The organism is Allobosea sp. CS1GBMeth4, assembly GCF_900185715.1.
Taxonomy (GTDB): domain Bacteria; phylum Pseudomonadota; class Alphaproteobacteria; order Rhizobiales; family Beijerinckiaceae; genus Allobosea.
This window is the reverse complement of the sequence record NZ_FYAS01000030.1, coordinates 1-111,833: the sequence shown is the minus strand read 5'-3', so window position 1 is coordinate 111,833 and position 111,833 is coordinate 1. Positions and strand designations below refer to the sequence as shown.

The following is a 111,833-nucleotide window of genomic DNA, read 5'->3' as shown; positions in this document are numbered from 1 at the left end:
GGCCATGGCTGCGAGGTCGGCGACCATGCCGAGATCTGCGACCTGACCGCGATCGCGCCGGGCGCCAGGATCGGCGAGGCCGAGATCTGGGACGGCTCGCCGGCGCGCAGGACCGGCCAGGTCGATCTCGCGGCGCTGCCCGAGCAGGCGCAGGCGAGCAGCCGCAGGCGGGCGGCGATGACGCTGTTCTACGTCGTCATGCTGATCGCCCTGCCGCCGATCAGCCTGCTGCCGATCTTCCCGGCCTTCTGGCTGTTCGACAGGATCGACAACTGGGTCGCGACCTGGTCGGACGTCAGCTATCTCTGGTACCTGCCATTGCTGACCTGGCCGACGGCGATCGGCCTGATCGCGATCACCGTGTTCCTGATCGCGGCCCTGCGCTGGGCGATCCTGCCGCGCGTCTCCTCGGGCTCCTATTCGATCCATTCGAGCTTCTATGCCCGCAAATGGACGGTGGCGCTGGCGACGGAGGTGACGCTGGAGACGCTGTCCTCGCTGTTCGCCACGATCTACATGCGCTTCTGGTACCGGATGATGGGCGCCAGGATCGGGCAGGGCGCCGAGATCTCGACCAATCTGTCCGGCCGCTACGACATCACCGGCATCGGCGCCGGCAACTTCATCGCCGACGAGGTGATCTTCGGCGACGAGGACATGCGGCGCGGCTATATGCGCCTCGACATGACCCTTACCGGCGAACAGGTCTTCGTCGGCAACGACGCGGTGGTGCCGCCCGGCACCGTGATTCCCGACCGGGTGCTGATCGGCATCAAGTCGAAGCCGCCGGCGAACGCGCTGATGAGCGCCGGCGACACCTGGTTCGGCTCGCCGCCGATCAGGCTGCCGACGCGGCAGAAGGTCGATCTCGGCGTCGACTGGACCTACAAGCCCTCGCTCGGCAAGCAGCTGGGGCGCGCTGCCTTCGAGGCGCTGCACACCTCCTTCCCGGCGATGCTGTTCATCACCTTCGGCACGCTCGCCGTCGACCTCGTGCTCCAGCAGAAGATCTTCGATCGCGACTGGGCTGGCCTCGCGCTCGCCTTCATGGGCTGCGCCGTGGTCATCGCCGTCGTGCAGACGCTGATCTGCGCGCTGATGAAATGGCTGCTGATGGGCGTCTACAGGCCGGTGATGAAGCCGATGTGGTCGTTCTGGGCGATGCGCACCGAGGCGGTCGCGGTGCTCTACTGGGGGCTCGGCGGCAAGGTGCTGCTCGACTATCTGCGCGGCACGCCGTTCCTGCCCTGGTTCCTGCGCCTGTTCGGGGCGCAATACGGGCAGGGCGTGTGGCTGGACTCGACCGACATCACCGAGTTCGACTGCATCAAGGTCGGCGATTTCTGCACCGTCAACGCCCATTCGGCGCTGCAGACCCATCTCTACGAGGACCGGGTGATGAAGGTCGGCAAGGTCACGCTCGGCAAGGGCGTCTGCGTCGGCGCCGGCGCGACCGTGCTCTACGACACCCATGTCGGCGACTACGCCCAGATCGGCCTGCTGACCGTGATCATGAAGGGCGAGAGCCTGCCGGCGAACACGCGCTGGGAGGGCGCGCCTGCGGTGCCGGCGGCAGCCTCGCAGCATTGAGCTCGATGCACTTGCGCCGCAACTCACGATTGCATTAGGTGTCCCGGCCCATTCCGGGCTGGGGGATACCATGACGATCAGGATTTGCGCCGGGCTCGGCGTTGCGGCGATCGTGTTGGCTGGCTGCAACGCTGCCCATACGACAACGACGAAGGTGAATACCCCTGTCGTTGCCTATGCGTTTACGATGTACACGGACGGATCGTGCTGGGCGTGGGAACCGCCCGAGGTTTCGATCGAGACAGCGCCGGCACATGGGCGGGTGACCCATACGCTGGTCAAGCACCCGCTCAAGCTGCCCGGCGACAGATGCGACGGCAAAGTCGTCGACTATCGCGTGTCGATCTACACGCCCAGTTCCGGCTTTCGCGGCCAAGATCGGCTGACTTTGAAGTATGACGGCATCCGCAACGATGGCGGCGGGCGCTTTGTCACGAGCAAGGACATCGTCATCGACGTGAAGTGAACGGCGCTCCAGGCGCGGCCAGCCCTATTGCCCAGAGTCCGGGGCCACAATAAATAACCACTCTGGTCATATCGGAGGCGGCGATGCGTGAGATCCAGCTCAAGGATGCGAAGGCGACCTTGTCCGCGGTGGTCGACCAGGCCGTTCGCGGGAAGCCGTCGATCATCACACGGCATGGCCGCAAGGACGCGGTGGTCATGTCGTTCGCGGAGTATGAGCGGCTCGCGCGCTCGCCGAGCTTCGGGCATCTGCTGGCGGCGTTTCCGGGGGAGGCGGAGGACATCCCTGCCCGAAGCGGAGAGCTCCGTTCGCCTGCCGATCTCTGATGTTCCTGGTCGACACCAATGTGATCTCGGCGCTCGCCCCCTCGAAGCGGATGGAGACGACGGAGCTGGCCGTCTGGCTCGATCGGGCGAGCGCGCAGCTCTTTCTCTCGGTTGTCACGGCGGCCGAGGTGCAGGCCGGCATCGCGAAGGCGGAGCGGGAAGGTGCAGGCGCCAAGGCACGCGCGCTCGCCGCGTGGTGGCAGGCGGTCGAGCACTTCTATGGCGAGAAGGTGCTCCCGTTCGACCTGCGCTGCGCGCAGTTTGCCGGGGACCTGATCGACCGGGCACGGGCTCATCGGCCGGGCTTCGAGGATATCGCCATCGCCGCGACGGCCAAGGCGCACGGCTTGACCGTGCTGACCAGAAACCTGAGGCATTTCGCACCCTTGGGTGTTTCCGCATTCGATCCGTTTCAGGGGCTGCCGCCGCTGCCGGAAACCGGATAAGAAGCGAGCGCTCCAGTCTCGCCAGGCACTCATGTCCCACAACAGTTTCGGCCATCTCTTCCGCGTCACCACCTTCGGCGAGAGCCATGGGCCTGCTATCGGCTGCGTCGTCGACGGCTGCCCGCCGCTGATCCCGCTGAGCGAGGCCGAGATCCAGCGCGAGCTCGACCGGCGGCGGCCCGGCCAGTCGCGCTACACGACGCAGCGCCAGGAGCCGGACCAGGTCCGGATCGTCTCCGGCGTCTTCGCCCGGGAGGCCGATGGCGAGCAGGTCACGACGGGAACCTCGATCGGGCTGATGATCGACAATGTCGACCAGCGCTCGAAGGACTATTCCGAGATCAAGGACAAGTACCGTCCCGGCCATGCCGATTTCACCTATGACGTGAAATACGGCATTCGCGACTATCGCGGCGGCGGGCGCTCGTCGGCGCGCGAGACGGCGATGCGGGTCGCGGCCGGGGCGATCGCCCGCAAGGTCGTGCCGGGCCTGGTCGTGCGCGGCGCCCTCGTCCAGATGGGGCCGCACAGGATCGATCGCGGCAATTGGGATTGGGACGAGGTCGGCCGCAATCCCTTCTTCTGCCCGGACGCGAAGGCGGCCGAGCGCTTCGCCGATTATCTCGACGGCATCCGCAAGGCCGGGTCCTCGATCGGGGCGGTGCTGGAGATCGTCGCGGAAGGCGTGCCGGCGGGGCTGGGCGCGCCGATCTACGGCAAGCTCGACGCCGAGATCGCGGCGGCGCTGATGAGCATCAACGCGGTCAAGGGGGTCGAGATCGGTGACGGCTTCGGCGCGGCCGAGCTTTCCGGCGAGGAGAACGCCGACGAGATGCGCGCCGGCAATGACGGCCGGCCGCTGTTCCTGTCGAACCATGCCGGCGGCATCCTCGGCGGCATCGCGACCGGTCAGCCGATCGTGGCGCGCTTCGCGGTGAAGCCGACCTCGTCGATCCTGTCGCCCCGCGCCACCGTGACCCGCACCGGCGGCGAGGCCGAGATGTTCACGAAGGGGCGGCACGACCCCTGCGTCGGCATCCGCGCCGTGCCGGTGGGCGAGGCCATGGTCGCCTGCGTGCTCGCCGACCAGTTCCTGCGCCACCGTGCCCAGGTCGGCGTGATCGAGCCGCGCTGGCCGTTCGGGGGGTGACCAGAGGCGTCATTCTCGGGCGAAGCGAAACGCAGACCCGAGAATCTCCTGACGAGAAGGCTGCAATTGGAGCCTCTTGCGGCCTGAGCTGGTGGGGGGCGAGCCCGACCAGGACGACTTCAAATCAGCATTTCAGTATCGCTGAAAAATTCGATTTCATTCATTGCAGCTGAACCAAAGCCGTATTAGCTTCGGCTCATGAAGCTCGACGCCTGGCTCCTTCAGACCAAAACCGCGCGCAGCGCCTTTGCCCGGCAGGTCGGCCTGTCGCCGGCCAGCGTCACGGCGCTCTGCAACGATCCGTCCGCCTGGATCTCGCGCGAGAGCGCCGAGCGCATCGCCACCGCGACCGGCGGCGCCGTCACCCCCAACGACTTTCTGGGCCTGCAGGGCTCGCGAGGAACCGGCATGAGCCACGTCACCGAAGCCATCGAAGCCTTCGCGCGCGGTGAGATCGTCATCGTCACCGATGACGACGACCGCGAGAACGAGGGCGACCTCATCGTCGCCGCCTCGCTGTGCACGCCGGAGAAGATGGCGTTCATCATCCGCAACACCTGCGGCATCGTCTGCGCGCCGCTGACGGCGAGCGAGGCGAGACGCCTGCGGCTCGACCCGATGGTCTCGTCCAACGACGCCCCGCTCGGCACCGCCTTCACCATCACCGTCGACGTCAAGCACGGGCTCACCACCGGCATCTCGGCCGAGCAGCGCACCAACACGGTGCGTGCGCTCGCCAACGGCAATATGGGCGCCGCCGACTTCGTCCGCCCCGGCCATGTCTTCCCGCTGATCGCCAAGGATGGCGGCGTCCTGATGCGCTCGGGCCATACCGAGGCTGCCGTCGACCTGTGCAAACTCGCCGAGCTGCCGCCCGTCGGCGTGATCTGCGAGCTCGCGAATGACGACGGCACGGTGATGAAGGGCGCGCAGATCACCGCCTTCGCGCAGAAGCACGGTCTCAAGCAGATCACGGTCGCCGATCTGATCGCCTATCGCCAGGCGCGCGAGAAGCTGGTCGAGCGCGTGCACTCCTTCCCGGTCAAGACCGAGTTCGGCGAGATGACCGGCCATGTCTATGTCACGCCCTTCGACGACACCCAGCATTTCGCCTTCGTCATGGGCAAGCTCGGCGACGGCGAGAAGGTGCCGGCCCGGCTGCACCGCGCCAATGTCGTCGCCGACGTGCTCGGCGGCGCCTCGACGATCCAGTGCGCGCTGCGCCGGTTCCAGCAGGAGGGCCGGGGCGTGCTGATCTATCTGCGCGACGGCTCGGCCGGCGTGCCGATCAACAGCGTCGAGGACGAGGGCTCCTCGGATGCGCTGCGCTCGCAGCAATGGCGCGAGGTCGGCCTCGGCGCCCAGATCCTGCGCGATCTCGGCGTCGCCTCGATCGTCAACCTGGCGTCCTCGACCCGCGCCTTCGTCGGCCTCTCCGGCTTCGGCATCGAGATCGCCGAGACCGCGCCGCTGGAGTAGCGGGCAGCAGGCAGTAGGTCTCCCCGGCTGCCTACTGTCGCCATTCACCCCCGCATCAGCGCCATGACGTGGGCGGCGGCCGATTTCGACAGGCCCTCGAGGTCGTAGCCGCCTTCCAGCACCGAGACGAGGCGCCCGCCGGCATGGCGGTCGGCGACCTCCATCAGCTGCCGCGTCGCCCAGGCGAAGTCCGATTCCTTCAGATTGAGGTTGGCGAGCGGATCGCGCCAATGCGCGTCGAAGCCGGCCGAGATGATGACGAGATCGGGCCGGAAGGCGTCCAGCCGCGGCAGGATCGCGCTCTCGAAGGCGTCCCGGAAGGCCTCGCCCCCGTCTCCCGCCCTGAGCGGGACGTTGACGATGGTGCCGTGCTCGCCACGCTCGGAAGGAGCGCCTGTGCCGGGATAGAGCGGCATCTCATGGGTCGAGGCGTAGAGCACGCTGGCGTCGGACCAGAAGATCTCCTGCGTGCCGTTGCCGTGATGGACGTCCCAGTCGACGATGGCGACGCGTTCGGCGCCATGGGCCGATTGCGCATGGCGCGCGGCGATGGCGGCGTTGTTGAAGAAGCAGAAGCCCATCGCCTTGTCGCTCTCGGCATGGTGCCCGGGCGGGCGCATGGCGCTGAAGGCGTTGCGGGCGCGCTGCGTCATCACCTCGTCGACGGCGAGGGTCGCGGCTCCGACACCATGCAGCGCGGCCGAGAGCGTACCTGGCGACATGATCGTGTCGGCATCGACCTGGACCATGCCGTCCTGCGGCGCCGCAGAGACGATCGCCTGCGCATAGGCGGCGGGATGGCAGAGGCCGATCTGGGCGAGCGTCCCTTCCGGCGCCTCGACGCGCTGGAGCGCGGCGAAGCGCTCCTCCTCCAGCGCCTGCTCGACGGCGCGGATGCGGTCCGGCCGCTCGGGATGACCCGGCGGCGTGACATGGCGAAGGCTGGAGGGATGGCTGATCAGCAGCGTCGTCACGCACGGCTCTCCGAAGGGCGGCATCAACATCAGGGGGGCTCGGGCCGGACCGACTCGATCCGACCAGCGCCCCCTCTCGCTTCCGACGGGACCTGGTTTCCCGGTCGCCCCGCCATGCATGCCGACCTGCAGGAGCCCCGACCCGAAGCGTGACCATATTGTCACTGCAACGCGGCAAGACGCCAGAGCGGTCCATCAACTTCATTGCCTCAACATCGTTTGCACCGTAAGACCGGCCTGTGTTCGGCCCGGGTCCTGTCCTGTCGGGTCACCGATTCTTAACGAAGCATTCATCATAACGAGCGCCGTTCCGGTGCCGGCGGTGGAAACCATGAAGCAGACTTTCGTTGCGGTGCTCGGCCTGTCGGTTCTGCTCGGCGCCTGCCAGTACAAGAGCGTCAGCGCTCCGGCCCTGTCGACGCGCGATGCCGAATACATGGCGCTGGTGCCGAACTTCGAGACGCAGATCACGCATCTGCCCTACGAGATCAACGACCCGACTGGCGAAGAGCCGGGCACCATCGTTGTCGATACGACGGAGAAGTTCCTCTACTTCGTCCTGCCCAACAGGAAGGCGATCCGCTACGGCGTCGCGACCGGCGACGAGGCCTTCGGCTGGACCGGGACGGCGGTGATGCAGCGCAAGGCCGAGTGGCCGCGCTGGACCCCGCCGGCGGAGATGATCGCGCGCTGGCCGCATCTGGCGCCGCGTGCCGGCGGCATGGAGGGCGGGCCGGACAATCCGCTCGGCGCCCGCGCCCTCTATCTCTATCAGAACGGCAAGGACACGCTCTACCGCATCCACGGCACCAACGAGCCGGAGACGATCGGCCGCTCGGCTTCGTCCGGCTGCATCCGGATGCGCAATATCGATGCGATCGACCTCTACAACCGCGCCCAGGTCGGCGGGAAGGTCATCGTCCGGTAGGGCTCGCCTTCTCGCATCAACCTCGTCATTCCGGCCGCAGCGAAGCGGAACGCCGGAATCGATCGCAGGGCTCCTGTACTCTGCGATGGATTCCGGATCGGTGCCGCCATCGCGGCTCGTCCGGAACGACGGAGCTCCATGAAGGCGGCGGCGAGCCGTTTCACCCCAGCTCGACCAGCACGATCTCCGGCGGCGCGCCCAGCCGGATCGGCAGCTTGCTGGTGCCGAGCCCGGCCGAGACGATGAGGTCGCGGCCGTTCTCCCGCACATGGCCGTAGGCATAGCGGTTGCCGTAGCGCGACGGCACCAGAGGCGACCAGCCGAACAGCCTGACCTGGCCGCCATGGGTGTGGCCCGACAGGGTGAGCGTGATCCGCGCCGGAGCGCCGGCAAAGATGTCGGGCTCGTGGGCCATCAGGATCAGCGGCGCATCGTCCTCGAACATGGCGAGCGTCGCGGGCAGATCGTCGATGCCGTAGCGGCGGCCGCGAGGCCTGCGCCGCATGGCGAAGGCCTCCTGATCGCCCAAGCCGGCGAGCCAGAGCGGACCGGCGCCGGTCTCGAGCCTGAGAGCGCGGTTCTCGAGGACCGGGATGCCCGCGGTCTCGAGCGCGAGGCCGGCCTGCGTCGGGCCTCCGAGCCTGTGCTGGGCACGTTCATCCTGCCACCAGTCGTGGTTGCCGAGCACAGCGAAGCGGCCGGCGGGCGCCGCGAGGCGGGCGAGTTCGGAAGCCCATTCGGATGGCGCGGGATCGCCGGGACGGCGGGCGCGGCTGGCGACGAAATCGCCGAGCAGCAGCACGAGGTCCGGTTTCAGCAGATTAACCTGATCGACGATGGCGCCGACACGGGAGAGCGGCATATGGACGCCGCCGACATGCAGGTCCGAGATCACGGCGAGCCGAAGCTGCTTGCCATCGGGCCAGCCCGCCGGCTTGAGGCGATAGCGCGTCACGCCCTGCCGCGCCGGCTCCCAGGCATAGGCATATCCGCCGAGCCCGAAACCGGACAGAAAAAGACCGGCGAGAGTCCGGAGGACTCTGCGCCGGTCAAGCATGGAGGGTCTCGGTCGGAGGTCGTCGTATCAATCTTCGAAACCGTTGCGCAGGAGCGCCGGAACGTCCCTGTGCTGGGCGGTCAACGCGGTCGGGGTCCAGCGGGTTCCAGCCAGGATGGCAGGAATCGCGATCGGACGGAAGCGCGACGCATAGGCCTCCCGGGCGCTGGCATCATGGAAGCTGGCGGAACGGTGCGCCGGCTGGCGCGGCTTATGCGTGGACATGATCCTCGGTTTCCAGTTCGTCGTGCCGGCGGTTCCTGGGCCGCCGGCACTGCCAATGTCGCTGTCGATCGGGTCGCACCGGCGGCGGCATTTTGAATTTGTCGTGACATTTTTCGTGTCACACCGAGGCTTTGGTCAGCTTTGGCACAGTTTCGCGGGGAGGTGGCAACCACCACCGTCTTTCCGGGGCAGCGCGAAGCGCTGAGCCCGGAAGCCATGAACACCGGCAGATTTCAGAAGAGCGATGACCGCGGTATTGAGACCGGCTTCACCCGTGTTCATGGGTTCCGGGCACGCCGCTGCGCGGCGCCCCGGAATGACGGCGTGATTCCGGCGCCATCCTTCAGCCCGCCAGCAGCCCTTCGGCCTTGACCCAGTCCAGGGTCTTGGCGAGCGCCCGCTCATAGCGGTCGAACATCTCGTCGATTTCGGCTTCGCTGATCACCAGCGGCGGGCAGAAGGCGACGCGGTCACCGCCCATGGCGCGCAGGATCACGCCTTCCTCCTGGGCGAAGGAGACCGATTTGGCGGCGACGCCCTTCTTGGCCTCGAACTGCGCCTTGCTCGCCTTGTCCCTGACGAACTCGACGCCGCCGATCAGGCCGACGCCGCGCGCCTCGCCGATCAGCGGATGGTCGGCGAGCCTGCCGAGGCGCTGGAGGAATTTCGGCGCGATCGAGCGCACGCGCTCGACGATCCGGTCACGCTGGTAGATCTCCAGCGTCTTGACCGCGACCGCGCAGCCGACCGGGTGTCCGGCATAGGTGTTGCCATGGCCGAAAGTGCCGATCTTCCTGCTCTGGTCGACCAGCACTTGGTAGACCGGCTCGTTGATCAGCACCGCGCTGAGCGGGAAATAGGCCGAGGTCAGCGCCTTGGCGCAGGAGAGCGTGTCGGCCTTCATCTTGTAGGTGGTGGTGCCGAACATCTCGCCGGTGCGGCCGAAGCCGGTGATGACCTCGTCGGCGATGAACAGGATGTCGTATTTGGCGAGCACGGCGTTGATCGCCTCGAAATAGCCCTCCGGCGGGGTGACCGCGCCGCCGGCGCCCATCACCGGCTCCGCGATGAAGGCGGCGACCGTGTCCGGCCCCTCGCGCTGGATCATCTCGTCGAGCTCGGCGGCGAGGCGCGCCGAGAAGTCGAGCTCGCTCTCGCCCGCCTGCGCAAAACGGTAATGATGCGGGCAGGAGGTGTGCAGGACGTTCGGGATCGGCAGGTCGAAATCGGTGTGATTGGCCGGCAGGCCGGTCAGCGAGGCCGAGGCGACGGTGACGCCGTGATAGGCCTTCAGCCGCGAGATGATCTTCTTCTTCTTCGGCCGGCCGAGCGCATTGTTCACATACCAGACCAGCTTGACCTGGGTGTCGTTCGCGTCCGAGCCGGAGGCGCCGTAGAACACCTTGGAGATCGGCACCGGGGCGATCTCCTTCAGCTTCTCGGCCAGCTCGATCGCCGGGTCGTGGCTGCGGCCGGAGAAGATGTGGGTGAAGGGCAGCTTCTTCAGCTGCTCATAGGCGACGTCGCAGAGCTCCTCGTTGGAATAGCCGAGGGAGGTGCACCAGAGGCCGGCCATGCCCTCGATATAGTCCTTGCCCGAGACGTCGTAGACGAACACGCCCTTGCCGCGCTCGAGCACCAGCGGGCCGACCTCGCGATGGGTGGCGAGGTTGGTGTAGGGGTGGACGAGCGTCTCGATGTCACGGACGGCAAGGTTGGTCAGCATTCCCGGCTCCCGGTGCTTATGCGTGGATTATGCGAGCATAGACCGCGACCCGCGCAAGCGCTGAGCGATTTTCCTGCAGAGCGGAGCAGAGTCTGGCGCGGGGCGGGCCTTCCTCGCTGCGTCCTGCCGAACCGTTCACCGTCATTCCGGCCGCAGCGAAGCGGAGCGCCGGAATCCATCATAGGGCTCCGGGGCCCTACGACCGGAGATCCGCGATGGATTCCGGAGCTGCGCCGCTATCGCGGCTTGTCGGAACGACGGTGAGGGGACGCAGAGCAACTTTCAAACGCCTCCAAACCCGCTTGCCAGCCGCAGCCCGGATGCGCATGGTTCCGCGCCCGTCCGAGAGGTCACGCATGATCGATCCCGCCCGCATGGCGAACCAGCCGGCGCCCGGCCGCGACTGCGGCAGCTGCACGCTGTGCTGCAAGGTCTATGATGTGCCGGCGGTGGAGAGCCTCGCCGGCAGCTGGTGCAGGCATTGCCAGCCCGGCCGGGGTTGCGCCATCCATGCGACGCGGCCGGAGCACTGCCGGGCCTTCTTCTGCCTGTGGATGACGCAAGGCTTCCTCGGGCCGGAATGGAAGCCCGACAAGGCGCGCTTCGTGCTGACCATGGACCCGGCGACGAACTGGCTGTTCGTCCAGCTCGATCCCGGCGCGCCGCAGGCCTGGCGCAAGGAGCCCTATCTGACGCAGCTGCGCCGCTGGGCCGCGGCCGGCAACCGCCCGGTGATCGTCTTTCTCAACAGATCGGCGACCGCGGTGATGCCGGACCATGACGTGCCGCTCGGGACGATCACGCCCGACGAGCGGCTGGTGCTGCGCGAGGAGCTCGCCGCCGGGCGGCCGCGAATGACGGTTGTGAAGGTCCGGGCGGCCGCATGAGCGGGCCGAGCCCCATGCTGCACCACCTCTCGCTCGGTGTCGCCGATCTCGACCGTGCGAGCGCATTCTACGATGCGGTGCTCGCGCCGCTCGGCTATGTCCGGGTCTGGAGCGACCTTCGGCCCGGCGAGGCCGATCAGGCGGTCGGCTATGGTATGCCGGATGGCCGCGACAAGCTGGCGCTGAAGCACCGTCCGGACGGGCAGCGGCCCCCGGGGCCGGGCTTCCATGTCGCCTTCGCCGCACCCGACCGGCGGGCCGTCGATGCCTTCCATCGCGTGGCGCTCCAGCATGGTGGCCGCGACAATGGCGGGCCCGGCCTGCGGGCGCATTACGGCCCGCATTATTATGCAGCCTTCGTCATCGATCCCGACGGACACGCCATCGAGGCCGTGTTCAACGCGGCGGTGTAGCGTTACCAAGACAGGAGAACGCCCTTGAGCAAGCGGGCGCGCGACTACGGCCTGATCTGCGGCGCGCTGCCGCCCGGCCCGCTCAACGCGATCACCGATGTGGCCGGCGTCGCCGTCGGCCATCGCACCGTGCGGGAGGGCGAGATCCTCACCGGCTTCACGGCGGTGCTGCCGCATCAGGGCGACCTCTTCCGCGAGAAGGTGAGGGCCGGCGTCGAGGTGATCAACGGCTTCGGCAAGAGCGCCGGGCTGATGCAGCTCGCCGAGCTCGGCCAGATCGAGACGCCGCTCCTGCTCGGCAACACCTTCTCCGTCGCCACCGGCATCGAGGCGCTGGTCGGGCGGGCGCTCGCCGGCAATCCGGAGATCGGCCGCGGCACCGGCACGGTCAACTCGGTCGTGCTCGAATGCAATGACGGTTTCCTCTCCGACATCCGCGCCCGCCGCCTGACCGTGGCGGATGCGGGCGCGGCGCTCGATGCCGCCGGCGGCGGGCCGGTCGAGGAGGGCGCGGTCGGCGCCGGCACCGGCATGAGCGCCTTCGGCTTCAAGGGCGGCATCGGCACCGCCTCGCGCCTGATCGAACTCGATGGCCGCAGCTTCACCGTCGCCGTGCTGGTGCAGGCGAATTTCGGCAATGCCGGCGATCTCGTCCTGCCCGATGGCCGCCGCCCGGTGCCACCGGCCGCGAGCCCGGCCCAGGCGCCGGAGCGCGGCTCGGTGATCATCATCCTGGCGACCGACCTGCCATTGGAGAGCCGGCAGCTCACCCGCATCGCCCGGCGCTGCGGCGCGGGGTTGGCGCGGCTCGGCGCCTTCTGGGGCAATGGCAGCGGCGACATCGCCATCGGCTTCTCGACCGTCGGCCGGATCGCGCATTTCGACGAGGCCGATCTCGTGCCGCTCACCGTGCTCAACGAGAACCGGATCGACCTGCCCTTCCGCGCCGCGGCCGAGGCGACGCAGGAGGCGGTGCTGAACGCCATGCTGGCCGCGCCGGAGACGATCGGGCGCGACGGCAATCGCCGGCCGTCGCTGGCGGATTTCCTATGAAAGAAGGCTGGGGCGAAGCGCGGATTGCACGCGAAAGTTGAGCTGCTATTAGTCTGTTGCGTACCGACCGGTGATCGGAATCGAGAGCATGAACGTCCGCCTGTTTTTGACGGTTGTACTGTCAGCTCTTGTCTTCGCAGGGATGACAATGGCTCAAAACGCTCTCAAGCAAGCCTTCTCTGCTGACCCCAAAGTTCGAGCGATGACGGAGGCGTATTCGCTCGACGCGGTTGACCATGCCAAGGCACATTTCGGAATCGAGCTGGATTGGTCGGAGCGGAGTGTCGAGGCGGTTGAGCAACTCCTCGCGCAGATGAACCGCATGTATGTCGGATCCAACCCCCGCCCGTCTGAGGAAGAAATTTCCGCGGTCGCAAAGGCTTATGGCAGCTATGTCGGTGAGGTGTATCGCCGTCATCACGGTGCCGAGTGGGGCACGATGACGATCGAGGGCGGCAGCTTCCCAGCCGTGCAGGCAAAATCGGGAGCAGTCTTCTGGCCTATCGGAAAAGCTCTGAAGCGGATCAAGGACGGCCCCGCAGAGAATATCGCCTTCTACTACCGAGGTCTTTTACCTAAGTGAGTTGCCGAGGCTCGTCGGCACTCTGAAGCCGCCGCCCGACTTCTCCAGCATCGCCCCGACAGCGATCGCAGTGCGGTCCTCGCCGAAGGGCGCGATGATCTGCACGCCGGTCGGCAATCCCGCTTGCGACAGCCCGACGGGAGCCGAGAGCGAAGGCAGGTCGGAGCCGGTGGCGAGGCTCGCCCAGCACAGGAAATCGAGATAGGGGCGCGGGGTGCCGTCGATGTCGAGCCGGCGGGTGTGGAAATCGGGCAGATGATCGTGCTTCAACGCTGCCACCGGCGCCGGCGGGCAGAGCAGCACGTCCCAGTTCTGGAAGAAGCGGGCCCATTGCCGCTTCAGCGCGAGGCGGCGCTGATGGAGCTGCTGGTAGAGGCCGGGCGTCATTCTCGCGCCGCGGGCCTGCAGCGCCTGATGCGAGAGGTCGCCGGGCGCGAATTTCGCCGCCTGCGCCTGGATACGGGCGCGCACCTTGGGCGGCAGGCCATAGGCGACGACGGCGTGGTTCAGGAGGGCATAGACCTCATAGGCCTCGCTGAAGCGGAAGCCGGGGCGGGCGGTCTCGTCGACGATCGCGCCGGCTTCGGCCAGGCGTCGTCCGGCTTCGCGCACCGCGTCCGAGACCTCGCGCGTGACCGGGGCGAACGGCTCCTGCGCCCAGACCGCGACGCGCAGGCCCTTTGCGTCTAGCTTGCGCGGGGCGGGCAGGGCGGCTCCGACGACATTCGGATCGCGCGGGCCGGTCAGCACCGGCAGGATCAGGTCGAGATCCTCGGTTGCCCGTGCGATCGGACCGGCGACGACGAGGTCGGCATTGCGTAAAGTGCGCCGCTCCGGCGGCGGCGGGATCAGCCCCCACGTCGAGACCAGGCCCCAGCTGGTCTTGAGGCCGAAGACGCCGCAGGCCTGGGCCGGCCAGCGGATCGAGGAGCCGAGATCGGAGCCGAGCTCGAAGGCGCTCATCCCCGTCGCGACCGCCACCGCCGCGCCGCCCGAGGAGCCGCCGGGCGAATACTCGGGATTCCAGGGATTTCTGGCGACGCCATGGGCCGGGTTGTAGCTCTGGAAGTCGCCGGAGAAGACCGGCACAAGCGTCTTGCCGAGGATGACCGCGCCGGCGGCGCGCAGGCGGGCGACGGCGGCAGCGTCCTCTTGCGGGACGCGCTCCTTATAGGCGGGCAGGCCGCCGGAGGAGGGCAGTCCGGCGACGTCGAAAGCGTCCTTGATCGTGATCGGCAGGCCTTCGAGCGGGCGGGCCTCGCCGGCGGCGATGCGCCGGTCCGATTCCGCCGCCATGCTTCGTGCCGCCGCGCGATCCTGCGCGACGACGGCGTTGAGGGAAGGGTTCAGCGCGTCGATGCGGGCGAAGGTCGCCTCGAGCAACTCGGTGGCGCTGAAGCGGCGGGCCAGCAGATCGGCGCGCAGGCTGGTTGCTGAGGCGGTGAGGTCGATCGAGGCCATCGGGGGGTCCGGCGGAGGGGACTTGAATCGTAGACCAGGGGTGTGGGCCGGGACAATGAAGTGCTGTGCGTAGCGGAGTGCGCAAACCCCTCTCCCGGATGGGAGAGGGGCAGGGGTGAGGGACCGCCGCTGATCGTTGGGTGCCGCGGCTGCCGCTGCGACCTCAATCGGATAGGGCAGGCCCTCATCCCTGCCCTTCTCCCACGCGGGAGAAGGGTTCCCCGCGCACTTCTTTCATGTTCGGCTCTCTACCCCGCCATCCGCTGCTCCATCGTCCTCAGGAAATCCTCGCCGTCCTTCACACCGAGCTCATAGGCGAAACGGATGCCCTCCCAGTTGCTGATGGTGAACTGGCTGACCGGGATCGGCTGCGACGGGCGGGCATAGGTGCGGCCTTCGACCTGCGGCACCTCGGCGAAGGGGCGCGTCAGCAGCACGAGCGTCGGCGCGCCGGCGGCTTCCACGTCGGCGAGCGCCCAGGCCGGGGCGCTGTCGACCAGCCCGCCATCGAGTGCGGCGCGGCTGGCGACGGCGCCGGCGGGCATGAAGGGCGGCACCGAAGCGCTCGCCATCAGCGCCGCGACGAGCTCGTCCGGGCCGGCGCAATCGGCGATGCGGATCAGATCGGGCCGGAAGCCGAGGCGGCGCCCGGCGGTCGGGTGGACCGGGCGGCGCAGGCGCTTCTCGAGCTGATAGGCGCCGATGCCGAGCGCCGCGATCAGCGGCAGCGGCCAGAAGCGCGGCGGCCGCGAGACCGCGATCAGGAAGTCGGCCTGCGCCCCGAGTTCGGCCAGCCGCCCGGGTGTGAACAGCAGGCGAAGCATGTCGCGATACATCTCGCCGACCGGGAAGAGCCGCCCGCCGCGGCGGAAGGCTGCCCAGTCGAGATCGGAGGTGCGGCCGATGCAGGCCTCGCGCACCAGCTCGCGCACGGTCGGCCCGAGGCCGAGAGCGGTATAGAGCATGGCGAAGGCGCCGGCGCTGGCGCCGACGACCCGGCGCGGCTTCAGGGCGAGCCGGGGCGCCACCGTCTCGTGGAAGCCGCCCTGCCAGTAGCAGCGATTGCCGCCGCCGGCATAGGCGAGACCCTGGAACATCAGGGCGCGTCGACGGCGCGGGCGCGCTCGCGCCAGGCGAGGACGAGGCGGTCGAGCTCGGCGATATCCTCCGCCGGCAGCTTGCCCAGCGTCTGCGCGACATAGTCGCGCTGCGCCGCGATGCCGGCCTCGGCGAGGCGCCGGCCCTCGGGGGTCAGATGCATCGCATAGGAGCGCCGGTCGCCGACGATGGCGCGGCGCTCGACCAGCCCGGCCTGGACCAGCCGGTCGACCAGGCCGGAGACGTTGCCCTTGGTGACGTAGAGCCGCTCGGCGAGCTCGGACTGGCTGATGCCCTCGCGCTCGGTCAGGGTCGAGAGCAGGTCGAACTGCGGGATGGAGAGCCCGAGCTCGCGGATGCGCACCGTCATCTGCCCGAGCATGCGCTGATGCAGCCGCATGAAGCGGAACCAGACGCGGTCCGGCTCGACGGGCTCCGGGACGGGGGCAGGGCGCGGCAGAGACAAGGCGTTCATTCCCTAGATCGTTTAGTTCTAAACTAACTCATCCCCCAATCGGGCGCGAGGGCTTTCGCCGCGCGGCGCCCGCTCGCTATGCTGCCAAAAACCGAGGCGAGACGACAGGGAGAAACGCATGCTCGGGCTGATGCAGCATTGGCCGCTGCTGATCCACCGGATCATCGACCACGCGGCGATCCAGCATGGCGGCCGCGAAGTCGTCTCCCGCAGCGTCGAAGGGCCGGTCCGACGCACGGATTACGCCGGAATTCGCCGGAATGCGCTGACTATCGCCAAGCGGCTGACGCGGGACGGCATCCGTCTCGGCGACCGCGTCGCGACGCTGGCCTGGAACACCGACCGGCATCTCGCGCTCTGGTACGGCATCAGCGGCATGGGCGCGATCACCCACACCGTCAATCCGCGGCTCTTTCCCGAGCAGATCGCGCAGTTGATCAACCATGCCGAGGACCGGCTGGTCTTTCTCGACCTCACCTTCATCTCCCTGATGGAGGGCCTGCAGGACAAGCTGCCGAGCGTCGAACGCTATGTCGTGCTGACCGACGCCGCGCATATGCCGCAGACTTCGCTCAGGAACGCGGTGCCCTATGAGGACTGGCTCGCCGGGGCCGACGCCGATTTCGCCTGGGCGCAGTTCGACGAGAACACCGCGGCCGGGCTCTGCTACACCTCGGGCACGACCGGCGGGCCCAAGGGCGTGCTCTACTCGCACCGCTCGAACGTGCTGCACGCCATGGCCTGCGCCCAGCCGGACTATATGGGCCTGTCGGCACGCACCGTCGTCATGCCGGTGGTGCCGCTCTTCCACGCCAACAGCTGGTCGCTCGCCTACTCGGCGCCGATGACCGGGGCGAAGCTGGTCATGCCGGGCATGAAGCTCGACGGTGCCTCGCTGCTGGAACTGCTCAACGGCGAAAAGGTGACGCTGACCGCGGCGGTGCCGACCGTCTGGCTCGGCCTGCTGCAGCATCTCGAAGCGACCGGCGGCAGGCTCGACACGCTGAAGCGCGTCGTGATCGGCGGCTCGGCCTGCCCGCGGGCGATGACCGAGGCGTTCGAGACCCGGTACGGCGTCACAGTCGACCATGCCTGGGGGATGACGGAGATGAGCCCGATCGGCTCGTTCTGCTCGATCAAGCCGGTCTATGACGGGCTCGCGGGCGAGGCGCTCTACGATCTCAAGGTCAAGCAAGGCCATCCGCCCTTCACCGTCGAGTTCCGCCTGACCGACGATGACGGACGCGACCTGCCCTGGGACGGCAAGACCTTCGGCCGGCTCAAGGTGCGCGGGCCGGCCGTCGCCGGGGCCTATTACCAATACGACCAGATCCTCGACGAGCACGGCTTCTTCGACACCGGCGACGTCGCGACCATCGACCCGCACGGCTACATGCAGGTCACGGACCGCTCCAAGGACGTGATCAAGTCCGGCGGCGAGTGGATCTCCTCGATCGAGCTCGAAAACCTCGCCATCGGCCATCCCGATGTGGCGGAGGCGGCGGTGATCGGCGTTTCCCATCCGAAATGGGACGAGCGGCCGCTGCTGGTGATCGTGCCCAGGCCGGGGCGTTCGCCCGGCCGCGAGGAGATGCTGGCCTATCTCAGCGGCAAGGTCGCGAAATGGTGGCTGCCGGACGATGTCGTGCTGGTCGAGGCGATCCCGCACACGGCGACCGGCAAGATCCAGAAGACGGCGCTCAGGGAGATGTTCAGGACGTACCGGCTGCCGGGCGCCTGAGCACCGGCCTCAATCGATCCGGCAGATCTCCGAGCGGACGAGGAAGCGGCGTTCGCGGCCATTGTCGAGCGAGAACATGCCGCCGCGGCCCGGCACGACGTCGATGGTCAGCGTCGTGTGCTTCCAGGCTTCATATTGCGCGGCGCCGATATAGAACGGCGTCCCGCCGATCGTGCCGAGCAGCACGTCGCGGTCGCCGAGGATGAAGTCGCCGCGCGCATAGCACATCGGCGAGGAGCCATCGCAGCAGCCGCCGGACTGGTGGAACAGCACCGGGCCGTACTCGGCGATGATCTCGTCGAGCAGCGCGATGGCGGCAGGCGTCGCCCGGACCGCGGGTTGCGCCCCTGCGGACGAGGCCTGCTGGGCCACCCTCAGGCCGCCAGGTCGAGCACGATGCGGCCCTCGATCTGGCCCTTGTGCATCCGCTCGAAGACCTCGTTGATGTCCTCGAGCTTCGCCGTGGAGATCGTCGCCTTGACCTTGCCGTCGGCGGCGAAGTCGAGCGATTCCTGCAGATCGAGCCGCGTCCCGACAATCGAGCCGCGCACCGTGATGCCGTTCAGCACCATGCCGAAGATGTCGAGCGGGAAGCCGCCGGGCGGCAGGCCGTTGAGCGAGATCGTGCCGCCGCGGGAGACCATGCCGATGGCCTGCTCGAAGGCCTTGGGGCTGACCGCGGTGACGAGCACGCCCTGGGCGCCGCCGCCGGTCTCGCGGCGGATCACGCTGCGGGGATCCTCGTTCCGGGCGTTGACGGTGACGGTCGCGCCCAGGCGCCGCGCCAGATCGAGCTTGGCGTCGTCGATGTCGACCGCGGCGACGTTGAGGCCCATCGCCCTGGCGTATTGCACCGCCATGTGGCCGAGGCCGCCGATGCCGGAGATCACGACCCAGTCGCCCGGCTTGGTGTCGGTGACCTTGAGGCCCTTGTAGACCGTGACGCCGGCGCACAGCACGGGGGCGATCTCGGTGAAGGCAATGTTGTCCGGCAGGTGCCCGACATAGTTCGGGTCGGCGACGACGTATTCGGCGAAGCCGCCATTGACCGAATAGCCGGTGTTCTGCTGGGCCTCGCACAAGGTCTCCCAGCCGCCGAGGCAGTGCCGGCAATGGCCGCAGGCGGTGTAGAGCCAGGGCACGCCGACGCGGTCGCCCTCCTTGACGTGCTTGACGCCGGCCCCGACCGCCGAGACGAAGCCGACGCCCTCATGGCCCGGAATGAAGGGCGGGTTCGGCTTCACCGGCCAATCGCCTTCGGCGGCGTGGAGATCGGTATGGCAGACGCCGGAAGCCTTGATGGCGACCTGGATCATGCCCGGGCCGGGCTCGGGCACCGGCACCTCGTCGATCGTCAACGGCTTTCCGAACATCCGCACGACGGCGGCCTTCATCGTCCTGGCCATGGCTGGGAAACCTCCGTTTTCGACTGGTCGGGCCGGCGTCCGTGAGCATCGCTCCGGAATGGTCCTGCACCCTCGACGCATGGTGGTCGCGGTCCGGGAGGGGATCCTTGATGCAGCGCAAGCTGCGCGGCGATCGGCTTCCCTCCCGGCGCGGGATCAGAAGAAGCCGAGCTTCTTCGGGGCGTAGCTGACCAGGAGATTCTTGGTCTGCTGGTAATGGTCGAGCATCATCTTGTGGTTTTCGCGGCCGATGCCGGACTGCTTGTAGCCGCCGAAGGCCGCATGGGCCGGATAGGCGTGGTAGCAGTTGGTCCAGACGCGGCCGGCCTGGATGGCGCGGCCGAAGCGGTAGGCGCGGGTGCCGTCGCGGGTCCAGACGCCGGCGCCGAGGCCGTAGAGCGTGTCGTTGGCGATCGACAGCGCCTCCTCGTCGTCCCTGAAGGTCGTCACCGAGACGACCGGGCCGAAGATCTCCTCCTGGAAGATGCGCATCCGGTTGTGGCCGCGGAACACGGTCGGCTTGACGTAGTAGCCGCCGGCGAGGTCGCCCGGCAGCTGGTTGCGCTCGCCGCCGATCAGGACCTCGGCGCCCTCCTTCCGGCCGATGTCGATATAGGAGAGGATCTTCTCCAGCTGCTCGCCGGAGGCCTGCGCGCCGACCATGGTCGCGGGATTGCGCGGGTCGCCGAGCACGATCGCCTCGACCCGCTTCAGCGCCTTCTCCATGAAGCGGTCGTAGATCGTCTCGTGGATCAGCGCCCGGCTCGGGCAGGTGCAGACCTCGCCCTGGTTCAGCGCGAACATGACGAAGCCCTCGATGGCCTTGTCGAGGAAGTCGTCATCCTCCGCCGCGACGTCCTGGAAGAAGATGTTCGGCGACTTGCCGCCGAGCTCCAGCGTCACCGGGATCAGGTTCTGCGAGGCGTACTGCATGATCAGCCGCCCCGTCGTCGTCTCGCCGGTGAAGGCGATCTTGGCGATGCGCGGGCTGGAGGCGAGCGGCTTGCCTGCTTCCAGGCCGAAGCCGTTGACGATGTTGAGGACGCCGGGCGGCAGGATGTCCGCGATCAGCTCGGCCAGCACCAGGATCGAGGCGGGCGTCTGCTCGGCCGGCTTGAGCACGACGCAGTTGCCGGCCGCCAGAGCCGGCGCGAGCTTCCACACCGCCATCAGCAGCGGGAAGTTCCAGGGGATGATCTGGCCGACGACGCCGAGCGGCTCGTGGAAATGATAGGCCACGGTGTCGTGGTCGATCTCGGAGATGCCGCCTTCCTGGGCGCGGACGGCGCCGGCGAAGTAACGGAAATGGTCGATGGCGAGCGGCAGGTCGGCTGCCGTGGTCTCGCGGATCGGCTTGCCGTTGTCCCAGGTCTCGGCGAGGGCGAGCGTGCCGAGATTGTCCTCGATCCGGTCGGCGATGCGGTTGAGCAGCAGGGCGCGCTCGGCGGCGCTGGTGCGGCCCCAGGCCTCCCTGGCGGCATGGGCGGCGTCGAGCGCGGCCTCGATGTCGGCCGCGTCCGAGCGGGCGACCTCGCAGAGGAGCTGGCCATTGATCGGCGACCGGTTCTCGAAATAGCGGCCCGCCGCCGGCTCGGTCCATTTGCCGCCGATGAAGTTGCCGTAGCGTGCCTTGAACGGCGCGGCGGCGGAATGGACGAATTCGGGCTTGTTCATGCTGACCTCCCTGGAACGACGCTGACATCCGCGTCCTGCCTGGAAGTGTCGCCGACGCCGCAGCCCTGTCAGCCCCGCCGGCGCAACGGGCACCGGCCCAGTGTCGCAGCGCTGCGACACTGTGCGGTGCAATATTTCAGTGCGGGCGCTCGAGCCCGAGCCGGCCGAGCTTGCGATGCAGGGTGGCGCGCGAGAGGCCGAGCTGGCGCGCCGCGGCCGTGACGTTCCCGCCGGAGCGGATCAGGGCGCGTTCGACGATGACGCGCTCGGCATGGCGCAGCCCGTCCTCGTAGCGCGCTTCGGCGTCGTCGCTGGCGGGCACCGGCCTGCCGATCAGGTCGCCGCGATGGCGATAGGCCTGGCGCGCCGCGCGCGTGGCGCCGATCACGAGATCGTCCCTGTCGACCGCGAGGAGGGCGTTGGGCGTCCAGTCCGCCGCGGGCGCCACGACGATCCGGGCCTGCGGATAGGCGAGACGGAAGGCTTCGGCCTCGATCCGGCGGGCGGCGTCGCCGACGGCGACCGCGACGAGATTGACGAGGTCGTCGCCGAGATCGGCACGGCAGGAGGAGACGTCGAGCGCGCCGGCGAGACGGCCCTCGTGATCGTAGATCGGCGCGGTCGTGCAGGAGAGCAGGGTGTTGCGCGTGAAGAAGTGCTGATGGCGGTGAATGGTCAGGGCGCGCTGCTCGACGAGGCAGGTGCCGATGCCGTTGGTGCCCTCGCTGTCCTCGCTCCAGACGCAGCCCGTCCACAGCCCCCAGCTCTCGAAGGTTCCGTCGTCGCCGGGCGCGCCGCGGCGCTCGACCGGGACACCGTGCCGATCCGCCAGCAGGACGCAGCAGCCCATGCCGCCGACGGCGAGAAAGAGGCGGTCCAGGGTCGTCTGGGCGGCCCTGAGCAGCGGCGCGACGTGCTCCCGGGCCATGGCGAGGTCGTGATCGCCGAGCCGCTGCGGCAGCCGGCGCTCGGCGGGATCGAGCCGGTGCAGGGCGGCCGAGCGCTTCCAGGATGCGACGAGAGCCGACATCGCGGCCTCGCCCGCCTCGATGGCGCGATGGATCCTGTCCGCATGCTGGCGCCGCTCGGGATGCCGCATCGCCTCCTCCCGGTCGTTCTCGTTCTGCACCGCCCGTCACGTCCGGGTGGCATGGTTCCACAGGTGCGGCGGCATGGCGAGACCACCAAAAGTCGGCCTCTCGGCCGCGGCGGCGATCTCGCCGCCGGCGCTCAGCCGCCCGCGATCCGCAGCTCCTGCGCCAGGAAGCCGGCCAGCGCGCGCGCCGCGGGGCCGGTGCGGCCGGGGGCGAGGTGAAGCGCGATCTCGGAGGCGGGCAAAGGGGGCAGTCCTTCCGCCTCTCCGATGAGCCGGAGGCCTTGGCGGGCCGTGCCCGCCTTGACCACGGTCAGCGCCGCGCCGGCGGCGGCGACGGCCTCGACCGCGCCGATGCTGGAGGAGGAGAACAGGATGCGCCAGGGCAGGCCGGCCTCGTTCAGGGCGGCGAGGGCCCATTCGCGATACATGTTCGGCGCCTTCAGCAGGGCCAGCGGCAGCGGCCCTGCCGGCGGGAAGTCGTGCCGGTCGGACCAGGCCCAGGCGGTGCGCTCGGCCCGCAGCACCTCGCCGCTGCCGTCGCCGGCTTTCTGTGTCGCCAAGACGAGGTCGAAGGCCTCGCCGAGGCTGGCGATCAGGTCGCGGGTGAAGCCGGTGGTGACCTCGAGCTCGACCTCGGGATGCGAACGGGCGAAGCGCGCGAGCGTCTCCGGCAGGACGATGGTGGCGTAATCGTCCATCACCGCGAGGCGAACCCGGCCGGAGACGCTCTGGGCCCTGACGACATCGAGCGCCTCGTCGTGGAGCGCGACGATGCGGCGGGCGTAAGACAGGAAATCCTCTCCGGCGCGGGTCAGCAACACCTCCTGCGGCGAACGCAGCAACAAGGCCTGGCCGACGATCTGCTCGAGCTTGCGCACCTGTGTCGAGATGGTCGACTGCGTGCGGGCGAGGGCGGCCGCGGCGCGGGTGAAGGAGCGCAGCTCCGCGATGGTGACGAAGGAACGCAGCAGGTCGATGTCGATATTGCGCAGCATCGCAAGGCCTTTCGCGCCCGCAGCATGGACGGCGCCGATGGTCAAAATCGAATAATTCAATTTTGGCTGGCCGGGCGCGCCCGCTAGCTATAGGGCGAGCCCTTCTGTTCGGATGTAGCGTCAACGAGGTCAAGCATGCCGAGGCTGAGATCCGCCACCACCACCCATGGCCGCAACATGGCCGGCGCGCGAGGCCTCTGGCGCGCCACCGGCATGAAGGATTCGGATTTCGGCAAGCCGATCATCGCGGTGGTGAACTCCTTCACCCAGTTCGTGCCCGGCCATGTCCACCTCAAGGACCTCGGCCAGCTGGTGGCGCGCGAGATCGAGAAGGCCGGCGGCGTCGCCAAGGAGTTCAACACCATCGCGGTCGATGACGGCATCGCCATGGGCCATGACGGCATGCTCTATTCGCTGCCCTCGCGCGAACTGATCGCCGACAGCGTCGAGTACATGGTCAACGCCCATTGCGCCGACGCGATGGTCTGCATCTCCAATTGCGACAAGATCACGCCCGGCATGCTGATGGCGGCGATGCGCCTCAACATCCCGACCGTGTTCGTCTCGGGCGGGCCGATGGAAGCCGGCAAGTTCATCGCCGAGGGCGTGTTGAAGAAGGTCGACCTGGTCGACGCCATGGTCGCCGCCGCCGACGACAAGTACAGCGATACCGAGGTCGAGGTGATCGAGCGCTCGGCCTGCCCGACCTGCGGCTCGTGCTCGGGCATGTTCACCGCCAATTCGATGAACTGCCTGACCGAGGCGCTGGGCCTGGCGCTGCCCGGCAACGGCTCGACGCTGGCGACCCATGCCGACCGCAAGCGCCTCTTCGTCGAGGCCGGGCATCTGATCGTCGACATCGCCAGGCGCTGGTACGAGCAGGACGACGCCACGGTGCTGCCGCGCAACGTCGCGAGCTTCAAGGCCTTCGAGAACGCGATGACGCTCGACATCGCCATGGGCGGGTCGACCAATACGGTGCTGCATCTGCTCGCCGCGGCGCACGAGGCCGAGGTCGACTTCACCATGGCCGACATCGACCGGCTGTCGCGGCGCGTGCCGGTGCTGTGCAAGGTCGCCCCGGCGGTCGCCAACGTCCATATGGAAGACGTCCACCGCGCCGGCGGCATCATGGCGATCCTCGGCGAGCTCGACCGCGCCGGGCTGATCGACACCTCGCTGCCGACCGTGCACAGCGCCAGCATGGCCGAGGCGCTGGAGCGCTGGGACGTCAAGCGCACTGCGAGCGAGGCGGTGAAGAGCTTCTACAGCGCCGCGCCCGGCGGGGTGCCGACGCAGGAAGCCTTCAGCCAGGACCGGCGCTTCGCGGAGCTCGACCTCGACCGGCAGGCCGGCGTGATCCGCGACAGGGCGCATGCCTATTCGCAGGATGGCGGGCTCGCCGTGCTCTACGGCAACATCGCGCAGGACGGCTGCATCGTGAAGACGGCGGGCGTCGATGCCTCGATCCTGACCTTCTCCGGCAAGGCGGTGATCTTCGAGAGCCAGGACGCGGCGGTCGAGGGCATTCTCAACAACAAGGTCAAGGCCGGCGAGATCGTGCTGATCCGCTATGAGGGGCCGCGCGGCGGGCCGGGCATGCAGGAGATGCTCTATCCGACCAGCTATCTGAAGTCGAAAGGCCTCGGCAAGCTGTGCGCGCTGGTCACCGACGGGCGCTTCTCCGGCGGTTCCTCCGGCCTCTCGATCGGCCATGTCTCGCCCGAGGCGGCCGAGGGCGGCGCGATCGGCCTGGTCGAGAGCGGCGACGTGATCGAGATCGACATCCCCGGCCGCAGGATCGAGCTCAAGGTCTCCGACGAGGAGCTGGCGGCCCGACGCGCCGCGATGGAGGCCAGGGGCAAGCAGGCCTGGAAGCCGGGGGCGCCGCGCAAGCGCAAGGTCTCGACGGCGCTCAAGGCCTATGCGGCGCTGGCGACCAGCGCGGCGAAGGGGGCGGTCAGGGCGATCGACTGAGACGGGCCGTTTCGTCGTTCCGGGCTCGCTGCTGGCGCAGCGCCCCGGAACGACGGGGGAGGAGTTCCCCGCTTGCCTTCGCTCCGGCGCTCGGCCACCTAAGAGGGATGCACCGGCGCCTCGTCCTGGAAGAGCCCGTCTCGCGCGCCGCGCTCTGGAGCCGGCGGCTGGCTCTGTTCGGGCTGACGGTCGTGCTGCTGGCCGTGCTGGTCTTCCGCTTCGGCCAGCCCTCGCTCGAAAGGCTGGCGCCGATCGCCGGCGCCTATGTCTTCGTGCTGCTGGCCTTCCTGCTGTCGCTCGCGGCCTTCATCAGGATCTGGCAGGACGGGCACCGTGGCGTCGGCATCGCCGTGCAGGCCTTCCTGCTCTGCCTGCTGCTGCTCGCCCCGGTCGCCTATGCCGGATTCCAGCTCGCGACCCTGCCGCTGATCAGCGACGTCTCGACCGATGTCGACGAGCCGCCCGCCTTCAGCCGTTCGCGCGTCGTGCTGGCGGCGCGGGAGGGGCGCGTGCCGCCGGATCTGCCGGGCGAGCGGCGCAGGGCGCAGCGCCAGGGCTATCCGAAGGCGCTGCCGATCGTGCTCGAGCTGCCGGCCGAGGTCGCCTACGACATCGCCCGCAAGGCCTGCGTCAATCTCGGCTGGCGGGTGCTGGAAGGGGCGGCGCCCGGCGGGCGCAGCGGTGCCGGCCGGCTCGACGCGGTCGCGACATCGCGCGTGCTGCGCCTTCAGGACGACATCACCATCCGCATCCGTCCGCGCGCCGACGGCAGCCGCATCGACATCCGCTCCGCCTCGCGGCTCGGCGGCTTCGATTTCGGCAGCAATGCCCGCCATATCGCCGCGTTCGAGGAGGAGGTGAAGCTGCTGGTGGAACTGCGCTGAACTGCGTCGCCGACGTCGGCAATGCGAGCGTAGCGGAGCAGGCAGGAGCGGCGGAGCGCTACGTCTTCCTGGATTGCTTCGTCGCTACGCTCCTCGCAATGACGGCAGGGCTTCAGGCCAGCCGGTAGCGGCTCGTCAGCGCCGGCGCCTCGTCGTCGCAGAGCACGACGCCGCGCGCGACCAGGTCCTCGAGCTGCGCCAGCACCGAGAGCGAGGCGGCGCCGCGCAGGGCGGCCGGCAGCTCCTGGTAGATCGGCGGCACCATCGCGGGAATGGTCTCGTCGCCGGCCTGCAGGCGGCCGAGGATCGCCGCTTCGCGCAGGCGGCGATGCTGGACCAGGCCGCGCAGGAAGCGCTGCGGCTCGCGCACCGGCCCGCCATGGCCGGGCCAGTAGCGCCTGTCCTCGCGGCCGCGCAGTTTCTCGACCGAGGCCATGTAGGCGGCCATCGAGCCGTCGGGCGGGGCGACGATCGAGGTCGACCAGGCCATGACGTGGTCCCCGGAGAACAGCGTGTCCTCCTCCGGCAGGGCGAAGGCGAGGTGATTGGCGGTATGGCCGGGCGTCTCGAGCGCCTGGAGCGTCCAGCCGGGGCCGGAGACGGCGTCGCCCTCGGTCATGACGAGATCGGGCGCATGGTCCTTGTCGGCGGAGGCGTCGAGCGGGTTGATCTCCCCGAGGACGAGCTCGCGCGCCGGACGGTGCGGGCCGCAGCCGACGATGCGGGCGCCGGTGGCGGCCTTGAGCGCGCGCGCGGCGGGCGAATGATCGCGGTGGGTGTGGGTGACGACGATGTCGGTGACGGTCTCGCCCGCGATGCTCGCGAGCAGGCGCCCGACATGGCCGGGATCGTCCGGCCCCGGATCGATGATCGCGACTCGGCCGCGGCCGACCACATAGCTGCAGGTGCCGGTGAAGGTCATCGGTCCGCCATTGCCGGCGATCAGGCGGCGCACCAGCGGCGAGAGCTGGACGAGCTCGCCGGCGGCGGCGCCGGGGTCGCGATCGAAGTCGAGGGCGTCGCCGTCATCTGCTGTGGAGCTGGTCATCTGCGCATCCGGAAGCGGGCAGGATCGCCGGCTTGTGAGCCGGCGGGCCATTCCCTATAGACGAACGGGCCGGGCGTCGACGGCGCCCGAAGAAGAAGGACGAGATCCCCGATGGCCGAGACGCTGCCCCTGTCTGCCACCACCATGGTCAACGCGGCCCTGCCGGCCCTGTCGGACCGGCGCAGCCGTTTCCTGCGCAATGCGGCCCTCGCCGTCGCCGGCAGCCTGCTGATCATCGCCGCCGCCAAGGCCAAGGTGCCGTTCTGGCCGGTGCCGATGACGCTGCAGACGCTGGCCGTGCTCGGCCTCGGCGCCGCCTATGGCGCCCGCCTCGGCGCCGCGACCGTGGCGCTCTACATCGCCTACGGCCTGTTCGGCCTGCCGGTCTTCACCAACACCCCGCCGGTCGCGGCCGGCCCGCTCTACCTGCTCGGGCCGACCGGCGGCTTCCTGATCGGCTTCGTCTTCGCCGCCGCGATCGCCGGCTGGGCCGGCTCGCGCGGCGCCTCGCTCTGGCGCCTCGCCGGCGGCGTGCTGCTGGCCGAGATCGCGCTGATGGCGCTCGGCTTCGCCTGGCTGGCGCTCGGCGCGCAGATGGCGGGCGGGGCGTCCGGCATCGGCTTCGCAAAGGCCTGGGCGGCGGGCGTCGCGCCCTTCCTGCTCGGCGACCTGATCAAGGCGGCGCTGGCGGCGAGCCTGGTCGGCGCCGGCTGGTCGGTGCTGAAGCGCCGCGGCTGAGCCGGGCGGCCTGGTCCAGAATCGGAAAGCCGGGGTCCGCCCCGGCTTTTTTGTTCGCCTTGGATTGCGCGAAAGGCGTCAGCCCTGCGGCTTCTGGCCGGTGCAGACCTTCTTCACCGGCTGCAGGAACATGTCGAGCTCCATCATGTTGCCGCAGCGGTCGCAGCCGGCGAGCAGGGTCGTGAGGCCGAGGACGGCGATGAGGCGCAAGGCGGACTTCATGCAGGGGCTGCTCCAGATTGTGGCGCGAGCATAGCGAAGCGCTCGCCGCCGCGCCACGGATGATGCAGTCGGAGGCGAGCGGCGGCTACGGACGCTGCCCGGGCGCGAGGGTCCGGGACCGCGCGCGGGTTAGACCGTTCGGAGCATGAGCCCGAAGCCGGGGGACCCGGCCGGGAGGCCGCTCTCGATCTCTGGCGATATCTCGGGAAATTTTGGTCGGAGTGGCAGGATTTGAACCTGCGACCCCCTCGTCCCGAACGAGGTGCTCTACCAGGCTGAGCCACACTCCGATCAACTGGTGGCCGGCTTATAGCCAGCCGGCCGCCGCGGTGCAACAGCCAAGCAGGCCGGATGCGCAATCTTTTTCGGGAAGGCCGGTACTGGTCCGGCGCTCCGGCGGCGATCGCTCGCAGGCCGGCCGATCCGATGTTGCGCGGCACGGCTGCGCGCACTAGAAGGCAACGCGCATTGGGGCGTCGCCAAGCGGTAAGGCAGCGGTTTTTGGTACCGCCATTCCCAGGTTCGAATCCTGGCGCCCCAGCCAATTTCGTTCAAGCTCTTGATATTAAAGCGGTTCGTCTGCCGTCTCCGGGCCGGCAAAGCGATTTGCCCGTCCGGTTGCTACAATGCACCGTTCGGCGGGTCTTCTTCGCAACGTCGGTCGGCGCAACCGCATCTTCCACTTCCGACGCGCCACCCCGCCTGACCTGCGTCCTCGCTTCGGGCGCCGGAAGATCACCTGTTCGCTGCGAACTTCCGAACCGCATCTCGCCGGGATGAGGGTTGCGCGAGAGATTGGGGCGTCCGCACACGTGCTTGATCATCTCGCGAGTGGCTGCCGAGCCGCATTGCTGGGGCAGCCCTCGGTCGTCGTGTCACGTGGGCTGGTGTAGCCGAGGTGGTCATCGGCGATTGCCGGTTAGTTTTGGCTTGCGAACGCTAACCCTGAACGGAGAGATCCCCGATGACCGGCGAGATGATGAGCCTGCGCCGGCTGCTGGAGAAGAGCCCCTGAACGCCGCGCTCGGCGCGTTCGAACAGGCCATAGGACCGAAGGAGGCTCGAGAGGCGGCTTCCTTCTCCGGCCCGTATGGCTTGTCAGAAAATCGTCCCCGTCGGCAGGCCGAGCGCCATCGCACCCGCATAGCGGGCCTGCGGGCCGGCCTGGAGCGGATGGAAACGCGCACCTTGGATGTCACGGAAGCGCCGCTCCAGCCCTGTCGCCCGGTAGAATGACGCGCCGCCCGCCAGTTCCATCGCCAGATCAACGGCCGCAATCGCGTGGCGAGCGACCAGAGTGCGCCCGATCATGACCTCGTTGACCGTTTCAGCACATGGCGCGTTGCGCGCCACGGTATCCATCATCCAACGGTGTGCGAGCTGCGCGGCCCGCAATTCGGTGTCCATGCGTCCGGCGAGTAATTGATCCGACATCGGCTTCTTCTTGGCGATCTCGATGGCGATGTCGCGGGCGCTCTCGGCAACGCCGAGGTAGACCGCATAGATCAGCGGGAAGGCGATGGTCGCGATCGTCTCGAAAACAGGGTGCCACTCGCCGGCCTTGCGCGAAAACGCGACATTCGCGGCGGGAATGAAGAGATCCTCGATCACGACATCGTTCGACGCGGTGCCGCGCATGCCCAGCGTGCGCCAGGTGTCCTCGATGCGCACTGCCGAGGATTTCATCGGCGCGCCGAAGTGGATGACCGACCGATTCCCGTCTTCTCCCTCATAGATCGCTCCGGTCATCAGCACGTCACCGGCTTCGGCGCCGGAGGTGAATACCTTCCGCGCGGTGATGCGGTAGCCGTCGCCGTCCCGCTCGGCCTTTCCGGATCCGCCGATCCAGTCGGACCCGCCGGACGACAACAGGATGATCCTCTCCGCGGCGATCCGTTTCAGCAGGGGCTCCACAGCGGCGACCTTCTGGTGTCGCCAACGCCAGGCGGGGATGGCGACCTGATGGGTGTGCATGGAAAAAGCGAGTGCCGTGGAGCCGCAGGCCCTTGCGAGCACGCGCAGCATCTCGGCGAGCTCGGATATCTCGGCGCCGCCGCCGCCGAGTTCGCGCGGGACGCCTGCCTCGACGAGGCCGGCCTCCTTCAGCAGGGAATAGTTCTCGCTGACGAAACGGTCATTCTGGTCGATCTCGGCGGCACGCGCGGCGAGTTTCGGCGCGAGATGGCGCGCCGTCTCCACGACATTGGTGGCAGATGCGATGCCTGCGCCGAACGACGGCGCCGAGGCTTTCGAAGCGGTGATCGTCGACATGGTGCCCTCCATTGCTGCGAGGCAGAAGGATCACCGCTGTGGCCTCGAGCTTCCAGTTCAGCATCTGAACCGCCGGCGTTTTCCGTACGACCCCGATCTGATACCATTCCCGAAAAGAAAAACGGGGTTCGCCATGAACGATCGCGGCGGCTATGGCCAGTTCTGCCCGGTGTCGATGGCCTCGGAGATATTGTGCAGTCGATGGACGACGCTGGTCGTGCGAGAACTGCTCTGCGGCAGTACCCGCTTCAATGATTTGCGGCGCGGCCTGCCGAAAATGTCTCCAGCCCTGCTCTCGAAACGGCTCAAGGAACTGCAGCAGGCCGGGGTCGTCACCGTATCGCGCAAGACGAAAGGCTCGGTCGAATATCACCTGTCAGAGGCGGGCGAGGAGTTGCGATCGTTGATCATGGGCCTCGGCAACTGGGCGCAGCGCTGGATGGAATCGCGGCTTTCGCTCCGAAATCTCGACCCTTCGCTGCTGATGTGGGACATGCGCCGGAGCCTCAACGTCAAGCTGCTGCCGGCGCATCGCTGCACGATACAGTTTCTGTACCCCGAACTTCCGGGGTCGCAGAAGCGGTGGTGGCTGGTGGTGACCGACGGCACCGTCGACCTCTGCAATTTCGATCCCGGTCATCAGCTTGACCTGCTGGTCACGAGTTCCCTGCGCACGATGACGGCGATCTGGATGGGGCTGACGACGATCAAGAAGGAGGCCGATACCGGTCAATTGGAGATCGACGGCGATCAGGCCCTGGCTCGCACCATGCAGCAATGGCTGGGGCTCAGCGTCTTCGCATTCGAACCGCGTCGGGTGCAGTGACGGACACGACGACCAGTGCGCGGGGATTGGCAAAAGCAAGGCTTGTTCTGCGCCATCGCCGGCAGCACAAGCCGCCGAGTTGACCGTGCCCGGCGAGCAGCCGGGCGAAGGCCAGGCGCGTCGGGATGGCGAGCTGTTCGCGCAGGCCGCTGAGAAGGCCGACCTGCCCGTCCAGGTCGTTGCGCTGCATCAATGCAGTGGCCCGGATCTGCGGCAGTCTTCGGTCGCATCGTCCGACGAGATTTCGGAGCGCGACCATGACGCAGGCAGCTGAGCCTCAAACCCTGACCGCAACGCAGCCTGGGCGGGAGCGCCGGCCCCAGATGATGTGCGCAGCCGTGTTCGTGGAGCCCGGCCGCATCGAGCTCGAGGACAAGCCGATACCTGAGCCCGGTCCGCTCGATGCCTTGCTGCGCATCACGACCACGACGATCTGCGGGACCGATGTCCATATCCTCAAGGGCGAGTATCCCGTGGCGCGCGGGCTGACTATCGGTCACGAGCCGGTCGGCGTGATCGAGAAGCTCGGCTCGGAGGTGAAGGGTTTCCGGGAGGGCCAGCGCGTGATCGCCGGTGCGATCACGCCATCGGGGCACAGCGCCGCCTGCCTCTGCGGCTGCCTCTCGCAGGACGGGCCTGGCGAGCGGCACGGCTTCAAGGCCATGGGTGGCTGGCGCTTCGGCAATACCATCGACGGGGCGCAGGCTGAGTACCTGCTCGTGCCCGACGCGATGGCCAATCTCGCGCATGTGCCGTCAGGCTTGACCGACGAGCAGGTGCTGATGTGTCCCGACATTATGTCGACCGGTTTCTCCGGGGCCGAGAGCGGCCGAGTGAAGATCGGCGATTGCGTTGCCATCTTCGCGCAGGGGCCGATCGGCCTGTGCGCGACGGCGGGCGCCCGGCTGATGGGAGCGACCCGCATCATCGCCGTGGAAAGCATTCCGGAGCGCCAGCAGATGGCGCGGCGGCTCGGCGCGGACGAGATCGTCGATTTCAGCAAGGGCGATCCCGTCGCCGAGATCATGCGGCTGACGGATGGACGCGGCGTCGACGTCGCGATCGAGGCGCTCGGCAAGCAGGAGACGTTCGCCGCCGCCCTAGCTGTCTTGCGCCCCGGTGGAACGCTGTCCTCGCTCGGCGTCTATTCGGGTGACCTGACGATTCCGCTCGGCGCCTTCGCCGCGGGGCTCGGCGACCATCGCATCGTCACCACGCTGTGTCCCGGCGGGAAGGAGCGGATGCGCCGCCTGATCGACGTCGTCGACGCCGGGCGTGTCGATCTCGGCGGGCTGGTCACGCATCGCTTCCCGCTGGAGCGCATCAAGGAGGCGTACGAACTCTTCGGCGCGCAGCGCGACGGCGTCCTCAAGGTCGCTATCACGCCCTGACCGGGATCGAGGCATCGGGGACCTGGCGCGCATATCGGCTTCCTGGCGAGAGCTAGAGCATGCTCTAGCCTCTGTCCTTGGGCGTCGCTGCCCCGCCGCCCGCCGCAATCTCGCGGGCGAGATTGGCAAGGTCGCCGCACTCGTCCGCGGATTCGTTGTTCCACCACATCGCGCAGAGATTATGCGACGGGATCGGCGGATTGGCCTCGAGCACGCGCAGCGCGAGCCTGTCGCCCGAGAGATGGATCATCTCGCGCGGTATCATCGCTGCGCCGGTGCCGGCGCTGGCGAGGCGAGCGATCACCGTCAGCGGGTTACAGGTGTTGAGCCGTCGCGGTTTCAAACCATGCGCGCCGAACCACATCTGAATGGTGGTGAACAGGCCGGATGGCGAGCTGTTGGTGAAGATCGGCAGGTCGACGAGCCTCTCCGGCGTCGCGACGTTGCCGGCGAAGGGCAGCCCTTCTCCGACCACCCAGACGAGATCGATCAGCCAGAGCGGGACGATGGTGATCCCGTCATGAGCGCGCGGCTGCGACAGGAAGGCGATGTCGATCGACCGGTCGAGCAGCAGCTGCTCCAGCCTGGTGCTGAAATCGACGGTGACGTCGACCTGCAATTCGGCGTGGCGGCGCGCCAGCTGGGCGAGCAGATCGGGCAGGATCGAAGCCGCGAAGGAATCCGCGGCGCCGATGCGGAGCAGGCTCTTGCCGCGCAAGCCGTCCTTGCCATGGCGCTGGACCTGCTCGGCATGGGCCAGCATGCGCTCGATATCGGCATAGATGGCGCTGCCGAGCGTCGTCGGCACCGGGCGGTAGAGCGAGCGATCGAACAGCTCCCCACCCAAGGTGCGTTCGAGCTCCTTGATGCGCAGGCTGACCGTCGGCTGCGACAGGTTGAGATGCTGGGCGGCGGAACGGAAGCCGCCCAGCCGGGCCACCCAATAGAACGCTTCCGCCTGACCAAAGGTATAGCGCATCGCTCGAGATGATAGCGGCAGACAATCGAGCGGCAACCACTTCTTATTTTTATTCGTCGCCCCAGCACTCTAGCCTCCCCTCGTTCGGCGCGACGCCTGCGGGCCGTCGCCAAGGCATTGCAGAAAAGAGGGGATCCCGATGCTGACCAGGCCGACAAATCGCCGCGCATTCATCGCGACCGCTGCCGGCGGCGCCCTTGGCGGCCTGCTTCCGGCAAGCCTGCTCCACGCGCAACCGAACAACGGCAAGACGCTGACAATCGTCCTGCCGAGCAACCCGATCACCATCGATCCGATTAACCAGCTCAATCACGACGCCATGGTGCTCGGCCAGACCGTGTTCGAGAACCTTGTCGAGTACGATGTCGACGGCGTGCTGAAGCCGCAGCTCGCCACGGCGCTGCCGACGATCTCGGCCGACAAGAGGACATATACTTTCGAGCTGCGCGACGGCGTCACCTTCCACAACGGCAAGAAGATGACGGCGGAGGATGTGAAATATTCCTTCGATTATCTGCTCGACCCCGCCAACAAGGCGGCCCGCCGCTCGCTCTTCACCCGCATCGCCAAGGTCACCGTGCTGGACCCGCTCAAGGTGCAGTTCGAGCTCACGGAGCCCTACGGCCCCTGGCTCTATTTCCTGACCAAGTACATGGGCATCTACCCGGCCGGCTCGCGCAAGGAGCATGGCGACGACTATTTCAAGTCGAAGCCTGCCGGGGTCGGCACCGGCTTCGGCGTCTTCGAGGAGTGGAAGCCGAACGACTATATCAGCTTCAGGAAGAACCCGACCTACTGGCGCAAGGGCCTGCCGCGCTGGGACCGGCTCGTCGTCAAGATGATCCCGGAAGACGCGACCCGCGTCGCCTATCTGCTCACCGGCCAGGTCGACCTGATCAGCGCGCCGCCGCCGCGCGAGTTCAGCCGGCTGAAGACGATGCCGGGCATCACCGGCGCCTCGCGCCCGACGCTTGGCGGCGCGCTGCTGATGTACACCAACAATCTGAAGCCGCCCTTCGACGACCTGAACTTCCGCAAGGCGGTCTCCGCCGCGATCGACCGCAAGACGATCGGCGATAAGGTCTATTACGGACTGCTCGATCCTTCGGCGGTGCCGGCACCCTCGCGCGGCTGGTGGTTCAATGCCGAAGCCGACAAGGAACTCGGCTTCGACCTCGACAAGGCCAAGGCCTTCCTCGCCAAGTCGAAATACGCCGGCGGAGTCGAGTTCGACCTCAGCATCCAGGCCGAGCCCTATCTGCTCGACACCAAGGATGCCGCGATCTTCGTGCAGGCGCAGCTCGCCAAGATCGGCATCAAGGTCAATCTCAAGGTCCATGAATTCTCCGTGCTGATCCAGCAGGCGATCCGTGGCGAGCACCAGGCGGCGCTGCAGGTCTTCATGTCGCCGGGCGAGCCGAGCTACATCATGCAGGTCTGCCTGACGCCGGAGCAGGTGCTCTCCAAGAGCACGGGCTACAATAACCCCGAGTTCAACCAGACGCTCGCCGCCGCCTTCGCCGAGACCGAGCAGCCAAAGCTCAAGGCGCTCTACGGCAAGCTGCAGATGCTGGCGGCGCGCGACGCGCCGCTCGGCGTGCTCGGCTATGTCCACGCCTCCAATCTCTGGCGGCAGTCTCTCCAGGACGTGAAGGTCAATCAGGGCCTGACCATCGCGCCCGGCGAGATCAAGGTCTGAACCGGGCCCGCCATGCTCCGCCTCGTCGCAGGTCGCATCGTCTCCTCGATCGGCACGCTGCTCTTCGTCGGCCTCGCGCTGTTCGCGCTGACGCGCTCCGGGCCGGGCTCCCCGGCCCGGATCGTGCTCGGGGCCGACGCGACGAGCGAGCAGATCGCGCAGTTCGAGCAGGCGCACGGCCTCGACCGGCCGTTCCTGTCGCAATACGCCGCCTGGCTCGGCGACGTGGCGCGCGGGGATTTCGGCAGGTCCTTCGTCACCGGCCGCGACGTCGCCGCCGAGATCGCCAATGCGCTGCCGGTGACGCTGGCGATCGTGCTCTTCGCCTTCCTGATCGCGCTCGTCTTCGGCCTCGGCATCGGCGTCCTTGCCGCGCTCAAGCCAGGCGGCGTCTTCGACAGGGTGAGCCGCTTCGCATCCGTGCTCGGCCTGTCGATCCCGGCCTTCTGGCTCGGCATCGTGCTGATCCGCTTCCTCGCCGTCGATCTGCGCCTGTTGCCGCCGGGCGGATATTTTCCGCTCGCGGCCGGCCTGTCGTTGCACCTGCAGAGCATCCTGATGCCCTCGCTCTCGCTCGCGGTCTACTACATCGCCGTGCTGGCGCGGATGACGCAGGCGAGCCTGCAGGAGACCCTGCGCGGCGACTATGTCCGCACCGCCCGTGCCATGGGGCTCTCTCCCCGCCAGGTGGTGTTCTATGCGCTGGTCAACGCGCTGCCGCCGGTGGTCAATCTCGCGGCGCTCTCCTTCGGCTACATGTTCGGCTGGGCGCTGATCATCGAGCAGGTCTTCAACATCCCCGGCCTGTCGCGGGCCCTGCTGAACGCAATCTCGCAGCGCGACTTCCTGCTGCTGCAGGGCATCGTCTTCCTGTTCACCGCGATCTTCGTCTTCGCCAATCTCGGCGCCGACCTGATCAACCGCGTGCTCGATCCGCGCCAGAGGGCGGCGGCATGAGCGGCCTGCGCAACGCCCTCGATGACCTCGACTGGAGCGGCTGGCTCGGGGCCGGGATCGTCGGGCTGATCCTGTTCGCCGCGGTCTTCGCGCCGCTGATCGCGCCTTACGACCCGCTCGCGCTCGATATCGAGGACAGGCTGGCGGCCCCCGACGGAAGCCATTGGCTCGGCACCGACCAGGGCGGCCGGGACGTGTTGAGCCGCATCCTGTTCGGAGCGCGCGCCTCGCTTTCGGTCGGAATCGGTGCCGTGCTGATCGGCGCAGCGATTGGTGTCTCGGCCGGGATCTTCGCCGCTTACAAAGGCGGGCTCGGCGAGCAGGTGGTGATGCGCGTCGTCGACGGCGTCGCCTCGATTCCGCTCCTGGTCTGGGCCATCGCCATCGTCGGCATCCTCGGCGTCGGACCGCTGCCGGTGGGCCCGCTGCTGCTGCCGAACGAGGTCAAGATCGTCGTCCTCGTCGGCTGCCTGTTCTCGCCCGTCTTCGCCCGCGTCACCTATGCGGTCGCCAAGCGCGTCGCCGGGGCCGACTATGTCCGCGCCCGGTTCCTGCAAGGCGCCTCGCATTGGCAGATCGTCGCCGGCGAGGTGCTGCCGAACTGCCTCTCGCCGATCATCGTGCAGGGCACGCTGCTGGTCGCGATCGGCATCGTCATCGAAGCCTCGATCAGCTTCGTCGGCCTCGGCGTGCAGCCGCCGCAGCCGAGCTGGGGCACCATGCTTTCCGATGCGCGCAGCGCGATCTATTCCGGCGAATGGTGGCTGCCGGTCTTCCCGGGGCTCGCCATCTCGCTGACCGTGATCGGCTTCAACCTGCTGGGCGATGCGGTGCGGGATCTGCTCGACCCGCGCAGCGAAGCCAGGACACTGGTCGCATGAGCCCGGCCCTGCTCAGCGTCGAGGGGCTGCGCGTCGGCTTCCGCTCCGCCGATGGCGGCATGGTCGAGGCGGTGCGTGGCGTCGATTTCTCCGTCGCGCCCGGCGAAGCCGTCGGCATCGTCGGCGAATCGGGCTCGGGCAAGAGCCTCAGCATGCTCGCGGTGATGCGCCTGCTCGGCGCGCCGGCGCGCGTCACCGGCGGACGCGTGATCCTCGACGGCGAGGATCTGCTCGCCGTCGACGAAAAGCGAATGCGGGCACTGCGCGGGCGCGACATCGCCATGGTCTTCCAGGACCCGCAGAGCTCGCTCAACCCGGCGCTGACCATCGGGCGCCAGATCACCGACGTCGTGGGCGCGCACCGGAATGTCTCGACGCGCGAGGCACGGCGCATCGCGGCCGAGGCGCTGGAGCGCGTCGGCATTCGCGATGCGGCAGGACGCCTCGCTTCCTATCCGCACGAATTCTCGGGCGGCATGCGCCAGCGCGTCCTGATCGCCATGGCGATTGCCTGCCGACCGCGCCTGCTGATCGCCGACGAGCCGAGCACGGCGCTCGACGTCACCGTGCAGGCCCGGATCGTCGACCTGATCGCGGAATTGCGTCGCGAGCTCGGCCTCGCCGTCGTCTTCATCTCGCACAATCTCCAGCTCGTCGCCGAGATCGTCGACCGCGTCGTGGTGATGTATGGCGGCAAGGTCGTCGAGGACGGGCCGGTCGAGGCGATCGAGCTTGCCCCGCGCCATCCCTATACCGGCCTGCTGAAGGCCTGCGTGCCGAGCCTCTCCGGCCCGGTCGGCCCGCTCACCGCGATCGAGGGCGCGCCGCCGCGGCTCGGCCGCCTGCCGGCGGGGTGCCCGTTCTCGCCGCGCTGCCCCGACGCCGTCGAGCCCTGCGCCAGTGAGATGCCGGCGCTGGTCGCCGATGCCGGGCATCGCACGGCCTGCTGGAGGCCGCGATGACCGGCCCGATCCTCTCGCTGCGCAGCGTCTGCAAATCCTTCCCGCAGGGCGGGCTGCTCGATCGCCTGCTCGGACGCGACAGCCGGCTCGTCGCGCTCGACGATGTCAGCCTCGACGTAATGCGTGGCGATGTCGTCGGCATCGTCGGCGAGAGCGGTTCGGGCAAGTCGACCCTGGCCGGGCTCGCGGTCGGACTGGCGCGGCCGACGTCCGGCGAGGTCCTGCTCGACGGCCAGCCGATGACGGAGCTGATGCGCAACCATGCCGGGCCGTGGCGCCGGCGCGTGCAGATGGTGTTCCAGGATTCGAGCAGCGCGCTGAATCCACGCAAGAGCGTGGCGCGCTGCCTCGGCGAGACGCTGGCGCTGCGCGGCGTGCCAAAGGTGCGGCGCGAAAGCGAGATCACCGAGCTGCTGACGCTGGTCGGGCTCGGGCCCGAGATCGGGCCGCGCCTGCCGCACGAGCTGTCCGGCGGCCAGCGCCAGCGCATCGGCCTGGCGCGCGCACTGGCAATGAAGCCGGAGGTGCTGATCGCCGACGAGCCGGTCTCCGCGCTCGACGTCTCGCTGCAGGCCCAGGTGATCAACCTGCTGTCTCGCCTCACGCGCGAGCTCGGCCTGACGCTGCTGTTCATCAGCCACGACCTGGCACTGGTGCGCACGCTGTGCAGCCGCATCGTCGTGATGCGCAAGGGGGCGATCGTCGAGCAGGGGCCCTGCCTCGATGTGCTCGAGCGTCCCCGGCATCCCTACACCCAAGCCCTCATCGCCGCCGTGCCCAAGGGCCTCGCCGGCCGGCGGACGCCGTCGCCGGCACTGGCCGACGCTGGCGCGGACCCAGAAACCCGGGAAGACATCCATGGCGCAGCATAGCTACAGGATCGGCATCGACATCGGCGGCACCTTCACCGACGTCGTGATCGCGCGCGATGACGGGCTGGTCGAGACCCGCAAGGTGCCCTCGACGCCCGATGATTACAGCCGGGGCATCGCCGAGGCGCTGAAGGCGCTGATCGAGGACTATCAGACGACGCCGGACCGCATCACCGGCATCGTCCATGCGACGACGGTCGCGACCAACGCCATCCTGGAATACAAGGGCGCCCGCACCGGCCTCCTGACCACAGCCGGTTTCCGGGACGTGCTCGAGATGCGCCGCCTGCGCATCCCGGTGCTCTACGATCTGCAATACGACAAGCCGAAGCCGCTGGCGGCGCGGCGCCTGCGGCTCGAGGTCAACGAGCGGCTCGGTCCCGACGGCGCGGTGCGCGTGCCGCTCTCTCGCGCGGATGTCGTGGCGGCCGCCCGGCGCTTCCGCGAGGAGGGCGTCGAGGCTGTCGCGATCAGCTTCCTGCATGCCTACGCCAATCCCCGGCACGAGATCGAGGCCGAGGACATCCTGCGCGCCGAGCTCGGCGAGGGCGTCTATATCTGCCGCGGCTCGGAGATCCTGCCCGAGATCCGCGAATACGAGCGCACCTCGACCGTGGTGGTGAACGCCTATATCGGCCCGGTCGTGCGCAACTATGCCAGTGCGCTGACGGCGCGACTGGCCTCGATCGGTGTCGGCTGCCAGGTCGAGATGATGCATTCCGGCGGCGGCATCATGCGCCTCGGCTCGGCCGTGAAGCGAGCCGCCTCCCTGGTCGAATCCGGACCCGCCGCCGGTGTCATCGCCTGCGCCCGCCTGGTCTCGGGCAGCGACGAGCCCAGCATCATCTCCTTCGACATGGGCGGCACCACCGCCAAGGCGGCGCTGATCGAGCATGGCGAGCCGGCGCGCACCACCGAATACGAGGTCGGCGCCGGCATCAACCTGTCGAGCAAGCTGGTCAAGGGCGGCGGCTACCCGATCAAGATGCCGTTCATCGACGTGTCCGAGATCGGAGCGGGCGGTGGCAGCATCGTCGCGATCGACCGGATGAACCAGATTTCGGTCGGCCCGCAGAGCGCCGGCGCCTGGCCCGGCCCCGTCTGCTACGGGTTGGGCGGCCGGCAGGCGACGCTGACGGACGCCTTCCTGACGCTCGGCTATATCAACGACGTCGCACTCGCCGGCGGCAGCTTTCCTCTGCACGCCGATGCGGGCCGCGCCGCACTGAACGACCAGGTCGCCCGCCCGCTCGGCCTCGACCTCCAGCATACGGCGCGCGGCGTGCTGACGCTCGCGGTCACCACCATGACGCGGGCGGTCAAGGCGGTCTCGACCTATCGCGGCCGCGATCCGCGCCAGGCGACTCTGGTCGCCTTCGGCGGCAACGGCCCGGTCGTCGCGGCCGAGGTCGCGAGCGCGCTCGGCATCCGCCGCGTCATCGTCCCGCGCGCCGCGGGCGTCTTCAGCGCGCTCGGCCTGCTGCGCTCCGATGTCGAGCAGGAGTTCGTGCGGCCGTCGCGCCGGCGGGCTGGAGAACTCGACAATGCCGGGCTCGAACAGCTCTTCGCCGAGCTCGGCGCCGATGCCAGCCGCATCCTCGCGCTCGAAGGCTATGACCTGGCGCAGGCAGAATTCCGCTATGCCGCCGACCTGCGCTATGTCGGCCAGGCCTACGAGCTCACCGTGTCGGCCAGGCGCTTCGACATCGCCGAGCTCAGCGAGCTGTTCCATCGCGAGCACGAGCGCACCTATGGCCATCGCTCGCAAAAGGACGCGGTCCACCTCGTCAATGCCCGCCTCTCGGCCTGCCTGCCGCTGGCCGCGCCGCGCCAGAAATTCGCCGCGGAGGCGCCGATGCGCCGGGCCGACCGGCCGGTCTCGTTCAAGGCGGGAGCGCCTGCCGTCGCCATCGCCGTGATCGGCCGGGCCGATCTCGACGGTACCGCACGGCGCGGGCCCTTCGTCGTCGAGGAATATGACTGCACCTGCGTCGTCGGCCCCGGCCAGAGCGCCAGGCTCGACGAGGCCGGCAATATCGACATCGCCCTGGAGGCCGCATGAGCATGCGCGAGATCGACCCGATCACGCTGGAAGTGATCCGCAACGCGCTGGCTTCAACCGCCGACGAGATGGCGCTCATCGTGATGCGCAGCGCCTATTCGCCGGTCGTGCGCGACATCATGGATTACTCGACCGCGCTCTGCGACGCGCAGGGCCGGGTGATCGCGCAGGGTTTGACGCTGCCGATCCAGCTCTGCTCCTTCCCGCGCATCATGGGCTTCGTCCACGAGCGCTATGGCGACGGGCTGAAGCCCGGCGACGTGCTGATCGCCAACGACCCCTATGGCTCGGGCGGGCAGCATCTGCCCGACATCTACATCCTGAAGCCGATCTTCGTGGCGGCCCGGCTCTCGGGATTCGCTGCGACGGTCGCGCATCACACCGATCTCGGCGGCATCGTGCCCGGGAGCGTCGCGATCTACGCGACCGAGATCCAGCAGGAAGGCCTGCGTATCCCGCTGCTCAAACTCTATGATGCCGGCGAGCCGGTCGAAGCGGTCTTCCGCATCCTGGAGGCGAACACCCGCTCGCCGGTCGAGGTGCTCGGCGACATCCGCGCCCAGATCGCGGCGTGCAACGTCGCCGAAGAGGGATTGAAGGCGCTGATCGGCCGCTATGGAGCCAAGGCGCTGGAGGCCTATATCGACGCGCTGCACGACCATGCCGAGGCGATGATGCGCGACGTCATCCGCGCTTTGCCGAACGGCGTCTATCGCGCCACCGACTATATCGACGGCGTCGGCGAGAACCCGCAGCCGCTGCCGATCGTCGCGACGGTGACCGTCGCCGAGGACACGATCGACATCGACTTCGCCGGCACGGCCGAGCAGGTCGCCGCCTCGATCAATTGCCCGATCTCGCTGCCGGAATCGGCCTCCTTTTGCGCGATCCGCTGCCTGTCGCAGCAGGATATACCGAATTGCGAGGGCTATCTGCGGCCGATCACGGTCCGAGCGCCCGAGGGCTGCCTGGTCAATCCGCGCTATCCCGCCGCCTGCGGCGCGCGCGGCGTCGTCGGCTACCGCGTCTTCGACGCGATCATGCAGGCGCTCGCCCAGATCGTGCCGGAGCGCGCCATCGGCGGCTCCGAGGGCGGGCCTTATCTGCTCGCCGCAGGCGGCAGCCATGAGGGCCGGCCGTTCGTGCTCAACGAGATGGTGGTCGGCACCTGGGGCGCGCGCGCCGGCAAGGACGGCATCGAGGGCATCTCCAACCCCGCCGCAAACCTTTCCAACCAGCCGGTCGAGATGATCGAGGCCGACATGCCGGTCGAGGTGCTGCGCTACGGGCTGGTGCCCGATACGGGCGGGCCGGGCGAGTTCCGCGGCGGGCTCTCCTTCATCCGCGAGTTCCGCTTCCTCGCGCCGATCCGTTTCGTGCTGCGTGGCGACCGTCGCGATCATCCTCCCTTCGGCTTCGAAGGCGGCAGTCCCGGCGCGCCCTCGGCTCACATCCTGATCCGCGCCGACGGCACGGAGCAGGGCCTGCCGACCATGCCGATGGAGAGCTTCTCGGCGCGCCCCGGCGAGATCTTCCGGCTGATCGGCGCGGGAGGGGGCGGCTATGGCGATGCGGTGCGGCGCGACCCGATCCGTGTCGAGGACGATCTGCGCGAGGGCAAGATCACGGCGGCGGGGGCCGTCCGTGACTACGGCGTGGTTCTCGCCGCCGACGGCGTCAGCGTCGATCGGGATGCCACGGCCCGCCGACGCGCCCTGCTCACGGAGGCGGGGACATGAGCAAGGCACTGTTCGGTGCGGCTGCCTTCAACGAAAAGCTCGTCAACGAGCCGGGCAGCCGGTCGCGGCTGGAGACGCCGGCGGCCGTCCTCGACCTTGACCTGTTCGAGCATAATGTCGCTCTGATGGCGCGGACCTGCCGCGACGCCGGACTGAATCTCAGGCCGCACGCGAAATCGCACAAGTGCGCCGAGATCGCCCGCCGGCAGATCGCGGCCGGGGCGCTCGGCATCTGCTGCGCCAAGCCCGGCGAGCTGCTGGCGCTGTTCGAGGGCGGCGTCCGCGATCTCCTGCTCAGTGCTCCGATCGCGAGTTCGACAAAGATCGATTCCCTGGCGCGAGCCGCAGCGGCCGGCGGGCGTATCGGCGTCGTGGTGGACCGGGCCGACCTCGCCGCCGCCTATGCCGAGGCGGCGCGGCGACACGCCACGACATTGGACGTGCTGGTCGATCTCGATGTCGGACTGAAGCGCAGCGGCGTCGCGACCCCGGCCGAGGCGACCGAACTGGCGAAGCTCGTCTCCGGGCTGGACGGGCTGCGCTACCGCGGCGTCCAGGCCTATCAGGGCCGCGTCCAGCATATCGACGATTTCGCCGCGCGCCGCGCCGCCAACCGGGAGATGGGTCGTCTGCTCGCCTCCATGCTCGACGCCTTACGCGCGGCCGGCTTCCAGCCGGAGGTCGTCTCGGGCGGCGGCACCGGCAGCCATCTCCTCGACGGCGAGGACCGGCTGCTGACCGAAATCCAGGCCGGCTCCTATGTCTTCATGGACGAGGCCTATGGCAGCGTCGACATGCATGGGCGCGGCGGGCCGGAGTTCAAACCGGCGCTGCGCATCGCCGTCACCGTGATCGGCCACAGCTCGCTCGGCTTCGCCATCACCGACGGCGGCAGCAAGAGCTTCGCGCTCGACGGCCCGCCGCCGCGCGTCTTCCTCGGCGACGAGCAGGTCGGCCGAATCGAATGGTGCGGGGACGAGTTCGGTCGCATCCTTCCCGCCGACGGACGAGGCCCGCCGTCGATCGGCTCGGTCGTCGAATGCACGGTTCCGCATTGCGATCCGACGATCAACCTGCACGACGTACTCCACGTCGTGCGCGGCCAGGAACTGGTCGCGCTCTGGCATGTCGAGGCGCGCGGGCGCGCCGATTGAGGAACAGGCCCGCAGGCCGTCTGCGACGCCTCCACCTGGCCGGCCAGACACTTCGATCGGAGCGGCAGGATGCGTCCAGGCGAACCTGCGGTCCTATCTGGCTTCGTAGACGGTCCGGCCACCGAGAACGGTCTTCAAGACCTTGACGTCCTTGAGACCCGTCGTCGGCATTGTGAGGACATCGTCGGACAGGACAGCCATATCGGCGTATTTGCCCGGCTCGATCGAGCCTTTGAAAGCATCTTCCCCCATGGGCTTCGCCGCCCAGATGGTCCACATCTCCAGGGCTTCGGTCACCGATGATGCTGCCCAAAGGTAAGGCGTGACGGTGAGCGACCAGTCCTTTTGCGCGACGAAGGTTGGGGTCTGGAGCCTGCTCGGCTCCGACATGTCCGCCGCTCGCACGGACGCGGCCAAGGTGAGTGTCGCCAAGCTCGTGAAAAGCAACGCCGTGCAGCCGCGCAGTGAACCGGGCATGGACATCATGATTCGACCCCGATTCATGCGAAATCGACGCCGATCGCCCACCGGATGGTCGCGTGTCCTGAGCGATCCGCAGTTCACTACAAAATCGCGTTTCGGACACTACTTCCGATAGGCAATATGGCGAGGCAGAGTGACGCAGGGTTGAGTCCCGGCTTCCCGGCGGCCATGGGCTGCGGCGAACGATTCCGCCGGTTCGACGGCCGTCATGTCAGCGGCCGGCTGCTGCTCCTGGCCAGGCGCGCAGCGCCGTGGCGGCGATGGCTTCCAGGACCTCGCGGCCGGCGCCGTCACGCGCCTGGATCGACAGGCCCTGAACGATAGCGGCGTAGAAGGCCGCGAGCGCCTCCGTATCGGTCGCGGGCGCGAGCTCGCCTTCGACCACAGCGCGATCGAACCGCGTCCTGATCCCGGCGATCGTGGCCAATCTCCGTCGGGACAAGTCCGCGACCACCGGGGCGTGCTCGGGTGCGCAGGTCACGGCGCCGCTGGCCAGCATGCAGCCGCGCGGGGCCGGGCCTTCGGAGTAGACCGCCACCGCCTCCCGCAGGATGCGTTCGATCGCCTGCCGCGCCGTCGGCTCCTCGGCCAGCGCCAGGGCGACGAACGACCCATAGGACATGCCGTAGCGGTCCAGAGCCTCCTGATAGAGCCGCTCCTTGCTGCCGAACGCGGTGTAGAGGCTGGGCGGGGTCACGCCCATGGCCGCGGTCAGGTCGGCGATGGAGGTGCCCTCGTAGCCGTGCCGCCAGAACAGCTGCAGCGCCGTCTCGAGCGCCTCGTCGCGGTCGAGTGCACGCGGCCGCCCGCGGGGTCGCCTCTCCGTGCTTTTCATAGCGGTCAATATAAAAATATCTTGACCCGAGCGCAATCTCCTAATTAGCTAGCGATCACTAGTTTAATCGTCGCAAGGAGAAGGCCGTGTCCCGAGCCGCCTTATCGTCCTCAGCCACACGCCGCGCCTACCAGCTCGTTCCGACCGATGGCGGCAGCCGTCTCGACCGGGTCGAGGATGCGGCGCCAGTGCCCGGGCCGGGCGATGTGCTGGTGAGGGTGGAAGCTGCGAGCCTCAACTACCGCGACCTGCTCGTCCGGCGCGGCCAGCTCGGACCCGTGCGTGCCGGGCTGGTCTCGCTCTCCGACGGCGCGGGGCGGGTCGTGGCGACGGGCAGGAGCGTGACGCGCTGGCGCGAAGGAGACCGGGTGGCGCCGATCTTCTATCGCAACTGGGTCACCGGTCCCTATCGCGAGGCGTATGGGCCCTCAGCGCTCGGCGGTGGCGACACCGATGGCGTGCTCGCCGAGCTGATCACGGTTCCCGAAGCCTCGCTGGTGCGCATCCCCGACGCGCTGAGCGCGGAGGAGGCCGCCACCCTGCCATGCGCCGCCCTGACCGCCTGGCAGGCGCTCATGGTCCGCGGCGGCATCGCCGCCGGCGACACGCTTCTGGTTCAGGGAACCGGCGGCGTCGCGCTCTTCGGGCTGCAGATCGCGAATGCCGTCGGGGCGAGGACGATCGTGCTGTCGTCGTCCGACGAGAAGCGCGAGCGCGCCGAGGCGCTCGGCGCCTTCGCGACGGTGAACTACCGCGGCATGCCGGACTGGGACGTCGCGGTGCGCGAACTGACCGGCGGGCTCGGCGTCTCGCACATCCTCGAGCTCGGCGGGCCGGACACCTTCGACCGCTCGCTGCGCGCGCTCGCGGCCTGGGGGCACATCGCCCAGATCGGTGTCTTCACCGGCTTCGGGCCGCGCTCGAACCTCATTCGCCTTCAGCTGATCAACGGCACCATCGACGGCATCAATGTCGGGTCGGCCGAGCAGTTCGAGGCAATGAACGCCTTCCTCGTCGAACACCGCATCAGGCCGGTCATCGACAGGAGCTTCGCCTTCGACGAGGCGGAGGCCGCCTATGACGAACTCACGAGCGGCCGCCATTTCGGCAAGCTCGTCATCCGCCTCTGAGGCCAGGGACATCGCCGGGGCGCGGCCTCCGGGCTCCGGCAGGCGCAGGCTCCGAGGGAGGAGACATCGATGATAAGGCCCGATGCCACGTTCGGCGGCAGCTTCCCGTACGCACCGCATTTCAGCGATGCTCCCGGCTGTCGGATGCACTATGTCGACGAGGGGGCCCGCGGGGCAGAGGTCGTTCTCTGCCTGCATGGCGAGCCGACCTGGGGCTATCTGTTTCGCCATCTGGTTCCCGTACTGAGCGCAACGCACCGGGTCGTCGTTCCGGACCATATGGGCTTCGGCAAGAGCGATACGCCGCCGGATCGGTCGTACTGGCTGCAGGATCACATCGACAATCTGGAGCGCTTCGTTCTCGCGCTCGATCTCGACGCCATCACCCTCGTCATGCACGACTTCGGAGGCCCCGTCGGCATGGGGCTCGCCGCCCGGCAACCCGCCCGCATTCACCGCGTGATCTCGACAAACGGGCCGACCCCGTTCGGCCAGGCCGACCTCCTCGAACGGGTGACGGCGAATGCCGCCATGTCGCCGTGGTTCCGGTGGATCGCCAAGGCGGAAGCCGACGGCAGCCTCGAGCCGGTCCTCGGCCAGCTCGGCTTCAACATCCTGAGCACGCTCAAGCTCAACGGCTTCGAAGACAACACGCTGATCACGGAGACGTGGCTCGACGCCTATGGATCGCCTTTCGCGAGCCCCGCCGATTGCCTCGGCGCGATCGGCTGGGCCAGGGGCTTCGCCACGGGCGCGCACCGGTTCGAGACGCCGGACGCGGCCACGGCCCGGACCATCCGCTCCAGACCCGCCATCGCCCTATGGGGCGAGGCGGACCGAACGCTCCACGCCGAGCATTTCCTGCCGCTCTTCACCCAGCTGTTTCCGTCCGCGCCGGTGCGGCGTCTGGCCGGCGTCGGTCACTACTGCCTCGAGGACGCCCCAGACGAGATCGGCAGGCTGATCGTGGACTTCATCCGGCAGAGCTGAAGCGACGATCCCTGGTCAGGCAATGGCGAACAGACCAAGGTCCGAGCCGCGATCGAGCGCTCTCAAAACCGGGCCAGATGGCGGTCTATCGCATCCTGCAGATGGTACCAGCCACTGACGATGGGCAGGAACCACGGGCGGCCGTCATAAAGCGGCACTGGAATCTCCGGGAAGGCAGGATCGTCGAAGGCGCTGCTGCGATTCTGCTTCCCGAGCAGCTTCAGCGCCGACTGGTGGCCGAGATAGGTCATCAGCGCGACGCCGTTGCCGTTGCAGCCGACGGCGAAGTCGATGCCGCCGAGCCTGCCCATATGCGCGATCTTGTCGGCCGTCATGCCGACCTTGCCGCTCCAGCAATGCGTCACCTTGTAGCGCGCGAGCTGCGGCCAGACCTTCAGCATCATGGCGTGAAGGCGGGGCGCCGCTTCGCGCTCCGGCAGGGTGAACATGCCGGGCCGGCTGCCGAACAGGATGCGCGTCCCGTCCGGCGAGGGCCGCGTGTAGATCAGCTCGCGCCTGGAATCGGTGATCATGCGCCGGCCCGGATTGATCTCGGCCATCAGCTCCGGCGGCAGCGGCTCTGTCGCGATCTGGTAGCTGCGCACGGCGACGATGCGCTTGTGCAGGAAGCCGCTCGCTCCGTCGCTGTAGCCATTGGTGCCGAAGAAGACGTGGCGCGCGCGAACAGTGCCGCGGCCGGTCTGCACGTCGTGAAGGCCGTCTGCGAGCGAATTGACCCGGAGGACCGGAGCATGCGAGCGCAGCTTCGCCCCGCTGGCCTGCGCGAGGCGGCGCAAGGCGCGATGATACTTCGCCGGATGCAGGCCGCCGTAATCGTCGATGACGATGCCGCCATGGTAGAAGTCCGTCCTGGTGATCTCGTGCTGCCGCGATTTTGGAATCTCGTGGACGGTGACCCCGGTGTGCTTGGCCAGCAACTCGCCGTGACGGCGCAGCCGATCGTAGTGGCGGGGGACATGGGCGCCGAAATAGCGGCCGAAGACGCCGAGATCGGCATCGAGTTCCTTCTCGCGGATCAGGGCCTTGAGGTGCTCGTAAGAGGAGAGCGAGTCCTCCAGAAGCCGCTCCATGCGAGCGGCATCAACCCCCCTGACGGCGCCGCCGATGACCAGCTTCTGGCCGCTGGAGACCATGCCGCCCGAGCGTGTCGAGGCCCCGGCGCCGAGTTCCTCCGCATCGACGACCGTGACGTCGACGCCGTTGCGCGCCAGTTCGGCCGCTGCCGAGAGGCCGCAATAGCCGGAGCCGACGACCAGGACATCGGTCTCCTCCGGCAGCGGCTCGCGCGCGGTTTCCGGCGGAGCCGCGTCCCACCAATAGGGATCGGTGGTGAAGTTCGGCGCCAGGGCGCCGGGCGATTCAGCCATGGACGGCCTCTCCGAAGGATCTGATGCTGGACAGGAAGGCACGGGTGCGCTCGTGCCGGGGGGCACCGAAGAGGGCATCCGGCGGCCCCTCCTCGACGATCCGTCCCTCGGCCATGAACACGACGCGATCGGCGACCTCGCGGGCGAAGCCCATCTCGTGGGTGACCACGACCATGGTCGTGCCCTCGCGGGCGAGGTCCTTCATCACGTCGAGGACGCTGCCGATCGTCTCGGGATCGAGCGCCGAGGTCGGCTCGTCGAAGAGGATCGCCTTCGGCCGCATGGCGAGCGCACGGACGATGGCGACGCGCTGCTGCTGCCCGCCGGACAGGGCGGAGGGATAATCCAGAGCCTTGTGGGCGAGGCCGACGCGGGTCAGCAGCGCGCGCGCCTCCTCCTCCGCCTTCGCGCGCGGGATGCCGCGGCGGCGCTCCGGCGTGATCGTCATGTTGCGCAGCACGGTCAGGTGCGGGAACAGCGCATAGTCCTGGAAGACCATGCCGACCTCGGTCCGCATCCGCTGCCAGGCACGCTCGTGGTGAATGTCGACCGGGCTGCCGGCGACGTGCAGCATGCCTTCGTCCGGCCGGACGAGGCCGTTGATGCAGCGGATCAGCGTGCTCTTGCCGGAGCCGCTCGGCCCGATCAGCACCACGACGCTGCCGGCCTCGACATCGAGGTCGATGCCGTGCAGCGCCTGATGCGTGCCGAAGCGCTTGGCGATGCCGCGCAGGCTGATCAGCGGCGCGGCGCTCATGCGGCGAGCTCCCGGATCGCATGCTTCAGCCCCTCGCGTGCCGTCTGCAGGTCGCTGCGCCTGCGCGCGAGTGCAGCGCGGCGACTTTCGAGCCGCGACTGCGCCGCCTCCACCGTCCGCGCGACCGCATCCGGCGCCGGTCCGCCGGGCATGAGGCGCGCCGCGACGCTCGCGGCGGGATCCAGGCTCTCGCGGATACGGCCGGCAGGCAGGCCAAGCGGGCGGCCAAGCTGGTGGCTGGCTGCCGCATCGACCATCTCCGTGGTGATGCCGTCGGCCGCGAGGCCGGCATCCATTGCCGCGCGCACCACGCCGCCGACGACGTGATGTGCCTCGCGGAAGGAGAGGTCGGCCTCCCGCACCATCAGATCTGCGAGATCGGTCGCGGTGGCGAAGTCCTCGGTGACGCGGCGCTTCATCAGCGCCGTATTCGGTCTGGCCGTGGCGATGATCAGGTCGAACAGCGAGAGGCAGCGCAGAGCCTCCTCGCCCGCCTCCCAGACGCCGCGCATCCCTTCGCGGTTGCCGTCGATGGTGTTGGTGAAATGCGTCGCCTTCACCGCGGTCGCGGAAGCGACATAGAGCCCGAGCAGATGGCCGGCCTTGCCCTTGAGATGTTCGAGCACCACCGGATTCTTCTTCTGCGGCATGATGCTCGACGTTCCGGTCACGCGGTCCGGGAATTCGATCGTCTGGAACTCGTGCGAGACCATCACGTGGTAGTCCTGCGCGACGCGGCTCCAGCCCAGAGCGATCTGCGTGAGCGCCGACAGGATCTCGAGCCCGAAATCCCGGGTCGCGACGGCGTCGAGCGCATTTTCCACCAGCCCCTCGAAGCCGAGCGACCGCGCGACCGCGCCGCGGTCGATCGCGAAGGTGGTGCCGGCGAGGGCGCCTGCGCCGAGCGGACTGATGTTGGTGCGCACCCAAGCATCCGCGAGACGGCCATGGTCGCGTTCGAGCGACTGCGCGACGCCGGCGAGATAGAAGCCGTAGGTGACGGGCTGCGCCGGCTGGAGATGGGTGTAGCCCGGCATCACCACGTCGCGGAAGCGGAAGGCGCCGTCGAGCGCGTGCTCCTCGACCGAGAGCAGCGCCTGGCTCGCATCGAGCAGCAGGTCGCGGGCGCGCAGCCGGTCGATCGCTGCGGTCAGGTCGTTCCGGCTGCGGGCGATATGCATCCGGCCGCCGGCCTCGGTGCCGATCAGCTTGATCAGATGCGCTTCGAAATTGAAGTAGGAATCCTCGCGCTGCGGGTCGAGCTCGACGGCTTCGGCCCCCTCCGCCTCCATGCGCAGGAGCCCGGCGGCCAGCGCTTTCGCAGCCTGCGGGGAGATCAGCCCGCAGCGAGACAGCATCAGGACATGCGCCTGGTTGAGGTCGCTCATATAGTCGAAGACCGTGCGGAAATCCCGCGCGAGCCGCGGCGCGTAGATGTGTTCGCAGACCTCTTCGGCGACCTTTTCGGTCAGGCGGCGGCTGACTTTCGATTCCATGACGGCGTCCCCAGTATCCAGGCGGGTTTGTGAGAGATCAGGGCAATTGGGCGGCCGGCTCGGCCGCGGAGATCGCCTTCGGACGAGCTTGCGCGCGGTCGCGCCTCAGCCGGCGCTCAAGCCAGCGGCCGAACCAGCTCAGCGTCGAACAGATGACGAAGTAGGTGAGGAGCACCGCGGCATAGACGGTGAAGGCCGGATTCCAGCCCTCCATCATCGTGGTGCGCTCGACGATGATCTGCCCCACCTTGAAGAACTCGTTGACCCCGACGAGCGCACCGAGCGAGGTCGCCTGCACCAGCAGCGTCAGCAGCCCGACGAAGGGGGGCAGGATCGCGCGCAGCGCCTGCGGGCCGGCGATGAAGAGATAGATCTCCCAGGTCTTCAGCCCGAGCGCCGCGGCGCTCTGCCATTGATGCCGCGGCACCGAATTGAAGCCGCCGCGCACGATCTCGATGCCGTTGGCGCTGCCCCAGACCGAAAGCCCCACCGTCACGGCCGCGAAGGGCGAGAGCTCCAGTCCGAACAGCGGCGCCACGAAGAACACGAAGAAGATGTTCACGATCAGCGGAATGTCGCGGAAGAGCTCGACATAGACCTTCACCGCAACGCGCAGCCAGCCGAACCGCAGCGTCGCCAGCGTGCCGAGCAGGAAGGAGACGATCGTCGCGAAGAACAGCGTTGCCAGCGCCAGGCCCAGCGTCATGGCAAGGCCTTGCAGGATGAAGGGAAGGTTGCGGATCAGCAGGTCCATCTCGCCCGCCTCACAGCCTGAACGGGGCGTTGAGCCGGTATTCCAGCCGGCTCGCGAGGAATGAGAGAGTGAGGACTAGCAGGAGGTAGATCACGCAGATCGCGGCGAACATCTCGATGGTGCGGAAATCCATCGAGATCCGGTCGATCGCGACATAGGTCAGCTCGGCGAGGCCGATCGCCTGCAGATAGGAGGAATTCTTCAGGAGCGAGATCGAGGTGTTGAGCATCGACGGCAGGCCGACGCGGATCGCCATCGGCGCGGCGACGAGGCGGAAGAAGCGCCAGGGCGACAGGCCGAGCGAGAAGGCGGCCTCGCGCAGGCCCTTGCCCACGGTCTCGAGCCCGCCGCGGACGTTCTCGATCTGGTAGGCGCCGGCCCAGAGCGTGAGGCAGAGCACGCCCGACCAGAACAGCGAGAGCCTGAGGCCCAGGCCCGGCAGGCCGTAGAAGATGAAGAAGAGCTGGGCGAGCAGCGGCGTGTTGCGGATGAACTCGACATAGCCGACGACGAGCTTGTCGAGCACCGGCACCTGCAATACGCGCACCGCCGCTCCGAGCACTCCGACGAGGATGGAGAGCACGATCGACAGCGCGCTGACCTGTACCGTCAGCCACAGGCCGCGCATCAGCGCCGGCCATTGCGCTGTGAGATAGGCGAAGTCGAACTCCATGGCACGCGCTCCTCTCGCTGCCAGGCTTCCGGGTTGCCGGGAGCTCGGATCGCTCCCGGCGCCTGCCTTCCGTTCAGCGCGCGGCCGGCTTCGGCTTGGTGAAGGCGTCGACGTAGAACGGCCGGATATCGGCAGGGATCCACTTGTCGACCCATTTGGCGTAGAGGCCCTCGGCCTTCATGCGGTCGAGCGCGGCATCGACATAGGCGAGCCATTCGGGCTCGTTCTTGCGCACGCCTACCGCGGCGTCCGAGACGGCGAAGGATTCGCCGACGAGGCGCAGGCTCGGATCCTTGGCAGCGATGACGACGAGCGTCGCGGCATCATGGGTATAGGCGTCGCCACGGCCCTGCTTCAGCGCCTGAAGCGCGTCGGAGGCCGTGTTGAGCCGCATGCCCTCCAGCTTGGGCATGTTGTCCTCGAACCATTTCGCCTGGGTCGAGCCCTTGAGCATGATCACGGTCTTGCCCGCGACATCGTCGAGCTTCCTGATCGGGCTGTCCTTGGCGACGAGCATGTCCGAGCCGCCCCAGCGATAAGGCCTGGAAAAATCGATCACGCGGGCGCGCTCGGGCGTCACGCCGAGCGTGGCGATCAGGATGTCGACCTTCTTGCCGGCCAGTTGCGGGATGCGGTTCTCGGCCGTGACGCAGGTGAGCTCGACCTTGTCCGGCGAGCCGAAGGCCCAGGCGGCGATCTGGACCGCCATGTCGGTCTCGACGCCGGCGAACTTGCCGGTTTCGTCCTTGTAGCCATAGGGCGGCTGGTCGCAGCGCACCCCGGCCTTCAGGACACCTGCCGATTTGATCGCCTCCGGCAGCGGGGGCAGGTTCTGGGCCTGGGCTGCGACCGAGAACATGAAGGCGCCGGCTGCGACCGCCGAGAGCGCCGACGGGCGCGAGATGCAAGTGGTCATCCGTTTTCCCTCTTCTGTTGGACCGATGGCTCGGTTCTCTGCGGTGAAGGGCCGGTCGTTGCCGGCTGCGCGAGCGCCTCTTCGGAGGCGGTCTGGTTCCGGGGCCTTGCGGCCGGGTCGATGTCGCCGGGGTCGCGAAGGCCCGAGCCCGTGAGCACGATCACGGCATGGCGGCCGGCCATCGCCCCGCCCTGCGCCAGCGCCGCGAGCGCCGCCAGGGCCGAGGCCGCAGACAGCTCGGCCCAGAGCCCGCAGGCAGCGAGACGCCGTTGCGCCGCCCGGGCCGCCTCATCGGCAACCGGAACAGCGCGGCCGGCGCTCGCCCGCAGCGCCTCGACGGCCTGCCATGTCACCGTGCTGCCCGCGATCGAAGCCTGCGCGGTCTCGCCCGCGAACTGCTCGCGGTAATCGGCGCCGGCGAGCACGCGCCCGAGGCGTGGAAACGGCTCGGCCGCGACCAGCATCGGCAGGTGTTCGCCGATCTCCTCGAAGCCGAGGCGGATGCCGGACAGGAGATCTCCGCGCGAACAGGGCACGACGACGAGATCGGGCATCGTTCCCGACGCCAGCTCGGCTGCGATCGTCTTATAGCCTTCGATGCCGAACGGGTTGGTGCCGATGGCCGGCAGCTTGTAGTTCGTCGCCGCGAAGGCCCCTTCTTCGACGCGCTTCGCGAGATGCTGCCAGCGAGCCATGCTGTCGGCGACGCTGACGAGGCTCGCGCCATGGGCCGTGATGGCGCTGCGGTAGACCCGCGGCAGCGCATCGGTCACAGCGATCTCTGCGGCAAGTCCGGCGCGTGCGGCATAGGCCGCCACCGAGAGGCCGCCATTGCCGCTCGACGCCGCCACCATGCGCGCCGCACCGCGATCGAGCGCGCGCGCAATCAGCTGCGCGCTCATGCGATCCTTGTGCGATCCTGTCGGATTGCACCATTCGAGCTTGGCGGACAGCCCGCCGAGCTGCAGCTCGCTCGCCAAGTCGGGCAGCGGCACCAGCGGCGTTGCGCCTTCCCCCAACGACGGCGCATCCGGATAGGGAAGCGAGATGCCGCGCGCGCCGGGCGCATAGGTCAGCCGCAGATTGGAGGCATGTCCCTCGGCCGCGCAGCGCGGGCAACCCGCCTCGTATTCCGCCACCGGCCAAGTCTCGGTGCAGCGCAGGCAGGCCATGCCGCTGAGGCGGGACGTCACAGCGGTGCTCGGGCGCGTCGACATGGGCAAAAGTATTGTCTTGGCTACCCATCTGGTCAAATCTCAGTTTTTCGATCTTCTATTCACCAGTGATATGAGAGTGGCTATGAATCTCCGACAGGTGGACGCGTTCCGGGCCATCATCCTGCATGGTTCGATGACGGCGGCAGCCCAGGAATTGCGGACCTCGCAGCCCAGCATCAGCCGGCTGATGGCCGAACTCGAGGCGGACATCGGATTCACGCTGTTCGAGCGGAAAGCCGGACGGATTCGTCCGACACAGGAGGGCCTGGCGTTCTACCGCGAGGTCGAACGCAGCTATATCGGCCTGGAAACCCTCTCCTACGCCGCTCGCGACATCCGCACCTTCGGCACGGGCCGCCTGCGCATCGCCGCGATACCGGTGATGGCGCTCGGGTTCATGCCGCGCTGCATCCGTCGCTTCAAGGAGCGCTTCCCGGACGTCAGCGTCTCGTTGCAGATGGGCGGTGACGGCACGGTGACGCGCTGGATGTCGTCATCGAGTTGCGATATCGGGTTTATCGCAAACATGATCGATAGTCCGCTCGTCGATCATCGCTCGCTCTACATGCTCCCGGGCGTCTGCGCGCTTCCGCCGGGGCACCGGCTTACGGGATGTCGCCGCATCACACCCGAGGATCTGGAAGGCGAGGCGTTCATCTCGCTGTCGCTGGCGGATGGTGCGCGGACGCGTATCGATCGCATCTTCCAGGATGCCGGCGTGCAGCGTCGTCTGGCACTGGAAACGCCGTTCAGCGCAGGCGTCTGCGCGCTTGTCGAGCAGGGACTCGGCATCGGCATCGTCAATCCGATCGCCGCCGAGGATCATCGCCGCAGCGCGGTCACCTTCCGCCCTTTCGAGCCGGAGGTGATGTTCCATGGCCACGCGATCTTTCCGAGCCACTACCGCGCCGATCCGCTCGTCGACGGCTTTCTCGCCGTGGTCCGCGAAGAGCTCGCAGGGTAAGAGGCGACGCCGCGCAATGCGGGGGCCGGCAAGAGAAAGGCCGGAATGGCGACGCCGCCATCCATCACGGCCAGACAGGCGCGCCTTCCAGCCCCGCGGTTTCCGGCAGGCCGCAGATCAGGTTGGCATTCTGCACCGCCTGGCCCGCCGCGCCCTTGCCGAGATTGTCGACCACGCCCAGCGCGATCACCAGGTTGCGCTCGGGATCGGCCGCATAGCTGACGAATGCGAGGTTCGAGCCGGTCGCCCATTTGGTCTGCGGCGGCTTGTCGGTCACGCGGACGAAGGAGCGCCCGGCATAGAAGCGCCGGGCTGCGTCCAGGCACTGCTCCGTGGTGGCGCGGCCGCGGCAGTAGATGGTGGCGAGGATGCCGCGGGTCATCGGCACCAGATGCGGCGTGAACACCAGCCCGGCCGCGCTGCCGCCGCTCAGCCGCTCGATCGTCCTGGCGATCTCGGGCATGTGGGTGTGCCTGAGCAGGCCGTAGGGCACGAGGTTCTCGTTGCTCTCGGCATAGCCGAATTTGCTGTCGCCGCCCCGGCCGGCCCCGGAGATGCCCGTCTTGACGTCGATGACGATGTTGCCGGGCTCGATCAGCTTGTCGGCCAGCAGCGGCGCCAGCGGTGTCAGCGCCGCAGCGGGGAAGCAGCCGGGGTTGGCGACGCGGGTCTGGCCCTCGATCTGAGCCGGCCAGATATCGGCCAGGCCATAAGCCCAGCCCTCGACATAGCGGTGGTCGCCGCCGATATCGACGATCTTCACGTCCTCGGGCACGTGTGCCAGTGCCTCGGCCGAGGCGCCCGTGGGCAGCGAGGCGAACAGCACGTCGAGCTTCGGCAGGGTCGCAGGGTCCCATTTCGCGATCACCAGTCCGGCGAGCTTGGCCGGCACGCCCGGGAAGCGGTCGACCAGCCGGCTGCCGGCGCTGCTCTCGCCCGCGGCGTAGACGAGCTCGAAGGACGGATGGCTCGCGACCAGGCGCATGGCCTCGCCGCCGCCAAAACCGCTGATGCCGACAATGCCGACGCGAATGCTCATGGTGGTCTCCTCTGGGTTCGGGCAAAAGAAAACCCCCGGAGCCGAGGGCTGCGGGGGTTCAGGAAGGCGGGCCGGGCCGCTCCGGGGGTGGGGCCTACAGTGAGGCGGTCACCACGCGGAAGGACGCTGATCGACGCGCAGCCCGAAGAGCCGCCGCTTGCGTGATGCGGCGTCGGCGTCGGTCGAAAAGGGGCTGGTTCCTGAACATGCCCCGCGACACTGTCGCCAACCAGTTTCAGCGTCAAGCCGGATGTGGCGAGGCGGCCTGCCCATTGACTTGCCGAAGATGGAGCTTGCCCGCGTGCGAGATGCCCCGTCGCGGCGCCGAAGCGCCATCGAAACCGCCCCGGCTGGAGTTGGTTGGCCTCGGGAGAGGAGATGATCAGAAGGCGCCAATCGCCGCGGATCGCTGCTGTCCGGCAAGCGAATTCAGCAGCCGGGCCGCGCGGACGGTGCGTGGATGCCTTGCCTAGTTCTCGGCCATCAGCACGGCGCGAAGCCGAAGCAGCTCATCGCAGACCACTTCCAGCTCCTGCACCGCAAATCCCTTGCGGAGGGTGGGAATGTGCTCGCCGAGCCTCGCGCCCAGGACACCGTTGAAGCTGATCCAGCCATCAGGAGAGACGACGAGGCCGTTCTGCTCCTCGAAGGAGGCATTCCACGCGACCGCTTCAGCCTGCGTCAATCCGACAGGGAGCTCCAGCTCGACCGTTCTCCCGGCCAGCCTGACGGGATAGCCGCCGGGGAGGCCGTTCGGGCCGGGCGCATGTCCGCGCCAGGGGCGGCCGCTCGCCATGGCGAGCAGCATCGGAACGCCGCTCGCACCGGAGATCTCGATGACGGGCTCGGGCGTGAGCTGGATATCGGCGAAGCGCGCGTAGACATCGCCGACCTCCGCGCCGTCCAGCCAGACGCGCGGCGGCCTTCCGCCCCGTTCCTCCGGACGCCGGCGCCAGGCGGCGAGATTCTGGTAATGGGCGAGAACCCCGACCTCGGCGCCCGGCGGGGTGGCCGCGGAGCCGGCGAAGACGTTGGAGAGGATCGCGACGTTCCCCATGCCGCAGGCGACGTCATGACCGAGCGCCGTGACGATGCCGTTGACGACATCGGGGAAGCTGCAATTGACCAACGTCACGGCTTTGCCGCTGCGGGTGATCGCAGCCGCGACGCGGGCGCTGATCAGCGCCTGGAAGACCGCCGTCGCACTGAGGCCGCCTTCGGCCACGAGGCGCGTCCAGGCATCGCCGCTCTGCGCGATCACCTGCGAGGTCTGGATCGAGGCCGCCTGCACGACGATGCCAGGGTCGGTCGCGGCGAGCAGGGCATCGGATGCGTCGGGCTCGAGAAGATCGATGGCGTGCGTCGTGAAGCGCGCCTTCCTGCCGAACAGCGCGGCACGAGCATTCGCGGCGGTCCGCAGCCAACCCAGGCGCTCGCGGTTGCGTCCGGCGATGATGACCTCGACGGGCTCGTCGGCCGTCGCGGCGATGTCGAAGGCAATGCGGGCGGCGAAGCCCCCGGTACCCGAGATCAGGATGTCGCACCCGGCCATGTCAGCCCTTCGTCGCGCTGGCGGCCCGATCCCAGCAGTCATCGAGCCGGGACGAGAGCTTGTGCTTCATGATGCGCTGGCTCGCCGTGCGCTCGAAATCGTCGACGACGGCGATGTAGCGGGGGTTCTGATAGGGGGCGAGGCGCTGGCCGAGCCAGCCGGACAGCGCCTGCGGATCGATGACGGCGCCGCCGCGCGGCTTGACGAAGAGCTTGATGTCCTGCTCGCCGACATCGGCCGCGACGCCGATCATCGCGCAATCCTCGACCGTCTCGTGCTCGGCGGCGACATGCTCGACCTCCCAGGCCGAGACGTTCTCGCCCCGGCAGCGCACGCTGTCGGTCATCCGGCCATGAAAGTAGAGATTGCCGTCGGCGTCGAACGAGCCGAGATCGCCGGTGTGGAAGCCATCCTCGCGCAGGGCCTTCGCGGTCGCCTCGGGATTGTCGAGATAGCCGGGGAAGATCGCGCCCTGGATGGCCGTCTCGATCACGATCTCGCCGCGCTCGCCGGTGGCGACGGGCCGGCCATCGCCATCGAGCAGCTTGACCGTGAACCAGGGCAGCGGCCGGCCGACGGAGCCCAGCACCCCGGCCACATTGCAGGTCGTGAGGCTGGAAGCCTCGGTCATGCCGTAGCATTCGCGGATCGCGATGCCGAAACGGTCGGCGAACTGCGGCCAGATGTCGGTCGGGCAGCCCCCGCCCCAGGCGATGCGCACGCCATGCTCGCGATCACGCGGCGACGGCGGCTGCTTCAGCAGGATCTGCAGGATGCCGCCGAGATAGTGGATATGGCTCGCGCCTTCCTCCCGGACCTGATCCCAGAAGCGGCTGGCGCTGAACCGCTCGACCATGGCGAGCGTGACGCCCCTGATCATCGGCAGCGGCAGCAGCTGGGCGCCGCCGACATGATAGAGCGGCTCCCAGACGAAGAAGACGTCCGATGCCCGCGCATCGGACAACAGTGCGACGCTCTCCGCCGCGAGCCGAAGCATGCGGTGCGAGACGATCACGCCCTTCGGCCGTCCGGTCGTTCCGGACGTGTACATGATCGCGAAGACGGCGTCGGCCGGTGGCGCAGGTTCTTCGAAGCGCCCGGCGCCGGCGAGGACGGCGTCGAGTTCTCCGCCGGGCGCGTGGACGAGCAGCGGCAGCTCCGCCCCGGAGGCCATCGCCTCGGCGATCTGCGGCACCAGCTCGGCATCGGCGACGAGAAGGCGCGGCTGCGAATGCGTCAGCAGGTAACGCAGCCCCTCGCCGCGTTGCTGCGCGTTGACCGGCACCCAGGCGACGCCGGCGCGCGCGAGCCCGAAGACCACGGCGATTGCGGCGATCGAATTGCGCATCATCACCGCCACGCGCTCGCCGGCCGTGATGCCACGTGCTCTCAGATGAGCGGCCATGGCGGCGGAGCGCCGCTCGATCTCGGCATAGGTCACGGGCTCGCCGCAGAAGCGGGCATAGAGGCGCTCCGGCTCGGCTGCGGCGCGCGCTGTCAGAAGGCTCACGAAGCCACCGTCGTCAGGGGTCGTCATGGTCGCTGGTCGGTCAGGAGGAGGAGCGGAAGCGTTCCGCGACGAGCAGCATCGCCGTCACCACGGCGAAGACGACGACGGAGACGGCCGCCAGCGTCGGGTTGAGCTGCAGGATCATGTCGTCCCACATCTGCTTCGGCAGCGTGGTCTTGATGCCGCCGGACACGAAGATCGCGATGGTCAGCTCGTCGAAGGAGGTGATGAAGGCGAAGAGGAAGGCGGCGACGAGCCCGCCCTTGACCAGCGGAATGGTGACGCCGGTCAGCGTCCGCAGCCGGTTGGCGCCGAGCGTCGCCGCCGCCTGGTCGAGGCGCTGGTCATAGGTCTTGAGCACGGCGGCGATGGTGACCAGGGTGAAGGGGATCGCCAGCACGGTATGGCCGATGACGAGGCCGAGATCGGTGGCGATCAGGCCCAGCCGCGCGAACAGGTAGAACAGCCCGACGGCGATGACGATGCGCGGCACGATCATCGGCGCGAGGAAGAAGGCGAAGATCAGCCCGGCCCAGCGCGTCCGGCTGTTGGCCAGCGCCAGAGCCGCGAAGCCGCCGATCGCGGTGGCGGCGAAGGCCGTGACGAAGGCGACCGCGAAGGAGCGGATCGTCGCCTGGATCCAGAGCGGCGAGCCGAAATAGGTCTGGAACCAGCCCAGGCCGTAGCCCGGCGGCGGGAACTCCAGGAACTGCGAGGAGGTGAAGGCGAGCGGGACCACGAGCAGGGTCGGCAGCACCAGGAAGGCGATGACCAGCCAGCAGAAGCCGGGCAGCAGCAGCGCGCAGACGCGCTTGCCGAGCAGCGCGCGGGTGAGGGCGCCGAGCCTGGCCGCCGCGGTGGCGACGGCGCCGAGGAGCGCCAGGCCGAGGTCGCGGATGCGCCCGGTTGCGACCTGCGCGGAACCGCCGGCGATCGTCGAGAGCCCAAAAAGCCTGTCGTAGATCACGCAGGAGAGGAGGGCGGCGGCGAGCATCATCGCCGACAAGGCGCCGGCGAAGGACCAGTTCAGCAGCTCCTGCACCTGCGTGATGATCAACTGCGCCAGCATCGTCTGCTGGCGTCCGCCGAGGAAGGCGGGGACGATGAAGAAGCCGAGCGAGGAGATGAAGACGAGCAGGCCCGCAGCGGCCACCCCCGGCAGCGAGAGCTTGAAATAGACCAGCCAGAAGGCGCGTGCCGGTGCGGCGCCGAGCGTCTGCGCCGCCTGGACGAGGCGGCGGTCGATGCCGGTCATCACCGGCAGCATGGTCATCACCGCGAGCGGCACCATGGCGTGGACCATGCCGACCATGACGCCGAACTCGTTGTGCAGGAGCGGCAGCGGCTGCTCGACCATGCCGGAGCCGGTCGCCAGGGAATTGATGATGCCGCTGCGGCCGAGCACGATCATCCAGGCGAAGGTCTTGACGAGATAGCTCGTCCAGAACGGCACCATGACGAAGAGCAGCATGCGCCCGCGGAACATGTCGGGCAGGCGCGCCAGCCAGTAGGCCAGGGGGTAGCCGATCAGCAGCGACCAGAGCGCCGTCCAGCCGGCGATGCGGAAGGTGATGCCGAGCACGCGCAGATAGACGTCGGTCGCGGCGATGCGCTGATAGGCTCCGGTCGAGAAGGCCTTGCTCTCGGGGTCGACGATGCTCAGGCCGAGCAGCTGCGCCACCGGATAGAGGAAGAACACCGCCAGGAAGAGCAGGCCGGGGACCGCCAGCCAGAGCGCGCCGAAGCGCAGCCTGCTCCGGCGTGCCGGTGCGCTGCCGAGGGAGATCGTGCTCATGCGACCAGCACCGCCTTGTCGCGCGGCCAGCCGGCGATGATGGCCTCGTCGATCGCGGGCACGGCGTCGTCCGGCCCCAGGCGCAGCACGAGCTGGCTGCCGTCGTCGAGCGCGGCGATGATCCGCGTCTCCGAGCCGGCATAGACGATCTCGCTGACACGCCCGGTCACCGCATTGCCGTCGCGTGCGCCGAGATGCAGGTTCTCCGGCCGGATGACGAGGGCGGCCTCGCTGCTCTGGCAACGGGCACCGCTCGGCAGGGCAAAGCGCCCATGCGCCGTCTCGATCGCGCCATTGCCGTCCCAGCGGCCGCGGAAGATGTTGGAGATGCCGATGAAGTCGGCGGCGAAGGCGGTGCGCGGCCGTTCGTAGATCTCGCGCGGCGTGCCGAGCTGCTCGATCCTGGCATGGTTCATCAGGCAGATGCGGTCGGACATGGCGAGCGCCTCCTCCTGGTCATGGGTGACGTAGACGATCGTCGCGCCGCTCTCGCGGTGCAGCCGCTTGATCTCGATCTGCATGTGCTCGCGCAGCTTCTTGTCGAGAGCGCCGAGCGGCTCGTCCATCAGGATGATCGAGGGCTGGTAGACGAAGCAGCGCGCCAGCGCGACGCGCTGCTGCTGGCCGCCGGACAATTCGCGCGGGAAGCGTGCGGAGAGATGGCCGAGATGGACCATCTCCAGCGCGGCCGCGACGCGCTGTGCGATCTCTGCGCCGGGGCGGCCGCGCATCTTGAGCGGAAAGGCGATGTTCTCCGCCACCGTCAAATGCGGAAACAGAGCATAGTGCTGGAAGACGAGGCCGATATCGCGCTGATGGACCGGCGTGTTCGACTGATCGCGCCCGTCGATCACCACCCGTCCCTCGCTGGCTTCGACCAGCCCGCAGATCAGCTGCAGCAGCGTCGTCTTGCCGGAGCCCGACGGCCCCAGCAAGGTCAGGAACTCGCCCGCGGCGACGCTGAGCGAGCTCGGCTCGAGGGCCGTGGTCGCGCCATAGCGCTTGCACAGGCCTTCGATGACGAGCTTGGCCGTGTTCGGCTCGGCGGTCATCCCGATGCTCGTCGGCATGGCGTCAGGTCAGGAGCCAGGCGTTGAAGCGTTCGGTGACCTTGGCGCGGTTGGCGCTCCACCAATCCTCGTTGGCGATCGCCATCTGCTTCAGGTTCTCCGGCGAGGTCGGCAGCACCTTGGCGCGCTCGGCGGGGATCGTCTGGTAGGCGTCGAGATTGGTCGGGCCATAGGCCAGGGCGTCGGTGAAGCTGGCCTGCGCCTTCGGATCCGAGCAGAAGCGGATGAACTGGCGGGCGACGTCCGCCTTCGGTCCGCCCCTGGGCAGCCCCCAGCCCTCGATCGAATAGAGGCCCTGGTTCCAGACGATCCTGGCCGGCGTGCCGCCGTCGATCGCGGCTTGCAGGCGCGCATTCCAGCCCGGCAGCATGTCGACCTCGCCGCTCTGCAGCAGCTGCGTCGACTGGGCGCCGCCGGTCCACCAGACCGCGACATGCGGCTTGATCTTGTCGAGCACCTTGAAGGCGCGGTCGACATCGAGCGGATAGAGCTTGTCGAGGGGCACGCCGTCGGCCAGCAGTGCCTGCTCGAGCGTGTCGATCGGGTTCTTGCGCAGCGCGCGGCGGCCGGGAAATTTCTCGACATTGAAGAAATCGGCCCAGCTCGCCGGGGCGTTCTTAACCCGGTCGGTGCGGTAGGCGAAGATCGTCGAATAGACGTCCGTGCCCATGAATTCCGGCGAGATCGCCTGCGGCATCAGCTTGGGCACATCGGCATGTGCGAAACCGATCGGGTCGAGCAGACCCTGCCCCTTGAGGATGTCGCGGGCCGAGAGCGTCAGCGTGCAGACGTCCCAGGTGTAGGATTTTGTCTCGACCATCGCCTTGAACTGCGCGGTGGGCTCGGCCTCGCGGGCGACGTTGACGACCTTGTTGCCGGTCGCCTTTTCGAAGGGGTCATAGAAGGCCTTGCGGAAGGCCGGGCCGAACGGGCCGCCGGGATCGGCGACCGTGATCTGGGTCGCAGCGTTCGCGCCACCGATCAGGCGAGGCGCGGCGATCACGCCGGCGGCGGCACTGCCGGCGAGCTGCAGCATCGTGCGGCGGGTCGGCTCCTTCGGTCTGCTCGTCATCGTCGTCTCCCCTTTCAAGCGGTTTTCCGCATTTCCCCTGGGTGATCAGATCGTCAGGCGCTCTTGCGCGCGGCGCGAGCGGCCAGGAACTGCTCCATCATCCGCGCCGGCTCGCCGGTGCCGTAGGCTTCGCGCTGGTTGCGGATGCCGGCGGCGAGGCATTCGCGGAAGCTCTCCTCGGTGACCTCGCGGAAGCGGGCCTTGTTGAGGCGCATGGCGACCGGCGGCTTGCCCGCCAGCTCCTCGGCCAGGGCGAGAGCTGCCGCCATCACCTTCTCCTTCGGCACGATCCGGTTGATCAGGCCGATGCGGAAGCATTCGTCGGCGTCCATCATCCGCCCGGTCAGGGTGAGGTCGATCGTCCGGGCGAGGCCGATCATCTCGCGCATGATCCAGGGGCCGGTGACCGAGGCGATGCCGGAATTGATCTCGGGCTGGCCCATGGTGACGCCGTCATGGCCGATGCGCAGATCGCAGAGCAGCGCGACCTGGAAGGCCGAGCCGGCCGCGACACCGTTCAGCGCCGCGATGATCGGCTTCGAGAGCGAGCGGATGCGATCGTAGAGCCGCTCCCATTCGCCCATCCACAATTCCGCCCGGTCGGGATCGAAGGTCTTGGTTTCGTTGAGGTCCTGGCCGGCGCCGAAGGCGCGGTCGCCGGCGCCGGTCAGAATGATGGCGCGCACGGCCTCGTTTGCTTCCAGCTCGTCGAGTCCTGCGACGAGCCTGGCCCGCATCGGCGCGTTCCAGGCGTTGAGGATCTGCGGGCGGTTGAGGGTCAAGATGCCGATCGCGCCGCGCACTTCGACCAGAACAGAATCCTGCATACCGCCCTCCGATGAGATATTATTGCAATGCGATAATTTCTATTGAATAATCTGCGCGAAAGCCTCGGCTTGTCAAGGCTGCCGGCCACGGCCATTGATCGCGCCAGGAGAACGGGCCCGATGACGACGCCAGAACCGAGACGGAACGGCCGCAAGCAGGCGGCCACGGCAGGCGAGGAGGCCGTGCGCAAGGACGATGCGCTGATGGTCAATTCGGTCGAGAAGGCCTTCCGGGTGCTGTCGGCCTTCGGCCGTCAGCATCAGACGCTCAACCTGTCGCAGGTCGCCTCCGAGACGGGGATGGACGTCAGCGCCGCGCAGCGCTTCACCCACACGCTCACCAGGCTCGGCTATCTGCGCAAGGACGCGCAGACCAAGCGCTTCGAGCTCACCGCGAAGACGCTGGACCTCGGCTATCATTTCGTGCGCAGCAGCCGTCTGCTCGACCGGGCGATGCCCTATCTCATGCATCTCAGCAAGGAGACGGAGGAGACGGTCAATCTCACCGTGCGCGAGGGGACCGAGATCATCTTCGTCTCACGCTTCCTCAGCCGCCATGTGCTGAACACCGACGTCATCATCGGCACGCGGATGCCGGCCTATTGCACCGCTCCCGGTATCGCCATGCTGTCGCGCCTGCCCGAAGAGGAGGCGATGGCAATCATCGACGCCTCCGATCTCAAGGCCCACACCCCCTCGACGACCTGGCAACGCGAGGCGTTGCGCGAGAAGCTGCGCCTCTCGGCGGCCCAGGGCTACGCCACCGCCTTCGAGGAGGTCTATCTCGGCGACGCCTCGATCGCGGCTGCGATCGTCGATCATCACGGCCGCCCGGAAGCCGCCGTGAACATCGCCATGTCGACCTCGCGCTACAGCCATGCCGAGGTCGTGTCGCGCTTTTCCTCCCTCGTCATCGCGACCGCCCACGCCATTTCGCGGGTCTGAACCGCGAGCGAGAGGCGCTTGACAGGTCGAATGCCGTCTTATCAATATTCGAGAATTGTTATCGCATTAAGATAAATTTGTGAGGCCGGATGGAAGCGCCGATGGCCCTTTTCCGCCGTGTCGCGGCTCGCGCCGGGCGGCCGGTGACGCTCAGCTTCGAGGGCAGAGCCATCCGCGCGACGAGCGGCGACAGCGTCCTTGCGGCACTGCTGGAAAACGGCGCCCTGATCCGCCGGCTGGAGTTCGGCCGCGAGCCGCGAGCCGGCTTCTGCCTGATGGGTGCCTGCCAGGATTGCTGGGTGTGGAGCGCCGAGGGAGGCCGGATCAGGGCCTGCACGACCGAGGTCGGCGACGGCATGATCCTGTCCGCCGAGCCGCAGCTGCCGGCCGGTTCGGATGGCTGACACCGTCATCATCGGGGCCGGGCCGGCGGGTATCGGCGCGGCCGAAGTGCTTTGCGCCAGCGGGCTGAGACCGATCCTGATCGACGAGGGCGCCCGGGCGGGCGGGCAGGGCTATCGCCGGCCCGCCGCGGGCCTCGCCCTCGACATGGGCAGGCTGATGGGGGCTCAGGCCGGCAAGTACGCCGCACTGCATCGCCGCTTCGAAGCCCTGCAGCGCAGGATCGACTATCGATCGCGGACGCTGGTCTGGGCGATCGAGGGCAGGCAGCTGCATCTCCTGCATGATGGGCGGGCCGGGACACTCGCTTTCGACAAGCTGCTGATCGCCAGCGGCGCCATGGACCGGGTCGCGCCGTTGCCGGGCTGGACCTTGCCGGGGGTGTTCACGCTCGGCGGCGCACAGCTGGCGCTGAAGGACCAGGGGTGCCTGATCGGCAGCCGCGTCGCCTTCCTCGGCTCCTCGCCGCTGCTGGCGCTGGCCGCCGGGCAATATCGCGAGATGGGCGCGGACATCGCGGTGATCGCCGACACGACACCGTTCCCGGCCAAGGTGGCCGCGTTGCCGGGGCTCCTGCGCGTGCCGCGCACGCTGGTCCGCGGCCTCGGCTACATGGGCGCGTCGCTGCTCGCCGGAACGCCGATGCTGCACGGCGTGACGCCTGTCGCCGTCCAGGGCGGCAGCCGCGTCGAGGCCTTGCTCCTGCGCGATGCCCGAGGCCGCGAACGGCGCTTCGCTTGCGACGCGGTCGCGCTCGGCTATGGCCTGAAACCGGAAACGCAGCTCGCCGACCTCGCGGGTGCCGCGTTTTCCTACGACCCCGACTTCAGGCTGTTTCTGCCCGAGATCGACGGCATGGGCCGGGCAGGCCCGGATCTCTATCTCGCGGGCGACGGAGTGCGGATCGGTGGCGCCGACGCCGCCGAAGCGAGCGGTGCGCTCGCCGCGCATGCGCTCCTGGCCGATCTCGGTCAGCCGCAGGATAGCGAGGCGGTGAGGCGGCTGACCGGGCAGGTCGAACGCCTGCGCGCCTTCCAGCGCGGGCTGGCGCGCGCTTTTGCCTGGCCGAAGGCGCAGATCGCCGCCTTGCCCGATACCGTGATGCTGTGCCGCTGCGAGAACGTCACGGTCGGCGAGGTGCGGGCCGCGATGAACAAGGCGCTCGGCCCGCTCGAGGTCAACCGCGTCAAGGCGATGACTCGCTGTGGCATGGGGCGCTGCCAGGGCCGCGTCTGCGGTCCCGCCTTGCAGGAGATCGTCGCGAGCAGGGTCGGAGGCGACGGCGCCGCCGCAGGGCGCCTGCGCGGTCAGGCTCCGGTCAAGCCGGTCGCGCTTGCGGCGGCCGGAACCGCGGCATGAGCGGCCGGACGACGGATGTCGCGATCATCGGCGGCGGGCTCGTCGGCGCCTGGACCGCCTTCTTCCTCTCGAAGCGCGGGCTGCGCGTGACCCTGCTCGAGAAGAGCGTCGTCGGCGCCCAGTCGAGCGGCGTGAATTTCGGGAATCTGCGCCTGCAGGGACGCTTTTCCGGCCAGTATCCGCTCTCCTTGCGCGCGCAGGCGCTCTGGGAGGACTTCGCCACGCTGATCGGCGAGGATTGCGAGTTCGAGCAGAGCGGCCATCTCTATCTCGCCTATGATGCGGAAGAGCAGGTCAAGCTCGAAGCCTATGCGCAGCTCTCCGAATCCTACGGGCTCGCCATCGAACGTTTCGGCCCCGCCGACCTCAAGCGACGCTGGCCCTGGCTCGGCGAGCGCGCGATCGCAGCGACCTTCTCCGCCCGCGATGCCACAGCCAACCCGCGCCTCGCCACGCCGGCCGTCGCACGCGCCGCCGCGCGGCATGGAGCCGTCATCCGCGAGAACACGCAGGTCAGCGCCGTCGATCGCCAGGGCTGCGGTTTCGCGCTGAGGCTGGCCGGCGGCGAAAGCCTGAGCTGCGGTGCCCTCGTCAACAGCGCCGGGGCCTGGGCGCTGGAGATCGCGGAGAGATTCGGCGAAACGGCGCCGCTCTTTCCCGCCGGCCCGCCCCAGTTCGTGACCGAGCCGTTCCCCTATCTGATCCGGCCATCGGTCCAGGCGATCGACGGCTCGGTGATCTTCCGGCAGATTCCGCGCGGCAACGTCATCCTTGCCGGCTATCCGCGCACGGCGGCGGATCCTGTGAGCAATCGGGCGCCCGTGCCCCCAGGCAAGACGCTCGCGGCGATGCGGGCGCTGGCACGCGTCGTGCCGATGCTCGCGCATTGTCACGTCATCCGCGTCTGGTCCGGCATCGAGGCCTATCTGCCGGACATGATTCCGGTGATCGGGCCGAGCGAAACGGCGGCCGGGCTGTTTCACGCGTTCGGCTTTTGCGGGCACGGCTTCCAGATCGGCCCCGGAGTGGGCTTGTGCCTCAGCGAAATGATCGCGGATGGTTCGACGCAGACGCCGCTGGAGCCCTTCTCGATTGCGCGCTTCCGTTCGGCCGCGGTCGTCAGCGACAAGTTCCGCAAGGAGTTCGACTGAGCATTTTTCGACCGGACTGAATCGTCATTGCGAGCGCAGCGAAGCAATCCAGGGGGACGTAGCGTTCTGCCGCCCCTGGATTGCTTCGTCGCTGCGCTCCTCGCAATGACGGGCCGCGCGATCCAAGCTGATCGGAAAACGCTCCTGACCGCCGGCTTCCGGTCGAGCCGCAGGCCTCTTCGGCACGATGTCGGCCGTCGAGGAGCGCCACTCTTCCGAGGCGGCAGCCCGCCGGAGCGGCGCGAGGCGAAACTCAGGCCGCAACGTGCGGCAAGGCCTTCATGCCCTGCAGATGCAGCCTCATCTTGATGTCCTGGTTGTGGTTCCCGAACCCGCGGCCGAAAATATTGACGCCGCCCGGTCGCCCCTCTGTCTCGTCGATGCCGATGCGCACCTTGATCGAGTGGTGGCGGTCGAGATCGAGATCGGCGGTCGTGACGTCGCTGAGCCGGCGCTCGCCGAGATAGGTGCCGTCCGCCGTGATGCGCCAGGTCGTCAGGATGCCGTATTGGGAGCCCTCGAGCTTCCACCAATGCGGCGTATAGGTGCCGCGACGGTCGCCATAATCGCCCGGGCAGGTCCAGGTGCCGACCTTGCGGCCATTGACCCAGAGGCTGATGTCGGAAGGCCAGTCGGCATTGGTCCCCGGAACCTCCGAGGACATCTCCATCTCGAATTCGAGCGCGTTGATCGCCTGGTTCAGGACCTTGGCGTTGTTCGGGAACTTGTACTCGACATAGCCGCGCCCGAACCAGATCAGCGCGGCCTGCACCCGGCGCGGGTCGAGAAACAACTCGGGCACGTCCAGCACGCCGAGGATGCGTTCGGTCGAGCAGAGCCCGCAGGGCGCCGAGACGTTCGAGCTCGTATAGAGCCCGAGCGGCATCTCGACCTCGACGATGTTGCGCTCCCGGCTCGGATCGTCCGGATCGAGATTGACGACGATCTCGGCATAGCGCGCGGCGCAGACCTTCTGCTGGCCCTTGGCCGCCTTGCCGAGCGAGGTCGAGATCAGCTCGGCCTCCTCCAGCACCTGGACATTCGTCACGATCGTCGATTGCGGCAGGCCGAGCACCTCGGCGATCTGATTGATGTTCTTCGGGCCGTGACGGTTGAGCAGCCGCAGGATGCGCAGCCTGACCGGCGAGGCCAGTCCACGCAGCACCTGATATTGCCTGTCCGCATTGACGACGAGGAAGCTGCGGTCGCGCCGGGCGTCGCTCGGCGCGGAGCCGGCCCCAGCGGGACTCCGGCGTCCGGGCCGTGATCGTGATGCGCTCTCGTCCATTGTCGCGGGGACCGTTGGCTAACCTTCCAGCCTGATCACATTCCACGAAGCCGGCTGCAACTCCAGCGCGATCGTCGCCGCCTGCACCGAGACGCCCTTCAGCGTCGCCGGCTTGACCGCGAGCGGCGCCTTCTTGCTGTTCACCGCCTTGAGATCGGCATGGCGCAGCTCGGTCGCTTCCGCGACCCGGAGCTTGCCGAAGCCGCGCGCATCGACCGCGACGGTGACGGCCTGCTCGAGATCGCGATTGAGCAGGAAGAGCGAGACGCCCTTGTCGTCGGCGACGACGGAGGCTTTCAGATAGGGCGCCTCGATCGGATAGTAGAGGTCCTGCTTGCCGCGCGGATCGTAATAGTCGGCCCGATAGCTCTCGGATTTGACGAGTGTCCTGAGCACGCTGCCGCGCCCGAGCCGGCTCATCTGCGCGAACGGCCAGAAGATGGTCTGGCGCCAGGCCGGGCCGCCGGTCTCGGTCATGATCGGCGCGATGACGTTGACCAATTGCGCGAGGCAGGCCGCCTTGACGCGGTCGGCGTGGTTGAGCAGCGAGATGCAGGCCCCGCCGAAGACCAGCGCGTCCTCCATCGAGTAGATTTCCTCCAGGATCGGCGGTGCGACCGGCCAGCCCTCCTTGACGCGGTCCGCCCGGACGCGCCGCGTCCGGTACCAGACGTTCCACTCGTCGAAGCTCAGCATGATGCGCTTGTCGGAGCGCCGCCTGGCCGCGACCGCGTCCGAGATCGCGACGACCTCCTCGATGAACTGGTCCATCAGGTCCGGACTGGCGAGGAAGGCCCTGGTGTCGGCGGCGTAGTTGTTGAAGTAGGTGTGCAGCGAGATGAACTCGACCTGGTCGAAGGTGTGCTCCAGCACCTCGTCTTCCCAGCGGCCATAGCTCGGCATGTTGCGGCCCGACGAGCCGCAGGCGGCGAGCTCGATCGAGGGGTCGATCCAGCGCATCATCTTCGCGGCCTCGTGCGCGACGCGGCCGTATTCGGTCGCTGTCTTGTGCTCCATCTGCCAGGGACCGTCCATCTCGTTGCCGAGGCACCAGAACTTGATGTCGTGCGGCTTCTTCCAGCCATGCTTGATGCGAAGATCCGACCAGGCGGTGCCGCCGGGATGGTTGCAGTACTCGACGAGGTTGCGCGCCGCGTCGCCGCCGCGCGTGCCGAGATTGACGGCGAGCATCGGCTCGATCTTCGCGGCCCGGCACCAGTCGACGAACTCATTGGTCCCGAAGCTGTTCGGCTCGGTGGTGAACCAGGCGAGGTCCAGCCTGGCCGGCCGGTCCTCGACCGGGCCGACGCCGTCTTCCCAATTGTACCCCGAGACGAAATTGCCGCCGGGATAGCGCATGATCGTCGGGCCGAGTTCCTTGACGAGCTCGAGCACGTCCTTGCGGAAGCCGCGCTTGTCGGCGGTCGCATGGCCGGGCTCGTAGATGCCGCCATAGACGCAGCGTCCCAGATGCTCGACGAAGGCGCCGAAGAGCCGCGGGTCGGTATCGCCGATGGCGAAGGCACGGTCGAAGGTGATGCTCGCTTGTCTCATGGCGTGGCTCCAGGCGTTGCAGCGGCTTTCAGCGGGTGACGGGCGCGGAAGGCCCCGGCGCTGTCGGGCGTGAGCACGGCGTCGCGGAGCTGGCGGGAATAGGGGTGGCTGGGGGCCGAGAGCACGGCGCGGGCCGGACCTGCCTCGACCACCATGCCCTTCTGCATGATGATCAGCCGGTCGCTGATGTAATAGGCGGTGGCGAGGTCGTGGGTGATGTAGATGATCGACAGGCCGAGCTCGTCGCGCAGCCGGCCGAACAGGTTGACGATCGACATGCGCAGCGAGGCGTCGACCATCGAGACCGGTTCGTCGGCGACGATCAGCCGGGGCCGCGCGACGAGCGCGCGGGCGACGGCGACGCGCTGGAGCTGGCCCCCGGAGAGTTCATGCGGAAAGCGCCCGCTGACCTCGGCCAGCGACAGCCCGACCTGTCTCAGTGCTCCGTCGGCCAGTTCCTCCGCGGCTGCCCTGTCAGCGGCGCCGCCGAAGCGCTCCGCGGTCATGAACAGATAGCGGTCGAGCCGCTTCAGCGGGTTGAAGGCCTCGAACGGGTTCTGGAAGATCGGCTGCACCTGCGCCATGAAGGCGCGGCGCTCGTAAGAGGCGACATCGCGCCCAGCCAGCCTGACCTGGCCGCTGCTCGCCGCATTGATGCCGAGGATCATCCGCGCCAGGGTCGACTTGCCCGAACCCGACTCGCCGATCACGGTGAAGATCTCCGGCCTGCCGTCGTCCAGTGTGAAGCTGACCTCCTTCACCGCATCGACGCGCCGTGAGGAGAACAGGCCACCGCGCGAGAAGCTCTTGCTCACCTTGTCGAGTTCGAGGAGCGCGCTCATGCCGCCGCTCCGGGGTTGACCGCATGACAGGCGACCCGATGGCCCGGCAGCGTCTCGACCATCGCCGGCACGGTGGTGGCGCAGAGCGGCATGGCAAGGGGGCAGCGCGGATGGAAGCGGCAGCCGGGCGGCGGCATGGCGAGATTGGGCGGCGTTCCCTCCAGCCCTTCGCGCTGCTCGACATCGCCGATCCGCGGCAGGCTCGCTATCAGGTGCCGCGTATAGGGATGCAGAGGGCGTCCGAAGATCTCGGGCGTCTCGCCGTCTTCGACCAGGCGTCCCGCATACATGATGCCGAGCCGGTCGGTCAGCGCCGCATGCACTCCCATGTCGTGCGTGATGAACAGGATGCTGGACTCCATCTCCCGCTGGATGGAGCGGATCATCCCCAGCACGTCCTTCTGCACGACCACGTCGAGCGCCGTCGTCGGCTCGTCGGCGATGATGAAGTCCGGCTTGCAGATCGTCGCCAGCGCGATGGTGACGCGCTGGCGCATGCCGCCGGAGAGCTCGTGCGGATAGGCCGACAACACCGAGGGATCGAGCCTGACCCGCTCCAGATGCGCGGCCGCCCGGGCGTCGAACTCGCGCTTGCCGCCGCCGATATGGCGCCAGGCGAAGTCGCGGAAGCTGTGCCTGATCCGCCGGAGCGGGTTCAGCACGTTCATCGAGCCCTGCATGATGTAGGAGAGGTGCCGCCAGCGGATGCGGCGGACGACCTCCGGCGGGGCGCGGCCGACAGCGTCCCATTCCGGCAGGAAGGAGAAACGGGCTGAGCCGCCGACCATCTCCAGCGGCGGCTTCAGCAGTCCCGCGATGGTCTTGACCAGCGTGGTCTTGCCGGAGCTGGATTCGCCGGCAAGCCCGTAGATCTCGTTGCGGCGGACATCGAAGCCGACGCCGTCGACGGCCCTGACCTCGCGATCGACCCCGAAATAGCGGGTGCGGAAATGGGCCTGCAGGTCGCGGACCTGCAGCACCGGAGCCCGACCTGGCGCCGCGCTCATCGGCTTCCTCCCATCCGGGCGAGCCGGCTGCGCGGGTCGATGTACTCGTTCATCGACACGGCGAGCAGGAACAGTCCGATGAAGGTCATCACCACCAGCGCGACCGGGAAGGCGATCCACCACCAGATGCCGGCCACGAGCGCCGTGTGCTGGTTCGCCCAGTAGATCATGCCGCCGATGGTCGGCGTGTTGATGTCGGTGAAGCCGAGGACGGCGAGGGTGACCTCGATGCCGATCGACCAGTTCATGTTGTTCATCGTGGTCGAGAACACGATCGGCAGTACGTAGGGCAGGTGCTCGCGCGCCAGGATTTCGTGCGTCTTCATGCCCGAGAAGATGCTGGTCTGCGTGAACTCCCGCGTCTTCAGGCTGAGCGCGACGGAGCGGATCAGGCGGGCGTCGTAGGACCAGCCGAGGCAGGCCATGATGGTGGCGAGCAGCGGCGTCGACATGCTGTCGCGCAGCACGAAATAGAACAGGATCAGGATCGGGAAGAGCGGGATGATGATGAAGGTGTCGTTGATCGACATCAGCACCCGGTCGAGCCAGCCGCCGCTGTAGCCGGCGAGCAGGCCGACGACGAGTGCGATCAGCCGCGACAGCACCGCCACCATGATGCCGAAGCTCAACGTGTTGCGGATGGCGAAGGTGAGCTGCCAGAACACGTCCTGACCGCGCGAGGTCGTGCCCAGCCAATAGGCCGACGAAGGCGGCACGTCCGGCGGGACGAGGTAGACGTCTCCCGGCGGATAGGGCGAGACGAAGGAGAGGCCGGCCATCACCAGCACGATGGCGACGAGAACGAGCCCGATCCGGAACTCGAGGTTGTAGCGGAGGAGATCGCGCAGGATGACCAGCATCAGCGCAGCTCCACGCGCGGGTCGATCAGCGGGTAGAGCAGATCGATGACCAGGACGCCGATCGAGACGGCGATGATGGAGACGGTGGTGACGCCGAGGACGAGCCCGTAATCGCCGGCATAGACCGCGTCGACGAGGAGCGTTCCGACGCCGGGATAGCCGAAGACCTTTTCGGTGATCACCGCGCCGTTGAAGATGCCGCCGAGCGACATCGCCAGACCGGTGACCTGGGGCGCCAGCGCGTTGCGCATGACGTAGGAGCCGAGCACCCGGCGGCTGTCGAGGCCGGCGACCTCCGCATAGACCACGTAATCCTCGGTCACGATGTTCGAGACCAGCGAGCGCATGCCGAGGAACCAGCTGCCGAGCCCGATCAGGATGAGCGAGAGCGCCGGCAGCACCGAGTGCAGCGCCACGCTCGAGAGGAAGGGCCGGTTCCAGCCCTGCTCCAGGTTCATCGCCGCCCCGCCCGTGATCGGCAGCACCGGCCAGAGGAAGCCGAAGACGATGAGCAGCATCAGCGCGACGATGTAGTAGGGGATCGGGTGGACGCCCATCGCCACCACGCCCATCAGCTTGAGCGTGCGGTTGCGCTGGTAATAGCCGGCGAGGCCGCCGAGCAGATTGCCGAGCACCCAGGTGATCACGGTCGATACGATCAGCAGCCCCGCCGTCCATGGCAGCGCCCGGCCGATCAGGGTCGAGACCGGCGTCGGGAAGGCCGAGAGCGAGGGGCCGAAATCGCCGCGCAGCACGCGGCTCCAGAAGGTGAGGTACTGCTCGCCGAGCGTGCCCTCGAGGCCGTAGAGCTCCTGCAGGGAGCTCCGCATCGCGGCGATCGCTTCCGGCGCGGTGTTGCCGAAGGAGGTCACCACCGAGATCGACTGCTCGACCGGGTCGATCGGCGAGGCATGGGTGATCACGAAGGCGAGGTTGACGCCGATGAAGACGACCAGCGCGAACTGGGCCAGGCGCTTGGCGAAATAGGCTGGATAGGCGCTCATGCGATCCCGAAAGCTCCACCGGCCCGGGGGCGGCGACCTGCCGCCAGCCGGCGCTGTGCTGGGGAGGGTTGCGGGCCGCGTGGAGCGGCCCGGCGTGGGTCAGTCGGCCGGCTTCAGCCGCACGAACATGTAGCGGGAGTTGCCCCAGTTCGTGACCGGGTTCGCATAGGGGTCGTCCGCGGTCGGATAGCCCTTCCAATAGGTCTGATCCATGGCGGTGAAGACATTGTAGGCCATCAGCGGAATGATCGGCATCTCGCGGGCCATCAGCCTGACGTAGTCGCGGCCGAGCTCGACGCCCCTGGGATCGTCGAAGGCGATCTTGCGGATCTTCTCGATGATCTCGTCGAGTTCGGGATGCGACCAGCGCTGCCAGTTGCGCAGCGGCTGCGGCTGGCCTGGCCGGGCGACGAACTGCGAGTGCCAGCTGTCCATGAAATAGGACAGGTCCTGGTGGCCGCCCCAGGTCTCGACGCTCCAGCCGATGAAGGCGTCGAAGTCGCCGGCGGCGCGCCGGGTCAGCAGCGTGCCCTGTGCCACGTCGATGCGCGCATCGACGCCGGCCTGCTTCCATTGCTGCACGATCATGGTGCCGGCTCGCGTCATCACAGGCCTGAGATCGCCCTCGACCATCAGCCTGATCACGAACGGCTTGCCGTCCGGGGTCAGCCACTGGTTGCCCTGCTTGCGGAAGCCGGCGCGGCTCAGCAATTCGCCGGCCGCCGCGACATTGGTCTTCCACCAGCCGAGCCCGAAGGATCTGGCGATCACCGCCGGATCGGACGGGATCTGGTCGCCCATGGAGGGACGCAGCATGTCGGCGATCTGCTTGCCGACCGTGGGGTCGTACGGCTTGAACTTGCTCTTGCCGGTGTCGATCTCGAAGTCCTTGAGCCAGGCCTCCATCGGCTTGTGATAGGCTTCGGGGTGAATGCCGGTCGGCGGCACGGCGATCGCCGAGATCGTCGCCGCGCCGCGATAGGCCGCCATCGTCACCGCCTTGACGTCGATCATCAGCGCCAGCGCCCAGCGCACGTCGCGGTTCTTCAGGATCTCGTTCTGGGTGTTGAAGATCACCGCCGGCAGGGTCGGGTCGGGATGCCCGTAGGGGAAGCCCTTGAACCAGGCGCGCGTGCCCTTGTCCTGCTTGGCCAGCGTGAACATGCCCTCGGGGGCGATGTCGTGGATGACGTCGAGCTCGTGGTTGAGCTGGGCGATGACGCGCTTGTCGGGCGGGCCGGGATCGACATAGGCGAGGTATTTCGGCCCGGGCTTGCCGAGGCTGCCGAGCGAGGTGCGCTGCCAGTCCTCGCGCAGCTGCCAGATATACCATTTCCCGTCGGGATCGAAGGAGTGCAGCGTATAGGCGCCGAGCGTGACCGGCTTGTTGAAGTCGAACTTCAGGGGATCGTCGACCTTGTCGAAGACATGCTTCGGCAGGATCCAGATCGCGCCCCAGCGCACCGTGAAATTGGTGTGGAAGCGCGAGTTGGGCTTCTTCAGCTTGAAGATCACCGTTTCCGCATCGGGCGTCTCGACGGAGGCGACGTTGTTCGCCAGCACCGCGGAGAAGCGCATGTTCGTGTTCTTGACCTGAATGTCGACGGTGGCCTTGACGTCGGCGGAGCTGAACTCCACGCCGTCGCTCCAGAACAGGCCACGCCGGAGCTTGACCTGCATCTCGGTGAAGTCGGCATTGTAGACCGGCTTGTCGGCCGCGAGCGAATTGTACCAGGGGCCGTCGAGGCCTTTCTCGGGGTCGATGTACCAGAGGGTATCGAGTGCCGCCTGCTGCAGCCCGTTCGACTGGCTGCCGGCGTTGATCGCCCAGATATTGAACCAGCCAGCGTTCTTGATCGTCCCTTCCGGGTTCTCGAGAATCAGGAGTTCCTTGCGCGGAATGTTCTGTGGGATGCCCTGCGCCGTCGCAGGCGATAACGGGAACATCGGAGCCAGCAGCGAAGCGGCAAGCAGCCAGGCGCGCAGACGCGTCATCGTCACCTCCCTGAAGACGGGGCGTTTCTCGCCCTTCATGGCCAGGAGCTTAGGCGGTGACCAAAACTGCGGCAACGACAGATCTGATCCATATCAGAAGGTTGGATATGAACAGTGTAAACCGTTGCTTCGATTATTATATTTCTGGAACGCCGGTCTCCGGCCGGTGATCGCTATGGCGCCGTCCTCTCTGCGCTCCACAGCGCCGGCGAACTTCACGGCGTTGTCGATGAAGTGCGACGCGATGCGTTGGAGCGCATGCGGCTTGGTGGTGGCGGTGCCGTCGATCGACCGGCAACCGCGACGGCTTTCCCGGTATCCTGATCGTCATAGGCGATGCTGTCGATGAAGGAGGCCAGGTCGATGCGGGTCCTCCTTTCGCCGCTGCTGTGCGGCATGGGGATATGGAGATAAAAACAATATGGAAAGGTAATAAATGGCGGTCCTTGGAGAAATCGCTCCTCCTGCATCGAGGCTCAGGGTATTTTAGCGAATTTCGTTTGTTATTTGCGGCGATTGCCGAGCGATTGACGGCAAGGAAGCCCATGGTGGATTATCTGTCGATGGATTCGCTCGGCTCCAGGCGGCGCATTACTCCCGACTCAACAGAGCCGGTTGAAGTCTAGAATTTGCAGGCATTCTGCTGTGGGCGACGCTCCCGGGCCGGTCACCGGCCATCTTCATCCCGCCATACATGCCCACGCGGCGGGCCCGGTATGGTCCTATGCGGCCGAGCTGATCCGCTTGCCCGCCTTCGCCGACGCCTTGCTGGCCTATTGCGCCGCGATGATGCAGCCGCCCGAGATCGCCTGGCCGGCCGACAAGTTCTTCGGGCAGAAGCTCCGCTATCTCGTCGCCTTCGCCCTGATCGGCCAGGATGTCCGCTGGCGGCGGAACGGCGGAGAACTGCCGACGCTCGCCGCCCTGCAGCGGGCGGCGCACGCCAGTCCGCGACAGGTCGCCGCCCTCGTCGCTGCGCTGAAGCTCGGCGGATACGTCATCGCGACCCGTCCCGCGCAGGACCGCCGCGCCGTGCGGCTCCAGCCGGCGATGGCGCTCCTCGCGGAGATCGGCCGCTCGCCCCTGGCATTCCTCGAAGCGTCCGAGCGGCTCGCTCCGCCGCCATGGCCGCTCGCCTCTCGTCTGCGCGACCTGGACACCGCTCTGGCCGACTGGCTCGGCCGCTCCTACGACATGTTCGTCCAGCAGGATGTCTACTTCGGCTGCTTCAGCAACATCGTCCGGTTCACGGAGCAGGATTGCGGCTATCCGGTCCTGTCTGCGGTGCTGAGCGCGCATTACACCGCCCGCGCCGGTGCCGCGGCGCCGATATCGCTGTCCTATGGCGGATTGGCGGAGCGCTTCCGGGTTTCGCGTCAGCATATCGGCAATATCTTGTCCGAGGCCGAGCGGCGCGGCTGCTTTTCAGTCGACCATGGCGGTCGGGCCGTCGCGGTCGCGCCCGACTTCCTCCTGGAGTTCGAGACATGGGCCGCGGGCCAGATGGCGCATTACCGCCTGCTCGCAGAACAGCTCGGGCTCGAGCCGGAGCAGGCCCTGCCGGGCTGACCAGGCCGTCGAGCGCCGCGAGCAGCGTCAGGATCCGCCGGGGGAGTGGCCCGTCACGACCTGTCGGCTCGCGCCGGCAAGGTCGTGACGGAAGGTGCGGGCCGGGGCGCAACACCCGGCTTGCAAGCGGACGCTGAGATGTCAGCATTCCGTGATCTTGGCTTGGCACGGAGGCCACCGCGCGGGCGACCATAATTCGCAGCGCCAGACCAAGACAGCCCGGCGGAGCCGGAGCGCCCCACTTATCAACAGGACGCGCCTGCCATCGCAGGGGCGTCCGCCTCCATGACGGACAGCCCGCCGGAGGCGAGCCGACGGGCGGACCCGGTCATGGTGACTGCCTCTCACCGATAGTGCCGGAGGATCATCGGCGAGAGGTGCGGCGCTGCTGGAACCGCACCGGGCTCGGAACTCCTATTTCTGCGAGCGTTCCCTCCTTATGCGCTTGCGCCGCGTCCTGCCGCGGAATTTCAAGGAGGCGCGATAGACCTCCTCGCCGCTCGCATCGTCCACCTGGACCTGGAAATCGGCCCGATCGCCGTTCGGGATCGCATCCGAAGCCATATCGACAAGAGCACGCTGGGCGTCGGTCGCGGCGGATTGCTCGTCGGGGAAGTCGATGGTCCCGCGCTGCGCGCCGCGCGGATCCTTCGAGATCACTTTGAATTTCGGCATCGCCCGCTCCGGGGCCGACAGGAAGCCCGTGCGAACCTCGGGAGCCGCTGGTAGTCGCCCAGGATATTCGCTGGGCTATCGCCGGCGGCGGTGTGGGCGCCGGGGTTCCGGCGCCGCACGGTCAACGCGATGCGTCGTCGCCGGTTCCGCCCAGCCCGTCCGCGGTGGCGGCATAGCGCGCGAGCGCGGCGTCGATCAGCCGCTCGTCGCTCTCGCCGGCGTGCAGGAGGGCGGCAATGATATAGGCGAGCCGGGTCCGCTCCCTTTCGGAGCCTTCGCGAACAAGGCCGCGCTCCTCGCTTCTGGCCCAGGCGAGGTCCAGGAGCTGGCAGGCACGTGCCAGATCGCCGGGGTCATGAAGTGAAGAGAAGGGCATCGGCGCAGCTCATCCGTTATGACCGACAATGCACCCGGATTGCGCGGCGCCGCACAGAGAGGAACCAGGCCGCGACCGAGCTGTTAGCCGCTCAGCATATGCGATGGCTTCCAGCCAAGGCGCCCTCATAGGTTAAGAGGGGGCGCTTTCCACTGCCGTGGGCGGTCATCGTCGGCAAGCCGGGCGGAGGCGGGTCGCGATATGGAGCCAAGGCCGCGCCTTTCCTGGGATGATCCTCATGACGCCGGAGCAGAGGCTGATCTGTCTTTATGCATTGGCGCTGGCGATCGTCTTCGTCGCCTGCTGCATCTTCCTGACCGTGGCCGAGCGTGCCCAGGAGATGACCGGCTGACGCCGCCGGGGCCGGCGCCCCCCCGAAGATCACGGCGTCAAGTGGTCGCGGCCGAGGAGCTGCCCTGGCCGGGCCCGGTCCGCACCGACCTGATCGCCCGCCAGACCGCCTGGGGCGTCGCGGGCATGTCCAGATGTGTGATGCCAAACGGCGCCAGGGCATCCACCACCGCGTTCATGATCGACGGCAGGGAGCCGGCGCAACCCGCTTCGCCGCAGCCCTTGGCGCCTACGCGGTTGTTCCGCGTCGGCACGCCCTGGCTCGCGAACGAGAAGAAGGGGACGTCCGCCGCCCGAGGCAGAGCATAGTCCATATAGGACCCGGTCATGGGCTGGCCATTGTCGTCGAAGACCGTCCTCTCGAACAGCGCCTGGCCGATGCCCTGAACGACGCCGCCATGGAGCTGGCCCGCGACGATCATCGGGTTCACGACGGTGCCGAAGTCGTTGACCATGACGTAGCGCGCGACCTCGACATGCCCGGTCTCCGGATCGATCTCGACCTCGGCGATATGACAGCCATTGGGATAGGCCGCGGGCGCGGATTTGAAGACATGGTCGACATCGAGCGATTGCGGCAGGTCCGGCGCCAGCGCAGCGCCGGCCCGCAGCCGCGCCGCGATGTCCATGAGGTCGATCGAGCGGTCGGTCCCGACGACGCTGAACCTGCCTGTGGCGAACTCGATATCGGCGACGTTCGCCTCGAGGAAATGCCCGGCGAGCAGCTTGCCCTTCTCGATGACGAGGTCGCTCGCCTCGATGATCGCCGAGCCGCTCGCCATGAGCGATTTCGAGCCGCCGGTACCGCCGCCGGCGATCAGCCGGTCGCTGTCGCCCTGGACGAGCCTGATCCGCTCGAAGGGGACGCCGAGCTGGCTCGTCAGGAGCTGGGCGAAGGGCGTCCAGTGGCCCTGGCCGTAATCGAGCGTGCCGGTGACGATGCTCACGCTCCCGTCCGGCTCGAAATGGATCCCGCCCATCTCGTTGGTCGGCGGGGCGGTGACTTCGAGGTAGCAGCCGATGCCGCGCCCGCGCAGCAACCCCGCCTTCCGGCTCAGCCTGCGCCGTCCGGCATAGCCTTTCCAGTCGGACGCCGCGAGCGCCTGTGCGAAGAGGGCGGGGAAGTCGCCGCTGTCGTAGACCGTCCCGATCGGGGTGGCGCGCGGCAGTTGCGCGGGCCGGATCAGATTGCGGCGTCTCAGGCTCGCGCTGTCGATCCCCATCTCGCGGGCGGCGGTATCGATCAGGCGCTCCATGAAGTAATTGCCCTCGGGCCGACCCGCGCCGCGATAGGCGCCGATCGGCGGCGTATTCGTCACCGCACAGCGCGTCTCGATCTCGATGAGCGGCGTCCGGTACATGCCGATGGCGTTCTTTCCCACATTCAGCGTCGGCATCATGGCGCCGACGGGAGTGAGATAGGCGCCCATGTTCGCCACCCCCTTGAAGCGCGTGGCGAGGAAGCGGCCGCGCGCGTCCAGCGCCAGCTCGGCCTCGAAAACCATGTCTCGACCATGGTGATCGGACACGAAGCTCTCGGAGCGCTGATCGGTCCATTTGACCGGCCGCTTCAGCATGCGGGCTGCGTGAAGCAGGGCGACGTATTCTGGGAACACCGAGGCCTTCATGCCGAACGAGCCGCCGACATGGCCGGTGACCAGCCGCATGGCGGCGTCCTTCACGCCCATGGCCTTGGCCAGGTTGTTGCGCATGCCGAAGGCGCCCTGGCTCGGAGCATGCAGCGTATAGCGCTTCGACTTGCCATCGAAGCTCGCAATGGCCGCGCGCGGCTCGATCGGATTGACGACGACGCGGTTGTTGACGAGCCTCAGCCGGGTGACGTGCGCGGCCTCGGAGAAGGCCGCAGCCACCTTCGCGCCGTCGCCGAACCGGTAATCGACGATCAGATTGCCGGGGACCTCGTCATAGAGCTGCGGGGCGTCGGCCCTCAGGGCCTGCTCCGCATCGGTAACCGCCGGCAGCGCATCGATATCGAGCCTGACCGCCTCCGCGGCGCTGCGGGCCTGATCGGCGGTCCGGGCGACGACAATCGCGACGGGATCGCCGACGAAGCGGACCTTGTCGGCGGCCAGCGCCGCCCTGGGCGGCTTTCGCATCGACGTGCCGTCGCGGCCGGGCACATCGCTGGGCGCCGTGATGGCGGCATATCCCTGGCCGTCCAGGTCGGCCGCCGTGTAGATGGCGACGACGCCCTTCATCGACCGCGCCTCTGCCGTATCCACGGCCCGCAGGCGGCCATGCGCATGCGCGCTGCGGACGAAAGCCGCGAAGAGCTGTCGCTCGAGGTTCAGGTCGTCCGTGTAGCGTCCGTGTCCCTGCAGGAGGATCGCGTCCTCCCGGCGCGGCACGGGCTGACCTATGCCGACCGAGGCCACGGGGTGGCTGCCAGCGGAAACGCGAGGGGTCATCGAGCACCGGCTCCGGGACGAAAGGAGATCAGCGCCCTTGATAGGGCGGGCATCCGCTCCATTCAAAGCGCGCCGGCTGCAGCCCCGCCGAGCGTCCAGTGGTTGCCAAATGCGCAGAGTGAGCCAGCATACCCGCAGATGCACGGCGGCTCGTGGCCGCGCAGCCTGGACAACGGAACGGCACAGGTGTCCCGATGGGCCTTCGCTTCATATTCATGCTCACCCGCAATGACCGCACGGTCAGCGATGCGATGGAGCAGCTCCGGACGGCTCTGGCGCTCGGCGTCCGGCATATCGGCTTCAAGGATATCGGCCTGCCTCTCAGCGAACTGAAGGCGCTGAGGACGGCGATCAAGGCCGGCGGCGCGACCGCCTATCTGGAGGTGGTCTCGCTCGACCGCGACAGCGAGATCGCATCGGCGAAGGCGGCGGTGGAGATCGGCATCGACGTCCTGCTCGGCGGGACGAGGGTCGACGACGTGCTGCCGATCATCGCGGGCACGGCGATCCAGTACTGCCCGTTTCCCGGCACGATCTCCGGGCATCCGAGCGTTCTGGAGGGCAGCATCGCCGACATCGTCGCCAGCGCGAGGGCCCTGGCCGCCCGGGACGGCGTGCACGGGCTCGACCTGCTGGCCTATCGCTCCCATGAGGACGTTCCGGCGCTCATCGAAGCCGTCTGCTCGGCGGTGACGAAGCCCGTCTATGTGGCCGGTTCGATCGACACGCCGGGCCGGATCTCGGCGCTGAAGGAGGCGGGCGCGGCTGGCTTCACCATCGGCACGGCGGCCCTCGACGGGAAATACCCGGCCGCCGGCACGGATGTGACGAGCCAGCTCGCGACGATCATCCGCGACGTCGCGATGCTGAACCGGCACATCTCGCCGTTCCACAAGGAGAATCTGAGCAGCGCCTTCGGGCGCTTCTCCGATCGCTGGCCCCCGCAGGTCGCTGCGGCGATCGACAACCTCCAGATCAAGCTCGCGAAGTTCGAGGGCGAGACCGGCTGGCATTTCAACGGCCGCGAGGACGAGGTCTTCTTCGTCCACAAGGGGCGCTTGCTGATGAAGTTCCGCGACCGCGACGAGGTCATCGCGGAAGGCGAGTTCATCGTCGTGCCGCATGGCGTCGAACGTTGCCCGACCGCTCTGGGCACGGTCTGCGAGGTCGTCCTGCTGGAGATCGGCACGGCGAACCGCGGCTAGCATTGCCGATACGGCGCGAGACCACCGTCGCCCAAACCGCAGCGCCATCGCAGCCGCTTCCGTCGGCCTGCCGCTTTGTACGCGACCGGACAAAGACGAAGCACGACGCGACTTCGCGGAACATGCCGCGTCGCCGAAGGTTCCGCCCGTCACCGTCCGGACGCGCAGGCCTCGGAGGACAGCCCGACATGATCTCGCGAAACGCGCTGTGGATCGCGGTCGCGGCCGTCGTCGCCATCGTCGCGCTCTACGCCGTCACCCGCGGTGAAGGTTCCCGGCCGGGCCAGCCGCCGCCCCACGCCATCGATCAGTCGCGAAGGCCATAACAGTCCGCTTTCGCGTCTCGCGACGGGCAGGCGCCGTCGGGCAGAAGGATGCCGCCCATGACGATCTCCCTGACCTCGCTGCTGCTGGCCGTTCTCGGCCTGGCCCTTCTCGGCGGCGGCGCCTGGCTGATCGGCCTCGGCGGCAGTCCGTTCTACGCATTGGCCGGACTGATGTTCATCGCCACGGCGGTGCTGCTGTATCGGCGTCGCGGCAGCGCTCTGATCGTCTATGGCGCCCTTGTGCTGGCCGCCCTCGGCTGGGCGATCTGGGAGGTGGGCTTCGACTGGTGGCAGCTCGGCCCGCGCGGCGGGGTCGTCATCGTGCTCGGCCTGTGGCTGCTGACGCCGTGGGTGACACGCGGGCTGCGGCCGCGCCGGACGTTCCTCGCCGGGGCATGGCCGCTCGCCATTCCGGTCGTCGCGGCAGTCGCTGTCGCGCTCTATGCGATGGCGCAGGATCCGCACGACCTCGCCGGCCGTCTGCCGCAAGACAGGCTGGCGGCGACGCCCCTAGGAGGCGACGTCCCCGCCGGCGAGTGGCATCAATACGGCCGCACGCCGTTCGGCCAGCGCTTTTCGCCGCTCGACCAGATCACGCCGGGCAATGTCGGCGCGCTCAAGGTCGCCTGGCAGTATCGGACGGGCGACGTCAAGCTGCCGCAGGACGTCGCCGAGACGACCTATCAGGTGACACCGCTCAAGGTCGGCGACACGCTCTATCTGTGCACGCCGCACAACTGGGCGATCGCGCTGGACGCGGCGACGGGCCGGGAGAAATGGAAGTTCGATTCCAATTCCGGCCTCAACCCCGACCGGCAGCACCAGACCTGTCGCGGCGTGACCTACTGGGCGGATCCAGGCGCCGATTCCGGGCAGCCCTGCGCGGCGCGCGTCTATCTCCCGACATCCGATGCCCGGCTGATCGCGCTCGACGCGGCCAAGGGCGAGGTCTGCGCCGGCTTCGCCGATAGCGGCACGCTGCGCCTGGAGACCGGGATGAAGTACAATCCGGCCGGCTACTACTACTCCACCTCTCCGCCGGTCGCGGTCGACGGCAAGCTGATCATCGGCGGCGCGGTGAACGACAACTACTCGACGCAATCGCAATCGGGCGTGATCCGCGCCTTCGACATCCGCACCGGCGCGCTGCTCTGGAACTGGGATGCGGGCAATCCCGACGCCACCGCCCCGATCGGGCCGGGGGAGACCTACACCACCAATTCGCCGAACAGCTGGTCGGTCTTCAGCATCGATGAGGGGCTCGGCCTCGTCTATATCCCGCTCGGCAACCAGGTCCCCGACCAGCTCGGCATGGGGCGGAGCGCGAATGTCGAGCGCTTCTCGTCGTCGATCGTCGCGCTCGACATCAGGACCGGCCGGCTGCGCTGGGTCCGGCAGACGGTTCATCACGATCTCTGGGACATGGATGTGCCGGCGCAGCCGGTGCTGTTCGATCTCAGGCGCGCCGACGGGACGGCGACGCCCGCGCTGGTCGGCCCGACCAAGCAGGGCGACATCTATGTGCTCGACCGGCGCAGCGGCGAGCCGATCATCCCGGTGCGCGAGGTGCCGGCGCCGGGCGGGGCCATTCCCGAGGACTTCACCAGCCCGACGCAGCCGATCTCCGACCTGACCTTCTCGCCGCCGCCGCTGCGCGAGGCCGATATGTGGGGCATCACGCTCTTCGACCAGCTCGTCTGCCGCATCCAGCTCCGCCGGCTGAAATATGAGGGCCGCTACACGCCGCCCTCGCTGCAGGGCACGATCGTCTATCCCGGCAATTTCGGCGTGTTCAACTGGGGCAGCGTCGCGGTCGATCCGGAACGCCAGATCATGTTCGGCATGCCGACCTATCTCGCCTTCACCTCGCGCCTCGTCCCGCGCTCGCAGATCCCGCCCAAGGGCGAGGGCGAGAAGGGCAGCGAACAGGGGCTCAACCGCAATGAGGGGGCGCCCTACGGCGTCTATATGGGGCCGTTCCTCGGGCCGCTCGGCATTCCCTGCCAGGCTCCGCCCTGGGGCTATGTCGCCGGCATCGACCTGCGCAGCGGCAAGATCGTCTATCGCCACAAGAACGGCACGGTCCACGACATGACGCCGCTGCCGCTGCCGTTCGAGCTCGGCGTGCCCGGGATCGGCGGGCCGCTGCTCACACGCGGCGGCGTCGCCTTCCTGGCGGCGGCGGTCGACAATTATTTGCGCGCCTACGACGTGACCAGCGGCCGGCAGATCTGGCGGGCCCGGCTGCCGGCCGGCGGCCAGGCGACGCCGATGACCTATACAGCCGGCGAGGGCAAGCAGTATGTCGTCATCGTCGCCGGCGGCCACGGCTCGATCGGCACCAGGCCGGGCGATCACGTCATCGCCTATACCTTGCCGTAGGAACGCGCGGGGTCGCTCGCCGGCATCGGACGGCTCGGATGCAGGAATGTTCGGGGCCCCGCTTCATGACGCGGGCGGAGCTGCTCGAGAATCCGGGATGTGCCTGATCGGCACCGCGATCGGAGTCCTGCCGGGCGTCGGCCCGATCCCGCGATCGTGCTCCTGCTGCCTTCACCTTCGGCATGGAGCGGGCCTGGGCCGGGCACCGGTCGGCGAAGCCGCGCAGGCGAGCGCCATCACGCATGATGACATTCCTGCGACTTTCGTGACAGTTTTGCGGCAACGGCAATCCGCCGGCCTCGATGCCGGCGGCCATCGGATGACAGGGAGGATCGAATGTTCACACGCAGGATCACGCTCGCCTTGGCGTTGGGGCTCGCCGTCGCCGCGCCGGCCGCCCGGGCGCAGGCGCCGTCGGGCAAGGTCACGGTGGTCACCTCGTTCTCGAAGGACGTCACCGACCCGATCAAGAAAGCCTTCGAGAAGGCGGTGCCCGGCGTCATCCTGGAGGTCCAGAACCGCAACACCAATGCCGGCGTGAAATATATCGAGGAGACCAGGGCCAACAACCAGGTCGACCTGTTCTGGGCCTCGGCGCCCGACGCCTTCGAGGTGCTGAAGGGCAAGAAGCTGCTCGCCGCCTACAAGCCCAGGGCGACCGGCATTCCCGCCAGGATCGGCTCCTACCCGATCAACGATCCCGACGGCTTCTATTTCGGCTTCGCCGCCTCGGGCTACGGAATCATGTGGAACGAGCGCTACGCCAAGGCCAACAAGCTACCCGAGCCCAAGGACTGGCAGGACCTCGCCAAGCCGGCATTCCACGACCATGTCTCGATCGCCTCGCCCGCGCGCTCCGGCACGACCCATCTGACGGTCGAGACCATCCTGCAGGGCGAAGGCTGGGAGAAGGGCTGGCGCACGCTCAAGGAGATGGCCGGCAATTTCCGCTCGATCACCGAGCGCTCCTTCGGCGTGCCGGAGGCGGTGAATTCCGGCCAGGTCGGCGTCGGTATCGTCATCGACTTCTTCGCCTTCTCCGCCCAGGCGTCGGGCTTCCCGGTCAAGTTCGTCTACCCGACCGTGACCACGGTGGTGCCGGCCAATGTCGGCATCGTCGCCAATCCGCCGAACGGGGCGGCGGCCGAGGCCTTCATCGAGTTCCTGCTCTCGCCGGCCGGGCAGGAGGTTCTGCTCGAGCCCGGCATCCGCCGATTGCCGGTCAATCCGGCCGTCTACGCCAAGGCCGGGGCCGACTATCCCAACCCATTCACCGATCCGCGCTTCCAGAAGATGATCGGCTTCGACGTCGACAAGTCGGAGGCGCGCACCGCCGTGGTCGACACCCTGTTCGACCAGCTGATCTCCTTCCAGCTCGAAGCGCTGAAGGGCGTCACCAAGACGCTGCACGAGGTCGATGCGGCGCTGGCGAAGAAGCCCAATGCCCAGGCCAGGGCGCTGGCCGACGAGGCGAGGGCGCTGATCGCGGCCTCGCCGGTCACCGAGGCGCAGGCCTCGAGCCCGGAATTGCGGGCCGCTTTCACCGGCGGCAAGGAGAAGGGCGCGCGCCAGGCCGAGGTCGAGGCGCAATGGGCGAGCTTCGCCCGTGACAGCTACGCCAAGGCGAAGGCCAAGGCCGAGGAGGCGCTGAAGGCGGCGAAGTGAGAGTGCGTCATTCTCGGGCGGCGCGCATGTGCCGACCCGGGAATCTCATGCCGGATATGGCTCCGTTGAAGCTGCGCCACTTGTCCGGAGATGCCCGGGGAAAGCCCGGGCATGACGCCCTTTCGCAAGGCCAGACATGACCGCCGTCCCCACGACCCCATCCCGCGCCCGCGCCTTCTCCGCCACGCCCGGCCAGATCGCGCTGGCGCTCGCCATCGCGGCCTTCCTGCTCGTCTTCCTGGTGCTGCCGGTGGCGACGGTGATCTACGTCGCCTTTACCGAAAAGGGCACGTCGACCTTCACGCTGGTCAATTTCCACGACTTCGTCCGCAGCGAGCTGTTCATGCGCTCGCTGTGGAACTCGTTCTATGTCTCGGCGATGTCGGTGGCCTTCGCCTCTGTGCTGGCGCTGCCGCTCGCCTATCTCACCACGCGCTTCGCTTTCCGCGGCGCGGCGATCGTGCAGACGCTCGGCTTCCTGCCGCTGATCATGCCGCCCTTCGTCGGCGCCGTGGCGATGCAGCTCTTCTTCGGCCGCAACGGTTCGATCAACCTGCTGCTCGACGACTGGCTCGGCGTCAAGATCGATTTCATGGAAGGGCTGAACGGCGTCATCTTCGTCCAGTCGGTGCATTATTTCCCGTTCATCCTGGTCAATCTCTCGGCGGCGCTGCGCAATATCGACCGCGCCATGGAGGAGGCGGCGCAGAACCTCGGCTCCTCCGGCTTCCGCCTGTTCCGGCGCATCGTCTTCCCGCTCGCGCTGCCCGGCTATCTCGCCGGCGCCTCGCTGGTCTTCGTCAAGGTCTTCGACGATCTCGCGACGCCGCTCCTGCTCAATGTCAAGGACATGCTGGCGCCGCAGGCCTATCTGCGGGTGACCTCGATCGGCATCGCCGACCCGATGGGATACGTCATCTCGGTCGTGCTGATCATCGCCTCGGTGCTGGCGATGTGGCTCTCGGCGTTGGCGCTGAGGGGGCGCGACTACGCCACCACCCAGCGCGGCGGCGGCGGCCTCGCGCGGCGGGTCATGCGCCCGCACGAGGCGGTGCTCGGCTACGGCGTCGTCATCCTGATCCTGGCGCTGGTGCTGGCGCCGCATCTGGCGCTGCTGCTGCTCTCCTTCGCGACGATCTGGTCGTTCTCGCCGCTGCCGGACGCCTATACGCTCGCCCATTACGGCCGCGTCTTCGGCGAGAGCTCGCTCTACATCAAGAACACGCTGATCTACGCGATGCTCGCCGGCGGCATCGACATCGTGCTCGGCGTCGCCATCGCCTATCTCGTGCTGCGCACCCGGCTCGTCGGCCGCGAATGGCTCGACTGGATGGCGACGGCGGCGCTCGCCGTTCCCGGTGTCGTGCTCGGCATCGGCTATCTCAGGACCTTCTACGGCATCACCCTGCCGGACGGGACGCCGCTCGCCGCGCTCTGGATCACGATCGTGCTGGCGCTGGCGATCCGTCGCCTGCCCTATGCGCTGCGGGCCTGCCATGCCGCGCTCCAGCAGATCTCGGTCTCCCTGGAAGAGGCGGCGGAGAATCTCGGCGCGACCAAGGCCCGCACCGTGCGCCGCATCGTCGTGCCGCTGATGACCGGCGGTATCCTCGCCGGCTTCGTGACCTCCTTCGCCACCGCCGCAGTCGAGCTCTCGGCGACGCTGATGCTGGTCCAGTCCAACTCCGACGCGCCGCTGGCCTACGGGCTCTACGTCTTCATGCAGTCGGCAGCCGGGCGCGGGCCGGGCGCGGCGCTCGGCGTCGTCGCAGTCCTGCTCGTCGCGGCCTGCACCTATCTCTCGCACCTCATCGTCGAACGCAGCCAGAAGGCCAAGGGATCAGGCCACCGACCATGAACGCAACCGTCTCCCTGACCAGGCCCGCCGTTTCCGTCGCGATCGAGGGCGTCAACCTGTCCTATGGCGACAACCATGTGCTGAAGGACATCGACCTCGCGATCGAACCGGGCGAGTTCTTCGCCTTTCTCGGGCCGTCCGGCTGCGGCAAGACCACGCTGCTCAGGCTGATCGCGGGCTTCAACCGTGCCGATACCGGCCGCGTCACCATCGGCGGACGGGATATCTCCAGCCTGCCGCCCTGGAAGCGCGATGTCGGCATGGTCTTCCAGTCCTATGCGCTCTGGCCGCATATGAGCGTTCGCCGCAACGTCGCCTTCGGACTGGAGGAGCGCGGCGTGAAGCGCGCCGAGATCGAGCGGCGGGTCGAGGCGGCGCTCGATCTGGTCGGGCTAGGCCATCTCGCCGAGCGCCGGCCCTCGCAGCTCTCCGGCGGCCAACAGCAGCGCGTCGCCGTGGCGCGCACCATCGCGGTCGAGCCCAAGGTGCTGCTGCTCGACGAGCCGCTCTCCAATCTCGACGCGAAGATGCGCGTGCAGGTCCGGCGCGAACTGCGCGACCTGCAGCAGCGGCTCGGCCTGACCACGATCTTCGTCACCCATGACCAGGAGGAGGCGAACACGATCTGCGACCGCATCGCCGTGATGAACGACGGCGTCGTGCAACAGGTCGGCACGCCGATGGAGCTCTACGAGCATCCTGCCAACCTCTTCGTCGCCGGCTTCCTCGGCACCGCCAACATCCTGAAGGGCCGCGTCGTCGGCAGCGGCGCGGAGCGCGGCTTCGAGATTGACGGGCAGGTCAGGTTCCCCGTCGCCGCGGGCGTGGCGATCCCGGAGGGTTCAGCGCTCGTGTTCCGCCCGCAGCATGCCAGCCTGGTCGACGCGAACGAGGCGCCGGAGGGCGCGCTCACCCTGCCCTGCGTCATCGCCAACCGGGAATTCCTCGGGGCGAGCATCCGTTACGGGGCACGCATCGGCGCCACCGAGGTCTCTGTCGACATGCCGTTCCAGTCCGGGACCGATCTGTTCGAGATCGGCAGTGCCGCCCGCCTGACGCTCCGGCCCCGCTCGCTCCACTGGCTGCCGGTGTGAGGCGCGCCGGGCGAGCCCCGGTCGTTCGTCACGGGCGGCCGCAACCGCGGGGTCGAGCTGGCCCGGGAACCGGGCAGAGCCCCCGGCCGGTCGCACGTGCCGTCACGGCGTCACCGTCTCGTCCAGCAACGCTGCGATATCGCCCAGGTCCGCCACCTCCTGCCTGGCGATCAGCACGATCGCCGCCGCCAGACCGTCGGCCGGCGGGGCGGGGGCCGGCGTCAGCGTGGCGCGCGAGCCGACGAGCTGGAAGACGAGAGGCTGCGAGGGCCGGTCCGCGAAAGTCACGAAGCCCTTGGCGCGCAGGAGCTTTTTCGCCATCGGGTCCAGGGCGGCCTGGAACTTCGCGAGCGAGAGCGGCCGGCGGGCGGTCCAGGCGAGGGTTTCGAAGCTGGTCGGCGAGCTCGGGCGAGGCGGCGCGGGCGTTCGCAGCTCGCCCGGGCCATGGCCGAACATCAGCTCCATCGGCAGGTCGCCCTCGAGCACGAAGACAGGCTTGGCCGGGAAGCGCTGTTCGAGCCGCGAGGCGAGCTGGTCCGCCGCCGGGCGGCCGATCAGATCGGCCTTCGTGACGAGCAGCACATCGGCCGACCGCGCCTGGGAGAGCCAGAGCGGATCGTGCCACAGCTCCGGCTCCTCGGAGGTTCGCAGGCCGTCCACCAGAGTCAGCACCGTTTCCAGCGCCGCTGCCCTGAAGATCACTGGATCGAGAAGGCTGCGGATGATCTCCGCCGGATCCGAGATGCCGCTGGTCTCGATCACGATGGCATTCGGGGCGGGCGCGCGCCTCACCACCGAGGCGAGAGTCCGCAGGAGGTCGCCCTGGAGCGAGCAGCAGATGCAGCCGTTCTTCAGGCTGACGAGGCCGTCGCTGGAGGATTGCAGCAAGGCGGCATCGATGTCGATGGCTCCGAAATCGTTGACGATCGCGGCGATGCGCTTGCCCAGCGCCTCCTGGAGCAGCCGGTTGACGAGGGTGGTCTTCCCGGCGCCCAGATGGCCGGAGATCAGCAGGATGGGGATCGCCGTCACGGCGTCGGGCGCCGGATGGGGCGACCCGGCCGGGCGTTCCTGACGAGGTCTCCGTCGGCGATGACCGCCTCGCCGCCGACCAGCAGATGCCGCACGCCCTCGGAGGGCGCGTTCATGCGCGTGAAGTCCGCCCGGTCCGTCAGGGCAGCGAAGTCGAATGCGACGATGTCGGCATCGCAGCCGATCTGGAGGCGGCCCTTCCTCCGCATGGCCGGCGTGCAGCCCTCGAGCAGCCGTGCCGGGAGCAGCGAGCATTTGGCGAGGCCCTCGAGCAGGCTGATGGCCTGCCGCTCGCGGACCCATTCCTTCAGGAACTTCGTGAAGGTCCCCGACGAGCGCGGATGCGAGACGGCGTCCTCGGGGAGGGGCCAGGCATCGCCGATATAGGTCGAGCCGTTCGGCAGGGTCCAGGGCATGGCGTCCGACGCGATGATGCCGCCGGGAAACATGACCGAGACGTCGAGCAGGTTCCTGTGCCGGTCATTGGCGGCGACGTCGAGGAAATGGATGAGCACCAGCGCCCCGGCATTCTCCTGCTGGGCACGCAGGAGCTCGTCGCGGTCACGGAAGCGGTGACGCGAGGCGACGACCTCGATCGCGCCGTAATCCGTGCCGAAGCGTGTCGGGAACGCCGGGTCGCTGAAGAAGTCGGCGCTGATCACGGTCGAGCCGGTGCCGTAGGGATAGGCCTCGACCGTGACCTTGAGGCCCTGAGCCTGGGCGTTGCGCACGAGCTCCGCCGCCCGCTCCACGTCGAGCAGGCTCGTGCTGTTGAAATGGCAGATATGCATGTGGGCTCCGGTGGAGCCGGCCAGCCCGATCAGCCGCGTATAACCCTCGATCGAGCTCAGCGGATCGACGTTCGACATGAAGGCGATGTGGGTGAAGGTCGGCGTGCCGAAGCCGGCGGCCAGGCTGCAGAGTTCGGAGAGCTCCTTGATGCCGGTTCCCGGCGCGTAGGCATTGGGAAAGCCGATGCCGAGCGCGCCCTGCTCGAGGCCGGTCCGGACGCGTTCGACGATCTCGGCCGTCTCGGCCGGGTCGGCGGCATCGGTGACCCAGCGCCGGTCGCGCATGGCGAGGCCCATGCCCTCGATCGTCGGCTGCGTCTGCTGCGAGGTCATCGCGGCGATCCGGCCGAAGACCCAGCCCGCGGAGGCCCCATAGTTCAGGACCCGGCCGGCATTGGCCTGTTCCTCGTACCAGCGGGCCACCGGGAGGACGCCGATCTCCAGCTCCAGCGAGGTGGTGACGCCGTCGAAGGCCTGCATCCGGTCGGCCGGGATCGATTGGCCATGCCCGTGCAGGTCGACGAAGCCGGCGGTGACGACGAGGCCGTCGGCGTCCACCGTCCGTCCGGCCGGCTCTGGGAGGGCTCCGATCGCGACGATCGTTCCGTCCTTCACGGCGACGTCGGCGATCGCGTCGAAGGCGGTCTCGGGATCGATGACGCGCCCGCCTCGGATCATCAGGTCGAACATCCACAATCCTTCCGTTTCGCGCCGAGGGTGACAAGAAGCGCGGCGGGTTCAAAGCTCTTTCGTCGGGCCGACTCCGCCGGGGCTCGCATGAAGCACCCGACTCACCGCACGGGGGAAAGTACGCTTCCGTACCAAAGCGGGGCGGCGCCGCGAACCTTCCTGCCTGCAACGGGTAGTCCCAGCGGGCGCGGGAGGATCTGCGATGAACGCGACGATCAGAAGCCAGGACGACTACGAAGCCGCGCTGGCGCGCATCCGGGAACTGCGAACCAGCCCGGCGACCGTTTCGGAGACCAGCGAGCTGAAGCAGTTGCTGGACGCCGCCGACGAATGGGATCGCACCTCCGGCGGCGAAGCGGCGGGCGAGCGCGACGACATGGAGGCGTTGTCGGTGCAGACCAGCGCGAGCTTCGCGCTGAAGATGGCGGGCCGCTTCCCGCGGCGCGACTGGGTGGCCGACATCGCCGATCTCCTCGGCAAGGATCGCGACTATGTCGAATGGCATCTCCAGCACGACACCATGCCTCCGCAGGACCTGCTGACGGCGGCCACCCGCCTGATCGCCGGCGAACGGCCCGCGAGGCGCGCGGCCGCCGAGCAGGGGCACGAAGCCCCTTCGCCGATTCCGGAGCGGGCTCCACCCCTCCCGGAGCCCGATCGTCCGGGGGAAGCCGACGAGGGGCGAGTGACGTCGCGCCTGCGCTCGGTGGCGAACATCCTCGTCTCGGGCACGGCGGTCAGCCTCGCGACCAGCGCGGTCCTCTCGGTCCTGGCCAGGCTGGAGGGGCGATCGGCGGTGCAGCCGGTGAACTCCACCAGCCATTGGTACTGGGGCGAGGCGGCGGGGCGCTCGCGGCGGCTCGATGCCCCGCACACGATCGTCGGCTTCGCGACGCATCACGGCGCCTCGCTGTTCTGGGCCTGTGCCTACGAGCTGCTGCGCCGGCATCCGGGACGGCGGGCCGCCTTCGGCGACGCTGTCGCCGTCTCCACGCTGGCGGCGGTGGTCGATTATGCGGTCGTGCCGAAACGGCTGACGCCGGGCTGGGAGAAGGTCGTCAGCCCGGCCGCGATCGGCGCCGCCTATGCCGCGATGGCGCTCGCGCTCGCGCTCTCTCCGCGCGTCGGTGGCCGCGGCCGGTCCTGACCGACGGGACCGGCCGGGTGCGGCGCGATCCGGAGCCTCATCCGAAGACGGACAGGCTGGGCCTCGCGATCATCAGCCAGAGAATGACGAGGATGGCGCCGAAGGCGGGGAAGCCGAAGGCGAACCAGATCCGGAACAGGCGATGATAGGCGGCGGGGAGGGTGCCGCCGACGGCATCGGCCGCCTCCGCGAGATCGCGCATTCGCATCTGGAAGATCACCACCGGCAGCCAGAAGACGCCGATCACCAGATAGAGGACGATCGAAAGGACGATCCAGCCCTCGGTCAGCGGGTATCCGACCTCGCGCGCGAGCCATATCCCCGAGATCGGCTGGACGACGACGGCCGTGGCGGTGAAGAGAAAATCGGCCGTGACGACGATCCGGGCGACGCCGGCGATCTTCGTCACGTTCCCGGTCCGATGCGCCATCAGCATGAAGAAGGCGATCCCGGCGCCGGTCCCGATCAGCACGACGGCGCCGAGAAGATGGACGAATTTGAGGACGAAATAGGTCATCAGCGATCCTCCAGCGTCGCCAGCGCGACCAGAAGCAGCGCCACGACCGGCGCGATCTTGAGCAGCGGCGCCAGCGGGTCGAGCCAGAGCGAGGGCGTGAACAGCGTCCCCGCCGCAGCGTAGAGCAGCGAGACCACGATGCCCGCGACCAGGGCGGGGCGGGCAGTTCGTCGCAAGGCGATGCCGATGCCGATGAGCAGATCGGCGATGCCTCCGGCGACGATCACGACGGGAATGACGGCGTCGCTCAGCCCGGGCGCCAGCAGCGCCCGTCCTCTCTCGTAGCCGGGTCCGAGCGAGGCGATGCCGGAGCCGATCCAGAAGAGCGCGAGGCTGGCGATGACGAGGGGCTTCAGAAGATAGAGGCGGGCGAACCAGATCTCCTGCACCGAAGCCGGGCGCCGCGCGAGGACCTCCGTCGGCGGTTTCGGCGCAATGCCGCTCAGGCGGCGCCATTCCGAGGGGTCGCCGACGGCGCCGCGCGCGATTTCGCGCTGCGCCGTGGTGCGGACCGCCGGGCGCCAGCCGAGCCGTGCGGCAAAGTCGCCGAGCCGATACAGGGCACGCGCGAGCCATGCCGGCAGGCGGAGCTCGATGGCGGGAGCCAAGCCGAGCCAGCTGCGGTAACGCCGCACCAGCTCGGTGAAGCTCATCGTCTCCGGGCCGGCCAGTTCGAGCACGACATGGCTGGGGGCACCGGGATCGAGAAAGCGGATCGCCGTCGCCGCGACATCGTCGAGCGTGACCGGCTGAAGCGGCGCGGTGCCTGGCATCACCGGCACGACGGGCAGAGCGGCGAGCCCGCGGATCAGCGCGCTGGCGCCATAGGCGGCGTCGCCGAGCACCACGGACGGGCGGAGAATGACCCAGTCCAGTCCGCTCGCCATCAGCGCCTCGTCGCCGGCGAGCTTCGTGCGTGAAAATTCGGTCGGAGTGGCCCGGTCGACGCCGATCGCCGAGACATGGACGATGCGCCGCACGCCTGCGGCGCGGCAGGCGGCGAAGAGGCTGCGCGGGCCCTGATGATGGGTCTCCTCCAGCCGATCCGCCGGCCCGTTCTGCAGCGCTCCGGCGCAATTCACGACGGCATCGATCCCGGGGAGCAGCCGCGCCCAATCCTCGGTGCGCGATGTCGCCAGATCCAGTCGCACCCAGTCGATGGCGGGAATGCGGCGCGCGGCCCTGCCGATCTCGCGCGCCGCACCGACGACCCGGTGTCCGGCGCCGGCGAGGTCGGCCGCGATCCGGGAGCCGATCAGCCCGGTCGCACCGATGACGAGGAATCGTGCCATTGCTCGGCCACTCCGGGAGCACGGGGGAAGGCTCCGGTCGGACGGGCGCGCTCCGACGAGTCAACGATCCGCGGAGGCAAAGGGATCGCACCGGCCGGAACGGCCGCCCAGAATGTACGCCAGCGTACACGATGCGGCGCGACCGAGCACGCCCATGCGCGGAACCCTCGCCGCGTCGGCTCGTTGCCAGCGAGAGCGGGGACGAGATGGCACATTCTGGCTCGAGGAAAGTCATCTACGCGGCGATCGCCGGCAATCTCCTGATCGCCGCGAGCAAATTCGCCGCCGCAGCCTGGACCGGCAGCTCTGCGATGCTGTCGGAGGGCGTCCATTCGCTGGTCGACACCGGCAACGGCCTGCTCCTGCTCCATGGCCTGCGGCGGGCCGCCCGGCCGCCCGATCTGGCGCATCCGTTCGGCTATGGGCGCGAACTCTATTTCTGGAGCTTCGTCGTCGCGCTGCTGGTGTTCGCCGTGGGCGCCGGCGTCTCGTTCTATGAAGGTGTGTCGCACATCCTCGCGCCGAGGCATGCGAGCGATCTGACCGCGAATTATGTCGTCCTCGGCGTCTCGCTGCTGTTCGAGGGCTATACTTGGCGGATCGCGCTGAAGGAGTTCCGCGCGGCCAAGGGCTCGCTCGGCTATTACGCCGCAGTGCGGCAGAGCAAGGACCCCAGTGTCTTCACCGTGCTGTTCGAGGACACCGCCGCCCTGCTCGGCCTGCTCATCGCCTTCGTCGGCATCACGGCGGCGGCCTATTTCGGCCGCCCGGAGCTCGACGGCGTCGCCTCGCTGCTGATCGGCACGATCCTGGCCCTGACCGCGATCGTCCTGGCGCGCGAGAGCAAGGCGCTGCTCATGGGCGAGGCCGCACTGCCCCATGTCCAGGCGGAGATACTCGCCGCGGCCCGCGGCGAGCCCGATGTCGAGCGCGTCAACGGCCTGACCACGGTCCATCTCGGCCCCGATCAGATCGTGGTCGCGCTGAGCCTCGAATTCAGGGACGACCGCTCGACCGCCGACATCGAGGCCTGCGTCGAGCGGATCGAGCGAACGCTCCGCCAGGGCCGTTCCGATATCGCCTCGGTCTTCGTCAAGCCGCAGACCTCGGCGAGCTGGCGGGCGCGGCGGGCCTCCGCGGCCGTCCAGACGGCGACATGACGGCTCCGGGCGGCGCTCACCGAGCGGCGATGACGCCGACGACGAGCCCGATCGCCGCGGCCCAGCCCAAGGCCCGCAGCGGCCGGGCCCGGACCTCGTCGGCCAGCATGTCCTGGAGGGTTCTCGCGCTCTCGCTCGCCGCCTCGACCATGCGGTCGGTATCGACGCCGAACTCCTTCAGCGTGTCCCGGGATTGACCCCCCTCTTCGGCGAGCGGCCGCATGCCGGCATTCTCCCGCCCGTCGCCCGACATGGCATTCCGCAGTTCGACCATTTCCGCACTCCTCGGCTGGTGTTCCGTTGCCTCTGCTCAGACGATCGCCGCGATCAGGCCTCGGCTCAGGGCCTCGCTCGCGCCGAGATAGTAGTTGAAGCGCGCACGTTCCTGCAGCTCCGCCAGGCTCAGCTGGCTGCCTTGCACCAGCTCCGCGAAGCCGTCGCGCTCCAGGGTCTGCGCCGTTTCCAGTTCTGCCAGCACCTCCCGGACGATCTGGATGTTGGCGCGGATCGGCCCGTTCAATTCGACCGGCCGGGCGATCCGGCGCTCGTGGACCAGCAGGAGCGCGTCGGCCGTCAGAAAGCGATCGGCGACCGGAAACGCGGCCATGATGGTGATGCCGGCCGACATGACCGCCGTCTTGCCGATGAACCTCGTCTGCAATCCCAGCCAGGAGCGGCACAGCCGGATTTCCAGGGCGATGCGGCGCGCGGCATCGGCGTCACCTCCCTGGGTCGTGAGCTCGAGCACGATCGGGCCGCCGCTCTCCTGCGCACGGTCCAGCTGAGCCAAGAAGTCGCGGACGGTGTCATCGGTGATCGCGCCGACAAGCCGGATGTTCGGGTGGGCGACGGCGGGCCTCTCAGGGGTCATGGCGTTCCGCGTCCATCGCGCTCTGGAACGCCAGCGCGGCGCAGAGCAGGCTGGCGGGAACGACGATGTCCTGCTGAAGCAGCCAGGCGACGGAGGCTTCGCTGCGCCCGGAGAGGCGCGCGAGCTCGCGCTGGAACGGCACTCCCGCGAAATCCGTCTCCAGCTGCCGCGCCAGCATCTTGCCGGTCGGGGGATGGCAGGCCGAAAGCCTGTGGCGATAGAGCGGCGTCGGTGTCTGGAGCATCGGTGTGGCTCGCGAGGGGGGCCGAGTGCCCGGCCCGATAACCTGCGCCCGCAGCCGCGGTTGCCGGCCTCGTCCGAACGGTGCGGCCGCGTACCGAAGCCCGCCGCCGGCGCAGCCTCCCGGCAGCAGCAGGGTTGCGCGAGCCCGCAGAGCGGTGGCAGCGTCGGCAGGCCTGCGCCGGATGCGATCCGCTTGCGGCGGGCTGCGGCGAATGGAAGCGACGATGGCCTATCGACACATCATCGGACGGCAGACCCATGTCTTCGAGGATCTGCGCGAGCTGATGGCGAAGGCGACGCCGGCGCGCTCGGGCGACCGGCTGGCCGGGCTCGCCGCCGGCTCGGCCGAGGAGGCCGTCGCGGCGCGCATGGCGCTGGCCGAGCTGCCGCTCTCGACCTTCCTGGCCGAGGCCCTCGTCCCTTACGAGGCCGACGAGGTGACGCGGCTGATCCTCGACAGCCATGACCGGGCGGCTTTCGCGCCGGTCGCCAGCCTCACCGTCGGCGACTTCCGCGACTGGCTGCTGTCGGACGAGGCGACGACCTCCGCGCTGGCGCGGCTGGCCCCCGGGATCACGCCCGAGATGGCGGCGGCGGTCTGCAAGATCATGCGCCTGCAGGACCTGATCGCGGTCGCGCGCAAATGCCGGGTCGTGACCCGCTTCCGCAACACGATCGGCCTGCCGGGGACCATGGCGGTGCGGCTTCAGCCGAACCATCCCTCGGATGATCCACGCGGCATCCTCGCCAGCATGTGCGAGGGGCTGGCGTTCGGCTGCGGCGACGCGGTCATCGGCATCAATCCGGTCTCGGACAATCTCGCCGTCCTCGGCGACCTGCTGAAGCTGCTCGACGAATTGATCACGCGCCTGGAGATCCCGACCCAGGGCTGCGTCCTCACCCACGTCACCTCCTCGATCGAGCTGATCGGGCGCGGCGCGCCGGTCGATCTCGTCTTCCAGTCGGTGGCCGGGACGGAAGCGGCCAACCGCTCCTTCGGCATCGACCTTGCGGTGCTGCGCGAAGGCCATGAGGCGGGCCGTTCGCTGAAGCGCGGCACGCTCGGCGCCAACCTGATGTATTTCGAGACCGGCCAGGGCTCGGCGCTTTCGGCCGAAGCCCATCACGGCGTCGACCAGCAGACGCTGGAGGCGCGGGCCTATGCGGTCTGCCGCGCCTTCGACCCGCTGCTGGTCAACACGGTCGTCGGCTTCATCGGCCCGGAATACCTGTACGACGGCAAGCAGATCACGCGGGCCGGGCTGGAGGATCATTTCTGCGGCAAGCTGATGGGCCTGCCGATGGGATGCGACGTCTGCTACACCAACCATGCCGAGGCCGATCAGGACGATATGGATGCGCTGCTGACGCTGCTCGGCGCGGCCGGCGTGACCTACGTCATGGGCGTGCCGGGGGCCGACGACGTGATGCTGAACTATCAGTCGACCTCCTTCCACGACCAGCTCTACATCCGCGACCTGCTCGGCCTGAAGCGGGCACCGGAGTTCGAGGCGTGGCTCGCGGCCCACGGCCTGACCGAGGCGGACGGGCGATTGGCGGCAAAGCCCGGAGAGGGGCGCCTGCTCGCCTCGCTGGCGGAGCTGGCGGCATGAGCGAGCCCGATCTCTGGCGGCGATTGGCGCAGTCGACGCCGGCGCGCCTTCGCCTCGGCCGCAGCGGCGCGGGCCTGCCGACGCGGGAGACGCTGCGCTTTTCGCTCGCCCATGCGCAGGCGCGCGATGCCGTCCATGCAAGCCTCGACGCGGACGGGCTGGAGCGCGGCCTCGCGGCCCTGGGGCTCGCCACCGTCAGGGTCTCGAGCCGTGCCGCCGGCCGCGATTCCTATCTGCTGCGGCCGGACCTCGGCCGCACGCTCGCCGATGCCGGCCGCGAGAGGCTGACGGGCAGCGGCGCAGGGCCGGTCGATCTCGCCCTGATCGTGGCCGACGGGCTCTCGGCGCGGGCCGTCACGGCGCATGCCGCCAAGGTCGTCGCCGCGCTGCTGCCGCCGGTGCGCCAAGCGGGCTGGCGGATCGGGCCGGTCGCCATCGCCGAGCAGGCGCGCGTCGCGCTCGGCGACGAGATCGGCGCGCTGCTGCAGGCGCGGCTCGCCCTCGTCCTGATCGGCGAGCGGCCGGGCCTGTCCTCGCCCGACAGCCTCGGCCTGTACCTGACCTATGCGCCGCGGCCGGGCCGGAGCGACGGCGAGCGCAACTGCATCTCCAACATCCATGCGGCCGGGCTGAGCCACGACCAGGCGGCGGCCGGCGCGCTCTGGCTGATCCGCGCGGCCTTCGCGCGGCAGATGACCGGCGTCGCGCTCAAGGACGAGAGCGGCGCGACACCGGCCATCGCCGAGCCGGGCCGCGGCTGAAAGGCGCGTTCAGCCCAGGCGGAACAGCGCGAGCGCGCCAGCCGCGATGGCGAGGACGCTGACCGCCCCGACGCGCAGGCCGAGCCCGCCACCGCCCACCCAGGCGGCCATGGCGGTCTTCGCCAGCGTGTTGACCGCCACGGCGAGCATGATGGCCTGCGCCGCGACGGCGGACTCGATCGCCGCGCTCGCCATCCGCGCCATCGAGATCACGAGCGCGTCGACATCCGCGATCCCGGACAGGCCGGCCATGGCGAAGACCCCGGCGTCGCCGAAATGGCGCTGGAGCAGACGCGCCGCCAGCAAGACCGCGGTGATCAGCGCGGTCATCCTGAGGGCGGAGGCGAGTTCGAGCGGATTGGAGATCCGGAGCTCCGGCTGCTGCGATGCACCGCGGCTCTCGAGCAGCAGCGCGGCGGCGCCGGTCGCCAGGGCCGCACCGGCGGAGAGCAACGGCCACTGGATCAGGGGCAGGAGCGACGGATTGAGCGCCGCGGTGATGGCGACCACGCGGACGACCATGATCAGACCGGCCACGACGATGCCGCTCGCAAGCAGGGCGCGCAGTTCCGGCCGGCGATCCGCCATTCCCGCCAGCGTCAGGGTCGTGGCGGTCGAGGAGGCGAGGCCGCCGGCGACGGCAGCCATGAGGACGCCGAGACGATCCCCGAAGACGCGAATGGCGACATAGCCGACGAAGGAGACCGAGGCGAGCATGATCGTCAGCAGCCAGATCACGTAGGGATTGACGACGTCCCAGGGATCAACCGAGCGGTTCGGCAGGATCGGCAGCAAAAGGAAGCTCATGGCGAGCAGCGTCAGGCCCGACCGGATCTCGGCCCAGCTCAGCGAGGCGACCCAGCGGTGCAGCTGGTCGCGCAGCGCCAGCAGCAGAGCCATCGCGACCGCGCCGGCGATCGCGGCCTCGAGGTTGCCGATCACGGCGAGCGTGCCCAGCAGGAAGGTCGCCAGGCCGGCGATCACCGAGGTCGCGCTGAAATTGCGGTCCGCCCGGGCCTCGAGCCAGTGGAAGGCCGAGAACGCCGCGGTGTAGCCGAGGAAAACCAGGCCGACCACGCTTGCGGATTCGAGTTGCTGGGCGATCGCGCCGGTCACGCCGCCGAGCAATCCGGAGAGCGCGAAGGTGCGCAGCCCCGCGGCACGGTGATGGTCCTCTTCGGTGCGGGTGCGCCAGCCGCGCTCCAGGCCGATGAGCAGGCCGATCGCGAGCGAAACCGCCAGGCGGCTCAGAAGGGCGTTCTCGTCCATGGTCAGCCAGCAGGCCTCTCGCCACTCACTATCGCGGGTTCCTGCACGAATTGCGATCGTCTTGTCGAGCGCGGCGCCGAGTGCGGAGCGGCGTCACGCGACGGTGGAGATTGCGAACCGTCCCGCCTCCGCTATGCCAATGATCGCATCGGCCGAAGCGCCGGGGGAGGCAGCGCATGATCATACGCCAGCTCGTCTATCTCGATGCGCTCGCCCGCGAGAAGCACTTCCGCAAGGCGGCGGAGGCCTGCCATGTCTCGCAGCCGACACTCTCGGCCGCGATCGTGCAGCTGGAGGAGGAGCTCGGCGTGATGATCGTCGAGCGCGGCCGGCGATTCCAGGGCCTGACCAAGGAAGGCGAGGTGGTGCTCGCCCATGCCCGGCGCATCCTGGCCGAATCCGACCTCATGAAGGAATCGATCGCGGAGCTGCGCGAAGGCGTCAGCGGCCGTATCCGGCTGGGCGCGATCCCGACCGCGCTGCCGATGATCGCGCACATCACCGCGCCGTTCTCCTCGCGCTACCCGGACGTGTCGCTGACGGTGCTCTCGCTGACCTCCGCCGAGATCCAGCAGCGCATCGACAATTTCGAGCTCGACGTCGGCCTGACCTATCTCGACAACGAGCCGCTCGACCGGGTGATCTCGAAGCCGATCTACCTCGAATCCTATGTGCTGCTGACGCGCGAGGATGGCGAGTTCGGCGCCTATCATTCGATCACCTGGGCCGAGGCGGCCGAGCACAAGCTCTGCCTGCTGACCTCCGACATGCAGAACCGGCGCATCATCGACGGCATCTTCCGCTCGATCGGGCGCTCGCCGCGGCCGGCGATCGAGACCAATTCGATCTTCAATCTCTGCTCGCATGCCGGCATCCAGGGCGTGTCCAGCATCGTCTCGATCCAGCTGCTCGAATTCTTCGGCGTGCCGATCGGCACCAAGGCGCTGCCGCTGATCGAGCCGACGGCGCAGCGCACCATCGGACTGATCGTCGCCGATCGGCAGCCCTTCGCGCCGCTGGCGCGCAACCTCCTGATGATGACCCGCCCGGTCGCCGACGCGGCGCTGCCGCGCCGGCCGATCGTACGATAGCCGGTCTCTATCGCGCCGCGGCGTGCGGTTTTGATGCACCGCAAGATCGCCCGACGATCGATGCTTCGCGGCCGATGTGTGCTATGATGATCCGGCTGTGGCCGCGCGCTGGCCGTTTTTGATAGGTCTTGCCTATCGTACGGTCGGAACAAACGATTTGAACCTGTTCCAAGCTTGCGTCTCAATCTCGCCAAGCGAGAGCCGAAGCGGCCGGGGACGGAGGAGACATGGCGGCATACCCTGCCTGGGACGAGGACGGCGCTCGGCTGATCGTGGCGAGCCTGTCGCACCTCGAAGGCGCGACCTTGCCGATCCTGCACGCGCTGCAGGACGAGTTCGGCTATGTCGATCCGCAGGCCGTGCCGCTGATCGCCGAGACCCTCAACCTGTCGCTGGCCGATGTGCACGGCACGATCTCCTTCTATCACGACTTCCGCACCACCCCGCCGCCGCCCCGCCTGGTCAAGCTCTGCCGTGCCGAAGCCTGCCAGGCCGTCGGCTGCGAGACGCTGGTCGAGGAGCTGGCGCGCGAGCACGGCATCGTGGTCGACGGCCCCGGCAGCGAGGGCCGCGGGGCGGTCGAGAGCGTGTACTGTCTCGGGAACTGCGCGCTCGGCCCGTCGGCGCTGGTCGAGGGAGAACTGCTCGGCCGGGTCGACGCCGACCGGATCGCCGCGCTCTGCGGAGAGCCGCGATGAGCGACGCGATCCGCATCCATGTCCCGATCGACGCCGCCGCCCTCTCGGTCGGCGCGGAGGCGGTCGCGCAGGCGATCCTGAGGGAGGCGCAGGCGCGCGGCGTCGCGATCGAACTCGTCCGCAACGGCACGCGCGGCATGCTCTGGCTGGAGCCGCTGGTCGAGGTCGAGACGCCCGACGGCCGGGTCGGCTATGGCCCCGCCGCAGCGCAGGACGTCGCTTCGCTGTTCGACGCCGGCTTCCAGGCCGGCGGCGCGCATGCGCTGCGGCTCGGCCGGGTCGACGAGCTCGACTGGATGAAGCGCCAGCAGCGCCTGACCTTCGCCCGCGTCGGCCTCACCGACCCGCTCTCGCTCGCCGACTACCGCGCCCATGACGGGCTGAGAGGGTTGGAGCGGGCACTCTCGCTCACCGGCGCCGCGATCGTCGAGGAGGTGACGGCGTCGGGTCTGCGCGGGCGCGGCGGCGCCGGCTTTCCCACCGGGATCAAGTGGAGGACCGTCCACGATGCCAGGGCCGAGCGGAAATACATCGTCTGCAACGCCGACGAGGGCGACAGCGGCACCTTCGCCGACCGGATGCTGATGGAGGGCGACCCCTTCCTGGTGATCGAGGGCATGGCGATCGCCGCGATCGCGGTGGGCGCGACCAAGGGGTACATCTATCTGCGCTCGGAATATCCGCACGCCCACAAGACCCTGCAGCGGGCGATCCTGAGAGCGCATCATGCCGGCATGCTGGGCCCGTCGGTGCTCGGCTCCGGCAGAGCCTTCGAGATCGAGGTCCGGCTCGGCGCCGGCGCCTATATCTGCGGCGAGGAAACCTCGCTGCTGGAGAGCCTGGAGGGCCACCGCGCCGTCGTCAGGGCCAAGCCGCCGATCCCGGCGCTCGCCGGCCTGTTCGGCAAACCGACCATCGTCAACAACGTGCTCTCCTTCGCCGCGGTGCCTTGGATCCTGGCCCATGGCGCCGAGGCCTATGCCGACTACGGCATGGGTCGCTCGCGCGGCACGCTGCCGGTCCAGCTCGGCGGCAATATCAGGCGCGGCGGGCTGATCGAGCTCGCCTTCGGCATTCCGCTGCGCGAGATCATCGAGGAGATGGGCGGCGGCACGCTGTCGGGGCGGCCGATCAGGGCCGTGCAGGTCGGCGGCCCGCTCGGCGCCTATCTGACGGAAAGGCAGCTCGACACCCCGATGGATTACGAGGCGCTCGCCGGCATCCGGGCGATGCTCGGCCATGGCGGCATCGTCGTCTTCGACGACAGCGTCGACATGGCCAGGCAGGCCCGTTTCGCCTTCGAATTCTGCGCCCGGGAGAGCTGTGGCAAGTGCACGCCCTGCCGCATCGGGGCGACGCGCGGCGTCGAACTGGTCGACCGGATCATCGCCGGCGTCGAGCGGCCGAAGAACCTCGCCGTGCTGCGCGATCTCAACAGATTGATGACGGACGCCTCGCTCTGCGCCATGGGCGGCCTCACCCCGATGCCGGTGACGAGCGCGCTCGACCATTTCTTCGAGGATTTCGACCGCCCGAGCCGCCCTGCCCCCTCTCCCCTTGCGGGAGAGGGTTGGGGTGAGGGGTCGCGCGACACTGCCGGCCTTTCAGCTTTGCTAACGCCGACCGGAAACGACAGCGCGACCCCTCATCCGGCCGCTACGCGGCCACCTTCTCCCGCAAGGGGAGAAGGGGAGCCTGTCGCCGAGCGTCGGACATGAGGGGTTCGCCATGAGCCTGATCAAGGAGATCGATTTCGGAACGCCGATCCGGGTCGCCGAAAGCACGGTGACGCTGACCATCGACGGGCACAGCGTCACCGTCCCGGCCGGCACCTCGGTGATGGCGGCGGCGATGAGCCTCGGCACCGCGATCCCGAAGCTCTGCGCCACGGATTCGCTCGAGCCCTTCGGTTCCTGCCGGCTCTGCCTGGTCGAGATCGAGGGCCGGCGCGGCACGCCCGCCTCATGCACGACCCCGGCCGAGGAGGGTATGGTCGTGCGCACGCAGTCGGAGACCCTGTCCTCCCTGCGCAGGGGTGTGATGGAGCTCTACATCTCCGACCACCCGCTCGATTGCCTGACCTGCCCGGCCAATGGCGATTGCGAATTGCAGGACATGGCCGGCGCGGTCGGCCTGCGCGAGGTGCGCTACGGCTATGACGGCGAGAACCATGTCAGGCCGGAGAGCGCCGAAGGCCATGCCAACGAGAACTGGCTGCCCAAGGACACCTCGAACCCCTATTTCACCTACGATCCGAGCAAGTGCATCGTCTGCAATCGCTGCGTGCGCGCCTGCGCCGAGGTGCAGGGCACCTTCGCGCTGACGATCACCGGGCGCGGCTTCGGCTCGCGCGTCGCGGCTGGGCCGAGCGACTTCCTCGGCTCCGAATGCGTCTCCTGCGGCGCCTGCGTCCAGGCCTGCCCGACTGCGACGCTGATCGAGAACACGGTGATCGAGCTCGGCCAGCCCGAGCATTCCAAGGTAACGACCTGCGCCTATTGCGGCGTCGGCTGTTCGTTCAAGGCCGAGATGCAGGGCGACCGGGTCGTACGCATGGTGCCCTGCAAGGACGGCAAGGCGAACGAGGGCCATAGCTGCGTCAAGGGCCGCTTCGCCTGGGGGTATGCCACCCACAGGGACCGGATCACCAGACCGATGATCCGCGAGAAGATCACCGATCCCTGGCGCGAGGTCTCCTGGGAGGAGGCGATCTCCCACGCGGCCGGCGAGTTCAGGCGCATCCAGGCGCAGTACGGCCGCGAGTCGGTCGGCGCCATCACCTCGTCGCGCTGCACCAACGAGGAGGTCTTCCTCATCCAGAAGCTGGTGCGCGCCGCCTTCCGCAACAACAATGTCGATACCTGCGCCCGCGTCTGCCACTCACCGACCGGCTACGGCTTGAAGACCACGCTCGGCACCTCGGCCGGCACGCAGGACTTCAAGTCGGTGGGCAAGGCCGACGTCATCATCGTCATCGGCGCCAACCCGACCGACGGCCATCCGGTCTTCGCCTCCCGGCTGAAGAAGCGCCTGCGCCAGGGCGCGCGGCTGATCGTCGCCGATCCGCGGCGGATCGACCTCGTCAAATCGCCGCATGTCGAGGCCGACTACCATCTGCAGCTGAAGCCCGGCACCAATGTCGCGCTCGTCAACGCGCTCGCCCATGTCGTGGTGACGGAGGGGCTGGTCGCCGAGGATTATGTCCGCGAGCGCTGCGACCTCGCCGACTTCGAGATCTGGGCGCGCTTCGTCGCGCAGGAGCGCAACTCGCCGGAGGCGAGCGAGCAGTTCACCGGCGTGCCTGCCGCCGATGTCCGCGCCGCGGCGCGGCTCTACGCGACCGGCGGCAACGGCGCGATCTATTACGGCCTCGGCGTCACCGAGCACAGCCAGGGCTCGACCACGGTGATGGCGATGGCCAATCTCGCCATGGCGACCGGGAATATCGGCCGCGACGGTGTCGGCATCAATCCGCTGCGCGGGCAGAACAATGTCCAGGGTTCCTGCGACATGGGCTCCTTCCCGCACGAGTTCTCCGGCTATCGCCACGTCTCCGACGATGCGACCCGGCAGGTCTTCGAGATGATCTGGGGCGTGCCGCTCGATTCCGAGCAGGGGCTGCGCATTCCGAACATGATCGACGAGGCGGTCGGCGGCAGCTTCAAGGGGCTCTATGTCCAGGGCGAGGACATCGCCCAGTCCGACCCCAACACCCAGCATGTCACGGCCGGGCTCGCCGCGATGGAATGCGTCGTCATCCAGGACCTGTTCCTGAACGAGACGGCGAAATACGCCCATGTCTTCCTGCCGGGTTCGTCCTTCCTGGAGAAGGACGGCACCTTCACCAATGCCGAGCGCCGCATCAACCGCGTCCGCCAGGTGATGGCGCCGCTCTCCGGCAAATCGGAATGGCAGGTGACGATCGATCTCGCCAGGGCGCTCGGCTACGAGATGGCCTATGGCCATCCGAGCGAGATCATGGACGAGATCGCCAGGCTGACGCCGAGCTTCGCCGGGGTGAGCTACGATAAGCTCGAGGCGCTCGGCTCGGTGCAATGGCCCTGCAACGACCAGGCGCCGAGCGGCACGCCGCTGATGCATGTCGACCGCTTCGTGCGCGGCAAGGGCAGGTTCATGATCACCGAATACGTGCCGACGCAGGAGCGCACTGGCCCGCGCTATCCGCTCATCCTCACCACCGGGCGCATCCTCTCGCAATACAATGTCGGCGCGCAGACCAGGCGGACCGCGAACCAGGCCTGGCATGACGAGGACGTGCTGGAGATCCATCCCTTCGACGCCGAGAGCCGCGGCATCAGGGACGGCGACCTGGTCTCCCTCGCCAGCCGCTCCGGCGACATCTCGCTGCGGGCGGAGATCACCGAGCGGGTGCAGCCCGGCGTGGTCTACACCACCTTCCACCATGCCGAGACCGGCGCCAACGTGATCACCACCGACTATTCCGACTGGGCGACCAGTTGCCCCGAATACAAGGTGACGGCGGTCGAGGTCCGCAGGACGAACTATTATTCCGAATGGCAGGAGCGCAATCGCGAGCAGGACGTCTCGCTGCGCCTGATCGCGGGGCGCTTGCCCGATGCCGCGGAATAGCCCTCCAGCCCAGCCGCCGGCGAGCCACGCGGTCGCCGTCCGGACCATCAGCTTCGGCCCGGCCGACCGCGCCGTCCCAGCGAGCGCCGAGGTCGCGGTCGAGGCGCCGGTCAACATCGTCTACGGTAACCTGCCTTATGCGGTGATGATGGCGACGCCGTCCGATCTCGAGGATTTCGTCGCCGGCTTCAGCCTGACCGAGGGCATCGTCCGCAGCGTCGACGAGATCAGGTCGATCGCGGTGACGCCGCAAGCCGACGGCATCGTCGTTTCGGTCGAGCTGGCGCCCGGCCGCTTCCGCGAGCATCTCGCCCGCCGGCGCAATCTCTCCGGCCGCACCTCCTGCGGGCTCTGCGGCGTCGAGGCGCTCGCCGATCTGCCGAGCGCGCAGGCGCGTGCCGCCGCGGCGCCGCCGATCGCGCCGGAGGCGATCGGCGCCGCGCTCGGGGCGCTGGAACAGCGGCAGCCGCTGCATCGTCTCACCCGCTCGGTCCATGCCGCCGCATGGTGCGACCGCAGGGGCGCGATCCTGGCGGTGCGCGAGGATGTCGGCCGGCACAACGCCCTCGACAAGCTGATCGGCGCGCGTCTGCGCGCCGGCCATGATGCGGGCGAGGGCTTCGTGCTGGTCACCAGCCGGGCCTCCTTCGAGATGGTCGAGAAGGCGGCGATCTTCGGGGCGGGCACGCTGGTCTCGATCTCGGCACCGACCTCGCTCGCGATCGAACGGGCGAACGCGCTCGGCCTCACGCTAGTCTGCGTCGCGCGCGCCGATTCCGCGACCGTCTTCGCCGGGCGTCTCGCCGATACCGTGGAGGCGGGACCACGATGACGCAGGCTGAGGGGGAGCGGGGGCGAGTGCAGGACCATGCCGGCGAGCACCTGGCCAAGCTCGCGCACATGGCCAACCAGATCGGCGACTTCTTCAAGTCCTATCCCGAGGCCGAGGCCGTCGCGGCGATCGCCAATCACATCAACCAGTTCTGGACGAAGCGCATGCGCGAGGAGTTCCGCACGGGCTTCGAAAAGGATGCGTCGGCCCTGTCGCCACTCGTGCGGAAGGCGCGCGCCAAGATAAGGCCCGCGTCAAGCGGGTGAACGGCCACGGCGGCGGCCGGAGCCTCGCGGGTGGCGAGTCCGCGATTCCGGATTGCCGTTGTCGCAAAACTGTCAGACAAGGCGCGGGCATGTCATCCCGCTCCTCGCGGCAGGGCTGACGAAGCCGGAGAAGGGCGCTTCCGATGCTGAGCTGGTTCCAGAAGCTGCTGCCGAAGGAGCAGAAGTTCTTCGCGCTGTTCGAGCGCCACGCCGCGACGCTGAAGGCCGGGGCGGCCGCTCTCGACGGCGTGCTGAGCGGCGCGAGGCCGATCGAGGCGGGCTGCGCCGAGATCTTCACGGAGGAGGACCGGGCCGACGCGATCGCCGGCGAGGTGATGCTCGAGGTCGGCCGGACCTTCATCACGCCCTTCGACCGCGGCGACATCGAGGAGCTGATCGGCTCGATGGACGATGCCATCGATCAGATGCAGAAGACCGCCAAGGCGATCCAGCTGTTCGAAGTGGAGAGCTTCGCCCCGTGCATGCAGGAGCTCGGCCGGGTCATCGTGGCGGCGTCGCTGAAGGTCGGCGAGCTGCTGCCGATGCTGCGCGACATCAAGAAGCATGCGGTCGGCATCGGCGCGCTGGCCAAGGAGATCGGCGCGATCGAGGAGCGCTCGGATCGTCTGTACGATCAGGGCCTGAAAGAGCTGTTCAAGGCGCATCGCGGCGCCGACGCCATGGGTTTCATCGTCGGGGCGGAGATCTACGACCATCTGGAAAAGGTGGTCGACCGTTTCGAGGACGTCGCCAAGCGCGTCAGCCGCATCGTGCTCGAGCATCTTTGAGAAGCGCACCGCCCCGTGGACGCCGCCAGCTTCGCTCCCGCCCTCGTCTTCCTCATCGCCGTCGCGCTGCTGTTCGATTTCCTGAACGGCCTGCACGACGCCGCCAACTCGATCGCGACCATCGTCTCGACCCGGGTGCTGGCGCCGCAATGGGCGGTGTTCTGGGCCGCCTTCTTCAACTTCATCGCCTTCCTGTTCTTCGGGCTGCACGTCGCGCAGACGGTCGGCTCCGGCATCATCCAGGCGACGATCGTCGACGACCGGGTGATCTTCGGCGCGCTCACCGGCGCGATCGTCTGGAACGTGGTGACCTGGATCGCGGGCATCCCGTCGAGCTCCTCGCATGCGCTGATCGGCGGGCTGGTCGGGGCCGGCCTCGCCAAGGTCGGCCTCTCGGCCGTGGTCTGGTCGGGGCTGGGCAAGACCTTCGTCGCGATCTTCATGTCGCCGGCGATCGGCTTCGCGCTGGCGCTCGTGCTGGTGCTGATCGTCTCCTGGAGCTTCCTGCGGGTCGCGCCGATCAAGGTCGATTCGACCTTCCGGATCCTGCAATTCGCCTCGGCCTCGCTCTATTCGCTCGGCCATGGCGCCAATGACGCCCAGAAGACCATGGGCATCATCGCCGTGCTGCTGTTCTCGCACGGCACGATGGGAGCGACCTTCTCCGTGCCGTTCTGGGTGGTGATCTCCTGCCAGGCGGCGATGGCGCTCGGCACGCTCTGCGGCGGCTGGCGCATCGTCCACACCATGGGCTCGAAGATCACCCGGCTCTCGCCGCAGCAGGGCTTCTGCGCCGAGACGGGCGGCGCGATCACGCTCTTCCTCGCGACCTGGCTCGGCGTCCCCGTCTCGACCACCCACACCATCACCGGGGCGATCGTCGGCGTCGGCGCGGCGAGGCGGGTCAATGCCGTGCGCTGGGGCATCGCCCGCGGCATCGTGGTGGCCTGGATCGTCACCATGCCGATGGCCGGGCTGATCTCGGCGCTGGCCTATGCGCTGTCCGGCCTGTTCCTGACGGGGCGCTGAGCCGGTCTTCGCCGCTCCGGGCGTTTCGAACGCCCGCCTCCGCGGCAGCGGGCGGCGCGGCGCCTGATCTTTCGCCATCGCCCTTGCTGACAAGGGCTTTTGGTTGGGTATTGTGGTCTGGAGAGGCGCGGGTTTGTGGGGCGTGCGGGGCTTTGGTCCTGTGTCGGTTCGCTTGGCCTTTGCGTCTGGTGTGGTGAAGGAGCCTGCATGACCTCCCCGATCCTTTCGGTTTCGAAGCTGACGACGTCCTTCCGTGTTGAGGGTCAGTGGCGCTCGGTGGTTCGGGATTTGTCCTTCGACATCAAGCCGCAGGAGACGGTTGCGGTCGTGGGCGAGTCTGGGTCGGGCAAGAGCGTGACGGCGTTGTCGATCATGCGTCTGACGCCGCCCGGGTCGAGCCGGATCGAGGGCTCGAT

At 68.4% G+C, this 111,833-nt stretch carries 101 protein-coding genes, 2 tRNA genes and 1 pseudogene (1 of these 104 running past the window's edge); 53 read left to right on the top strand and 51 right to left on the bottom strand.

Annotated elements, in window-relative coordinates; all coding sequences use genetic code 11:
- From CS1GBM4_RS17845 to ribB, 6 genes are all read left to right on the top strand, one after another.
- On the top strand, positions 1-1,590 hold the end of the coding sequence (locus tag CS1GBM4_RS17845) for a Pls/PosA family non-ribosomal peptide synthetase (RefSeq protein WP_186420081.1). It extends 2,424 nt beyond the left edge of the window; 1,590 of the gene's 4,014 nt are visible here — the last part of the coding sequence; the start codon falls outside the window, past its left edge; it ends in the stop codon at positions 1,588-1,590.
- 70 nt (positions 1,591-1,660) lie between these two features.
- Entirely contained in the window at positions 1,661-2,056 is a 396-nt protein-coding gene (locus tag CS1GBM4_RS17840) for a hypothetical protein (protein WP_186420080.1), read from the top strand.
- An 83-nt stretch (positions 2,057-2,139) separates the two neighbouring features.
- Entirely contained in the window at positions 2,140-2,382 is a 243-nt protein-coding gene (locus CS1GBM4_RS17835; protein WP_186420079.1) for a type II toxin-antitoxin system Phd/YefM family antitoxin, read from the top strand.
- Positions 2,382-2,828: a type II toxin-antitoxin system VapC family toxin gene (locus CS1GBM4_RS17830; protein ID WP_186420078.1), complete on the top strand. Its 447-nt coding sequence runs from the start codon at positions 2,382-2,384 to the stop codon at positions 2,826-2,828. Before CS1GBM4_RS17835 ends, CS1GBM4_RS17830 begins: the two co-directional genes overlap by 1 nt.
- 31 nt (positions 2,829-2,859) lie before the next feature.
- Positions 2,860-3,978: a chorismate synthase gene (gene aroC / locus CS1GBM4_RS17825; protein ID WP_186420077.1), complete on the top strand. Its 1,119-nt coding sequence runs from the start codon at positions 2,860-2,862 to the stop codon at positions 3,976-3,978.
- A gap of 198 nt (positions 3,979-4,176) precedes the next feature.
- Positions 4,177-5,457 carry a 3,4-dihydroxy-2-butanone-4-phosphate synthase gene (ribB, locus tag CS1GBM4_RS17820; protein ID WP_186420076.1) on the top strand — a complete coding sequence of 427 codons (1,281 nt, stop codon included), beginning with the start codon at positions 4,177-4,179 and terminating at the stop codon, positions 5,455-5,457.
- A gap of 44 nt (positions 5,458-5,501) precedes the next feature.
- On the opposite strand, the gene CS1GBM4_RS17815 is transcribed toward ribB, so the two are convergent.
- The gene (locus CS1GBM4_RS17815; protein ID WP_186420075.1) at positions 5,502-6,431 is read right to left on the bottom strand and encodes a histone deacetylase family protein; all 930 of its coding nucleotides are present in this window, start codon (positions 6,429-6,431) and stop codon (positions 5,502-5,504) included.
- A gap of 331 nt (positions 6,432-6,762) precedes the next feature.
- On the opposite strand from CS1GBM4_RS17815, the gene CS1GBM4_RS17810 reads away from it, so the two are divergent.
- Positions 6,763-7,359 carry a L,D-transpeptidase gene (locus CS1GBM4_RS17810; RefSeq protein ID WP_186420074.1) on the top strand — a complete coding sequence of 199 codons (597 nt, stop codon included), beginning with the start codon at positions 6,763-6,765 and terminating at the stop codon, positions 7,357-7,359.
- Between the two features lie 160 nt (positions 7,360-7,519).
- On the opposite strand, the gene CS1GBM4_RS17805 is transcribed toward CS1GBM4_RS17810, so the two are convergent.
- Both CS1GBM4_RS17805 and CS1GBM4_RS17800 read right to left on the bottom strand, forming a co-directional pair.
- Positions 7,520-8,314 carry a metallophosphoesterase gene (locus CS1GBM4_RS17805; RefSeq protein WP_348522333.1) on the bottom strand — a complete coding sequence of 265 codons (795 nt, stop codon included), beginning with the start codon at positions 8,312-8,314 and terminating at the stop codon, positions 7,520-7,522.
- 670 nt (positions 8,315-8,984) lie between these two features.
- A complete protein-coding gene (locus CS1GBM4_RS17800) occupies positions 8,985-10,367 on the bottom strand; it encodes an aminotransferase (RefSeq protein ID WP_186420072.1) in 1,383 nt (460 codons plus the stop codon).
- Positions 10,368-10,723: 356 nt separating this feature from the next.
- Between CS1GBM4_RS17800 and CS1GBM4_RS17795 the strand changes: the two genes are divergently transcribed.
- The 4 genes from CS1GBM4_RS17795 to CS1GBM4_RS17780 all read left to right on the top strand — a co-directional run bounded on the left by CS1GBM4_RS17795 (position 10,724) and on the right by CS1GBM4_RS17780 (position 13,303).
- The gene (locus CS1GBM4_RS17795; RefSeq protein WP_186420071.1) at positions 10,724-11,254 is read left to right on the top strand and encodes a hypothetical protein; all 531 of its coding nucleotides are present in this window, start codon (positions 10,724-10,726) and stop codon (positions 11,252-11,254) included.
- 14 nt (positions 11,255-11,268) lie between these two features.
- Positions 11,269-11,667: a VOC family protein gene (locus CS1GBM4_RS17790; RefSeq protein WP_186420252.1), complete on the top strand. Its 399-nt coding sequence runs from the start codon at positions 11,269-11,271 to the stop codon at positions 11,665-11,667.
- Positions 11,668-11,691: 24 nt separating this feature from the next.
- A complete protein-coding gene (locus tag CS1GBM4_RS17785; RefSeq protein ID WP_186420070.1) occupies positions 11,692-12,720 on the top strand; it encodes a P1 family peptidase in 1,029 nt (342 codons plus the stop codon).
- A gap of 88 nt (positions 12,721-12,808) precedes the next feature.
- A complete protein-coding gene (locus CS1GBM4_RS17780) occupies positions 12,809-13,303 on the top strand; it encodes a hypothetical protein (RefSeq protein WP_186420069.1) in 495 nt (164 codons plus the stop codon).
- On the opposite strand, the gene CS1GBM4_RS17775 is transcribed toward CS1GBM4_RS17780, so the two are convergent.
- The 3 genes from CS1GBM4_RS17775 to CS1GBM4_RS17765 all read right to left on the bottom strand — a co-directional run bounded on the left by CS1GBM4_RS17775 (position 13,292) and on the right by CS1GBM4_RS17765 (position 16,337).
- Positions 13,292-14,764 carry an amidase family protein gene (locus tag CS1GBM4_RS17775; RefSeq protein WP_186420068.1) on the bottom strand — a complete coding sequence of 491 codons (1,473 nt, stop codon included), beginning with the start codon at positions 14,762-14,764 and terminating at the stop codon, positions 13,292-13,294. The two genes, CS1GBM4_RS17780 and CS1GBM4_RS17775, sit on opposite strands and share 12 nt — an antisense overlap.
- Before the next feature lie 248 nt (positions 14,765-15,012).
- The gene (locus CS1GBM4_RS17770; RefSeq protein ID WP_186420067.1) at positions 15,013-15,861 is read right to left on the bottom strand and encodes a patatin-like phospholipase family protein; all 849 of its coding nucleotides are present in this window, start codon (positions 15,859-15,861) and stop codon (positions 15,013-15,015) included.
- A complete protein-coding gene (locus CS1GBM4_RS17765) occupies positions 15,861-16,337 on the bottom strand; it encodes a MarR family transcriptional regulator (RefSeq protein ID WP_186420066.1) in 477 nt (158 codons plus the stop codon). The genes CS1GBM4_RS17770 and CS1GBM4_RS17765 overlap by 1 nt, the downstream gene beginning before the upstream one ends.
- A 118-nt stretch (positions 16,338-16,455) precedes the next feature.
- Here CS1GBM4_RS17765 and CS1GBM4_RS17760 point away from each other — a divergent pair, with 118 nt between their 5' ends.
- On the top strand, positions 16,456-18,078 hold the full coding sequence (locus CS1GBM4_RS17760) for a long-chain-fatty-acid--CoA ligase (protein WP_186420065.1): 1,623 nt from the start codon (positions 16,456-16,458) through the stop codon (positions 18,076-18,078).
- A gap of 9 nt (positions 18,079-18,087) precedes the next feature.
- On the opposite strand, the gene CS1GBM4_RS17755 is transcribed toward CS1GBM4_RS17760, so the two are convergent.
- The 5 genes from CS1GBM4_RS17755 to CS1GBM4_RS17735 all read right to left on the bottom strand — a co-directional run bounded on the left by CS1GBM4_RS17755 (position 18,088) and on the right by CS1GBM4_RS17735 (position 23,249).
- The gene (locus CS1GBM4_RS17755) at positions 18,088-18,450 is read right to left on the bottom strand and encodes a DUF779 domain-containing protein (RefSeq protein WP_186420064.1); all 363 of its coding nucleotides are present in this window, start codon (positions 18,448-18,450) and stop codon (positions 18,088-18,090) included.
- Between the two features lie 2 nt (positions 18,451-18,452).
- A complete protein-coding gene (gene adhP / locus CS1GBM4_RS17750; protein ID WP_186420063.1) occupies positions 18,453-19,484 on the bottom strand; it encodes an alcohol dehydrogenase AdhP in 1,032 nt (343 codons plus the stop codon).
- Between the two features lie 156 nt (positions 19,485-19,640).
- On the bottom strand, positions 19,641-21,158 hold the full coding sequence (gene adh, locus CS1GBM4_RS17745) for an aldehyde dehydrogenase (RefSeq protein ID WP_186420062.1): 1,518 nt from the start codon (positions 21,156-21,158) through the stop codon (positions 19,641-19,643).
- A 136-nt stretch (positions 21,159-21,294) separates the two neighbouring features.
- Positions 21,295-22,257 (bottom strand): GAF domain-containing protein, encoded by a 963-nt coding sequence (locus tag CS1GBM4_RS17740; RefSeq protein ID WP_186420251.1) that lies wholly within the window; start codon positions 22,255-22,257, stop codon positions 21,295-21,297.
- A 131-nt stretch (positions 22,258-22,388) separates the two neighbouring features.
- Positions 22,389-23,249, bottom strand: coding sequence for a LysR substrate-binding domain-containing protein (locus tag CS1GBM4_RS17735; RefSeq protein ID WP_186420061.1), 861 nt, complete (start codon positions 23,247-23,249; stop codon positions 22,389-22,391).
- A gap of 135 nt (positions 23,250-23,384) precedes the next feature.
- Between CS1GBM4_RS17735 and ilvD the strand changes: the two genes are divergently transcribed.
- Both ilvD and CS1GBM4_RS17725 read left to right on the top strand, forming a co-directional pair.
- Positions 23,385-25,226, top strand: coding sequence for a dihydroxy-acid dehydratase (ilvD, locus tag CS1GBM4_RS17730; RefSeq protein WP_186420060.1), 1,842 nt, complete (start codon positions 23,385-23,387; stop codon positions 25,224-25,226).
- A gap of 107 nt (positions 25,227-25,333) precedes the next feature.
- Positions 25,334-26,110 carry a DUF1499 domain-containing protein gene (locus CS1GBM4_RS17725; RefSeq protein WP_186420059.1) on the top strand — a complete coding sequence of 259 codons (777 nt, stop codon included), beginning with the start codon at positions 25,334-25,336 and terminating at the stop codon, positions 26,108-26,110.
- A gap of 112 nt (positions 26,111-26,222) precedes the next feature.
- Here the strand turns inward: CS1GBM4_RS17725 and CS1GBM4_RS17720 are convergent, their stop codons facing one another.
- Complete coding sequence (locus CS1GBM4_RS17720; protein ID WP_186420058.1) at positions 26,223-27,158, bottom strand: MBL fold metallo-hydrolase; 936 nt, start codon at positions 27,156-27,158, stop codon at positions 26,223-26,225.
- A 111-nt stretch (positions 27,159-27,269) separates the two neighbouring features.
- Here CS1GBM4_RS17720 and CS1GBM4_RS17715 point away from each other — a divergent pair, with 111 nt between their 5' ends.
- On the top strand, positions 27,270-27,896 hold the full coding sequence (locus CS1GBM4_RS17715; protein ID WP_186420057.1) for a biotin transporter BioY: 627 nt from the start codon (positions 27,270-27,272) through the stop codon (positions 27,894-27,896).
- A 78-nt stretch (positions 27,897-27,974) separates the two neighbouring features.
- Here the strand turns inward: CS1GBM4_RS17715 and CS1GBM4_RS17710 are convergent, their stop codons facing one another.
- Together CS1GBM4_RS17710 and CS1GBM4_RS17705 are read right to left on the bottom strand one after the other, a co-directional pair.
- A complete protein-coding gene (locus tag CS1GBM4_RS17710; protein ID WP_186420056.1) occupies positions 27,975-28,118 on the bottom strand; it encodes a hypothetical protein in 144 nt (47 codons plus the stop codon).
- Between the two features lie 213 nt (positions 28,119-28,331).
- Positions 28,332-28,408 (bottom strand) — tRNA-Pro (locus tag CS1GBM4_RS17705).
- A 179-nt stretch (positions 28,409-28,587) separates the two neighbouring features.
- Between CS1GBM4_RS17705 and CS1GBM4_RS17700 the strand changes: the two genes are divergently transcribed.
- Positions 28,588-28,662 (top strand) — tRNA-Gln (locus CS1GBM4_RS17700).
- 554 nt (positions 28,663-29,216) lie between these two features.
- Here CS1GBM4_RS17700 and CS1GBM4_RS17695 read toward each other — a convergent pair.
- Positions 29,217-30,389, bottom strand: a complete 1,173-nt coding sequence (locus CS1GBM4_RS17695) for an acyl-CoA dehydrogenase family protein (RefSeq protein ID WP_186420055.1) — start codon at positions 30,387-30,389, stop codon at positions 29,217-29,219.
- Positions 30,390-30,522: 133 nt separating this feature from the next.
- Here CS1GBM4_RS17695 and CS1GBM4_RS17690 point away from each other — a divergent pair, with 133 nt between their 5' ends.
- A complete protein-coding gene (locus CS1GBM4_RS17690) occupies positions 30,523-31,215 on the top strand; it encodes a helix-turn-helix domain-containing protein (protein WP_186420250.1) in 693 nt (230 codons plus the stop codon).
- Positions 31,216-31,541: 326 nt separating this feature from the next.
- A complete protein-coding gene (locus CS1GBM4_RS17685) occupies positions 31,542-32,606 on the top strand; it encodes an NAD(P)-dependent alcohol dehydrogenase (RefSeq protein ID WP_210201601.1) in 1,065 nt (354 codons plus the stop codon).
- A gap of 64 nt (positions 32,607-32,670) precedes the next feature.
- On the opposite strand, the gene CS1GBM4_RS17680 is transcribed toward CS1GBM4_RS17685, so the two are convergent.
- Entirely contained in the window at positions 32,671-33,585 is a 915-nt protein-coding gene (locus CS1GBM4_RS17680; protein WP_186420054.1) for a LysR family transcriptional regulator, read from the bottom strand.
- Between the two features lie 139 nt (positions 33,586-33,724).
- Between CS1GBM4_RS17680 and CS1GBM4_RS17675 the strand changes: the two genes are divergently transcribed.
- From CS1GBM4_RS17675 to CS1GBM4_RS17640, 8 genes are read left to right on the top strand one after another with little or no spacing between them, the layout of a single operon-like run.
- On the top strand, positions 33,725-35,284 hold the full coding sequence (locus CS1GBM4_RS17675; RefSeq protein WP_186420053.1) for an ABC transporter substrate-binding protein: 1,560 nt from the start codon (positions 33,725-33,727) through the stop codon (positions 35,282-35,284).
- A gap of 12 nt (positions 35,285-35,296) precedes the next feature.
- Positions 35,297-36,241, top strand: coding sequence for an ABC transporter permease (locus CS1GBM4_RS17670; RefSeq protein WP_186420052.1), 945 nt, complete (start codon positions 35,297-35,299; stop codon positions 36,239-36,241).
- Positions 36,238-37,122 (top strand): ABC transporter permease, encoded by an 885-nt coding sequence (locus tag CS1GBM4_RS17665; protein WP_186420051.1) that lies wholly within the window; start codon positions 36,238-36,240, stop codon positions 37,120-37,122. The genes CS1GBM4_RS17670 and CS1GBM4_RS17665 overlap by 4 nt, the downstream gene beginning before the upstream one ends.
- Complete coding sequence (locus CS1GBM4_RS17660; RefSeq protein ID WP_186420050.1) at positions 37,119-38,084, top strand: ABC transporter ATP-binding protein; 966 nt, start codon at positions 37,119-37,121, stop codon at positions 38,082-38,084. The genes CS1GBM4_RS17665 and CS1GBM4_RS17660 overlap by 4 nt, the downstream gene beginning before the upstream one ends.
- Positions 38,081-38,956: an ATP-binding cassette domain-containing protein gene (locus CS1GBM4_RS17655; RefSeq protein WP_186420049.1), complete on the top strand. Its 876-nt coding sequence runs from the start codon at positions 38,081-38,083 to the stop codon at positions 38,954-38,956. Before CS1GBM4_RS17660 ends, CS1GBM4_RS17655 begins: the two co-directional genes overlap by 4 nt.
- Entirely contained in the window at positions 38,943-41,018 is a 2,076-nt protein-coding gene (locus CS1GBM4_RS17650; RefSeq protein ID WP_186420048.1) for a hydantoinase/oxoprolinase family protein, read from the top strand. Before CS1GBM4_RS17655 ends, CS1GBM4_RS17650 begins: the two co-directional genes overlap by 14 nt.
- Complete coding sequence (locus tag CS1GBM4_RS17645; protein ID WP_210201597.1) at positions 41,015-42,757, top strand: hydantoinase B/oxoprolinase family protein; 1,743 nt, start codon at positions 41,015-41,017, stop codon at positions 42,755-42,757. Before CS1GBM4_RS17650 ends, CS1GBM4_RS17645 begins: the two co-directional genes overlap by 4 nt.
- Positions 42,754-43,911: a DSD1 family PLP-dependent enzyme gene (locus CS1GBM4_RS17640; RefSeq protein ID WP_186420047.1), complete on the top strand. Its 1,158-nt coding sequence runs from the start codon at positions 42,754-42,756 to the stop codon at positions 43,909-43,911. Before CS1GBM4_RS17645 ends, CS1GBM4_RS17640 begins: the two co-directional genes overlap by 4 nt.
- A gap of 93 nt (positions 43,912-44,004) precedes the next feature.
- Here CS1GBM4_RS17640 and CS1GBM4_RS17635 read toward each other — a convergent pair whose 3' ends face one another.
- Entirely contained in the window at positions 44,005-44,397 is a 393-nt protein-coding gene (locus CS1GBM4_RS17635; RefSeq protein WP_186420046.1) for an amidohydrolase family protein, read from the bottom strand.
- 208 nt (positions 44,398-44,605) lie between these two features.
- On the bottom strand, positions 44,606-45,229 hold the full coding sequence (locus CS1GBM4_RS17630) for a TetR/AcrR family transcriptional regulator (protein ID WP_186420247.1): 624 nt from the start codon (positions 45,227-45,229) through the stop codon (positions 44,606-44,608).
- Between the two features lie 86 nt (positions 45,230-45,315).
- Here CS1GBM4_RS17630 and CS1GBM4_RS17625 point away from each other — a divergent pair, with 86 nt between their 5' ends.
- Both CS1GBM4_RS17625 and CS1GBM4_RS17620 read left to right on the top strand, forming a co-directional pair.
- Positions 45,316-46,359 (top strand): NAD(P)-dependent alcohol dehydrogenase, encoded by a 1,044-nt coding sequence (locus CS1GBM4_RS17625; protein WP_186420045.1) that lies wholly within the window; start codon positions 45,316-45,318, stop codon positions 46,357-46,359.
- Positions 46,360-46,428: 69 nt separating this feature from the next.
- The gene (locus tag CS1GBM4_RS17620) at positions 46,429-47,349 is read left to right on the top strand and encodes an alpha/beta fold hydrolase (protein WP_186420044.1); all 921 of its coding nucleotides are present in this window, start codon (positions 46,429-46,431) and stop codon (positions 47,347-47,349) included.
- A 62-nt stretch (positions 47,350-47,411) separates the two neighbouring features.
- Here the strand turns inward: CS1GBM4_RS17620 and CS1GBM4_RS17615 are convergent, their stop codons facing one another.
- From CS1GBM4_RS17615 to CS1GBM4_RS17585, 7 genes are all read right to left on the bottom strand, one after another.
- A complete protein-coding gene (locus CS1GBM4_RS17615) occupies positions 47,412-48,737 on the bottom strand; it encodes an FAD-binding oxidoreductase (RefSeq protein ID WP_186420043.1) in 1,326 nt (441 codons plus the stop codon).
- Entirely contained in the window at positions 48,730-49,494 is a 765-nt protein-coding gene (locus CS1GBM4_RS17610) for an amino acid ABC transporter ATP-binding protein (protein ID WP_280177732.1), read from the bottom strand. Before CS1GBM4_RS17610 ends, CS1GBM4_RS17615 begins: the two co-directional genes overlap by 8 nt.
- Positions 49,491-50,990: an argininosuccinate lyase gene (gene argH / locus CS1GBM4_RS17605; protein WP_186420042.1), complete on the bottom strand. Its 1,500-nt coding sequence runs from the start codon at positions 50,988-50,990 to the stop codon at positions 49,491-49,493. Before argH ends, CS1GBM4_RS17610 begins: the two co-directional genes overlap by 4 nt.
- Before the next feature lie 37 nt (positions 50,991-51,027).
- Positions 51,028-51,744, bottom strand: coding sequence for an amino acid ABC transporter permease (locus CS1GBM4_RS17600; RefSeq protein ID WP_186420041.1), 717 nt, complete (start codon positions 51,742-51,744; stop codon positions 51,028-51,030).
- A gap of 10 nt (positions 51,745-51,754) precedes the next feature.
- Positions 51,755-52,417 (bottom strand): amino acid ABC transporter permease, encoded by a 663-nt coding sequence (locus CS1GBM4_RS17595; protein WP_186420040.1) that lies wholly within the window; start codon positions 52,415-52,417, stop codon positions 51,755-51,757.
- 73 nt (positions 52,418-52,490) lie between these two features.
- Positions 52,491-53,333 carry a transporter substrate-binding domain-containing protein gene (locus CS1GBM4_RS17590; RefSeq protein WP_186420039.1) on the bottom strand — a complete coding sequence of 281 codons (843 nt, stop codon included), beginning with the start codon at positions 53,331-53,333 and terminating at the stop codon, positions 52,491-52,493.
- Positions 53,330-54,472 (bottom strand): pyridoxal-phosphate dependent enzyme, encoded by a 1,143-nt coding sequence (locus CS1GBM4_RS17585; protein ID WP_210201594.1) that lies wholly within the window; start codon positions 54,470-54,472, stop codon positions 53,330-53,332. The genes CS1GBM4_RS17590 and CS1GBM4_RS17585 overlap by 4 nt, the downstream gene beginning before the upstream one ends.
- Positions 54,473-54,503: 31 nt before the next feature.
- Between CS1GBM4_RS17585 and CS1GBM4_RS17580 the strand changes: the two genes are divergently transcribed.
- A complete protein-coding gene (locus CS1GBM4_RS17580; RefSeq protein ID WP_210201593.1) occupies positions 54,504-55,514 on the top strand; it encodes a LysR substrate-binding domain-containing protein in 1,011 nt (336 codons plus the stop codon).
- 64 nt (positions 55,515-55,578) lie between these two features.
- Here CS1GBM4_RS17580 and argC read toward each other — a convergent pair whose 3' ends face one another.
- The 7 genes from argC to CS1GBM4_RS17545 all read right to left on the bottom strand — a co-directional run bounded on the left by argC (position 55,579) and on the right by CS1GBM4_RS17545 (position 64,379).
- Positions 55,579-56,553 carry an N-acetyl-gamma-glutamyl-phosphate reductase gene (gene argC, locus CS1GBM4_RS17575; RefSeq protein ID WP_186420037.1) on the bottom strand — a complete coding sequence of 325 codons (975 nt, stop codon included), beginning with the start codon at positions 56,551-56,553 and terminating at the stop codon, positions 55,579-55,581.
- Positions 56,554-57,022: 469 nt separating this feature from the next.
- On the bottom strand, positions 57,023-58,105 hold the full coding sequence (locus tag CS1GBM4_RS17570) for a hypothetical protein (protein WP_186420036.1): 1,083 nt from the start codon (positions 58,103-58,105) through the stop codon (positions 57,023-57,025).
- A gap of 1 nt (position 58,106) precedes the next feature.
- Positions 58,107-59,615, bottom strand: a complete 1,509-nt coding sequence (locus tag CS1GBM4_RS17565; protein ID WP_348522332.1) for an AMP-binding protein — start codon at positions 59,613-59,615, stop codon at positions 58,107-58,109.
- 40 nt (positions 59,616-59,655) lie between these two features.
- Positions 59,656-61,410: an ABC transporter permease subunit gene (locus CS1GBM4_RS17560; RefSeq protein ID WP_186420034.1), complete on the bottom strand. Its 1,755-nt coding sequence runs from the start codon at positions 61,408-61,410 to the stop codon at positions 59,656-59,658.
- Entirely contained in the window at positions 61,407-62,462 is a 1,056-nt protein-coding gene (locus tag CS1GBM4_RS17555) for an ABC transporter ATP-binding protein (protein WP_186420033.1), read from the bottom strand. Before CS1GBM4_RS17555 ends, CS1GBM4_RS17560 begins: the two co-directional genes overlap by 4 nt.
- A 22-nt stretch (positions 62,463-62,484) precedes the next feature.
- The gene (locus CS1GBM4_RS17550; RefSeq protein WP_186420032.1) at positions 62,485-63,552 is read right to left on the bottom strand and encodes an ABC transporter substrate-binding protein; all 1,068 of its coding nucleotides are present in this window, start codon (positions 63,550-63,552) and stop codon (positions 62,485-62,487) included.
- 53 nt (positions 63,553-63,605) lie between these two features.
- A complete protein-coding gene (locus CS1GBM4_RS17545) occupies positions 63,606-64,379 on the bottom strand; it encodes an enoyl-CoA hydratase/isomerase family protein (protein ID WP_186420031.1) in 774 nt (257 codons plus the stop codon).
- A gap of 120 nt (positions 64,380-64,499) precedes the next feature.
- On the opposite strand from CS1GBM4_RS17545, the gene CS1GBM4_RS17540 reads away from it, so the two are divergent.
- The 4 genes from CS1GBM4_RS17540 (at position 64,500) to CS1GBM4_RS17525 (ending at position 68,236) form a co-directional block, all read left to right on the top strand.
- The gene (locus CS1GBM4_RS17540; RefSeq protein WP_244607288.1) at positions 64,500-65,324 is read left to right on the top strand and encodes an IclR family transcriptional regulator; all 825 of its coding nucleotides are present in this window, start codon (positions 64,500-64,502) and stop codon (positions 65,322-65,324) included.
- A 101-nt stretch (positions 65,325-65,425) separates the two neighbouring features.
- The gene (locus CS1GBM4_RS17535) at positions 65,426-65,728 is read left to right on the top strand and encodes a (2Fe-2S)-binding protein (protein WP_186420030.1); all 303 of its coding nucleotides are present in this window, start codon (positions 65,426-65,428) and stop codon (positions 65,726-65,728) included.
- Positions 65,721-67,085: an NAD(P)/FAD-dependent oxidoreductase gene (locus CS1GBM4_RS17530; RefSeq protein WP_186420029.1), complete on the top strand. Its 1,365-nt coding sequence runs from the start codon at positions 65,721-65,723 to the stop codon at positions 67,083-67,085. Before CS1GBM4_RS17535 ends, CS1GBM4_RS17530 begins: the two co-directional genes overlap by 8 nt.
- Entirely contained in the window at positions 67,082-68,236 is a 1,155-nt protein-coding gene (locus CS1GBM4_RS17525) for an FAD-dependent oxidoreductase (protein ID WP_186420028.1), read from the top strand. Before CS1GBM4_RS17530 ends, CS1GBM4_RS17525 begins: the two co-directional genes overlap by 4 nt.
- A 253-nt stretch (positions 68,237-68,489) precedes the next feature.
- Here the strand turns inward: CS1GBM4_RS17525 and CS1GBM4_RS17520 are convergent, their stop codons facing one another.
- The 8 genes and pseudogenes from CS1GBM4_RS17520 to CS1GBM4_RS24680 form a co-directional block, all read right to left on the bottom strand.
- Positions 68,490-69,401 (bottom strand): helix-turn-helix domain-containing protein, encoded by a 912-nt coding sequence (locus CS1GBM4_RS17520; protein ID WP_244607287.1) that lies wholly within the window; start codon positions 69,399-69,401, stop codon positions 68,490-68,492.
- Positions 69,402-69,542: 141 nt separating this feature from the next.
- Complete coding sequence (locus tag CS1GBM4_RS17515; protein WP_186420026.1) at positions 69,543-71,078, bottom strand: alpha-N-arabinofuranosidase; 1,536 nt, start codon at positions 71,076-71,078, stop codon at positions 69,543-69,545.
- The gene (locus CS1GBM4_RS17510) at positions 71,075-71,920 is read right to left on the bottom strand and encodes an ATP-binding cassette domain-containing protein (RefSeq protein WP_186420025.1); all 846 of its coding nucleotides are present in this window, start codon (positions 71,918-71,920) and stop codon (positions 71,075-71,077) included. Before CS1GBM4_RS17510 ends, CS1GBM4_RS17515 begins: the two co-directional genes overlap by 4 nt.
- Positions 71,917-72,927, bottom strand: coding sequence for an ABC transporter ATP-binding protein (locus tag CS1GBM4_RS17505; RefSeq protein ID WP_186420024.1), 1,011 nt, complete (start codon positions 72,925-72,927; stop codon positions 71,917-71,919). Before CS1GBM4_RS17505 ends, CS1GBM4_RS17510 begins: the two co-directional genes overlap by 4 nt.
- Positions 72,924-73,787 carry an ABC transporter permease gene (locus CS1GBM4_RS17500; RefSeq protein WP_186420023.1) on the bottom strand — a complete coding sequence of 288 codons (864 nt, stop codon included), beginning with the start codon at positions 73,785-73,787 and terminating at the stop codon, positions 72,924-72,926. The genes CS1GBM4_RS17505 and CS1GBM4_RS17500 overlap by 4 nt, the downstream gene beginning before the upstream one ends.
- Positions 73,787-74,791, bottom strand: coding sequence for an ABC transporter permease (locus CS1GBM4_RS17495; RefSeq protein WP_186420022.1), 1,005 nt, complete (start codon positions 74,789-74,791; stop codon positions 73,787-73,789). The genes CS1GBM4_RS17500 and CS1GBM4_RS17495 overlap by 1 nt, the downstream gene beginning before the upstream one ends.
- 99 nt (positions 74,792-74,890) lie before the next feature.
- On the bottom strand, positions 74,891-76,738 hold the full coding sequence (locus CS1GBM4_RS17490; RefSeq protein ID WP_210201600.1) for an ABC transporter substrate-binding protein: 1,848 nt from the start codon (positions 76,736-76,738) through the stop codon (positions 74,891-74,893).
- A gap of 243 nt (positions 76,739-76,981) precedes the next feature.
- Positions 76,982-77,178 (bottom strand): annotated as a pseudogene (locus CS1GBM4_RS24680) (two-component sensor histidine kinase); the annotation flags it as partial.
- Between the two features lie 352 nt (positions 77,179-77,530).
- Between CS1GBM4_RS24680 and CS1GBM4_RS17485 the strand changes: the two are divergent.
- Positions 77,531-78,355 (top strand): MarR family transcriptional regulator, encoded by an 825-nt coding sequence (locus tag CS1GBM4_RS17485; RefSeq protein ID WP_244607286.1) that lies wholly within the window; start codon positions 77,531-77,533, stop codon positions 78,353-78,355.
- 414 nt (positions 78,356-78,769) lie between these two features.
- Here the strand turns inward: CS1GBM4_RS17485 and CS1GBM4_RS17480 are convergent, their stop codons facing one another.
- From CS1GBM4_RS17480 to CS1GBM4_RS17470, 3 genes are all read right to left on the bottom strand, one after another.
- Positions 78,770-79,030, bottom strand: coding sequence for a hypothetical protein (locus CS1GBM4_RS17480; RefSeq protein WP_186420019.1), 261 nt, complete (start codon positions 79,028-79,030; stop codon positions 78,770-78,772).
- Between the two features lie 121 nt (positions 79,031-79,151).
- Positions 79,152-79,406 carry a hypothetical protein gene (locus CS1GBM4_RS17475; RefSeq protein WP_186420018.1) on the bottom strand — a complete coding sequence of 85 codons (255 nt, stop codon included), beginning with the start codon at positions 79,404-79,406 and terminating at the stop codon, positions 79,152-79,154.
- Between the two features lie 389 nt (positions 79,407-79,795).
- Positions 79,796-82,186 (bottom strand): xanthine dehydrogenase family protein molybdopterin-binding subunit, encoded by a 2,391-nt coding sequence (locus CS1GBM4_RS17470; protein WP_186420017.1) that lies wholly within the window; start codon positions 82,184-82,186, stop codon positions 79,796-79,798.
- Between the two features lie 194 nt (positions 82,187-82,380).
- On the opposite strand from CS1GBM4_RS17470, the gene CS1GBM4_RS24840 reads away from it, so the two are divergent.
- The 6 genes from CS1GBM4_RS24840 to CS1GBM4_RS17440 all read left to right on the top strand — a co-directional run bounded on the left by CS1GBM4_RS24840 (position 82,381) and on the right by CS1GBM4_RS17440 (position 90,716).
- Entirely contained in the window at positions 82,381-83,391 is a 1,011-nt protein-coding gene (locus tag CS1GBM4_RS24840; protein WP_186420016.1) for a cupin domain-containing protein, read from the top strand.
- Between the two features lie 188 nt (positions 83,392-83,579).
- Positions 83,580-83,717, top strand: coding sequence for a hypothetical protein (locus tag CS1GBM4_RS17460; RefSeq protein ID WP_186420015.1), 138 nt, complete (start codon positions 83,580-83,582; stop codon positions 83,715-83,717).
- A gap of 57 nt (positions 83,718-83,774) precedes the next feature.
- Complete coding sequence (locus tag CS1GBM4_RS17455; RefSeq protein ID WP_186420014.1) at positions 83,775-86,099, top strand: glucose/quinate/shikimate family membrane-bound PQQ-dependent dehydrogenase; 2,325 nt, start codon at positions 83,775-83,777, stop codon at positions 86,097-86,099.
- A gap of 336 nt (positions 86,100-86,435) precedes the next feature.
- A complete protein-coding gene (locus tag CS1GBM4_RS17450; RefSeq protein WP_186420013.1) occupies positions 86,436-87,764 on the top strand; it encodes an extracellular solute-binding protein in 1,329 nt (442 codons plus the stop codon).
- Positions 87,765-87,900: 136 nt separating this feature from the next.
- Entirely contained in the window at positions 87,901-89,622 is a 1,722-nt protein-coding gene (locus CS1GBM4_RS17445; protein WP_186420012.1) for an iron ABC transporter permease, read from the top strand.
- Positions 89,619-90,716, top strand: a complete 1,098-nt coding sequence (locus CS1GBM4_RS17440) for an ABC transporter ATP-binding protein (protein ID WP_186420011.1) — start codon at positions 89,619-89,621, stop codon at positions 90,714-90,716. The genes CS1GBM4_RS17445 and CS1GBM4_RS17440 overlap by 4 nt, the downstream gene beginning before the upstream one ends.
- A 102-nt stretch (positions 90,717-90,818) precedes the next feature.
- On the opposite strand, the gene CS1GBM4_RS17435 is transcribed toward CS1GBM4_RS17440, so the two are convergent.
- Positions 90,819-91,748: a GTP-binding protein gene (locus CS1GBM4_RS17435; RefSeq protein ID WP_244607285.1), complete on the bottom strand. Its 930-nt coding sequence runs from the start codon at positions 91,746-91,748 to the stop codon at positions 90,819-90,821.
- Positions 91,745-93,235, bottom strand: coding sequence for an amidohydrolase family protein (locus tag CS1GBM4_RS17430; protein ID WP_186420010.1), 1,491 nt, complete (start codon positions 93,233-93,235; stop codon positions 91,745-91,747). Before CS1GBM4_RS17430 ends, CS1GBM4_RS17435 begins: the two co-directional genes overlap by 4 nt.
- Positions 93,236-93,431: 196 nt before the next feature.
- On the opposite strand from CS1GBM4_RS17430, the gene CS1GBM4_RS24665 reads away from it, so the two are divergent.
- Positions 93,432-94,376 carry a hypothetical protein gene (locus tag CS1GBM4_RS24665; RefSeq protein WP_244607284.1) on the top strand — a complete coding sequence of 315 codons (945 nt, stop codon included), beginning with the start codon at positions 93,432-93,434 and terminating at the stop codon, positions 94,374-94,376.
- A gap of 37 nt (positions 94,377-94,413) precedes the next feature.
- Here the strand turns inward: CS1GBM4_RS24665 and CS1GBM4_RS17420 are convergent, their stop codons facing one another.
- Together CS1GBM4_RS17420 and CS1GBM4_RS17415 are read right to left on the bottom strand one after the other, a co-directional pair.
- Positions 94,414-94,893, bottom strand: a complete 480-nt coding sequence (locus CS1GBM4_RS17420) for a DUF2269 domain-containing protein (RefSeq protein WP_186420009.1) — start codon at positions 94,891-94,893, stop codon at positions 94,414-94,416.
- On the bottom strand, positions 94,893-96,185 hold the full coding sequence (locus CS1GBM4_RS17415) for an NAD(P)H-binding protein (protein WP_186420008.1): 1,293 nt from the start codon (positions 96,183-96,185) through the stop codon (positions 94,893-94,895). The genes CS1GBM4_RS17420 and CS1GBM4_RS17415 overlap by 1 nt, the downstream gene beginning before the upstream one ends.
- Before the next feature lie 206 nt (positions 96,186-96,391).
- Here CS1GBM4_RS17415 and CS1GBM4_RS17410 point away from each other — a divergent pair, with 206 nt between their 5' ends.
- The gene (locus CS1GBM4_RS17410) at positions 96,392-97,345 is read left to right on the top strand and encodes a cation diffusion facilitator family transporter (RefSeq protein ID WP_186420007.1); all 954 of its coding nucleotides are present in this window, start codon (positions 96,392-96,394) and stop codon (positions 97,343-97,345) included.
- Between the two features lie 16 nt (positions 97,346-97,361).
- Here the strand turns inward: CS1GBM4_RS17410 and CS1GBM4_RS17405 are convergent, their stop codons facing one another.
- The 3 genes from CS1GBM4_RS17405 to CS1GBM4_RS17395 are packed head-to-tail and all read right to left on the bottom strand — an operon-like array spanning position 97,362 to position 98,460.
- Positions 97,362-97,619, bottom strand: a complete 258-nt coding sequence (locus tag CS1GBM4_RS17405) for a hypothetical protein (RefSeq protein WP_186420006.1) — start codon at positions 97,617-97,619, stop codon at positions 97,362-97,364.
- A gap of 36 nt (positions 97,620-97,655) precedes the next feature.
- A complete protein-coding gene (locus CS1GBM4_RS17400) occupies positions 97,656-98,216 on the bottom strand; it encodes an ATP-dependent Clp protease proteolytic subunit (protein ID WP_186420005.1) in 561 nt (186 codons plus the stop codon).
- Entirely contained in the window at positions 98,206-98,460 is a 255-nt protein-coding gene (locus tag CS1GBM4_RS17395; RefSeq protein ID WP_186420004.1) for a hypothetical protein, read from the bottom strand. The genes CS1GBM4_RS17400 and CS1GBM4_RS17395 overlap by 11 nt, the downstream gene beginning before the upstream one ends.
- A 223-nt stretch (positions 98,461-98,683) precedes the next feature.
- Between CS1GBM4_RS17395 and CS1GBM4_RS17390 the strand changes: the two genes are divergently transcribed.
- Both CS1GBM4_RS17390 and eutC read left to right on the top strand, forming a co-directional pair.
- A complete protein-coding gene (locus CS1GBM4_RS17390) occupies positions 98,684-100,072 on the top strand; it encodes an ethanolamine ammonia-lyase subunit EutB (protein WP_186420003.1) in 1,389 nt (462 codons plus the stop codon).
- Positions 100,069-100,833: an ethanolamine ammonia-lyase subunit EutC gene (gene eutC, locus CS1GBM4_RS17385; protein WP_186420002.1), complete on the top strand. Its 765-nt coding sequence runs from the start codon at positions 100,069-100,071 to the stop codon at positions 100,831-100,833. Before CS1GBM4_RS17390 ends, eutC begins: the two co-directional genes overlap by 4 nt.
- 9 nt (positions 100,834-100,842) lie before the next feature.
- Here the strand turns inward: eutC and CS1GBM4_RS17380 are convergent, their stop codons facing one another.
- Positions 100,843-102,102, bottom strand: a complete 1,260-nt coding sequence (locus CS1GBM4_RS17380) for an MgtC/SapB family protein (protein WP_186420001.1) — start codon at positions 102,100-102,102, stop codon at positions 100,843-100,845.
- Positions 102,103-102,278: 176 nt separating this feature from the next.
- Between CS1GBM4_RS17380 and CS1GBM4_RS17375 the strand changes: the two genes are divergently transcribed.
- The 9 genes from CS1GBM4_RS17375 to CS1GBM4_RS17335 all read left to right on the top strand — a co-directional run.
- Positions 102,279-103,193, top strand: a complete 915-nt coding sequence (locus CS1GBM4_RS17375; RefSeq protein WP_244607283.1) for a LysR family transcriptional regulator — start codon at positions 102,279-102,281, stop codon at positions 103,191-103,193.
- A gap of 227 nt (positions 103,194-103,420) precedes the next feature.
- Positions 103,421-103,891: an NAD(P)H-dependent oxidoreductase subunit E gene (locus CS1GBM4_RS17370; RefSeq protein WP_186420000.1), complete on the top strand. Its 471-nt coding sequence runs from the start codon at positions 103,421-103,423 to the stop codon at positions 103,889-103,891.
- Positions 103,888-105,609 (top strand): NADH-quinone oxidoreductase subunit NuoF, encoded by a 1,722-nt coding sequence (locus CS1GBM4_RS17365; RefSeq protein WP_186419999.1) that lies wholly within the window; start codon positions 103,888-103,890, stop codon positions 105,607-105,609. The genes CS1GBM4_RS17370 and CS1GBM4_RS17365 overlap by 4 nt, the downstream gene beginning before the upstream one ends.
- A 10-nt stretch (positions 105,610-105,619) precedes the next feature.
- Entirely contained in the window at positions 105,620-108,502 is a 2,883-nt protein-coding gene (gene fdhF / locus CS1GBM4_RS17360; RefSeq protein WP_186419998.1) for a formate dehydrogenase subunit alpha, read from the top strand.
- Positions 108,489-109,334 carry a formate dehydrogenase accessory sulfurtransferase FdhD gene (gene fdhD / locus CS1GBM4_RS17355; RefSeq protein ID WP_186419997.1) on the top strand — a complete coding sequence of 282 codons (846 nt, stop codon included), beginning with the start codon at positions 108,489-108,491 and terminating at the stop codon, positions 109,332-109,334. The genes fdhF and fdhD overlap by 14 nt, the downstream gene beginning before the upstream one ends.
- Positions 109,331-109,600 carry a formate dehydrogenase subunit delta gene (locus CS1GBM4_RS17350; protein ID WP_186419996.1) on the top strand — a complete coding sequence of 90 codons (270 nt, stop codon included), beginning with the start codon at positions 109,331-109,333 and terminating at the stop codon, positions 109,598-109,600. The genes fdhD and CS1GBM4_RS17350 overlap by 4 nt, the downstream gene beginning before the upstream one ends.
- A 143-nt stretch (positions 109,601-109,743) precedes the next feature.
- The gene (locus CS1GBM4_RS17345) at positions 109,744-110,388 is read left to right on the top strand and encodes a DUF47 family protein (RefSeq protein WP_186419995.1); all 645 of its coding nucleotides are present in this window, start codon (positions 109,744-109,746) and stop codon (positions 110,386-110,388) included.
- A gap of 15 nt (positions 110,389-110,403) precedes the next feature.
- Complete coding sequence (locus CS1GBM4_RS17340) at positions 110,404-111,417, top strand: inorganic phosphate transporter (RefSeq protein ID WP_186419994.1); 1,014 nt, start codon at positions 110,404-110,406, stop codon at positions 111,415-111,417.
- Positions 111,418-111,624: 207 nt separating this feature from the next.
- Positions 111,625-111,833, top strand: a 209-nt coding sequence (locus CS1GBM4_RS17335; protein WP_186419993.1) for an ATP-binding cassette domain-containing protein, incomplete at its 3' end; no start/stop codon positions are given.

Bases quoted from the DNA above. Each gene is read 5' to 3' on its own strand.
- CS1GBM4_RS17615 (WP_186420043.1), bottom strand. From the start codon at position 48,737: ATGGCTGAATCGCCCGGCGCCCTGGCGCCGAACTTCACCACCGATCCC.
- CS1GBM4_RS17715 (WP_186420057.1), top strand. From the start codon at position 27,270: ATGGCCGAGACGCTGCCCCTGTCTGCCACCACCATGGTCAACGCGGCC.
- CS1GBM4_RS17830 (WP_186420078.1), top strand. From the start codon at position 2,382: ATGTTCCTGGTCGACACCAATGTGATCTCGGCGCTCGCCCCCTCGAAG.
- CS1GBM4_RS17735 (WP_186420061.1), bottom strand. From the start codon at position 23,249: ATGCTGCGCAATATCGACATCGACCTGCTGCGTTCCTTCGTCACCATC.
- ribB (WP_186420076.1), top strand. From the start codon at position 4,177: ATGAAGCTCGACGCCTGGCTCCTTCAGACCAAAACCGCGCGCAGCGCC.
- CS1GBM4_RS17505 (WP_186420024.1), bottom strand. From the start codon at position 72,927: ATGAGCGCGGCGCCAGGTCGGGCTCCGGTGCTGCAGGTCCGCGACCTG.
- CS1GBM4_RS17570 (WP_186420036.1), bottom strand. From the start codon at position 58,105: ATGGCCGGGTGCGACATCCTGATCTCGGGTACCGGGGGCTTCGCCGCC.
- CS1GBM4_RS17840 (WP_186420080.1), top strand. From the start codon at position 1,661: ATGACGATCAGGATTTGCGCCGGGCTCGGCGTTGCGGCGATCGTGTTG.
- CS1GBM4_RS17655 (WP_186420049.1), top strand. From the start codon at position 38,081: ATGACCGGCCCGATCCTCTCGCTGCGCAGCGTCTGCAAATCCTTCCCG.
- fdhD (WP_186419997.1), top strand. From the start codon at position 108,489: ATGCCGCGGAATAGCCCTCCAGCCCAGCCGCCGGCGAGCCACGCGGTC.
- CS1GBM4_RS17375 (WP_244607283.1), top strand. From the start codon at position 102,279: ATGATCATACGCCAGCTCGTCTATCTCGATGCGCTCGCCCGCGAGAAG.
- CS1GBM4_RS17440 (WP_186420011.1), top strand. From the start codon at position 89,619: ATGAACGCAACCGTCTCCCTGACCAGGCCCGCCGTTTCCGTCGCGATC.
- CS1GBM4_RS17665 (WP_186420051.1), top strand. From the start codon at position 36,238: ATGAGCGGCCTGCGCAACGCCCTCGATGACCTCGACTGGAGCGGCTGG.
- CS1GBM4_RS17510 (WP_186420025.1), bottom strand. From the start codon at position 71,920: ATGAGCGCGCTCCTCGAACTCGACAAGGTGAGCAAGAGCTTCTCGCGC.
- CS1GBM4_RS17515 (WP_186420026.1), bottom strand. From the start codon at position 71,078: ATGAGACAAGCGAGCATCACCTTCGACCGTGCCTTCGCCATCGGCGAT.
- CS1GBM4_RS17640 (WP_186420047.1), top strand. From the start codon at position 42,754: ATGAGCAAGGCACTGTTCGGTGCGGCTGCCTTCAACGAAAAGCTCGTC.
- CS1GBM4_RS17620 (WP_186420044.1), top strand. From the start codon at position 46,429: ATGATAAGGCCCGATGCCACGTTCGGCGGCAGCTTCCCGTACGCACCG.
- CS1GBM4_RS17695 (WP_186420055.1), bottom strand. From the start codon at position 30,389: ATGTCGACGATCACCGCTTCGAAAGCCTCGGCGCCGTCGTTCGGCGCA.
- eutC (WP_186420002.1), top strand. From the start codon at position 100,069: ATGAGCGAGCCCGATCTCTGGCGGCGATTGGCGCAGTCGACGCCGGCG.
- ilvD (WP_186420060.1), top strand. From the start codon at position 23,385: ATGCCGAGGCTGAGATCCGCCACCACCACCCATGGCCGCAACATGGCC.
- CS1GBM4_RS17770 (WP_186420067.1), bottom strand. From the start codon at position 15,861: ATGTTCCAGGGTCTCGCCTATGCCGGCGGCGGCAATCGCTGCTACTGG.
- CS1GBM4_RS17415 (WP_186420008.1), bottom strand. From the start codon at position 96,185: ATGGCACGATTCCTCGTCATCGGTGCGACCGGGCTGATCGGCTCCCGG.
- CS1GBM4_RS17740 (WP_186420251.1), bottom strand. From the start codon at position 22,257: ATGCGGCATCCCGAGCGGCGCCAGCATGCGGACAGGATCCATCGCGCC.
- CS1GBM4_RS17470 (WP_186420017.1), bottom strand. From the start codon at position 82,186: ATGACCCCTCGCGTTTCCGCTGGCAGCCACCCCGTGGCCTCGGTCGGC.
- CS1GBM4_RS17580 (WP_210201593.1), top strand. From the start codon at position 54,504: ATGCCGCTGAGGCGGGACGTCACAGCGGTGCTCGGGCGCGTCGACATG.
- CS1GBM4_RS17710 (WP_186420056.1), bottom strand. From the start codon at position 28,118: ATGAAGTCCGCCTTGCGCCTCATCGCCGTCCTCGGCCTCACGACCCTG.
- CS1GBM4_RS17560 (WP_186420034.1), bottom strand. From the start codon at position 61,410: ATGAGCACGATCTCCCTCGGCAGCGCACCGGCACGCCGGAGCAGGCTG.
- CS1GBM4_RS17400 (WP_186420005.1), bottom strand. From the start codon at position 98,216: ATGACCCCTGAGAGGCCCGCCGTCGCCCACCCGAACATCCGGCTTGTC.
- CS1GBM4_RS24840 (WP_186420016.1), top strand. From the start codon at position 82,381: ATGGGCCTTCGCTTCATATTCATGCTCACCCGCAATGACCGCACGGTC.
- CS1GBM4_RS17775 (WP_186420068.1), bottom strand. From the start codon at position 14,764: ATGGCCTCGATCGACCTCACCGCCTCAGCAACCAGCCTGCGCGCCGAT.
- CS1GBM4_RS17635 (WP_186420046.1), bottom strand. From the start codon at position 44,397: ATGATGTCCATGCCCGGTTCACTGCGCGGCTGCACGGCGTTGCTTTTC.
- CS1GBM4_RS17780 (WP_186420069.1), top strand. From the start codon at position 12,809: ATGAACGTCCGCCTGTTTTTGACGGTTGTACTGTCAGCTCTTGTCTTC.
- adhP (WP_186420063.1), bottom strand. From the start codon at position 19,484: ATGGCCAGGACGATGAAGGCCGCCGTCGTGCGGATGTTCGGAAAGCCG.
- CS1GBM4_RS17650 (WP_186420048.1), top strand. From the start codon at position 38,943: ATGGCGCAGCATAGCTACAGGATCGGCATCGACATCGGCGGCACCTTC.
- CS1GBM4_RS17405 (WP_186420006.1), bottom strand. From the start codon at position 97,619: ATGGTCGAACTGCGGAATGCCATGTCGGGCGACGGGCGGGAGAATGCC.
- CS1GBM4_RS17495 (WP_186420022.1), bottom strand. From the start codon at position 74,791: ATGAGCGCCTATCCAGCCTATTTCGCCAAGCGCCTGGCCCAGTTCGCG.
- CS1GBM4_RS17590 (WP_186420039.1), bottom strand. From the start codon at position 53,333: ATGACCACTTGCATCTCGCGCCCGTCGGCGCTCTCGGCGGTCGCAGCC.
- CS1GBM4_RS17460 (WP_186420015.1), top strand. From the start codon at position 83,580: ATGATCTCGCGAAACGCGCTGTGGATCGCGGTCGCGGCCGTCGTCGCC.
- CS1GBM4_RS17345 (WP_186419995.1), top strand. From the start codon at position 109,744: ATGCTGAGCTGGTTCCAGAAGCTGCTGCCGAAGGAGCAGAAGTTCTTC.
- CS1GBM4_RS17760 (WP_186420065.1), top strand. From the start codon at position 16,456: ATGCTCGGGCTGATGCAGCATTGGCCGCTGCTGATCCACCGGATCATC.
- CS1GBM4_RS17690 (WP_186420250.1), top strand. From the start codon at position 30,523: ATGAACGATCGCGGCGGCTATGGCCAGTTCTGCCCGGTGTCGATGGCC.
- CS1GBM4_RS17395 (WP_186420004.1), bottom strand. From the start codon at position 98,460: ATGCTCCAGACACCGACGCCGCTCTATCGCCACAGGCTTTCGGCCTGC.
- CS1GBM4_RS17500 (WP_186420023.1), bottom strand. From the start codon at position 73,787: ATGCTGGTCATCCTGCGCGATCTCCTCCGCTACAACCTCGAGTTCCGG.
- CS1GBM4_RS17555 (WP_186420033.1), bottom strand. From the start codon at position 62,462: ATGACCGCCGAGCCGAACACGGCCAAGCTCGTCATCGAAGGCCTGTGC.
- CS1GBM4_RS17380 (WP_186420001.1), bottom strand. From the start codon at position 102,102: ATGGACGAGAACGCCCTTCTGAGCCGCCTGGCGGTTTCGCTCGCGATC.
- CS1GBM4_RS17445 (WP_186420012.1), top strand. From the start codon at position 87,901: ATGACCGCCGTCCCCACGACCCCATCCCGCGCCCGCGCCTTCTCCGCC.
- CS1GBM4_RS17535 (WP_186420030.1), top strand. From the start codon at position 65,426: ATGGCCCTTTTCCGCCGTGTCGCGGCTCGCGCCGGGCGGCCGGTGACG.
- CS1GBM4_RS17450 (WP_186420013.1), top strand. From the start codon at position 86,436: ATGTTCACACGCAGGATCACGCTCGCCTTGGCGTTGGGGCTCGCCGTC.
- CS1GBM4_RS17600 (WP_186420041.1), bottom strand. From the start codon at position 51,744: ATGGACCTGCTGATCCGCAACCTTCCCTTCATCCTGCAAGGCCTTGCC.
- CS1GBM4_RS17630 (WP_186420247.1), bottom strand. From the start codon at position 45,229: ATGAAAAGCACGGAGAGGCGACCCCGCGGGCGGCCGCGTGCACTCGAC.
- CS1GBM4_RS17670 (WP_186420052.1), top strand. From the start codon at position 35,297: ATGCTCCGCCTCGTCGCAGGTCGCATCGTCTCCTCGATCGGCACGCTG.
- CS1GBM4_RS17790 (WP_186420252.1), top strand. From the start codon at position 11,269: ATGCTGCACCACCTCTCGCTCGGTGTCGCCGATCTCGACCGTGCGAGC.
- CS1GBM4_RS17680 (WP_186420054.1), bottom strand. From the start codon at position 33,585: ATGCGCTATACCTTTGGTCAGGCGGAAGCGTTCTATTGGGTGGCCCGG.
- CS1GBM4_RS17545 (WP_186420031.1), bottom strand. From the start codon at position 64,379: ATGCAGGATTCTGTTCTGGTCGAAGTGCGCGGCGCGATCGGCATCTTG.
- CS1GBM4_RS17420 (WP_186420009.1), bottom strand. From the start codon at position 94,893: ATGACCTATTTCGTCCTCAAATTCGTCCATCTTCTCGGCGCCGTCGTG.
- CS1GBM4_RS17595 (WP_186420040.1), bottom strand. From the start codon at position 52,417: ATGGAGTTCGACTTCGCCTATCTCACAGCGCAATGGCCGGCGCTGATG.
- argH (WP_186420042.1), bottom strand. From the start codon at position 50,990: ATGGAATCGAAAGTCAGCCGCCGCCTGACCGAAAAGGTCGCCGAAGAG.
- CS1GBM4_RS17410 (WP_186420007.1), top strand. From the start codon at position 96,392: ATGGCACATTCTGGCTCGAGGAAAGTCATCTACGCGGCGATCGCCGGC.
- CS1GBM4_RS17475 (WP_186420018.1), bottom strand. From the start codon at position 79,406: ATGCCCTTCTCTTCACTTCATGACCCCGGCGATCTGGCACGTGCCTGC.
- CS1GBM4_RS17370 (WP_186420000.1), top strand. From the start codon at position 103,421: ATGGCGGCATACCCTGCCTGGGACGAGGACGGCGCTCGGCTGATCGTG.
- CS1GBM4_RS17480 (WP_186420019.1), bottom strand. From the start codon at position 79,030: ATGCCGAAATTCAAAGTGATCTCGAAGGATCCGCGCGGCGCGCAGCGC.
- CS1GBM4_RS17800 (WP_186420072.1), bottom strand. From the start codon at position 10,367: ATGCTGACCAACCTTGCCGTCCGTGACATCGAGACGCTCGTCCACCCC.
- CS1GBM4_RS17685 (WP_210201601.1), top strand. From the start codon at position 31,542: ATGTGCGCAGCCGTGTTCGTGGAGCCCGGCCGCATCGAGCTCGAGGAC.
- CS1GBM4_RS17720 (WP_186420058.1), bottom strand. From the start codon at position 27,158: ATGACCAGCTCCACAGCAGATGACGGCGACGCCCTCGACTTCGATCGC.
- CS1GBM4_RS17525 (WP_186420028.1), top strand. From the start codon at position 67,082: ATGAGCGGCCGGACGACGGATGTCGCGATCATCGGCGGCGGGCTCGTC.
- CS1GBM4_RS17530 (WP_186420029.1), top strand. From the start codon at position 65,721: ATGGCTGACACCGTCATCATCGGGGCCGGGCCGGCGGGTATCGGCGCG.
- adh (WP_186420062.1), bottom strand. From the start codon at position 21,158: ATGAACAAGCCCGAATTCGTCCATTCCGCCGCCGCGCCGTTCAAGGCA.
- argC (WP_186420037.1), bottom strand. From the start codon at position 56,553: ATGAGCATTCGCGTCGGCATTGTCGGCATCAGCGGTTTTGGCGGCGGC.
- CS1GBM4_RS17660 (WP_186420050.1), top strand. From the start codon at position 37,119: ATGAGCCCGGCCCTGCTCAGCGTCGAGGGGCTGCGCGTCGGCTTCCGC.
- CS1GBM4_RS17610 (WP_280177732.1), bottom strand. From the start codon at position 49,494: ATGAGCGCCGCGCCGCTGATCAGCCTGCGCGGCATCGCCAAGCGCTTC.
- aroC (WP_186420077.1), top strand. From the start codon at position 2,860: ATGTCCCACAACAGTTTCGGCCATCTCTTCCGCGTCACCACCTTCGGC.
- CS1GBM4_RS17350 (WP_186419996.1), top strand. From the start codon at position 109,331: ATGACGCAGGCTGAGGGGGAGCGGGGGCGAGTGCAGGACCATGCCGGC.
- CS1GBM4_RS17455 (WP_186420014.1), top strand. From the start codon at position 83,775: ATGACGATCTCCCTGACCTCGCTGCTGCTGGCCGTTCTCGGCCTGGCC.
- CS1GBM4_RS17540 (WP_244607288.1), top strand. From the start codon at position 64,500: ATGACGACGCCAGAACCGAGACGGAACGGCCGCAAGCAGGCGGCCACG.
- CS1GBM4_RS17765 (WP_186420066.1), bottom strand. From the start codon at position 16,337: ATGAACGCCTTGTCTCTGCCGCGCCCTGCCCCCGTCCCGGAGCCCGTC.
- CS1GBM4_RS17490 (WP_210201600.1), bottom strand. From the start codon at position 76,738: ATGTTCCCGTTATCGCCTGCGACGGCGCAGGGCATCCCACAGAACATT.
- CS1GBM4_RS17365 (WP_186419999.1), top strand. From the start codon at position 103,888: ATGAGCGACGCGATCCGCATCCATGTCCCGATCGACGCCGCCGCCCTC.
- CS1GBM4_RS24665 (WP_244607284.1), top strand. From the start codon at position 93,432: ATGAACGCGACGATCAGAAGCCAGGACGACTACGAAGCCGCGCTGGCG.
- CS1GBM4_RS17795 (WP_186420071.1), top strand. From the start codon at position 10,724: ATGATCGATCCCGCCCGCATGGCGAACCAGCCGGCGCCCGGCCGCGAC.
- CS1GBM4_RS17675 (WP_186420053.1), top strand. From the start codon at position 33,725: ATGCTGACCAGGCCGACAAATCGCCGCGCATTCATCGCGACCGCTGCC.
- CS1GBM4_RS17835 (WP_186420079.1), top strand. From the start codon at position 2,140: ATGCGTGAGATCCAGCTCAAGGATGCGAAGGCGACCTTGTCCGCGGTG.
- CS1GBM4_RS17725 (WP_186420059.1), top strand. From the start codon at position 25,334: ATGCACCGGCGCCTCGTCCTGGAAGAGCCCGTCTCGCGCGCCGCGCTC.
- CS1GBM4_RS17810 (WP_186420074.1), top strand. From the start codon at position 6,763: ATGAAGCAGACTTTCGTTGCGGTGCTCGGCCTGTCGGTTCTGCTCGGC.
- CS1GBM4_RS17550 (WP_186420032.1), bottom strand. From the start codon at position 63,552: ATGACGAGCAGACCGAAGGAGCCGACCCGCCGCACGATGCTGCAGCTC.
- CS1GBM4_RS17645 (WP_210201597.1), top strand. From the start codon at position 41,015: ATGAGCATGCGCGAGATCGACCCGATCACGCTGGAAGTGATCCGCAAC.
- fdhF (WP_186419998.1), top strand. From the start codon at position 105,620: ATGAGCCTGATCAAGGAGATCGATTTCGGAACGCCGATCCGGGTCGCC.
- CS1GBM4_RS17390 (WP_186420003.1), top strand. From the start codon at position 98,684: ATGGCCTATCGACACATCATCGGACGGCAGACCCATGTCTTCGAGGAT.